Genomic DNA, 113982 nt, shown 5'->3' with positions numbered 1-113982 from the left:
CGATCCGGCGGACATCGCCGAGCGGATACGGCACCTCGGGGAGCTGCATCAGGCCGGTCTGGTGACGGACCACGAGTACAGCGCGAAGAAGGCGCAACTACTGGCGGAGCTGTAGGGGTACGGGGGCTACGGGGGGCGAGGTCCCACCGGCACCCCGCCCCCGCCCCGCACCGGCACCCCCGTCCCCGTACCGGCTCCCTCGCACCCCCACCCCGTACTCGGGTATGAGTCGCGGCGGGCAGTTCGACACCCCGGTATGACGCCGTGGGGCAGCCGTCCTGCCTAGGCTGATCAGGCCATGTCCACTTCCCCCGCCGGGCCGCCGCCGCCCGCCGATGGTCTGCTGAGCGCCGCCCGCCGCAATCTGCGCGAGCTCGCCCACGGGCTGTCCCACGTGTCCCATCCGCCCACGCCACTCCTGGCCGGTGCCCCGAAACGGTGGCAGCGGCTGCTTCCGTACGCGGTGGTGATCGCGCTCGTCTCCACCTTCGTCCCGGTCACCATCAACGTCCTGACCACGCAGTACGGTCTGGCGGGAGGCGTGGCCGGGGCCCTGGCCGTCGCCCAGGCCGCCCCGCTGCTGATGCTGGCGCACCGGCCCCTGCAGGCCTGGTGGATCATCTTTCCCGCCGACATCCTCGGCGCGCTCGTCCTCCTGTCGGAGCCGGTCGAGAAGTACGACATCTGGCCGTGGACCCCGCCGGTGATCGTCGCCTACCTGTTCCTGCTGCTGGCGATCGGTCTGCGCGAGACCCGGCGGACCGTGATCTGCGTCTGGCTGCTGACGGGCACCGCCGGTCTGGTGCTGCATCTGGTCGCGCCCGAGCGCAGCAACGGCAGCGCGCTGTTGCTGTTCATCCTCGGCGCGGTGGTGCTGGTGATCGGGGCCGCGGTACGGGAACGGGGCGTGGCGCAGCGCCGGCTCGCCGAGCAGGAGACCATCAGCGAGGCCGAGCGGGCGCAGCGCACGCTGCTGGAGGAACGGACCCGGATCGCGCGCGAGCTGCACGACGTGGTCGCGCACCACATGTCGGTGATCACGGTGCAGGCCGACTCCGCCCCGTACCGGATCAGCGGTCTGTCGGACGAGGCGCGCGAGGAGTTCACCGCAATCGCGGCCAGTGCGCGGGAGTCGCTGGGCGAGATGCGGCGGCTGCTGTCGGTGCTGCGCAGCGACGGCACGGAGGGCGACCGGGCGCCGCAGCCCGGCATCGACCGTGTGCAGCAGCTGGTGGAGGCGACGGTACGGGCGGGGGTACCGGCCGAACTGTCGCTGGCGGCGGATCTCGGCGATGTGCCGTCGGCGGTGGATCTGTCGGCGTACCGCATCGTGCAGGAGGCGCTGGCCAATGTGATCCGGCACGCGCCGGGGGCGCGGACCCAGGTGTCCATCACAGCGGGCGCGGGCCATCTGACGGTGCTGGTCGTCAACAGCCCGGCGAATCTGTCCCGTTCACCGCTGGAGACGACGGGGACCGGGCACGGGCTGGTCGGGATGCGCGAGCGCGTACGGTTGACCGGCGGATCCCTGGACACGGGCCCGCTGCCCGACGGAGGTTTCCGGGTGGCCGCCCGGATGCCGCTGCCACCGGCCAAAGCTCCCTCGGCCCCCTCGGCCCCATCGGCCCGACCGGCTCCGGCCGCCCGACCGGCTTCGTCCGCCCACCCGACTTCGGAGGACTCTTGACCATCCGCGTGATCATCGTCGACGACCAGGCCATGGTGCGGGCAGGGTTCGCGGCGCTGCTGTCGGCGCAGAGCGACATCGACGTGGTGGGCGAGGCGCCGGACGGGCGCCGGGGCGTCGAGGTCAGCCGGAACCAGCATCCCGATGTGGTGCTGATGGATGTCCGGATGCCCGAGATGGACGGACTGGCGGCGGCCCGTGAGCTGTTGAACCCGCCGGTGGGCGTGGTGCACCGGCCGAAGGTGCTGATGCTCACCACCTTCGACGTGGACGACTACGTGTACGAGGCGCTGCGCGCCGGGGCGTCCGGGTTCCTGCTGAAGGACGCCCCGCCGGCGGACCTGATCTCGGCGGTACGGGTGGTGGCGGCGGGGGACGCGTTGCTGGCGCCGTCCGTGACCCGGCGCCTGATCGCCGACTTCGCGGCTCAGCGGCCGTCCGGGGCAGCCAGGAGCGGGCCCGCGCTGCGGCTGAACGGGCTCACGCCGCGCGAGAGCGAGGTGCTGGAGCTGATCGCGCGGGGGCTGTCCAACCAGGAGATCGCGGGGCGGCTGGTGCTGGCCGAGCAGACGGTGAAGACGCACATCGGCCGGGTGCTGGCCAAGCTGGATCTGCGGGACCGGGCGCAGGCGGTGATCTTCGCGTACGAGTCGGGGCTGGTGGCGCCGGGGGACACGGGGGCGTAGCGGCCAGGTCGCACATCCGCTGGAATGTGCCGGGGCACGCGGGGGCGTAGCGGCCCAGGTCATGCACCTCCTGCACCCCCTAACACCCCGTACACCCCCTACCCCGGTATCACCTCGCAGTTGGCTCCCCGGTGTGACGCTCTTCCACCCGTCCTCTTCCTACCTTCCTCTCCGTCGCGCCGATCGGCGTACGACAGCCGGAGAGGGAGGGCGAGATGCGTCGATACGCGAGGACCCTGGTCGCGGTCGCACTGGCGACCACTGTGGTGGCCGGGACCGCGGGGTGGGTGTCGGGGGACGCGCAGCCCGCGCTGACCGGGCCACCGCCGGGCAGCGCCTCCTGGCGGGCGGACCATGCGCTGGGGCGGACGCTGCCCGATCCGGGGCGGGCCACTCCGGCCGAAGTGGCCGATTTCTTCCGGGGGTTGAGCGCCGAGCAGCAGCAGACGCTGGTGGTGCGCCACCCACTGGTCGTCGGCAATCTCGACGGCGCTCCGGTCGAGCTGCGCTACCGCGCCAACGCCCTTTCCCTGAAGGCCGGTCACGAACCCCGGTACCGGAGCCTCGCCGCGCCGGGGCGGCGGATCCTCGCGTTCGACCCGCGCGGCCGGGGTCAGGTCGCCGAGGTGTTCGGGGACCTGAGGTCCGCGCGCCGGGTGTCCGTCGTGGTCCCCGGTTCGGACATCGACGCCGGGACCTTCGACCGGAGAGACGATGTGTACGGCACTCCGGCCGGCATGGCGAAGTCGCTGTACGCGCAGAGCGGTCCGGGCGGCGCGGTCATCGCCTGGGCCGGTTACACCACCCCCGTGGGCGTCGGTCTCGACGCCGCGACCGGTGATCTGGCCGAGGCCGGGGCGGACCGGCTGGCCCGGTTCACGGAGGGGCTGACGGCCGACGCCCTGCCCGAGCCCGCGGTGTTCTGCCACAGCTACGGCTCCGTCGTCTGCGGCCTCGCCGCGCCCCGCCTGCGCGCCACCGACCTGGTGGTACTCGGCTCCCCCGGCATGCGCGCCGACAGCGTCGGCGATCTGCACACCCGGGCCCGGGTCTGGGCGGCGAAGGACGCCACCGACTGGATCGACGAGGTGCCGAACGTGCGGTTCGCCGGTCTGGGGCACGGCAACGACCCGGCCGATCCGCACTTCGGGGCCCGCCGCGTCCCCGCGCGGGAGGCCGAGGGACACACCGGCTACTTCGTGCCCGGGACGGACTCGCTCCGCGCCTTCGCCGCCATCGCGGAAGGGGCCGGACGATGAGCGTCAAGCAGCTCGCGGCGCGGATCGACGCCCGTACCCCCGCCCATCGCGACCGGGCCGTCGACGGGCTGCGGGCCCTGGCCCTGCTCGCCGTCCCGACCGGCCACTGGCTGCTCGGCGGCTTCACGCTCGACGGCGGCGGCGCCCTGCACAACGCGAGCCCGCTCTCCGCCTTCGGGTTCTTCGCCCCGATCAGCTGGGTGCTCCAGATGCTCGGCATCTTCTTCCTGGTCGGCGGGTACGCCTCGGTGCTCTCCTACCGCCGCCGGAAGTCCACGACCGGTGCCTGGCTGCGCGGCAGGCTGGCCCGGCTGGGCAGGCCGGTGCTGGGGGTGACCGCCGTCTGGGCAGTGCTGATCCCGGTGCTGTACGCGCTGGGCGTGCCCGGCGACACGCTGCGTACGGGGTCGACGCTGGTGATCCAGCCGCTCTGGTTCGTCGGGGTGTACACCGTGGTCACGGCCCTCACCCCGCTGTGCATAAGGATCGCGAGGAAGCTGGGCGGCTGGGCCGCCGTGCCGCTGCTGGTGTCGGTCGCCGTCGTGGACTTCCTGCGTTACGGGCCGTTCGCGGAGGCCGTCCCGCCCTGGCTGAGCGTGCTGAACATCCTGCCGGGCTGGCTCTTCGCGTATCAGCTCGGTGTCTCGTGGGGCGAGGGCCGGATAGGGAAGCGGGGCGCGCGCGTCCTGCTCGTCGGCGGCAGCGTGCTGTTCGCCGCGCTGCTGCTCGTCTTCCACTACCCGGCGTCGATGGTCGGCGTACCGGGTGAGGCGCGCACCAACTCGCATCCGCCGTCGCTGCTGGTCCTGGCGCTGGCCGCCGCGCAGAGCGGTGCGGCGGTCCTGCTGCGCGACCGGATCGGCCGGCTGCTGCGCAAGCCGCTGGTGTGGGCGCCGGTCGTCGTGATCAATCTGTCGGCGATGACAATCCTGTGCTGGCACCAGACGGCGATGCTCGCCGCGGCCGTCCCGGCGTCGTTCGCCGGTGCCGTACCGGGGCTGACGACCGGTCCCGACTCGCTCGGCTGGATTCTGGCCCGGCTGGCCTGGATGCCGCTGTTCGCCGGGCTGCTGGTGCTGATCGCCCGGTACGCGCGCCGCTTCGAGGAGCCGTGGAAGGCGGGCACCCGCGCCGCGAACGCCCGCCGCGCGCTGGCGGGGCTGCTCGCGGCGGGGTTCGCGGTGTTCGCGCTGGGACTGGCGTGAGGGCGGGTCGGGGTGGGAAAACGAGCCGCCGACGTGCTGGCCCGCGAGCCGCTGACGACTGCTCGCGTGCTGCCGACGTGCTACTCGCGTGCCGCCGACGTGCTGCTCATGTCCGGGTAGCGGTCCCCCGCCACCTGCCCCGCGATCGGCTCCAGCTCGGCCAGCTCCTCGGGCGTCAGGGTGAGCCGGGTCGCCTCGACGTTCTCCAGCAGGCGGCTGCGCTTACGGGTCCCCGGGATCGGGACCACGCTCAGGCCGTACACCCCGGCGCGCCGCTGCACCCAGGCCAGGGCCACCTGCGCGGCCGTCGCCCCGCGCGCCGCGGCGATCCTGCGCACGGGCTCCAGCAGCGCGGCGTTCGTCCGGGCGTTCTCGCCGGTGAAGCGCGGCTGATCCTTACGGAAGTCGCTCGCGGAGAGGTCCTTGCCCGCGTCGGTGAACGCCCCGGTCAGGAAGCCGCGGCCGAGCGGCGAGTAGGGCACGACGGTCACCCCGAGCTCGACCGCCGCTCCGACCGCGCTGTTCTCCACGTCCCTGCTGAAGATCGACCACTCGGACTGGAGGGCGGCGATCGGGTGCACGGCGTGCGCCTCACGCAGCTCCGCGCCGGTCACCTCGCTCAGGCCCAGCTGCTTGACCTTGCCCTGGCGGACCAGCTCGGCCATCGCCCCGACCGATTCGGCCAGTGGCACGAGCGGGTCGCGGCGGTGCATGTAGTAGAGGTCGATGACGTCGGTGTTCAGCCTGCGGAGGCTGCCCTCGACGGCCTGCCGGATGTACGCGGGGTCGTTGCGCACCCCGCGGAAGTCCGCGTCGTCGCTCCGCTCGATGGCGAACTTGGTGGCCAGGGTGATCTCGTCGCGGTGCGCGCCGACGAACGGTGCGAGGAATTCCTCGTTGGCCCCGCGCCCGTACGCGTCGGCGGTGTCGAAGAGGGTGACGCCCGCCTCCAGCGCCGCTTCCAGGGTGTCCCGGGCGGCGGTCTCGTCGGTGTCCCCGTAGAACTCGCTGATGCCCATGCAGCCGAGTCCCTGCACACCGACCTGCGGCCCGCCCTTGCCCAGCTCCGTGGTGGCGATCTTGTTGTCAGTCATCAGGCCCATGCCTTTCCGGCGCCCGACGGGCGCCCGCATAGAAGTCGATCTTGTGATCGAGGACGGCGAGCGTGTCCTGGAGTTCCGCGATCCGCGTCTTCACATCGCGGCGGGTCGACTCCAGCAGTTCCTGCCGCTCCTCGAAGGTGTGCTCGCCCTCGCGCAGCAGCTCCGCGTACCGGACCATGTCGGCGACCGGCATCCCCGTCAGCCGCAGCTTGCCGACGAAGGCCAGCCAGTCCAGATCACGGTTGCTGAACCGGCGCTGCCCCGTGTGCGAACGGTCGACGTCCGACATCAGACCGATCCGCTCGTACCAGCGCAGGGTGTGCGCGGTGAGTCCGGTGAACGCGACGACCTCGCTGATGGTGTAGCGGTCCTGCCCCTCGGGGCGCGGATGCGCCCGTGGAGCAGCCGTGCAGGCGTCCGTCCGTACGGAAGTGCTCTCCATCACCGTCATGACCTCCACGCTAGAACCTTGGAGTGCACTCCAAGCAAGCGGAATCCGCGAAGAAGCCGCGCGCCGTCGTCCGGGGGCCGGAGTTCCGACGCCGGACATGAAGGAATCTTCATCCTGACTTCATGTCCGCGATGTGCCCGGTAGGCAGGATGGACGCATGGCTTTCTCCCCTCGTCTGGCGGCCCTGGCGGCCGTTGTCGCCGTACCGCTCGGCATCGCGGCCACCAGCTACGCCATGACGGACACCCCCGAGGCACCCAAGGTGCCCCCGATCGTGCAGTTGGACGACACCACACCCAGCGGCACGCCCGGGAGCGCGCCGGACAGCACCCCGGGCACCCTGCCCAGCACCCCCGGCCCCGGTCCGTCGGACACCCGCTCCCCGGGCGGGAAGCCGGGGGATGCCGTCGTACCGGGCCCCTCGGCCGCCGACGGTGACGATGACGACGACGACCTCGGTGATGACGGTTGACGTTCCCAGGGTCTCCGCCCGCGTACGGATCCTGCTGTGGCTGCTGGTGGTGATGGCGGTCGCGCTGGGTGGCGTGGCCGTCACGGTACGGGCGATCCTCCAGCGTGACGTGGATGAACGCATCAGCCAGCTGCTCACGCAGGAGACCGGGGAGTTCGCGAACTTCGTCTCCCAGGGCGTGGACCCGGAGACCGGCAGCCGCTTCGGGGACCCGGACCGGCTGCTCCGTGTCTATCTGCAACGGCAGTACGCGGACCCCGACGAGGAACTGCTGGGGCTGACCCGGCCCGGCACCGGCGAACCGGACGTCATCCGGCAGCGCCGCGACATCCCCGCGGACATCGCCCTGTGGACGGACGGTGCGGCACTCACCCGGATCTTCGCCTCCGATCGCGCCTTCGGCACCCTGCACCGTTCCCAGGGGGAGCTGCGCTGGGCCAAGGTCGCCATCCGGCCCGTCCGTGACGGACCGCCCGGCGCCTTCGTCGTGGCCTTCCACGCCGACCGTGAACGCGCTGTCGCCGACCAGACCTTCTGGACCCTGCTGGGCCTGTCGGGAGTGGCGCTGCTGATGACGACCGGTATCGGCTGGGCCGTCGCCGGCCGTATCCTCGCGCCCGTCCGTGTCGTACGGATGACGGCGGCGGAGTTGACGGAGCAGGACCTCACCCGGCGGATACCCGTGGCGGGCCGGGACGACATCGCGGCACTCGCCGAGACGTTCAACGCGATGCTGGACCGGCTGGAGCGGGCGTTCGCCGCGCAGCGGGTCTTCGTCGACGACGCCGGACACGAACTGCGCACCCCCATCACCATCGTGCGGGGCCATCTGGAGCTGATGGGCGACGATCCGGCCGACCGGGAGGAGACCGTGCGGCTGGTCACGGACGAACTCGACCGGATGAGCCGCATAGTCGAGGATCTGCTCCTGCTCGCCGGGGCCGAGAGACCCGACTTCGTGCGCCCGGAACCGGTCCAGCTCGCGGAGCTGACCGCCGACGTCTTCGTGAAGGCGCGGACGCTCGGCGACCGTGACTGGCAGCTCGACGGCGTCGCGGACCAGGAGGTGCGGCTGGACGAGCAGCGGATCACCCAGGCGATGGTCCAGCTCGCGCAGAACGCCGTCCAGCACACCGTGCCGGGCCAGCGCATCCGGATCGGATCGCGGGCCCTCGGCGAGCGGATCGAGCTGTACGTCGCCGACAGCGGACCCGGGATTCCGCCGCAGGACGCCGCGGTGATCTTCGAGAGGTTCCGGCGCGGCACCTCCCGGCGCGGTGCCCGTACCAGCGGTGCCGGGCTCGGACTCGCGATAGTGAAGGCCATCGCGGAGGGCCATCACGGCCGGGTCGAACTACGCCCCACCGACGGTGGCGGTGCCACCTTCGTACTCACGCTGGAGACGGACTCATGAACCGCATTCTGATCGCCGAGGACGAGGAGCGCATCGCTTCCTTCGTGCAGAAGGGACTCCGCGCCAACGGCTTCACCACCGTCGTCGCCGAGGACGGCGACTCCGCGCTGCACCAGGCGATGGTCGGCGGCTTCGACCTGATGCTGCTCGACATCGGCCTGCCGGGGCGGGACGGCTTCACCGTCCTGCGGGAGCTGCGCGAGGCGCGCGTCACGCTGCCCGTCATCGTGCTCACGGCGCGGGACTCCGTACGGGACACGGTGGCCGGACTCGAAGGCGGCGCCGACGACTGGATGACGAAGCCGTTCCGCTTCGAGGAGCTGCTGGCGAGGATACGGCTCCGGCAGCGCACCGCGGCCCGCACCCCCGAGGTCACCATGCTGCGCAGCGGCAGCCTCAGCCTGGACCTGCGGACACGCCGCGCCCGCGCGGACAACCGCACCGTCGATCTGACAGCCCGTGAGTTCGTCCTGCTCGAATTCTTCCTGCGCCACCCCGGCCGGGTCCTCTCGCGCGAGCAGATCCTCTCCCATGTGTGGGGCTACGACTTCGACCCCGGCTCCAACATCGTGGACGTCTATGTCCGTGCCCTGCGCCGGAAGCTGGGTGCGGAGCGGCTGGAGACGATCCGGGGCATGGGCTACCGCATGCCCTGAGGACCGGGCGGTAAGGCCGGACCCGGACCCCGGCCCGGCCCCCGAAAACCAGGCCCGGACCCGTACCCGAAGCCCCGGCCCCGACCCGGACTCCGCGCCGGATGAAGAGGCTTTCACCGAGCGCTCATGGAGCGCTCACCGCCCGTCCCAAGGATGGGTGGCGTGCCTCTCTCACTCCGGCAGACCGCCTGCCTCTGCGCCGTCCTCGGGCTCTGCGCACTCCTCGCCCTCCCCGGCGCCCTCCCCGGCCTCGGCACCGACGGGAAGCTCACGCTCGCCGTCTTCGTGCTCGCCACCTGTGCCTGGATCGCGACGCCGGTGGACGACACCTACATCGCGCTCGGCGCCGGACTGGCCCTGACCGTGACCGGGGTGATCAGCAGCGAGACGCTGTTCGCCACGCTCGGCCACGAGACGGTGTGGCTGCTGATCTGCGCCTTCGTGCTGGCCGCCGCCGTGGCCAGGACCGGGCTCGCCGGGCGGGCCGCCGTCTTCCTGGTCGGCGGGGCCGTCACCGTACGGCAGTTGGTGCATCTGACCACGGCCGGGCTCGTCGTGACCGCCTTCGCCGTCCCGGCGACCTCGGGGCGCGCCGCCCTCGCCCTTCCGGTCTTCCTGGCACTGGCCGCGGCGCTCGCCGACCGCGCCCGGCTGGTGGTGATGCTGGCCCTCCTGTTCCCGACGGTCATCCTGCTCTCCGCCGTCGCCACCCTGATCGGCGCGGGCGCGCACCTGATCACCGTCGGGGTGCTCCGGGAACAGACCGGGGAGCAGCTGAGTTTCGTGACCTGGCTGCTCCTCGGACTGCCGCTCGCCGTGGTCTCCTCCCATCTCGCGGCGGAGCTGGTGCTCATGTCGACGACGCGGCGGGCCGACCGCACGGGTCCGGTCAGGATCACCGCGGCACACATCCAGGAACACTCCGGCACCCCTGTCCAGGGGCCGCTCTCCCCGTCGGAGTCCCGGTGCCTCCTGCTGCTCGCGACGGTGGTGCTGCTGTGGTGCAGCGAGCCGTTGCACGGGGTGTCGCCGGCCGTGGTCGCCCTCATCGGCGCCGTCGTCGCCACCTCACCGGCGCTGGGAACCGTCCGGTTCAAGGACGGTCTGAGCGCGGTGCCGTGGCCGATGCTCCTGTTCATGGCCACCACCATGGCCATGGGGGTGGCCCTCTCCGACTCGGGAGCGGCGGGCTGGCTGGTCGGCTGGATACCGGGGGCGGCCTCGACGCCGCCCTGGTTGTTCCTCACCGGCGTGGTCGTGATCAGTACGGCGGCCCATCTGGTGCTCCAGTCCCGCTCCGCCCGGTCCTCCGTGCTGGTGCCGCTGGTCGTCGCCGCGGCCATCGGCGCCGGGGTCAACCCGGTCGCCGCCGCGCTCGCCTCGACCGCCGCCGCCGGTTTCTGTCACACCCTGCCCGCGTCGGCGAAGCCGGTCGCCCTCTTCGCCGACCTGCCCGGCACACCGACGTACACCCCGCGCGATCTCCTGCGGCTCTCCGCCGTGCTCGCGCCGCTCACCGCAGCCCTCGTGCTCTTCTTCGCCCTCGCCGTCTGGCCCCTGCTCGGCGTGCCCGTCCACTTGGAGACCCAGCCATGAGCCACCGCATCGCCATCGCCCCCAGCGGGTTCAAGGAGTCCCTCTCCGCCGCACGGGTGGCCGAGTCCATCGCCGTGGGCGTGCGACGGGTGTTCCCCGGCGCCGGCCTCGATCTCATCCCGCTGGTGGACGGCGGCGAGGGCACCGCCGAGGCGCTGGCCCTCGCCACGGGCGGCCGGCTGATCCCGTACGCCGCGACCGGCCCGGTCGGTGAGCCGGTCGACTCGCACTTCGCCCTGCTGGGGCGGGACGCGCCCGGCCCCCTGACCGCCGTCGTGGAGATGGCGGCCGTGGCCGGTCTCGCGCTGGTACCGCCCGACCGGCGCGACCCGGGCACCACCACGACCCACGGCGTGGGCGAACTGATCCTGGCCGCACTGGACCGGGGCGCCCGGCGGATACTCGTCGGCTGCGGCGACTCCGGTACGTCGGACGGGGGCGCCGGGGCCCTCCAGGCGCTCGGCGCCCGGCTGACCGACCGCCGGGGCCGCGAACTTCCGCGCGGCGGCGGGGCGCTCCGTTCGCTGCACCGCGTCGACCCGTCCGGGCTCGACCCCCGGCTCGCCACCACCGAACTCCTCGTGGCCTGCAACCCGTTCAATGTGCTGTGCGGCCCCCAGGGGGTGGCCCGCGTGTTCGGGCCGCAGAAGGGCGCGAGCCCCGCGGAGGTGGATGTGCTGTCCGCCGCCCTGGAGCGCTGGGCGGCGGTCCTCACCCGGGACCTCGCCCCCGCCGGGGACCTGCGTACGGCCCCCGGTACCGGCGCCTCGGGAGGTCTGGGGGCCGGGCTGGCCGCCCTGGGGGGACGTCTTCTCCCCCGCTTCGACGTCCTGCTCGACCGGCTCGACCTCGACGCCAGGCTGGCGCGGGCCGATCTCGTGATCACCGCGGAGGGCTCGCTCGACCACCAGACCGTACGGGGAAAGATCCCGGCGGAGGTCGCCCGCCGGGCCCACGCCGCAGGTGTGCCGGTGCTGGTGCTGGCCGGAACCATCGGACCGGGCGCGCATGAGGTACGGGCGGTCGGGGTGGACGCGTACAACGCGATCCTGCCCGCCCCCATGACGCTGCCCGAAGCGATCCACGGGAGCAGCGAATTCCTCGCCGACGCCGCGGAACGCTCGCTGCGCATCATGGCCCTGGGCACCCGGCTCGCACTGGGCACCCGTTTCGCACCCCTGGCGGCCTGACGGTTCCGGGCGCGGTACCGGCCGGTACCGGGTGGCGGTCGGGCTCAAAGCCAAGGCGGTTAGGCTCGGGAGCTATGGAGAGCCTGCGGAGCATCGACACCTGGCCGGTCCCCACGGCGGCGGCGGCCGTCGTACGGGCGGACGGCACCGTCCTCGGTACGCACGGCCCCACCGCGCACCGTTTCCCCCTCGCCTCGGTCACCAAGCCGCTCGCGGCCTACGCGGCGCTCGTGGCGTACGAGGAGGGGGCGGTCGAACTGGACGAACCGGCCGGGCCCGAGGGGTCCACGGTGCGCCACCTCCTCGCGCACACCAGTGGCCTCGCCTTCGACGAGCACCGGGTGACGGCGCCTCCCGGCACCCGTCGGCTGTACTCCAACGCGGGGTTCGAGGTGCTCGGGGACCACATCGCCAAGGCGTCCGGCATCCCGTTCCCGGAGTATCTGCGCCAGGCGGTCCTGGAGCCGCTGGGCATGACGTCGACCACGCTGGACGGCTCGCCCGCCCGTGACGGTGTCTCGACCGTGGACGACCTGGTCCGGTTCGCCGCCGAGGTCCAGGCCCCCCGCCTCCTCGACCCCCGTACGGTCCTCGAAGCCCAGACCGTGGTGCACCCGGGCCTCAAGGGCGTACTGCCCGGCTACGGTCACCAGAACCCGAACGACTGGGGCCTCGGTTTCGAGATCCGGGACGCCAAGTCCCCGCACTGGACGGGCACTTCCTCGTCCCCGGCCACCTTCGGACACTTCGGCCAGTCCGGTACGTTCCTGTGGATCGACCCGGTCGCGGGCGCGGCCTGTGTCGCGCTGACCGACCGGCCCTTCGGACCGTGGGCGGCCGAGGCGTGGACGCCGTTCACGGACGCGGTGCTGAGGGAGCTCGCGGCGTAACCGGGGGGCGGGCGGCCCCCGGCGCGGCGGACACGCACTCGAACCACACCGTCTTGCCGCGGCCGTCCCGCCGTGTCTCCACACCCCACTTGTCGGTGACGGCGTCGACCAGGACCAGCCCGCGCCCGCCCTCGGCGAGCACGTCGCCTTCAACGGCGAGGGGCACGTGCGGGTCGGCGTCCGCCACCTCCACGCGCACACCGTCACCGTCCGGCAGCCGGAAGACGAAGGTCTGACAACGACGCCCCGGTACGTGCCGGACGACATTGGCGATCAGCTCGGTGAGCGCGAGTTCCGCCGCGTCGGCGACGTCGAGCAGCGCCCAGCCGGTGAGGTACGTGCGCAGGATGCGGCGCAGATGCCGGGCCGAGTGCTCACCCATCGCGAATTCGGCGCGGTACGCGGGCTCTCCGGGGTCGGGCCGGGGAGCAGTTACGTGATTCATGTCACCATCGTGCGACCGACTGGCTACGCTCGGCTACGTACGGAAACGAACGCCACCAGGCGTTGAACGCCGGAGGTCCCCCGCAGTGGCCAACATCCAGTCCCTCGATCCCAGCGCCTCCCCCCTGGACTACTACGGCTGGGAGTTGCGCCGCCAACGCGAGGCTGCCGGCCTGAGACAGGGCCAGTTGGGCGCGCTCATCTTCTGCACGGGTTCACTGATCGGCCAGATCGAGACGACGAAGAAGGTCCCCACCCGTGACTTCTCCGAGCGCCTGGACGCCGCACTCGGTACGGACGGGGTGTTCTCGCGGCTGATCGGCCTGGTCCTGCGCAGCCAACTGCCGACCTGGTTCCAGCCGTACGCGGACATGGAGGCGAAGGCCGCGTACATCTCGACGTACCAGGCACAGTTGGTGTACGGGCTGTTGCAGACGGAGGAGTACGCGAGAGCGGTGCTCGCCACCGGAATGCCGGACGATCTGGAAGGTCTGCTGGCGGGCCGCATGGAGCGCCAGCGCATCCTGGATCGGGAGAAGCCGCCGATGGCGTGGGCGATCCTCGACGAGGCCGTGCTGCACCGGCCGATCGGCGGCCACGAGGTCATGCGAGGGCAACTCCGCAGGCTGTTGGAGTTCTCCGCGCACCGCTGGATGCGGATTCAGGTGCTGCCCTTCGCGGCTGGTGAACATGCAAGTCTGGATGGGGCGTTCACCACCATGCGCTTCGATGACGACCCGGACATCATCTATACCGAGGACCTCATCTCCGGCCATATGACCGCCAGTCCCGACACGGTCAGGGAGGCCTCGCTCCGATACGCTCATCTCCAGGCCACCGCACTCTCCGTGGAGGATTCGGTGGCGCTGATCGCCCGCGTGATGGAGGAGCGTTATGGAGACCGGCCCCGATCTGAAGTGCGCGCAGTGGCGTAAGTCCAGCTACAGCGGGAACACCGGCGGCGACTGCGTCGAGTGCACCGTCACCGGCGGCGCGGCCTGGCAGAAGTCGTCCTACAGCGGAAGCACCGGCGGAGAGTGCGTCGAGATGGCCGACGCCTCCTGCGGCTCCGTCCCCGTCCGCGACAGCAAGAATCCGGACGGCTCCGTCATCGTCCTCGGCGCCGACGCCTGGCGGGCGTTCATGGACGGGCTGCGCTGAACGACGGCGCGCGCTCGCCGTCCGCGGGCCCCGAGGTTAGCTTGGCTCTACTGCACAGTCGAGGACTCCCGACGGGAGGAGTGGTCCGTGCGCAGAGCAGACGCACCCCCCGATGGTGTCGAGGAGCCGCTGGGTCCGCGCTACAAATGGATCGCCCTCTCGAACACCACGCTGGGCGTGCTGATCGCGACGATCAACCTGTCGATCATCCTGATCGCGCTGCCGGACATCTTCCGCGGTATCGGAGTGGACCCGTTGCAGCCGGGCAACACGAGCCTGCTGCTCTGGCTGATCATGAGCTACATGGTCGTCACCGCGGTGCTGGTGGTGAGCTTCGGCCGACTGGGTGACATGTACGGCCGGGTGCGGATGTACAACCTGGGCTTCGCGATCTTCACCGTGTTCTCCGTCCTGCTCTCGGTGACCTGGCTGCACGGCACCGCGGGGGCGCTGTGGCTGATCGGGATGCGGGTGCTCCAGGGCGTGGGCGGGGCGATGCTGATGGCGAACTCGAACGCCATCCTCACCGACGCCTTTCCGGCCCGGCAACGCGGTCTCGCCCTGGGCCTCAACCAGGTCGCGGCCATCGCCGGGTCGTTCATCGGCCTCGTGCTGGGCGGGCTGCTCGGTCCCGTCGACTGGCACCTGGTGTTCCTGGTCTCCGTGCCGTTCGGGCTGTTCGGCACCGTCTGGGCGTATCTGAAGCTGCGAGACACCGGGGTCCGCACCCCGGCGCGGCTCGACTGGTGGGGCAATCTCACCTTCGCGATCGGACTCATCTCCGTACTGTCCGGCATCACGTACGGCATTCAGCCCTACGGCGGCGACACGATGGGATGGGCCAATCCCTGGGTGATCGCCGCGATCGCGGGCGGGCTGGCGCTGCTGGCCCTCTTCTGCCTGATCGAGACCCGTGTGGCACAGCCGATGTTCCATCTGGCGCTGTTCCGTATCCGCGCCTTCACGGCGGGGAACGTGGCGAGTCTCCTGGCGTCCCTGGGTCGTGGCGGGCTGATGTTCATCCTGATCATCTGGCTCCAGGGCATCTGGCTGCCGCGGCACGGTTACGGCTTCGAGCAGACCCCGCTGTGGGCGGGCATCTACATGCTGCCGCTGACCATCGGATTCCTGATCGCCGGGCCCCTCTCCGGGTGGGCCTCCGACCGCTTGGGCGCCCGGCTCTTCACCACCGGCGGGATGCTGCTGGCCGCCGCCACCTTCGTGGCCCTGAAAGAGCTGCCGGTCGACTTCGACTACTGGGTCTTCGCCCTGATCCTGCTCGTCAACGGGCTGGCCATGGGGCTGTTCGCCTCACCCAACCGGGCGGCGATCATGAACAGCCTTCCGCCGGACCAGCGCGGTGTGGGTGCGGGGATCAGCACCACGTTCCAGAACTCGGCCACGGTCCTGTCGATCGGCATCTTCTTTTCCCTGATGATCGCCGGTCTGGCCAGTTCCCTGCCGGACACGCTCACCCACGGCCTCGTCCAGGAGGGCGTGCCGGCCGCCGACGCGGCTCGGGTGGCGGCGCTGCCGCCGGTCGGTGTGCTCTTCGCCGCGCTCCTGGGGTACAACCCGATCCGCAGCCTGCTCGACCCGCAGACGCTGGCGCATCTGCCCGCCGGTCACGCCGACTACCTCACCGGGCGGAAGTTCTTCCCGACACTGATCTCCGAGCCGTTCGAGCAGGGGCTCTCCATCGCCTTCGACTTCGCCATCGCGGCGTGCCTGGTGGCCGCGTTCGCCTCACTGCTGCGCGGTGGCCGCTACATCCATGGCGAGAGCGAGAAGACGACGAAGGCATGAGCCCGATGAGCACGCATCGGGGGCCGAGCGATCCCCCGTAGCGCGCTCTCAGTCGGACAGCTCCCAGATCAGCAGCTCCGCCGGGCCCGTCGCGACCGCCTCCAGCCCTTCGGCCGCCGTGATCCGCGCCGCGTCACCGGGCCCCAACTCCTGCCCGCCCAGGGCGACCCGGCCCCGTACCACGTGCACGTACAGACGTACCGCGTCCGGCACCGCGGCCCGTTCGCCGTCGCCGAGCCTGTGCACCCGGAGCGTCGCCCCGGCGCCGGACACCTCGTACGGGGTGGAGTCGGCGAGGCCCGGGACGACGGTGTACGCGGGTTCGCCGCCCGGCTCCAGCGGGGCCAGCCACACCTGAAGGAACGTCAACGGGGCGTCCGCGTCGTTGCGTTCGACATGGCGCACACCCGCGGCGGCGCTCAGGTGCTGGAGGTCCCCGGCTCGGACGACCGTGGAGCGGCCCGTCGAATCGCGGTGGGTCAGTTCGCCCTCGATCACCCAGGTGACGATCTCGGTGTGGCTGTGCGGATGCTCGTCGAAGCCCGCGCCGGGGGCGAGGCGCTCCTCGTTGCACGCCAGGAGCGCGCCGAAGCGGAGGTTGTCGGGGTCGTAGAAACGTCCGAACGAGAAGGCGTGCAGGGACTCGATCCCGGCCGCCGCGTCCCCGCCCGCGTAGCGGCTGTCCGACCTGTGTACGGAAATCACCGGACCACGGTAGCCCGGCCCCCCGACCACCTGCCCCGATAAGGCAGTCTTGGGTACGTGCCCCGACCCGATCCTGAGCAGCCCGCTGCGAACGACGCCCACCTGCATGCCGCGACCCTGAAGCGCCTGGAGCAGTCCTCCGGCCGGCTGGCCGCGAACGCCATCGCCCGCATGGACGAGACGCTGCCGTGGTACCGGGCGATGCCCCCGGAGAACCGGTCCTGGATCGGCCTGGTCGCCCAGGCCGGTATCGCCGCGTTCACCGAGTGGTTCCGGCATCCGGAGGCCCCGCAGGCCATCTCCACCGATGTGTTCGGTACGGCTCCGCGCGAGCTGACCCGGGCGATCACCCTGCGGCAGACCGTGGAGATGGTGCGGACGACGATCGAGGTCATGGAGGCCGCGATCGAGGAGGTCGCCGCGCCCGGCGACGAATCGGTGCTGCGTGAGGCGCTGCTCGTCTACGCCCGGGAGATCGCCTTCGCGACCGCCCAGGTGTACGCCCAGGCCGCCGAGGCCCGGGGCGCGTGGGACGCCCGGCTCGAATCGCTCGTGGTGAACGCGGTGCTCTCCGGGGAGGCGGACGAGGGTGCCGTGTCCCGGGCCGCCGCGCTCGGCTGGAACTCCCCCGAGCACGTCTGCGTGATCCTGGGCACCGCGCCCGACGGGGACAGCGAGCTGACCGTGGAGGCGATCCGGCGGGCCGCCCGGCACGCCAAGCTCCAGGTCCTGACCGGCGTACTGGGCACCCGCCTCGTCGTCATCGCGGGCGGCAGCGACAACCCGCTCCAGGTCGCGAAGGGCCTGATCGGCCCGTACGCGGCGGGGCCGGTGGTCGCCGGGCCGGTGGTGCCCGACCTGCTCGCCGCCACCCGGTCCGCACAGGCCGCGGCGGCCGGGCTGAAGGCCTGCTCCGCGTGGCAGGACGCACCGCGCCCGGTGCTGGCGGACGATCTCCTTCCGGAGCGCGCGATGGCGGGCGACCCCGCCGCGCGGGACCAGTTGGTGGAGGAGATCTACAGACCGCTGGAGGAGGCGGGCTCGGCGCTCCTGGAGACTCTGAGTGTCTATCTGGAGCAGGCGAGCAGCCTCGAAGGTGCCGCCAGGATGCTCTTCGTCCACCCCAACACCGTGCGCTACCGGCTACGACGTGTGACCGACGTCACCGGCTGGTCACCGTCCGACGTGCGCTCGGCGTTCACCCTGCGAATCGCCCTCATCCTGGGGCGCTTGGCCGCGGCGGATCCTCAGTCCTAGACTTTTGTCGGACTTCAACAATTCCCCCGACGGTTCTTCGTCCCTGTCCCCACGGGCGTACCGGGCCGTCCACAAGAGAGAGTGTGAGGGTGCTCGTACTCGTCGCTCCCGGCCAAGGCGCTCAGACGCCCGGCTTCCTGACTCCCTGGCTCGACCTCCCCGGTGCCACCGACCGCATCGCGGCCTGGTCCGACGCCATCGGGCTCGACCTTGCCCACTACGGCACGAAGGCCGACGCGGACGAGATCCGCGACACTGCGGTGGCCCAGCCGCTGCTCGTCGCCGCGGGTCTGCTGTCGGCCGCCGCACTCGACGCCTCCCCCGGTGTCGTCGCGGGCCACAGCGTCGGTGAGATCACCGCCGCCGCACTCGCCGGTGTCATCGACGACGAGGCCGCGCTCCGTCTCGTACGCACCCGGGGGCTCGGCATGGCCGAGGCCGCCGCGGTCACCGAGACCGGCATGGCGGCGCTGCTCGGCGGCGACCTCGACGTCTCGGTCGCCCACCTGGAGAAGCTGGGCCTGACCCCGGCCAACATCAACGGTGGCGGCCAGATCGTCGCGGCGGGCACGGCCGCGCAGATCGCCGCACTGGTCGAGGACAAGCCCGAGGGCGTACGCCGCGTGGTGCCGCTCAAGGTGGCCGGCGCGTTCCACACGCACCACATGGCCCCGGCCGTGGAGAAGCTGCGCGTGGCGGCCGCGGACCTCAAGGTCTCCGAGCCGACCGTGACGTACGTCTCCAACAGCGACGGCGCCACGGTCTCCACCGGCGCCGAGATCATCTCCCGGCTCGTCGGACAGGTCGCCAATCCGGTCCGCTGGGACCTGTGCATGGAGACCTTCCAGGCACTCGGGGTCACCGCACTCATCGAAGCCTGCCCCGGCGGCACCCTCACCGGGCTGGCCAAGCGGGCGCTGCCCGGAGTGCAGACCCTCGCGCTCAAGACACCCGACGACCTCGAAGCGGCCCGCGCGCTCATCTCCGAGCACGCGGGTGCCTAAGGAGCCCGAGAGCATGTCGAAGATCAGGCCCAGCCAGGGCGCCGCGTACGCGCGCATCATGGGTGTCGGCGGCTACCGCCCCACCCGTGTCGTGCCGAACGAGGTGATCCTCGAAACGATCGACTCGTCCGACGAGTGGATCCGCTCGCGTTCCGGCATCGTCACCCGCCACTGGGCCTCCGACGAGGAGACCGTGTCCGCGATGTCCGTCGAGGCATCGGGCAAGGCGATCGCCGATGCCGGGATCACGCCCGAGCAGATCGGCGCGGTCATCGTCTCCACCGTCTCGCACTTCAAGCAGACCCCGGCCATCGCGACCGAGATCGCCCACAAGATCGGCGCGGGCAGGCCCGCCGCCTTCGACATCTCCGCCGGCTGCGCGGGTTTCGGCTACGGCCTGACCCTCGCCAAGGGCATGGTCGTCGAAGGTTCGGCGGAGTACGTCCTGGTGATCGGCGTGGAGCGGCTCAGTGACCTCACCGACCTGGAGGACCGTGCGACGGCCTTCCTGTTCGGCGACGGCGCGGGCGCGGTCGTCGTCGGTCCCTCGAAGGAGCCGGCCATCGGCCCCACCGTCTGGGGTTCCGAGGGCGACAAGTCCGAGACCATCAAGCAGACCGTGGCCTGGGACGAGTTCCACGCGACGCGTCCGGAGAAGTTCCCGGCCATCACGCAGGAGGGCCAGGCGGTCTTCCGCTGGGCCGTCTTCGAGATGGCGAAGGTCGCCCAGCAGGCGCTGGACGCGGCCGGGATCGCCCCGGAAGACCTGGACGTCTTCATTCCGCACCAGGCCAACATGCGGATCATCGACTCGATGGTGAAGACCCTGAAGCTGCCGGAGCACGTCACGGTCGCCCGTGACGTGGAAACCACCGGCAACACGTCCGCCGCCTCGATTCCGCTCGCAATGGAGCGGCTCCTGGCGACCGGTCAAGCGAAGAGCGGCGACACCGCGCTCGTCATCGGCTTCGGGGCGGGTCTCGTCTACGCCGCGACGGTCGTTACCCTCCCCTAGGCACACCGGACCTTTTGGTCCGGCACACCCGAACCCTGAAGAAAACCACCGAAGGAGCGCCAACATGGCCGCCACCCAGGAAGAGATCGTCACCGGTCTCGCCGAGATCGTCAACGAGATCGCCGGAATCCCGGTCGAGGACGTCAAGCTGGACAAGTCCTTCACCGACGACCTGGACGTCGACTCGCTGTCCATGGTCGAGGTCGTCGTCGCCGCCGAAGAGCGCTTCGACGTCAAGATCCCCGACGAGGACGTCAAGAACCTCAAGACGGTCGGCGACGCCGCCGACTACATCCTGAAGCACCAGGGCTGATCCAGCCCCGGCTCGTGTGTCGCCACCCGGCGGTGGCGCCGCTGATTCACGACCCTCTACACGTGGAGAAGATTTTCCAGTGATCCCGACCAATCGCACCGTGGTCGTCACCGGTATCGGCGCAACCACTCCGCTGGGTGGCGACTCCGCATCGACCTGGGAAGGGCTGATGGCCGGTCGCTCCGGCGTCAGGCCCCTCGAAGGTGAGCGCTTCGCCGAACTGCCCGTCCGGATCGCCGCCCTCGCGGCCGTCGACCCGGGCGAGGTTCTGCCGCGCCCGCTCGCCCGCAAGCTGGACCGCTCGGCGCAGTTCGCGCTGATCGCGGCCCGTGAGGCGTGGACGGACGCGGGCTTCACCGGCAAGGCCGGTGAGGACGAGAAGATCCGCCCCGAGCGTCTGGGCACGGTCATCGCCTCCGGCATCGGCGGCGTGATCACCCTGCTCGACCAGTACGACGTGCTGAAGGAGAAGGGCGTACGCCGCGTCTCCCCGCACACCGTTCCGATGCTCATGCCCAACGGTCCGGCCGCCAACGTCGGCCTGGAGGTCAACGCCCAGGCCGGTGTCCACACCCCGGTCTCCGCCTGCGCCTCCGGCGCCGAGGCCATCGGGTACGCCGTCGAGATGATCCGCACCGGCCGTGCCGACGTCGTCGTCGCCGGTGGCACGGAGGCGGCGATCCACCCGCTGCCGATCGCCGCGTTCGCCAACATGATGGCGATGTCCAAGAGCAACGACGAGCCCGAGAAGGCGTCTCGTCCCTATGACACGGCCCGGGACGGTTTCGTCCTCGGCGAGGGCGCCGGTGTCGTCGTCCTGGAGTCCGCCGAGCACGCCGCCGCACGTGGCGCCAGGGTCTACTGCGAGGTGCTGGGCCAGGGTCTTTCCGCTGACGCCCACCACATCGCGCAGCCCGAGCCCACCGGGCGCGGAATCGCCGCCGCGATGCGGAACCTGCTCGACTCGACGGACCTCAAGCCGTCCGAGGTGGTTCACCTCAACGCGCACGCCACGTCGACCCCGCAGGGTGACATCGCCGAGATCAAGGCCCTGCGCAAGGTCCTGGGCGACGATCTCGACCACGTCGCGATCTCCGCGACCAAGTCGATGACCGGTCACCTGCTCGGCGGCGCGGGCGGTATCGAGACCGTCGCGACGGTCCTGGCTCTGTACAACCGGATGGCGCCGCCGACCATCAACATCGAGCACCTCGACGACGCGGTGGAGGCGGACGTCGTCCGTGACAAGCCGCGCCCGCTGCCCGAGGGGCCGATCTCCGCGATCAACAACTCGTTCGGTTTCGGCGGCCACAACGTGGTGCTGGCGTTCCGTTCGGTCTGACGTAGGCCCTGATACGGCTGTGGCCCGCCTCCCCCGGTTCGGGGGAGGCGGGCCACAGCCGTATCAGGAGCCGTTTTTCACCCCATCAGGGGCTTTTCCCACCCCATCAGGGGCCTTTCTCACACCACCTGGTGCAGCCAGCGGACCGGTGCGCCCTCGCCCGCGTGCCGGAAGGACTCCAGTTCGTCGTCCCACGGCTTGCCGAGAAGCTTGGCGATCTCCGCCTCCAGGTCGCTCTCACCGCGCACGGAGCGGGCCAGCGCGGCCCGCAGCCGGTCCTCGGGGATCAGGATGTCGCCGTGCATACCGGTGACGGCGTGAAAGATCCCCAGCTCGGGGGTGGAGCTGTAGCGCTCGCCCTCGGCGGTGGGGCAGGGCTCGGCGGTCACCTCGAAGCGCAGCAGATCCCAGCCCCGGAGCGCCGAGGCGAGCTGTGAGGCGGTGCCGGGCCTGCCCTTCCAGGAAAACTCGGACCGCCAGGTGCCGGGAGCGGCCGGCTGTCTGATCCAGTCCAGCTGAACCCGCACACCGAGGACACCCGCTACCGCCCATTCGACATGTGGGCACAGCGCGCGCGGTGCGGAGTGAACGTACAGGACTCCACGTGTCGTCACCGGGACCTCCAGTGTGGGACGAGGTACGCCTTCCCCAGCGGCCTCGCGCTCGTACCGTCTCTTTTCGGCCAGTTCCCGAGGTTGTCATCAGTAAACAGCATCGGGAGTTAATCTCCTGAAAAGGGACAGTATGTGACGTGAAGTAATGTGCCGGAGCCCCCCACGCATACGCGGGTGGATGAGGCGCCACTGGTTCCACGGGGAGAAACTACCGTGCCCCGGGGGTGGGTGTGTGACGTACCGTCGGTCGCGGGCCCATGATTCGTCCAGCTTTCACCCTGCGGGGCGCGCACGCCCGTGACCTGGGGCGGCGGGGCTTGCCGGGGGCATTACCAGAGGCATAAACCAGTGAATGACCGGAGGGATCAGGGATGCCGGAGCGCGCGGGACGCCCTCGTTCACGTACCGCTGTCGCCATGCTGACAGCGGTTTCGTTTCTCGGTGCCACCGTCGCGCTGGCGGGCTGCACCAGTGGGCCGAATGAGACCGCCCGCAGCGCGTCGGGGTCGTCGCGCGGCGCCTCGCCGTCCCCCTCCCCCACCCCCGACTGGGACCGCCGTCCGTCCTCGGTCGCGGCCGTCGGGGATTCCATCACCCGGGGGTTCGACGCCTGCTCGGTGCTGACCGACTGCCCCGAGGTGTCCTGGGCGACGGGTACGGACGGCGAGGTGCGCAGCCTCGCGGTGCGGCTGCTCGGCACGACGAACGCGGCAGCGCGCAGCTGGAACCACGCCGTGTCGGGGGCCCGGATAGCCCAGCTGCCGGAGCAGATGGCGCTGGCGGCGAAGGAGAAGCCGGAGCTGGTGACGGTGATGATCGGCGCCAATGACGCCTGCCGGGACTCGGTCGCCATCATGACTCCGGTGGCGGACTTCCGGGCCTCGTTCGAGGCGTCGATGCGTCAGCTGCGCGGTACGGCGCCCAAGGCACAGGTCTATGTGTCGAGCGTGCCGGATCTGAAGCGGCTCTGGTCCACGGGGCGCGAGAACGAGCTGGGCAAGCAGATCTGGAAGCTCGGGATCTGCAAGTCGATGCTGGGCGACGCGGACGACATGGGCCCGGCGGCCGTGGCCCGGCGGGACGCGGTGCGGGACCGGGTGGTCGCGTACAACGAGGTGCTGCGCGAGGTGTGCGCGAAGGACCGGCGCTGCCGGTACGACGGCGGGGCGGTCTTCGACTACCGGTTCACCGGTACGCAGCTCAGCCAGTGGGACTGGTTCCATCCCGGACGCGACGGACAGGCCCGGCTGGCAGAGATCGCGTACCGCAACGTTACGGCGGAGCGGCCCCCGGCGTAGGGTCCGGGATCATGACGACGGGCGGGCCCACGGCCATACGTACGGAAGACTTCGGCACTCTCGCGGACGGTACCGGTGTCCAGCGCTGGACCCTGGAGCGGGACGGGACGCTGGTGCGGGTGCTGACCTACGGCGCGATCGTGCAGTCGGTCGAGGTACCGGCGCGGGACGGCACACGGACCGGGGTGGCGCTGGGGCTGCCGGACGTCGCGGGCTACGAGAAGTACCCGGGTCCGTATTTCGGGGCGGTGGTCGGGCGGTACGCGAACCGGATCGCGGGCGCCTCGTTCGTCCTGGACGGCACCGGGCACCGGGTGACGCGCAACGAGGGCCGCAACCATGTGCACGGCGGGACGCGCGGCTTCGACAAGCGGGTGTGGCAGGCGCGGGAGGTCCCGGACGGAGTCCGCCTCTCGCTGGTCGCGCAGGACGGCGAGGAGGGCTTTCCCGGGCGGCTCGCGTTCTCGGTGACGTACAGCCTGGACGCGGGCGGGGCGCTGCGGATCGGGTACCGGGCGACGACGGACGCGCCGACGGTGCTGAATCCGACGAACCACACGTACTGGAACCTGGCGGGCGCCGACAGCGGCAGCGCGCTCGGGCAGCAGCTGCGGATCGCGGCCGGGCGGATCACCCCGGTGGACGGCGAGGCGGTGCCGACGGGTGAGCCGGCGCCGGTGGCGGGGACCCGGTTCGACTTCCGGGGGACGAGGGCGGTCGGTGCGGGGTACGACCACAACTTCGTGCTGGACGCCCCCGACGGGGACGCCGTCGCCGCGGAGCTGTACGACGCCTGGTCGGGGCGGGTGCTGACGGTGCGCACGACGGAGCCGGGGCTTCAGCTGTACACCGCCGACCACTTCGACGGGCCGCCGTACGGGCCGTGCGCCGGGATCGCGCTGGAGACCCAGCACTTCCCGGACTCCCCGAACCGGCCGGAGTTCCCGAGCACGGTGCTCCGGCCGGGCGAGGAGTTCGTGTCGAGCACCGTGTACGGGTTCTCGGTGCGTTGACGGGGCTGCACGGGGTGCCGGTGCGCCGACGGGTATACGGGTTCCCGGTGCGCTGACGGGTATGACGGATTCCCGGTGCGCTGACGGCTTCCCGGCGCGGGTGGCTATTCCTTGATCTCCACCGTGGCGCTCGCCCGGACATCGCCCAGCGAGTGGGCGGCCTGGACCTCGTAGGTGCCGGGGATCAGCCTCCAGCCGCCCGCGGTCTCGTCCCAGATCTCGTACGAGCGCCGCTCCAGCGGGACGGTGACCTCGACGCTCTCGCCGGGTGCCGCCTCCACCCGGGCGAAGCCTGCCAGCCAGCGGGCCGGACGCGGGGCGTCGGTGCCCGGCGTCCGCGGGGCCAGGTAGATCTGGACGGTCTCGCCGCCGGGGCGCGGGCCCGTGTTGCGGACGCGGACCGTGACCGATTCGGCGGTGGCTTCGGCGCTGTCGTACGCCCAGGTCGTGTAGCCGAGCCCGTGGCCGAAGGGGTACGCGGGCGTCGTGCCGGTCCGCTCCCAGGCGCGGTAGCCGATGAAGACTCCCTCGTCGTAGTGGAGTTTCCCGTCGGTGGGGGTGGTGCCGGAGACCGGGACGTCGGCCAGGGTCACCGGCCACGTGGTGGGGAGCCGGCCGCCCGGTTCGGCGGCACCGAGCAGGACGTCGGCCAGCGCGTGGCCCGCCTCCTGTCCCGGGAACCAGCTGAGCAGGACGGCGGCCACCTCGTCGCGCCACGGAAGCTCCACCGGAGAACCGGAGTTGACGACGACGACGGTACGCGGGTTGGCGGCGGCGACCGCCCGGACCAGGTCGTCCTGGCGGCCGGGGAGCCGCAGGTCCGTGCGGTCGAAGCCCTCGGACTCGACGCGTTCGGTGGTGCCGACGACCACGATCGCGGTGTCCGCCGCGCGGGCCGCCTCGACGGCCTCTGCGATCATGTCGTCCGCGTCGCGCTGCGGGCCGAGGTGGGCGAGCGAGAAGGACACCGCCTGGATCGGGGCGGCCGTGACCGGCTCGACGACGTGGTGCAGCGAGACCTCGACGGGTTCGCCCGCGGTGAGGGGGACCCGGCCGCGCTCGACCGGTGCGCCGAAGAACGCCTCGATCGGGTCGGCGCCCGGGGCCGGGTGGTGGGTGCCGTCGTACAGGACGCGGCCCGCGACCGTGAGGGTGAAGGCGCCGGTGCCCCGGGTGCCGAAGGTGTGCTCGCCGCTCTCGCGCGGGGTGAACGTCCCGGTGATCTCGATGCTGTGGAGCGTGTCGTGGGTGACGCCGTCGGGAAGGTCGGCGCCGATCCACTGGATCTGTCCGTTGTGCAGCGCGGCGGTGCCCAGCGTCGCGCCGGACGCGTCGCGGCACTCGGCCGAGAGGTCGAATCCCCCTTCGGCGGTGGCGAGTTCATCGCTCGGGTCGGCGCCGACGACGTAGCGGAGGGTCCCTTCGGGGAGCGCGGCGGTGAGGCCGTCGAGCGGCGGGACGATGTGGTCGGGGAAGACCTGCGCCGAGCCGCCGCCCAGCACCCGGGCGTCCCGGGCCAGGGCGCCGATGAGGGCGACGGTGCGGTCCGGGGCCGGGGAGAGCGGCAGGGTGTCCCGCTCGTTGCGGACGAGGACGAAGGAGCGCCGGGCCACCTCGCGGGCCAGCGCCGCGCCGTCGATCCCGGCGGGGACGTCGGCGGGGGCGACGGCGGGCGGGGCGCCTTCGAGGGCGCCGGTCCGGGCGGCGAGCAGCAGGATGTTGCGTACGGCGGTGTCGACGGCCGCCTCCTGGACCTCACCGGCCCGGACGGCGGCGGCGAGCGCTTCGCCGTACACGGTCCGGGGGCCGGGCATCGCGGCGTCGAGTCCCCCGGTGAGCGCGCCGGTGGTGGAGCGGGCGGCCAGCCAGTCGGAGACGATGAAGCCGTCGAAGCCCCATTCGCCGCGCAGCACCTCGTTCTGGAGGTAGCGGTGCTCGGTCATCGTGGAGCCGTTGACCTGGTTGTACGCGGACATGATGCCCCACGGGTGGGCGTTCTTGACGATCCGTTCGAACGGGGCGAGGTAGAGCTCGCGCAGTGGCCGCGGGGCGACGATGTTGTCGACGGTGAAGCGGTCGGTCTCGGCGTCGTTGGCGACGAAGTGCTTGACGGTGGTGCCGACTCCGCCGTCCTGTACCCCGCGCACATAGCCGGTGCCGATCTCGCCGGTGAGGTACGGGTCCTCGCTGTACGCCTCGAAGTGGCGGCCGCCCAGCGGGGAGCGGTGCAGATTGACGGTCGGGGCCAGCAGGACGTGCACGCCCTTGCGGCGGGCCTCCTGGGCGAGCAGCCGGCCGGCCCGGCGGGCGAGGGCGGGGTCCCAGGTCGCGGCGAGCGCGGTGGGCGAGGGCAGGGCGACGGAGGGGTCGGCGGCGGTCCAGCGGACGCCCCGGACGCCGACGGGGCCGTCCGACATGACGAGCGGGCGGAGGCCCACGGCGGGCATGGCGGGCAGGGACCACATGTCCTGGCCGGCCAGCAGGCGCGCCTTGTCGTCGAGGCCGAGCGCGGCGAGCGCCGCTTCGACCGCGGCCCCACGGACCGCCTCGGGGTTGCTGGGTGTGGACGCGGCTGCCACGGCCGTACCTCCTCGTCGAGTTCCTGCGAAGGTCTCCATGGTGACTCGGAACCAGTAGATCAGTAGGGTTTGTTATCTATTTGTTATCATCGGGCCGGATGGATTCCTTCATGACGTACGGTCCTGCTGACAGCGCCGGGCAGTACGGAGAGGGGCCGACGATGGCACGGGCCAGGAGCGAGGAGCGGCGGGCCGAGATCCTGAGCGCCGCCCTCGAAGTGATCGCCGAGCGCGGCTACCGGGGCGCCTCGCTGAACGCGGTGGCCGAGCGGGTGGGTCTGACCCAGCAAGGACTTCTGCACTACTTCCCGACGAAAGAGGCACTGCTCGTCGCGGTGCTGGAGGACCGGGACCGCTGGGACACCGGTGGCGCACCGGGCGACGGGTCCTGGCGGCCGGAGCTGCTGAGCTCGCTGGTGGAGTACAACGCGATGCGTCCCGGCATCGTCCAGACCTTCTCGGCACTGCTCGGCGAGAGCGTCACGGAGGACCACCCGGCGCGGGAGTTCTTCACCCGGCGCTACACGCAGGTCCGTGCCCGGATGGCGGCGATGCTCCGGGCCGAGTACGGCGACCGGCTGCCGGGCGGGCAGAGCCCGGAGCAGGCTGCGGTGCTGTTGGTGGCGGTGCTGGACGGCCTGCAGTACCAGTGGCTGCTGGACCCGGAGTCGGTGGACATGCCGGGTGCGTTCCAGGATTTCCTGCGGCTGCTGCGACAGAACCCTCCACCGGCCCCTGACACGCGGAGTGACCAGGGATGACGCCATAGCAAGAAAGATCGACAACGGTCTCCTGCGGGTGATCTTCGGCGGCTGAGGCGCTTTTTGCCCGGGGACGCCGCGCGCCGGCCTCAGGGTGATCCTTATGCCTAACTCCTTGACGGATTACTCCACTTCTGACTCTTCTTCCGCCAACTCCTCATCGGAGAAGCCTTCTCGGCGTCAGGTGGTCGCCGGGGCGGCCGCCGGTGCCGCCGCCCTGACCGCGACCGCCGCGGGCGCCCCGCCCGCCGGTGCGGCGCCGGCCGGTGCCGTCACCGCCGCGGTGTCCGGGTCCGACTGGAACACCTGCCTCACCGTGGCCCGCGCCATCCTGGTGCGGGACGAGAACGACGAGCCGCTGGTGCCCCGCTACCGGGAGGTGCTGCTGGGCGCGGGCCTGCCCCGGTCCGGCGGCGCCCCCAAGAAGGTCCTGGTCATCGGTGCCGGACCGGCCGGGCTGACCGCGGCCCATCTGCTGCGCTCCGCCGGGCACACCGTCACCGTCATCGAGGCCAACGGCAACCGGGTCGGCGGCCGGATCAAGACCTTCCGGTCCGGCGGCCACGAGAAGTCCGAGGCGCCCTTCGCGGACCCGAAGCAGTACGCCGAGGCCGGGGCGATGCGCATCCCGGACAGCCACCCGTTGGTCACCGGGCTGATCGACAGTTTCGACCTGAAGCGCCGCCGCTTCCACCTCGTCGATGTGGACGGCGGCGGCCGGGCGGCCAACCGCACCTGGATCCAGGTCAACGGCGTCCGGGTCCGGCGCGCCGATTACGCGAAGAAGCCCCGGGCGGTCAACCGCTCCTTCGGCGTGCCCGCGACGTACGAGAACACACCCGCGTCCCAGATCGTGCGGGACGCCTTCGCCCCCGTACGGAAGAAGATCGACGGCAAGGAGGGGGCGGACCTCGTCAAGGGCTGGGCGGAGGTGATCCAGGAGTACGGGCACTGGTCGATGTACCGCTTCCTGACCGAGGCCGCCAAGCTCGACGTGCGCACCGTCGACCTCATCGGCACGGTCGAGAACATGACCTCGCGGCTCCATCTCGCCTTCGTACACAGCTTCATCGGGGCCTCGCTGATCAGCCCGGACACCGCGTTCTTCGAACTGCCCGCCGGTACCGCCACGTTGGTCGACGCCATGTACGGACGGGTCAAGGACCTGGTGCGGCTGGACCGCCGGGTCACCCGGATCAGCCACGGGGCGGACGGGGTCAGTGTCGAGACGGTCTCCGAGGGACGCGGCGGGTCGGTCGAGCGGGAGACGTTCACCGGTGACCGGGCGATCGTCACCGTGCCGTTCTCCGGGCTGCGGCACATCCCGGTCCGGCCCGCGATGTCGTACGGCAAGCGCCGCGCGGTCACCGAGATCCACTACGACGCGGCGACCAAGGTCCTCCTCGAATTCAACCTGCGCTGGTGGGAGTTCGAGGAGAAGGACTGGAAGGAGCAGCTGGACCGGGTCCGCCCGGGGCTCTACGACGCCTACCGGCTCGGCCGGGCGCCCGCCGACGGTTCACTGCTCGGCGCCCACCCTGCCGTACCGCCCGGCCATGTCCCGGACGGCCAGCGGGCGCACTACGCGGCCTGCCGGGCCATCGCCCGCAACCAGCCCGAGGCGGCCCATGTCTTCGGCGGCGGCTCGGTGACGGACAACCCCAACCGCTTCATGTTCCAGCCCTCCTACCCGGTCGGCGGCAGCCCCGGCGGCGTCGTCCTCGCCTCCTACAGCTGGGCCGACGACGCCCTGAAGTGGGATTCTCTGGAGGACGACGAGCGTTACCCGCGCGCCCTGGCCGGGATGCAGGAGGTCTACGGGCAGCGCATCGAGGTCTTCTACACGGGCATCGGCCGCACCCAGTCGTGGATGCGTGACCCGTACGCGTACGGCGAGGCGTCCGTACTCCTGCCCGGCCAGCACACCGAGCTGTTCCCCGATGTCCGCACGCCCGAGGGGCCGTTGCACTTCGCGGGCTGCCACACCTCGGTCAAGCCCGCCTGGATCGAGGGGGCGCTGGAGTCGGCGGTCCGCACGGCGCTGGAGGTCCACAGCGCCTGACCGGCTCCCGGACCGTGGGGCCCGATCGTCGCTCAGGCGCCGTCGACCGGGTACGGGTGGGGCGCCGGGGCCGTCGCCGGGGCGGCGTTCGTCGCATAGCCACCGTCGGCACTGTCGGCCCCGTCGGCCCTGCCTGCCGCGCCTGCCCCACCGGCGCCTTCGGGCGCGACCAGGTCACGGACCATCAGGGTGGCTCCGGCGACGGCGCCCGGCATCAGGAACACGGCGACGAACGGGACCAGGAACGCGAGTGTCAGCGGAACGCCGAAGCCGAGCACCAGCATCCGGCGTCCGCGCAGCAGAACCAGCCGGTCCTTCAGAACCATGCCGCGGCGCTGGAGTGCCACAGCGGTGAGCTCTTCGGACAGGAAATAGCCGGAGACGCAGAAGCCGATGGCGGGGACGACGGTCTGTCCGAGGACCGGGATGAATCCGAGGCCGAAGAGGATGATTCCGTACAGGGCGACGCGCAGCAGGATGCGGAGGGAGTCGCGGGCGGAGATCCACAGTTCGCGCCAGAGCGGCAGCCCGGACTCGGGGACCTCGCCGCCCTCGCTGCGGTCGACCTCCTCGGAGAGCGACTCGTAGAACGGCTGGCCGACCAGCAGGGTCACGGCGGTGAAGGTGATGACCGCCAGGAACAGGCCGAAGACGAAGACGAGGACGACGAGGGTGTTGCGCAGCAGGCCCAGCCAGGGCGAGGACCAGTCGTCGGCGAACGGGGTGGCCCAGGCGACGAAGTCGTCGGCTCCGTAACCGAGTCCGATCAGCGCGCCCGCGTACACGATCAGGGTGACGAGTCCGGGCAGCAGCCCGAATCCGAACCATCGTCCGTGCCGGACAGCCCAGCGCTGCCCCTTCATCAAATAGCCGAAGCCCGCCCCGAGATCACTCATGGGCGTCAGGGTACTTGCGCTCCGGCACGGACGAGGGCCGCACCCCCGGTGACGGGGATGCGGCCCTCGGGCGAGCGGCCGGGTGGGGTCGCGTCGGGTGTGGTGGCGTCGGGTCAGGTCAGGCGACCGACAGCTCGACCTTGATGTTGCCGCGGGTCGCGTTCGAGTACGGGCAGACCTGGTGGGCCTTCTCGATGAGCGACTGGGCGGTGGCCTTGTCGACGTTCGGGATGGAGGCGGAGATCGCGACCTCCAGGCCGAAGCCACCGGCCTCGTTCTTGCCGATGCCGACCGACGCGGTCACGGTCGAGCCGGAGATGTCGGCCTTCTCCTGGCGGGCGACGACACCGAGCGCGCCCTGGAAGCAGGCACTGTATCCGGCCGCGAAGAGCTGCTCCGGGTTTGTGCCGCTGCCGCTGCCGCCCATGGACTTCGGCGGGTTGACGATGACGTCGAGCTTGCCGTCGTCGGAGGAGACGCGGCCGTCACGGCCGTTCTCCGCGGTGGCGACGGCGGTGTAGACGACGGCGATGTTCTGGATGCTCATGCTGAGGATTCCTCCTGCTGATGCGCCGCGACTCGCGCCCACGATCGCGACGGCCTGGGATGAGACTAACGGGTGTGCCGGGCGGACCGGATGCCGGTCACGCGACGGACACGATCATCTTGCCGGTGTTCTCGCCGCGCAGCAGGCCGAGGAAGGCGTCGAAGCCGTGCTCGATGCCCTCGACGACCGTCTCGTTGTACTTCAGCTCGCCCGAGGCCAGCCAGCCGGCGACCTCCTTGACGAACTGGGGCTGAAGCGCGGCGTGATCGTTGACGAGCATGCCCTGGAGACGCAGCCGCTTGCCGATGATCAGCGCCATGTTGCGCGGGCCGGGGACCGGCTCGGTGGCGTTGTACTGGGCGATCATTCCGCAGATGGTGGCGCGGCCGTGCACGTTGAACGAGGCGAGCGCGGCTTCCAGGTGCTCGCCGCCGACGTTGTCGAAGTAGACGTCGATGCCGTCGGGAGCGGCGGCCTCGAGCTGGTCCCGGACCGGGCCGCTCTTGTAGTTGAACGCGGCGTCGAAGCCGTACTCCTCGACCAGGAGCCTTACCTTCTCGTCGGAGCCCGCCGAGCCGATGACCCGCGAGGCGCCCTTGAGTTTCGCCAGCTGGCCGACCTGGCTGCCCACCGCACCCGCGGCGCCGGAGACGAAGACGGCGTCGCCCTCCTTGAAGGAGGCGACCTCGAACAGGCCCGCGTAGGCGGTCATGCCGGTCATGCCGAGCACGCCGAGGTAGGCGGAGAGCGGGGCCAGGTCCGGGTCGACCTTCAGGGCGTGCTCGGCGGGCACGTCGGAGTACTCGCGCCAGCCGAGGCCGTGCAGGACGTGGTCGCCGACGGCGATGCCCTCGGCGTTCGAGGCGATGACCTCGCCCACCGCGCCGCCCTCCATGGGGTGGTCGAGCTTGAAGGGCGGGGCGTACGACTTCACGTCGTTCATCCGGCCGCGCATGTACGGGTCGACCGAGAAGTACTTGTTGCGGACGAGGACTCGGCCCTCGGCCGGGGCGACGACCGAGACCTCACGCAGCGCGAAGTCCTCGGCCTTGGGCCAGCCGTGCGGGCGGGCGACAAGGTGCCATTCACGGCTGGACGTGGGAAGAGCTGCAGACATGGGCTCGGGGTCTCCTCTGTGTCGTGTCTCTGTGTCGTGTCTATGTCGTACGGAAGTGCCTCACGGACGGGAAGCTCCCGCCGGGCAAAAAAGCTTCATGACGTGAAACAACCATGCTCCTGAATATTTCATGTTGTCAAGTAAATGGGTACGCTGGGTGTCATGGCCACCCGCACAGACCCCCTGACCCTTGAGGTCGTCGAGCTCATCGGCACCGTAGTGGCGCGCTACTACGAGGAGTACGACCGCGCCGCGGCGGCGCACTCGCTCACCGGGGCGCAGGCACGGGTCCTCGGGCTGCTCTCCCTGGAGCCGATGCCGATGCGGAAGATCGCCCAGAAGCTGAAGTGCGAGCCGTCGAACGTGACGGGGATCATCGACCGGCTGGAGTCCCGGGAGCTGGTGGAGCGCAGGCCCGACCCGGCCGACCGGCGGGTGAAGCTGGCGGCTCCGACGGAGAAGGGCGCCCGCACGGCTCGGGAGCTGCGTGATTCGCTGCACTTCGCCCGGGAGCCGCTGGCCGGGCTCTCGGACGCGGAGCGCACGGTGCTGCGGGACCTCCTGCGCCGGATGCTGGGCGAGGACCTGTAGGGCGATCCCGCGACCCCGTAGCGGTACGGCTTCTTCCGGGGCTACGGGGCAGCCCTCAGGTGCACCACCACAGGAAGCGGACGCAGGTCTCGGTCGGTTCCGGGTCGGGCTCCGGGGGCTCCGTCGGGGCGGGCCCCGTCGGCTCGTCGCCGGGCTCCTCGGGGCCCGGCGGGTCGGCCGGTGAGCCGGACTCCCCGGGGCCCGGCGGTGCGGAGGACGGAGTGGAGTCCTGCGGCGGTCCCGAGGCGTCGGAGTCCTCCGGGCCGGGCCCGCCGCCCGTTCCGGAGCCGGCCGGGTGGCTGTCCGCCACCGGGACCACGGTGGGGCCTGTAGGGCCTGTGCGGTCGGAGGGTGTGGTGTCCGGCGGACCGGGCCGCTCGGGCCGGACGCTCGACGAGGGCTCCGGGGCGGGTTCGGTGCGGGTGGCGGTGGATTCCCGTACGTAGTCCGCCGCACCGTCGTCGTGCCTCGGCTCGACGGCCAGCTCGGCCAGGCTCAGCGCCCCGGCGGCGAGGACGAGCCCGAGGACCGTGAGCAGGGCCGTCCGGCCGCGCCTGCGGTGCCCGCGAGAATCGCCGCCGCGCTGCTTCCCACGGCCGCCGCCGCTCTTTCCGTCGCCGCCCCTCTTCCCGCCATCGGCCGGCTCCGGCTCACGCCCGCTTCGTCGCGGGGCCCGTCCGGCCGCGACGCGGGCACGGCGACGCTGCCCCCCGGAGGCGGGCGGCACGGGAGGCACGGGGGGCTCGTCCGGCGGTTCCGGTTCGTGGCCGGTGTACGCGGGGGCGGCATAGGGGCCCAGCGCCTCGACGGGGGTTCCGCACCCGGCACAGGCCAGGGCGCCGTTGAGATGCCGTTGGCACGGGTGGCAGTAATCCATTGCGCCCGCAGAGTAGACGCGTACAGAACAACGGCGGAAGCCGCGGACGTGAGGATCGTGTGAGGAAGCTCAGTTTCCCCTGCGCGCCGGTCCGATACGTCCGGCACACGGGAGGATGGGCGGCATGACCGCTCCCGCCCCGTTCGGGCCCCTCCAGTTCCAGCTCGTCCTGCTGCGCCGGATGGCCGACCACCAGCCCGGTCTGGTCGAGGAGGCCCGACTGGAACTGAGCGCCTCGCTCGCCGACATGCGGGAGGCGAACCGCCACTGGCAGGCCATGGTGCGCGCCCCTCGGGGCGGCAGGTCCAAGGGGGCCCTGCGCCGCTACCGCTCCGTGCTCGGCGAGCCCGAGCTGACCCTGCCCCGGAAGGTCGGCGACCTGGAGTGCGAGGCGCTGCTGTGGCCGGTGCCGCTCTGGCCCGACCTGCGGTTCGAGGTGATGGCCGCGCCGGGCGGAGCCGTATGGAACGAGTGGCTCGTGCGCGCCCCGGGGACGGCAGGCCCCGAACTGCGCACCGCCGCGGACCTGCGCCCGTGGTCGTGCACCGTGGACGAGGTCGCGCGGGCCTTCGCCCCGGCCCGGCCGATGGAGGGCAGCGCGCCGACCCGATGGGCGCTCGCGATCACCGAGCCGGACAGCGGGCGGCCCTTCGTCGCCGAGTTCACCTGGGGGCTGTTCCAGCGGCTGCTCCCCGGCCGACCCGGCTGACCCGGCACGGCGCCGCACCGGCCCGCACTCACACGGCGCTCACCTGGCGCTCCGTCAGCTCCGTTCCCTCTTACGGCTCATCCCAGCGCGCGCCGGGACTCCGGGCGCGTCACGATGCGAAGAGAACCGGCTGCCGCCGGTGCCCCACATCAGCGCTCTCGGGAGAACCTGCCGTGACCGTCAGCCTTGAGCAGTTGCGCCGTTGCCATATCGCCGTCGATCTCGGGGCCGCGAGGACCCGTGTGTACGTCAAAGGGCTCGGCCTCGTCGTCGACGAGCCGAGCGTCGCCGCCGTGAACACCCGTACCGGATCACTCATCGCCGTCGGCGCGCTCGCCGAGCAGATGACCGGCCGCACACCCGAATACATCCGGGTGGTCCGCCCCGTCTCCGGCGGCACCGTCGTCGACATCGAGATGGCCCAGCGCATGCTGCGCCATCTGCTCGGCGAGAAGCTCCGCCGCCAGCTGCGCCGCAAGCCCCGGCTGCGCGCCGCCGCCTGCACCCCGCACGACAGCGATCCGCTGGCCCAGCGCGCCGCCGTGGAGACCCTGGTCGGGCTCGGCGCCCGGCGGGTGGAACTGGTCGACACCCTGATCGCGGCGGCCGTCGGCTGCGGACTGCCGGTCGAGCAGCCGACCGCCACCATGATCATGGTGTGCGGGGCCGCCACCACCCAGATCGCGGTGCTCTCGCTCGGCTCGATCGTGACCGCCGTCCGGATCCCGATCGGTGGCGACGCCATCGACCACGCGGTGATCCAGCATCTGCGCCAGCACCACGAGTTGATGCTGCCGAGCCAGTCCGTGCGCCCCTTGCAGCTGGCGCTCAGCGGCAACGGCCTCACCCCCGGGGGCCCCGCCCTGACCGAGATCCACGGCCGTGACGTGGCCACCGGCCTGGCCCGCTCCGTGCAGGTGGACACCGCCGCCGTCCGGCAGGCCATCCACACCCCGCTCACCGCGGTGCTCGACGGCCTGGGCAAGGTGCTCCGCGACTGCCCGCCCGACCTGGTGGCCGACCTCGCGGACCGGGGGATCATGATGGTGGGCGGCAGCGCACTGCTGCCCGGCCTGGACCAGATGCTGCGTGACGCGACCGGAATGCCGGTGCAGATCGCCGAACGGCCGGACGTCTGCTCCGTGCTCGGTCTGGGAGCCATGCTGGACGGCAAGATCCAGCCGCTGGTCCTCAACCCGCTGGCGGGCTGAGCGGCCCAGGGGGCGATGCGCATGACCGAGGAGCACGGACCGGCCGGAGCGGGCGGAGCGGCGGACTCCGCCGGGGAGCCCGGAGCGGGCGGAGAAGCCGGGGCGGGCGGAGCGGGCGTCGGGGGGACAGCCACGCGGCGGTCGGCGAAGCCCCGGCTCCCGATGCTGCTGGAGGCGGTCCTCAGCGTCGGCAGCGATCTCGAACTGCGCACCACGCTCCAGCAGATCGCGGAGACCGCCACCGCGCTGACCGAGGCGCGCTACGGCGCACTCGGCGTCCTGGACCCCGAAGAGGGCCGGATCACCGAGCTGTACACCGCCGGGATGAGCGACGAGGAACGGCAGCACATCGCGGGCTTCCCGGACGGCCGCTCGGGCATCCTCGGCGTACTGATCGAGGACCCGCAGCCCCTGCGTTCCGACGACCTGACCGCCGACCCGCGCGCGGCGGGCCTGCCGCCGGGGCACCCTCCGATGCGCTCCTTCCTCGGCGCGCCGATCCGGGTACACACCCAGGTGTTCGGCAACCTCTATCTCGCCGAGAAGCGCTCCGGGCACTTCACCGACACGGACATGGCGCTGCTGCGGGTCCTCGCCGCCCAGGCCGGGATCGCGATCGGCAACGCCCGGCTCTACGAGACCGCCCGGCAGCGGGAACGCTGGATCGAGGGGGCCGCCGCCGTCACCACGGCCCTGCTGACCGGCACGAACGCCTCCGACGCCCTGATGACCGTCGCCGAACGGGCCAGGGTGCTCGCCGGCGCGTCGGCCGGAGTGGTCCTCCAGCCGACCGACGAGGGCGGGATGGAGATCGTGGCCGCCTCCACGCTGGACGATCCGGCGGGCATCGTGGGGACGACCATCGCGCCCGGCTCCCCCGTCCTGGTGCAGCTGCTGGGCGGCGAACCGGTCTTCATCACCGACTCGGCGACCGATCCCCGGATGACCACCGAGGTACGGTCCCGGTTCGGGCCCAGCATGATGCTGCCGTTGCAGAGCGGCGGCCGGCTCATCGGCACGCTGGCGCTGCCCCGGCGGCGCGGCGAGCGCCCGTACTCGGCCGTGGACCGGCTGCTGGCCTCGCAGTTCGCCTCACAGGCGGCGCTGGCCCTGGTGATGGCGGACGCGCAGCACAACCGGGAGCAGCTCGCGGTGTACGAGGACCGCGACCGGATCGCCCGGGATCTGCACGATCTGGTCGTCCAGCGGCTCTTCGCGACCGAGATGATGCTGGAGTCGACCCGCCGCCGGGCCGCCTCCGGGGAGACCGACGAGCTGCTCGGCAAGGCCGTGGACGAGCTGGACTCCACCATTCAGGAGGTCCGGACGACGATCTTCGCCCTCCAGCAGCCGCCCGCCGAGGTCCCCGCCACCTTCCGCGGCCGGGTGCTGCGGGAGACCGGTGGAGCGGCGGCCGTGCTCGGCTTCCAGCCCTCGGTGCACTTCACGGGCGCGGTGGACGCGCTCGTGGGCGAACCCGCGGACCAGGAGCTGCTGACCGCCCTGCGCGGTGCGCTGGCCGCCGCGCACCGCAGGGCCGGGGTGTCGGCCATCGAGGTGGAGGTGGACGCGACGGCCCGGCTGCCCGACGGGCGGAGCGCGGTGCGGCTGGTGGTCGCGGACGACGGGCGCGACGAGGACGGCAGCCGGTCGACGACGGTGACCTGGCAGGCACCGCTCTGAGACCCGGCGGCGAGGGGCCGGGTGCCGGGACACGGTGGGGGGCCGGAGGCCGGGTACCGGGTACCGGAACGGCTGCGGGGACAGCGGGGCCGGGTGGCGGGACGGCTGCGGGGACAGCGGGGCCGGGACGGCCAGGGACGGCTAGTGGGACGGTGCCGCTCTCAGCGCGATCCTGGTGTTGGAGTGCGCCACTCCCGCGTCCCGTTTGAGCCGCCGCAGCAGCGCGTCCAGGGCGCCGGCGTCGGCCGCCGTGGCGCGTACGAGGTAGTCGTGCCCGCCCGTCACATGCACCACCTCGGTGATGCCGGGAAGCATCAGCACGGAGCGCTCGAACTCCTCGTTCGTCGTGTCGAGGCGCAGGCTCACGTCGATGAAGACGACCAGGCCGGAGCGGGTGTCGGCGGCCGGGTCGACGATGACGGTGAAGCCGCGGATGACTCCGTCGCGGCGCATGCGGCGTACCCGGTCGCCCGCGGCGTTGGCGCTGAGCCCGACGCGTACGCCCAGATCGCGGTACGAGATCCGCGCGTCTTCCTGGAGAATGCCGAGGATTTCCCTGTCCAGCCGGTCCATGCCGCGATTCTCGCAGCCCGCGCCGATCGGCGACGGGGCTCGTGGAGCCCGCAGGGCCCTCGGTGCCGGTGGGGGCGGTGGCGCGCACGGGTCCGGAACGGCGGCGGTCGTGGGGCCATTGGGGTGTCCGGTGCGGCGTGCGCCCCGCATGGAGCAACCCAGCGGGCCCGGGGTTCCCCCGCGTCCTTGACTTGACCCGTGGATACAGCCGTCAAGCAGTCCCCCGTACCGGCCGGCCGGCAGTCCTCGGCCGCGTACCGCAATCTGGCCGTGGCCACGATCGGTTTCGCGCTGACCTTCTGGGCGTGGAACCTGATCGCGCCGATGTCCGGTGACTACAAGGAACGGCTCGGGCTCAGCTCGTTCCAGCAGTCGTTCCTGGTGGCCGTGCCGGTGATCGTCGGTTCGCTCGGGCGTATCCCGGTGGGTGCGCTCACCGACAAGTACGGCGCCAGGCTGATGTTCCCCGTCGTCTCGGCGCTCACGATCGTGCCCGTGCTGCTGCTGATCCCGGCGAAGAACTCGTACGGGGCGATGCTCGCCGTCGGCTTTCTGCTGGGGCTCGGCGGCACCACGTTCGCGATCGGCATTCCGCTGGTCAACTCGTGGTTCCCGCCCGCCGACCGGGGCCTGGCGCTCGGTGTGTTCGGAATGGGCATGGGCGGCGTGGCGCTGTCGGGCTACTTCACACCGCGCATCGCCGAGCACGGGGACAACCTGCCGTTCCTCGTCGTCGCGGCGGCACTGGCGGTGTACGCGATTCTCGCCGCCGTCCTGGTCAGCGACCGGCCCGACCGGCAGATCCCGACCGACACACTGGCCCACCGGCTCGGCGAGGCCGGGCGGCTGCGGGTCACCTGGGAGCTGTCGGCGCTGTACGCGATCGGCTTCGGCGGCATCGTGGCCTTCGGGGTGTATCTGCCGACGTATCTGAAGACCTGGTACGACATGTCGCCGACCGAGGCGGGCACCAAGGCGGCCGGGTTCGCGCTCGTCACCGTCATCTTCCGGCCGATCGGCGGCTGGCTCTCGGACCGGATCCACCCGGCGCTGGTCACCTCGGTGGCGCTGCTGGTCGCCGCCCTGATGGCGATCGTCCAGGCGTTCGACCCGGAGCTGATGCCGGTCGGCACGATCGCGCTGCTCGTCATGGCGGCCGGGCTCGGCACGTCGAGCGGCAGTATCTTCGCCCTGGTCTCGCAGGTGACGCCCCAGCCGAAGGTGGGCAGCGTGACCGGCATCGTCGGCGCGATGGGCGGTCTGGGCGGCTTCGTACCGCCGCTGGTCATGGGCGCGATCTTCACCGCCAAGGATTCGTACTCGATCGGATTCATGCTGCTGTCCGATCTGGCGCTGGCGGGCAGTGTGTACGCGTACGGCCGGATGCGGAACATCAAACGGGACGGCTGAGTCCGCACCCGTGTGGGCTAAGACGTGCGAGTAAAGACGTGCGAGTAAAAGAACGGCAGCGTCCCCGCCGGGACGCTGCCGTTCGTCGTGGGGCGGTCAGCGTGCGGCGGGAGTCGCCGCGCGCCGCTGCGTGAACTGCTTCACCCAGTAGGCCGTCCGGTCCAGGTAGGCCGTCTCGGCGGCTGCCCCGGTCTTTCCGTACGCGCCGTCGAAGGTCTGGTAGCCGTGTCCGGCGGGCGGGGTGCTCGACGCCGGTTCGATCGAGCTGCCCTCGTGCCACTCGTTGAAGGAGGTGACGGAGACCCAGGTGGGCGATCCGCCGATGGCCGGGTCGAGCGCGTTGCTCCATTCCAGGTCGTAGGAGGCACCCTTCTCCCGGCCCAGGGTGGGTGTGGTGTTGCCGGGCACGGCCCGGTCGTCGACGTACCCGGGGGCCACCGAGGGCGCCCAGACCAGCCCATTGGCCTTGGCGTAGTCCCCCGCCTGCTTCCAGCCGGGGGCCGTGGCACCGGCGATGCCGTCGTAGGTGTAGATCCCGCCGAAGTGGGCGACCTTGGTGGTGTCGGTGGTCTGGGCGAGGACGACGGCGCTGTCGCGGACGGCGTCCAGGGCCGACCAGTCCTGGATCTTCAGGCTCTCGAAGATGTAGAACGCCGGGCGGTTCCCGTGCGCGGCGTCCCGGTAGTAGGCGGGATGGCTGCCGTACTTCCCGTTCAGATAGGCGATGTCGTCGACCACGGAGGCCGCCGTCCTGCCGCTGTACGGCTCGATGTGCCAGGCGACCTCGATCCCGTGGCGGGCCGCGGCGTCCAGTACCCGCCCGGCGAGCGAGTCCTCGTAACCCCCCTGTCCCCACCAGCTGTAGACGAGGACACCGGCGCCCGACCGCTCGATCCACTTCATGTGCTGCTCGACGGCCCCGGCGACATCACCGGAGTCGTACGGGCCGAGCTTCGGGTAGAGGTCGGCGCCGATGCTTTCCGGCGGGGTCCGACCGCCCTGCTGCCAGTGGCGCCAGCTGCCGTACGTGCCGGGGTTGCCGTACCAGGGGTAGTAGAAGAGGTGCACATCGGACGAGCCCTTCACCTTCGGCGCCTCGGTGCCCAGGGTGAAGTAGTCGACGTCGAAGAGGGCGCCCGCTCCTCCGGTGAACCTCAGGAACAGGGGGCCCGAGCCGGTGGCGGTGAGGGAGGCGGTCACCTCCGTGAAGGTCTCCCAGCCGCCGGTCGGGGCGACGGCCACCGATCCGAGCAGCGGCCCGGTGGCCGACCCGGAGCGCACCTCGACGGTGCCGCCCGCCCCGGCCGAGGAGACCCTCGCGGTGAAGGAGGTGGCCCCGGCCGTGCCGACCGAGGCGTAGCCCGCCCAGTCACCGTGGTCGATGTACCCGAGCGTGGCACCGCCGCCCGCCCCGGCGTGCCCGGCGCTCTGCACACCGGACGCGGAGGTGTACGACTCCGCTTCCACGGTCCGGCCCCCGGGGTCCGGGGTGCCGGAGCCGCAGTCGGCCGGCACCGCTCCGGCGGCGTACTGGATGCCGCCGAGCAGCAGTTGGCGGAAGGACGGGTCGCTGTAGGACTCGGCGGTGTGGCCGAGACCGGTGTAGAAGGACCGGCCCTGCTGCTGCGGGTGGCACCAGGTGATGGGGTGGTCGCCGCCCATCTCGCCGCCGGTGTAGCTGCTTTCGTCCAGGCTCTGCAGCACATGGACGTCCTGGCGGGGATTGGTGCGGTAGTTGTACCACTCGTCGGTCCGGGTCCAGACGTCCTGGAGGTGCGCGGTCGCCGGGTGGGCGCGGTCCTCGGTGACGACTTTCGCCTGCTGGATCGCCGGGTGGCTCTTGAACCGGGCGCCGACGAGCTTCTCGTACGCCGGCCAGTCGTACTCCGTGTCGGCGGCGGCGTGGACGCCGACGAATCCGCCGCCGCCCTCGACGTAGGCCGACAGCGCGTCCTGCTGCGCGGTGTTCAGGACGTCGCCGGTGGTACTGAGGAAGACCACCGCCTCGTACCCGGCGAGATTCTGCGGGGTGAAGGCACCGGCGTCCTCGGTGGCCCGGACGGTGAAGCCGTCCGCCGCGCCGAGCTGCTGGATCGCGGTGATGCCTGCCGGGATCGAGTCGTGCCGGAATCCGGCGGTCTTGGAGAAGACCAGCACGTCGTACGGGTCGGCGGCCGGGGCGGGTGCGGCCTCGGCGGCTCCCGCCGGGGCGGGGGCCAGGAGCGCGGCGCCGACGACCAGGGTGGCGGCGCAGGCGATCCGGCGTGCGTGGCGGGCCAGTTGGCGTCTCATGAGTCGGTCACCCTTCCGTCGCGAAGGTGAAGGCATCGACGTCGAACAGGTTCCCCTGGCCCGTGACGCCCTTGAAGACGAGGAAGAGTTTCGTGGATCCGGCGGGCGCGTTCTTCACGTCCGCCGAGACGTCCTTGAACGTCTCCCAGCCGCCGGTGGGTGTGACGGCGAGGGTGGAGAGCAGCGTGCCGGTGGCCGAGCCCGCGCGCAGTTCGATCGTGCCGCCGGGTCCCGCCGACGAGACCCTGGCCGAGACACGCTTCGCGTTGCCCAGGGCGTACGGCTCGAAGGAGACCCAGTCACCGTTGTCGGTGAAGCCGACGGTGGCGCCGCCCTCGGCGGGTCCGTGCTGGGCGACCTCGGTGCCGGACTGGGCCGCGAAGTGCTCGGCCTGCCGGTGGCGGGGCTGGAGGATGCTGTCGCTGTGGGTGGTCAGTCCGCCCGCGTCGGTGTATTCGGCGTCGAAGACCCCGTAGATGTTGGCGGCGCTGTCGTGCTCACCGTCGACGGGCACGTCGATGGTGCCGGAGCAGCCGTTCTTCGAGGTGATCTGGTGGCGGTGGCTGTCGTGGCCGAGGAGATAGGTGACCTTGACCTTCGCGCAGTCGACGGTGCCGTCCTCCGGGTCGGTGGCCGTGACGGTGAAGGGCACGGAGTCGCCGAAGGAGAAGAGCGCGCCGTCCACGGGGGTCTTCAGGGTGACGGTGGGGGCGGTGTTGCCCGCCGACACGACGAGGCTGGCCGTCGCGGTGAGCCCTTCCGGGTCGGTGACGGTCAGGGTCGGGCGGTAGGTTCCGGCGGTGGTGTAGGTGTGGTGCGGTGCGGCCTCGGTCGAGGTGGCTCCGTCACCGAAGTCCCAGGCGTGGCGCAGTGCTCCGCCCTCGGGGTCCGTGCTCCCGGCCGCCGTGAAGGCGACGGCCAGCGGGAGGGGCCCGGAGGTGCGGTCCGCGGCGGCCTTGGCGACCGGTGAACGGTTGCTGCCGGCCAGGTACTCGACGCGGTACAGCGCCTGATTGCCCGATCCGGTGCCGTAGTCCAGGACGTACAGCGCACCGTCCGGGCCGAACGCGGAGTCCATGACCTGGGTCCCGGTCCAGGGGAAGGTCTCGATCACCCCGGGCGATCCGTCGGACTTCACCTCGATCGGCTTGATCCATTTGCGGCCGTACTCGGCGGCGAAGAAGCGGCCGTCGAGCGAGGCGGGGAACTTCACGGACGAGTCGAGGTTCGCGTCGTAGCGGTAGACGGGACCCGCCATCGGCGATTCGGAGCCGCCGCCGAACTCCGGCGGGGAGCCCGCGTCACCGCCGTACTTGATCCAGGCGGGCTTCACGGCGGGGAGCTTGGGCAGTCCGGTGTTGCGGAAGGAGTTGTTGGCCGGGCCGCCCGCGCAGTCGTACTTCGCACCGGCCGGGCCGCTGGGGAAGGTGTACTCGCCGTACGTCTCCGAGGCCGTGTTCGTACCCGTGCAGTAGGGCCAGCCGAAGTTGCCGGGGCCGGTGACGCGGTCGAACTCCACCTGGCCGCTGGGGCCGCGGGCGGCGTCGGTGGTGCCCGCGTCAGGTCCGTAGTCCCCGATGTACACGGTGCCGGTGGGCTTGTCGACGGACATCCGGAACGGGTTGCGGAAGCCCATGGCGTAGATCTCCGGCCGGGTCCGCGCGGTGCCGGGGGCGAAGAGGTTGCCCGCCGGGACGGTGTAGCCGCCCGCGGCGGTGGGCTTGATCCGCAGGAGCTTCCCGCGCAGGTCGTTGGTGTTCCCGGAGGAGCGCTGGGCGTCGAACTGCGGGTTGCGTGCGGCGCGTTCGTCGATCGGCGCGTATCCGGCGGACTCGAACGGGTTGGTGTCGTCGCCGGTGGTCAGATAGAGGTTCCCGGTGGCGTCGAAGTCGATGTCGCCGCCGACGTGGCAGCACTGGCCCCGGTCGTTGGGGACTTCGAGGACGACCTTCTCGCCGGCCTTGTCCAGCGTGCCGTCGGTCTTCAGCGTGAACCGGGAGAGGTTGAGGTGGCCCTTCCACGGTTCGAAGTCGGCGGCGGTTCCGGTGACGGGGGCGTCGCCCGCCGGCGTGCTCAGCTTGGGTGAGTAGTACAGGTACAGGTAGCGGTTGTTCGCGAAGTCCGGGTCGGCCGCGACTCCTTGCAGCCCTTCCTCGTCGTGCGTGTAGACATCGAGCTTGGCGGCGGTCTTCGTGGCTCCGGAGGCGTCGGTCAGCCGGACCGTGCCGTCCCGGGCGGTGTGCACGACGGACTTGTCCGGGAGGACGGCGAGGGACATGGCCTCACCCAGTTCGTCGGGTCCCAGGGCCAGTTGGACCTGCTGGTAGTCGGCGGCGGGGATGTCGGCCGGGGCCTGGATCGCGGTGGGGGCGGCGGGCTCGGCCATCGCGGTACCGGCGGCGAGGCCGCCGGTGGCCACCAGGGTGAGGGCGATGACCGCTCTGGACCACAGCGAGGGGGACAAAGACATGAACGCTTTCCTTCCTGACGGTGCGTGGGGTTGTCAGGCAAGGCGCTGTCGCGCTTTGCGACGTGCGGGTGCGGCCGGGCGGCGGGGAGCAACGGACAGGATTTTTCTGTCTGTCCGCAACGAGATGCTCGACCGAAGTGAACTTTTTGCATGCTGGCAACGTGGAATTAATTTGTCAATGCTGTATCCAAATCTCCGCCGGATGCCCCGTGCAGCCATCCGCGCGCCGGTTCGGAGCCCTTGGAGGGTGGTACGAGGGTGTTTTCGGGAGACGGAAGCGCTTCACGCCTGACCAGGGCCGCCCCGTCACCCCTGGTCCGCCCGCTGGACGCGCTCGGACGGCAGCGGTCCGCCTGCCGGACGCGCCCCTACGTTCGGCGGTCCGCCCGCCGGACGCGCCCATACGTTTGGACCGTGCGGCGAGGCGCCGTAGTTGTCGTCGCGCGCCCGCCGGGGACGACCGGACAGCCCTTAGGGTTCGCAGGGTGATGTCACTTCTTCCCGCACTCCAGGACGCGTCCGGCCCGCACGCCGCGCGCGAAGCCGTCCGGTTCGACGAAGACTCCCTGTCCTACGCGCAGTTGACCGCGGCCGCCGACGCGCTCGCGGCCCGGATCACCGGCGCGGGCCGGATCGCGGTATGGGCCACACCCACCGCGCGGACCGCGGTCGCGGTGGTGGCCGCCCTGCGGGCGGGGGTGCCCGCGGTACCGCTGAACCCGAGGACGGGCGAACGGGAGCTGGCGCACATCATCGCCGACAGCGCGCCCTCGATGGTGCTGGCCTCGGCCGCCGACGTACTGCCGCCCGCGCTGGCCGCACTGGAGCGGGTGGATGTGAGCACGGACGCGGGTCCGGCCGGCTCCGCGTTCCCCGAGCCCTCCCCCGAGTCCCCCGCGCTGATCGTCTACACCTCCGGCACCACGGGCCCGCCCAAGGGCGCGATCCTCCCCCGGCGGGCGATCGCCGCCTCGCTGGACGCGCTGGAGGACGCCTGGCAGTGGACCGCCGACGACGTTCTCGTACACGCCCTGCCCCTGTTCCATGTGCACGGTCTGATCCTGGGCGTCCTCGGCCCGCTGCGCCGGGGCGGTTCGGTACGCCACCTCGGCCGGTTCTCCACCGAGGGCGTGACCCGGGAGCTGTCCGCCGGGGGCACGATGCTGTTCGGCGTACCGACGATGTACCACCGGCTGGCGGAAGCGCTTGCCGATCCGTCCTCGTCCGGCGGCCTCGCGCGGGCGCTCGCGAACGCCCGGCTGCTGGTGTCCGGTTCGGCCGCGCTGCCGGTCCATGACCACGAGCGGATCGCGGCCGCGACCGGCCGCCGGGTGATCGAGCGGTACGGCATGACGGAGACCCTGATGAACACGGGTGTCCGGGCGGACGGCGAACCGCGCCCCGGCACGGTCGGCCCGCCACTGCCCGGCGTCGAACTCCGGCTGGTCGAGGAGGACGGCACCGTGCTCGACGACCCCGCGGCCATCGGCGAGATCCAGGTCCGCGGCCCGAACCTCTTCAGCGGCTATCTCAACCGCCCCGACGCCACGGCCTCCGCGCACACCGAGGACGGCTGGTTCCGTACGGGCGACGTGGCCACCCTGGACCCGGACGGCTATGTCCGGATCGTCGGCCGCAAGGGCAGCGACCTGATCAAGAGCGGCGGCTACAAGATCGGCGCGGGCGAGATCGAGAACGCCCTGCTGGAACACCCGGGCGTCCGCGAGGCCGCCGTCACCGGCGAACCGGACGCGGACCTCGGTGAGCGGATCGTCGCCTGGGTGGTGCCGTCCGACCCCGGATCACCCCCGTCGGAACAGGAGTTGGCGGACCATGTGGCCGCCCAGCTGGCCCCGCACAAGCGCCCGCGCACCGTGCGCTACCTGGACGCCCTGCCCCGCAACGACCTGGGCAAGATCATGAAGAGGTCGCTCCATGTCTAGCCGCATGACGGCCCGCGAGGCCATCGCCGCCGTCACCGCCGGCTTCGACGAGCACCCGCCTCCCGGGCGCCCCGCCCCGGCCGACGGGCCGCTCGCCTGGACCGGGTACGGGCAGGCACGGGCCCGCGCCGCCGCGCGTACCGGCGAGGAGGAGTCCGTCGTATACGGCACCGGCGCGGTCGGCGGACGGCCGTGCGCGCTGATCTCCTTCGAATTCGGCTTCCTGGGCGGCTCGTTGGGGCAGTCCACCGGGGACCGGCTGGAGGCCGCGTACGCGCTGGCGCTGGAGCGGCGCGTCCCGCTGGTCGCCCTCGTCGCGACGGGCGGCAGCCGGATGCAGGAGGGCATGGTCGCGCTGACCCAGCTCCAGCGGGTGGCCCGCGCCTCGGCCCGGCTGCGCGCCGCCGGACTGCCGCAGATCGCGGTGCTGCGCGATCCCACGACCGGCGGCGGCTGGGCCACGGTGGGCGCGGGCGCCGATGTGGTGCTGGCGCTGCCGGGCGCGCAGGTCGGGTTCGCCGGGTCCCGGGTGCGGCCCGCCGACGCGGACCCGTACGCGTACACCGCCGAGGGTCAGCTGGCCGCGGGCCAGATCGACGCGGTCGTCGCGCCGGGCGAGCTGGCCGGGACGGTGGCCCGCTGGCTGCTCGCGCTCGGGCCGCACGACGCCCTGCCCGCCGCGCCGGTGCCGCGCGCGCTCTCGGCAACCGGCCTCCCGGAGACCGGCCGGGACGCCGTGGAGCAGGCCCGCGCGACGGGGCGGCCGCACGCCGCGGCGTATCTGGACGACTACTTCGACCATCTGCTGCCGCTCGTCGGTGACCGGTGCGGCGGCACGGACGCGGGGCTGCTGTGCGGCTTCGGGCTGCGCGGGGACCGGCCGGTCGCGTACGTCGCCCAGTGCGGCACCGCGACCCGTCCGGCCGGGTACCGCACGGCGGCCCGGGTGATCCGGCTCGCGGACCGGCTCGGCGTACCCGTCCTCACCCTGATCGACACCCCCGGAGCGGCGAACGACGCCGAGGCGGAACGGGCGGGCGCGGGTGCGGCCATCGCCGACACCTTCGCGGCGATCGCGGAGGCCCGGGTGCCGGTGACCACCCTGCTGATCGGCGAGGGCGGCTCGGGCGGCGCGCTGGCCCTCGCGGCGCCGGACAACACCCATGTCACACCGGACAGTTACTTCTCCGTCATCGCCCCCGAGCTGGCGGCGGCGATCCTGAAGCGCCCGGCGGCCGAGACCGGCGCCACGGCCGACCAGCTGCGGCTGCGTCCGCAGGACCTGGTCGAACTGGGCATCGCGCGCTCGATCGTGGGCGAGGAGGAGACGGCGTGACCATGGCATAACGGCCGCACGCCATGCCTCCGCCTTCTGCTCGTCGACTGGCTCGTCGACCGCATGGCCGAGGACCCGCGCCCCATAGACGAGCGCTCCCGCCGCGTGTACGCGCACGCCTACGCCGACGCGTACCAGGCGATCCACGCCGGGAACGCCTGGTACCGGACGTTCAACCGCGACATCGCCGACCAGAAGAGCTACGGCCCGGTGACCACCCCGCTCCTCGTCCTCGCGGGCGGCGCCGAGACCTACGCGCGCCTGAGCGAACTCATGCCGGCCAAGGGGCTGGACACCCGGGTCGTGCGGATCGACGACTGCGGGCACTACATCCCTGAGGAGCAACCGCAGGCCGTCGTCAACGAATTGACCGCATTTCTCGGCTGACCGCCGCCATCCCTGCCCCGTCCCCTCCGCTAGGGCTGCGGGTCCCGCGCGTCGTAGCGGAGGAACCCGCGCCACCGCAGCGCCAGCAGGGAGACCGCGACCACACAGGCGACACCGCCGCCGGTGACGGCCACGGCCGGGGAGGTCAGATCGGCGACCGACCCGGCCAGGAAGTCCCCGAGCCGCGGCCCGCCCGCCACGACGACGATGAAGACGCCCTGGAGGCGCCCGCGCATCTCGTCCGGCACCGCCGCCTGGAGCATGGTGCTGCGGAAGACCATGGAGATCGTGTCGGCGCACCCGGCGAGCGCGAGGAGGACCAGCCCGAGCCAGAGCTGCCGGGTCAGCCCGAAGACGGCGATGGCAGAGCCCCAGCAGGCGACGGCGACCACGACCGCGAGCCCGTGCCGCCTGATCCGCCCGAGCCAGCCGGAGAACACGCCGCCCAGCAGCGCCCCGAACGCCGGAGCGGCGACCAGCAGCCCGGTGGTCTTCGCGTCGCCGCCGTACCAGACCACGGCGACCACCGGGAAGAGCGCCCGCGGGTGGGCGAGCACCATGGCGCACAGGTCGGTGAAGAACGTCATCCGCAGATTGGGCCGGGTCCCGAGGAAGCGCAGCCCGTCCAGCACGGAGGCCCGCTTCTTCACCGCCCCTTCGTCCTCCTCGCCCCGGTCCGGGAGCATCGAGGGCAGCCGCCACATCGCGTACAGGGAGGCGGTGAAGGTGACGGCGTCGACGGTGTACGCGGCCCGGTAGCCCCACCAGCCGACGATCAGCCCGCCCAGCATCGGGCCGACGAGCGCCCCGGTCGTGCTGGTCATGGAGCTGAGCGCGTTGGCGGCAGGCAGCTGCTCGGCCGGGAGCAGCCGGGCGATCATCGAGGTGCGGGCCGGTGAGTTGAGCGCGAAGCAGACGGCCTGGAGGGCGACGACCGCGTACAGCAGCTCCACCCGCTCCACCCCGGCGACCGTCACGGCCATCAGCCCCACGGACAGCAGGAACGACCCGGAGGCGCTGAAGAGCCCGAGTCTGCGCCGGTCGACGGTGTCGGCGACGGCCCCGCCGTACAGCCCGAACACGACGAGCGGCACGAGCGAACAGAACCCGATGAGCCCGACCGAGAAGGCGGACCCGGTGATGTCGTAGACCTGGAGCGACACGGCGAGTGCCGTCATGCCCTGCCCGATCCAGGACACCGTGTTCCCGAACCACAGCCGCCGGTAGTCGGGCGAGGTACGCAGCGGGGTCAGGTCGGCGAATATGCGCGTGCGGTATACAGGTTGTTCGGTCGATTCGGTCACGGGCGATGATAGCGAGCACCCCACCGCCGGCCGCCCCGCTTCAGGCCATCCCGCCGCGGCCCCCACGGCGAAGGCCCCCACAGCGAAGACCGAGGCAGCGAAGGCCGGAGGCAGCCCTCCGCCGAGCGGCGATCGGCGTTCCGACGACCCCCTCTCGGCAAGGGCTTGCCACCACTGTCGTGTTTACGCAAACATACGGTGGCAGCCTTTTCCGCCGAAGCGCGCCGCACCACCCGCGCGTCCTCTTCAGCACAGGAGCACCAGCAGATGTCCGTTCTTCAGATCGACGACGGCGGATTCCGACTCGACGGCGAACCCTTCCGGCTCCTGTCCGGCGGAGTGCACTACTTCCGGGTCCACCCCGCGCAGTGGGCCGACCGGCTGCACAAGGCCCGCCTGATGGGGCTCAACACCGTCGAGACATACGTCCCCTGGAACCTCCACCAGCCGCGACCGGACCGCTTCCGCATGGACGGCGAACTCGATCTGCCCGCCTTCCTCGACCTCGCGGCGGCCGAGGGCCTCCACGTCCTGCTCCGCCCCGGTCCCTACATCTGCGCCGAGTGGGAGGGCGGCGGCATTCCCTCCTGGCTGCTGGCCGACCCCGACATCCGGCTGCGCAGCCGCGACCCCCGCTTCCTCGCCGCGGCCGACGACTACTTCACCCGGCTGCTCACCCCGCTCCGGCCCTATCTCTCCACGCGGGGCGGACCGGTACTCGCGGTGCAGGTGGAGAACGAGTACGGGGCGTACGGCGACGACACCGCCTACCTGGAGCACCTCGCCGGCTCGCTCCGCCGGTGCGGCGTCGACGTACCGCTGTTCACCTGCGACCAGCCCTCCGACCTGGAGCGCGGCGCGCTGCCCGGGGTCCTCGCGACGGCCAACTTCGGCAGCCGCTCCGCCCAGAACCTCGCTTCCCTGCGCGCGCACCAGGAGACCGGCCCGCTGCTGTCCACGGAGTTCTGGATCGGCTGGTTCGACCGCTGGGGCGGTCACCACGTGGTCCGTGACCCGGACCGGGCGGCGCAGGAGCTGGACCAGGTACTGGCCTCGGGCGCCTCGGTCAACTTCTACATGTTCCACGGCGGTACGAACTTCGGTTTCACCAACGGCGCGAACGACAAGGGCACCTACCGGCCGACCGTCACCTCCTACGACTACGACGCGCCGCTCGACGAAGCGGGCGACCCCACCGAGAAGTTCGCCGCCTTCCGCGAGGTCATCGCCAAGTACGCGACGGTCCCGGCGGAGCCCGTTCCCGCGCGCGCGGACAAACTCTCGCCGGCCACCGTGGCGTTGCAGGAGAGTGTCGGCCTGTTCGCGTGCGCTCCGGTCCTCGGCGACGCCGTCGAGTCCCGGACTCCGCTGACCATGGAGCAGCTCGGTCAGGACTTCGGGTTCGTCCTCTACGAAACGGTGCTGCCGGCCGCCGGACCGGTTCTTCTCGAACTGGAGCGGGTCCGCGACCGTGCCCAGGTCTGCCTCGACGGCCGGCCGGTCGGCGTCCTGGAGCGGGAGAACCACGAGCACGCCCTCGCCTTCACGGTGCCCCGCGCGGGCTCCGTCCTCAGCCTGCTCGTCGAGAATCAGGGGCGCGTCAACTACGGCACCGGCATCCACGACCGCAAGGGCCTGCCCGGCAGGGTCACCCTGGACGGCGAGGAACTCGTCGGCTGGACCAACCGGCCGCTGCCGCTCGCCTCGCTCGACGCCCTGGACTTCGCTCCCACCACGACCGCGCCGACAGGTCCGGCCTTCCACCGCGGCACCTTCGAACTCACCGGGACGGCGGACACCTTCCTCCACCTCGACGGCTGGACCAAGGGCAACGTGTGGATCAACGGATTCGCGCTCGGCCGGTACTGGTCCCGAGGTCCCCAGCGGTCCTTGTACGTCCCCGCCCCCGCGCTGCGCCAGGGCACCAACGACATCGTCGTACTCGAACTCCACGCCGCGCACCGAGCCCGTACCGTCGACTTCCGGGAGACGCACGACCTCGGCCCCACCGAGGAGTAGGAGTAGCACCGGCGTCCGGCACGAGTACCGGAAGATGGCCGGGCACCAGCAAACGGCCGGGCACCGACCCGGAGTCGATGCCCGGCCGTTCGGTGTCATCCCCGCTTGAGCCGCCGGTTCGTACCGCCGTCGCAGCTGTACTGGAGCACGGCCGCGCCGTCGGCGGTCGAGCCGCCGCCCGCGTCCTGGCACTTCCCGCCGTGCCGGAGTGCCGACGGCTTCCCGGTGTCGGCGGCGGCACCGGGGAAGGTCCAGGACTGGTTGCCGCCCGTCGTGGGCCGGTACACCCCGACGGGAGCTCCGTCATGCGTGGCGGCTCCGGTGACGTCGAGGAGTTCGCCGGTGGCCCTGTTGATCAGGGTGGTGTGGCCGTCGCCCGTGGTGGAGCGGATCCACTGCTGCCGGGTGGCGGACCCGGGGGCCGCGAAGGCGAGGGCGCCCCCCGCTGCCGAGAGCGCCTTGCCGGTCTTGACGTTGGTGACACGGTACGCGGCGGTGTTGCCCCAGTCGGCCGAGGCGGACTTGGTGAAGGTCCACCGCTGAGCGGCGTCGGCGGGGTCGGACGTCTTCTGCACCGGCGTGCTCGTCCCGTCGACCGTGGCGGCCGTGAGCGCCATACCGCTGTTGTCGTTGACCAGTTGGCGCGGTGCGCCGGTGGGGGCCGTGGTGGCGGCGGTGTTCACGCCGGTGGCTCCCGGCAGGACGAACGTCGTGACGGAACCGGCCCCGACGGTCGCCTTCAAGGTCTTGCCCGTCGCCGTCAGGTCGCTCCCGCGCCGGAGGTTCCTGGTGGCGTCGGTGGTGTAGCGCTCGACGGGGGCCCCGCCGACGGTCCGGAATCCGCTCAGGTCGAGGGTGAGGTCCTGGTCCGCGCCGGTGGTGTTGGTGTGGACGACGACGGTGCCTTGTCCCGACGGGCGCAGTGCGGCCAGTGTGTGGGTGTCGTCGGTGTTGATGACGCGGGCGCCCGGGCGGACGAAGCGGCTGTAGTTGGCCATCGCCCAGTACTTCTTGTTCTTGCGCAGCGGCTCGGTCGCCGCGTCGGCCGGAGTGAAGTCCGTCTGGATCAGGCCCCAGTTGGAGTTCTCGTGGGCCGGAGTCATGTTCTCGTAGTCCTCGACGGCCTGCCACAGCACCCAGGCCCGGGGTTCCAGCTCCCTGATGTCGTCGCTGATGCGGCCGGCCAGGTCCAGGGCGGGGCTCATGTCGGTGAAGCTCTGCGGGACGCTGCCGCCGAGGTCCACTTCGGACATCCACAGCGGAGTGGCCTCGCCCTTGGCGATGTCCCGCACCCCGGTGCGGCCGTTCGTCCCGTACGTGTGAGTGTTGAGCCGGCCGACGGAGTCCCGGACGTCGGGGGCGTACGCCTCCCAGTTCGTACGGAACAGCCCCGGGTTCGTCTCGTCCATCGCCGCGATCCGGGTGGTCGCCCCCTTCGCGTCGAGGGCCGTACGGAGTGCGGAGATCATGCGGGCCTGCGAGTCCGGGCCCCAGTGCGAGCCCTCCTGACCACCACCGGCGCGCCAGTAGCCGGTGTTCGGCTCGTTGACCGGCGAGACGGAGTCGAACTTCACGCCGGTGGCGTCCTGGGCGCGCTGGAGGGCGCCCGACAGATAGGCGGCGAACCTGTCGTACTGGTCCGAGCGGAGATTGTCCTGCGAGCCGTCCGCGGCGCCGGAGACGAGCCCGCTGTTGGTCATGAAGTACGGCGCGGAGTTGGAGAACGCCTCGAAGGTCCGGGCGCCGCGTGCCTTGGCCGCGGTGAGCCACCAGCGCTGGTTGGCGTCGGCCTTCGGGTTCCAGTGGCCGGCGTCGGCCGGGTCCCACCAGTCGGGGGTCTCCGGTCCCGGCCGGTTCCAGTACCCGGGTATCGCCGCTCCGGCGCGCATATAGGGAGTGGTCTCGGGACTGTCGCCGCCGCCGATGTTGTAGCGGGCGATGGTGAAGCCGAGCCCGTTCGCGCCGTAGAGGTCGTCCGCCAGCCGGTTCCGCTGGGCTTCGGGCCATCCGCCGGTGACGTTGGCGAACCAGGCGAGGGCGGTGCCCCATCCCTCGAAGGCGGGCTGCTGGTAACTGGGGTCGAGGCGGATCGTCAGCGATCCGGCCGAGGTGTCGGCCGCCGTTGCCTGAGGTGCGGTGAGACCGGCCACGACGAGGACGGCCACGGCGCCGGTGGAGGCGAGGAGCACAGCGGGGCGGCGGGCGCCGGAGCGGTGGCGAGGGCGGGGTGCGGAGGGCGTACGAGTGGAACTCACGTAGTGCTCCCTGGTGATGGGGGGCGTGAAGTGCGGTGGTCCGACCGATCGCGGGGTACGGGACGCCGTGCTGCCGGGATGGACGACGGCGGCCCCCGCGCGCGGCCGGCTGCGTGGCACGCCGATGACGTGCCACGCGGGGGTCCGGCTCCGGTCAGACGGCCGAGCGGCTCCACTTCTGGTTGTCGCCGTTGTTGCAGGTCCACTGCTCCAGGGCGGTGCCGTCGGCGGTCGACTGGTTCACCACGTCCAGGCACTTGCCGCTGTGGCGGGCGACGATCCGGACGTGGCCCGCGGTGTCCGTCGACTGGATCGTCCACTGCTGGGACGTCCGGCCGTCACAGGTGTTCTGCACGGCGAACGCGCCGTCCGCGGCCGAAGCACCCTTGATGTCGAGGCACTTGCCGCTGTGCCTGGCCATGATCTGGACATGGCCGGTGCCGAGCTTCTTGAACCAGAAGTTCTGGTTGACGCCCCAGCCGCAGCCCCACTGGACCAGCTGCGCCGCGTCACCCATGTCGAAGTTGGCCACATCGGCGCACTTGCCGCTGTTGCGGGCCGTCAGCGTCTCCCAGGCCACCTTCATGCCGTCGACGGTCCCGGTCGCGGTGTCCACGGTGATGGTCGGGGAGTAGTCCATGGTCATGGTGGTGCTGGTGGGGAACTTCAGCGGCAGCCAGACGTACTGGGAATCGTTGACCGTACCGCCCATGGAGTTGCCCCAGCGGTCACCCATGTAGAGGTAGCTCGTGCCCTTGGTTCCCTGGACCGGGAGCACGAAGGCGGTCTGGGTGCGGTAGGTGGAGGAATCCCCGATGTCCGTCAGACCGCTCCACGTACCCGTGACGCTGGTGGCGGTCCCGTACTTCTGCTGGTTCGGCGACCACCCCGTAGCACCGGAAGTCAGCAGGAAGTAGACGCCGTTGCGCTTGAACATGGCCGGTGCCTCGCGCCACTGGCCCGCCCAGAGCTTCTGGACCTGGGACTCCACGGCCGTGTAGTCCGGAGTCAGCTTGTACACGTGCAGGTCCGCGTTCTCGTTCGCCGCCGAGATCATGTATCCCGAGCCGTCGGTGTCCACGAAGGTGGTGATGTCACGGGACATGTGGCCGAGCGGGCGGAAACTGCCGCGCCACGTGTAGTCGCCGTCCACCGTGGAGGAGACGGCGACCGCGGCACGGGCCTCGGAGTAGTCGGTGGCGCTTTCCTTGTGCATCCACATCACGAACTGGCCGGTGGCGCTGTTGTACATGACCTTGGGGCGCTCGATGTTGGCGGACCGGAGCTCCGGGTCGGTGGCCTGGGTCAGGACGTGGTTGCGGAACTCCCACGTCCTGAGGTCGGTGGAACGGTAGGCGGAGACGTACCGGAAGGTGTTGTCGGCGTTCCGGTCCTCACCGAACCAGTAGTAGTACTGGCCCACCTTGACGACCCCGCCACCGTGGGCGTGCACGGGGTTGCCGTTCGGATCGCTGAACTGGGTGGCGTTGGTGATGGCGACCGGGGCCGCTTGAGCGGTGCCGATCCCGCTGAGGAGGGCCAGCAGGAGGGCGGACAGGACGGTGAGGATTCTCGCCGTACCAGGGAATTGGCGTCGCATGATGACGTACCTCTTGACTGTCTGCGGACAGGGGGGAGTTCGCGCATGGGGCGCGGACATGGCCAATCGGTGGTGAGGCGCGCAGTCGTGCCGTGCCCCGCGCCGGGAGCGGCCCGGGTGGAGCGGGTCCGGGTGGAGCGGGTCCGGTACGCGTCGGAGGATGCACGGCGTGTTAAGGCAGCGAATCACTCCCGTTATGTTTGCGTTAACACCTGCGCTTCGGTGAGAGTGTGGAAGCACCCCGGGGGCCTGTCAAGGATTCGGACAGGAACTCCCACCGGTTTGACCGTCAGTCGTGTTTGCGCCAACATGCACATGCGGTCATACGCCGCTATATGTGCGCCCTTCCAGGGCTTCCGGGGTTCGAGGACGGCTGCATGACGACGGAGAAGAAGACCCGGTCGCCACGCTCCCGGCCGCCCAGGCAATGGCCTTCCATGGCGGACGTCGCGGCGTTGGCCGGAGTGTCCTCGCAGACCGTCTCACGCGTGGCCAACCACCGGGCGAACGTCGACGCGACCACCCGCGAGAAGGTGCTGGCCGCGATGCGGACCCTCGGATACCGCCCCAACACCGCGGCCCGCGCGCTGGTGACGGGCAGATTCGGCGCCCTGGGTGTCGTCAGCTTCGACATGGGCGCGCACGGCAACGCACGGACGCTCGGCGCCATCGCCGACGCCGCGCGCGAGGCCGACTTCTCCGTGAACTTCATGGGCGTACGGGCTCAGACCGAGGCCGCGGTGCAGCAGGCGTTCCAGCATCTGATGCTTCAGTCCGTCGACGGCATCGTGCTGGTCGAGTCGCAGATGCTCGACACCCCCTCGCTGCATCTGCCGCCCACGATGCCGGTCGTCGTCGCCGACGGCGACGCCGGGCACCGCTATCCGAACGTCGACTTCGACCAGGCGCTCGGCGCCCGCAGCGCGGTCACCCACCTGCTGGAACTCGGCCACCGTACTGTCTGGCACCTGGCCGGCCCCGGCGACTCCTTCGCCGCCCGCCGCCGGGCCGAGTCCTGGCGGTCCACGCTCCAGGCCGTCGGCGCACCGGTACCGCCGGTGCGGCACGGGGACTGGACGGCGGAGTCCGGGTACCGGGCCGGTCGCGAGCTGGCCGGACGCCCGGACGTGACCGCGGTCTTCGCGGCCAACGACCAGATGGCGCTCGGGCTCATGCGCGCGCTGCACGAAGCCGGTCGTGACGTGCCCGGGGAGGTCAGCGTGGTCGGCTTCGACGACATCGCCGAGTCGGCGTTCTTCGAGCCGCCCCTGACCACGGTGCACCAGGACTTCGACCTGGTGGGCCGGCACTGCGTCACCCTCCTGCTGGACCAGATCGACGGCAGGGCCGAGGGGCCGCGCCGACTGGCCGTGGAACCCGCTCTCACCGTTCGCTCCAGTACCGCGCCACCCGGAGCCGGTCGCATGGTCTGACCGGGGGGCACCTGCCCGACTCCTGGTGACCGGGCTCAGTGGGCCGGGACGGCCCGGGTCCGGTGTGCCGGACCCGTATCCGTGTCCGTGTCCGTGTCCGTGTCCGTGTCCGTGTCCGTGTCCGCAACGTTCCGCCCGGCCCGCCGCGCCCTTCGGGCGTACGGCGGAGCTTCGCGGACACGGCCTCGGCCACCTCCGGCCCGCGACTCCCCCGTCCCTCGACGCGTGCGGTTCCTCGACGCGTTCGATCGCTCAACACGTCCGGTTCCTCAACGCGTGCGGTTCCTCAACGCGTGCGATCGCTCGACACGTCCGGTCCCTCAACGCGTCCGGGCCGCTTCCGACGGGCACGGCCCGGTGCTCGCGCGGACGACGAGCCGGGTCGGCACGAGCTGCGCGCCGCCCTCGACGCTCTCGCCGCGCAGCTCCCTCAGGATGGCGTCGACGCACAGCTCCCCCACCCTGGCGAAGTCCTGATGCACCGTGGTCAGCGGCGGGATGAACGCGGCGCTCTCGGCGATGTCGTCGAAGCCGACGACGCTCACCTCCTCGGGCACCCGGCGTCCGCGCTCGTGGAGGGCCCGCAGCACGCCGAGAGCCATCTGATCGTTCGCCACGAAGACCGCGGTGCAACCGGGCTCGTCCGCCAGCCGAAGACCCGCCCGATAACCGGATTCGGGGGCCCAGTCGCCCCGCAACAAGGCCGGCACCTCGCGCCCCTCCTCGCGCAGCGCCGCCTCCCACGCGTCCGCGCGGCGGCCCGCGGCGAACGACTCCTCGGGGCCCGCCACGTGCCATACCGTGCGGTGGCCGAGTTCCAGGAGGTGCCGCACGGCCGTACGGGCACCCTGGTGCTGATCCGTATCCACCACATGGAACCGGTCACCGGCGTCCGAGTCCACGACGACGACCTTCACGTGGGGCGGCAGTGTCAGCGATGCCGCGTCCAGCAGGTGAACTTCCATGATCAGGACGACCGCGTCGACCGCGAGCTCGTCGAGCCGCGTGAAGGCCCCCTTGACGTTGTCCTGCGTCGGGGCGTCGAGCGGGATCAGCGTGACCGCGTACCCCGCGCCCGACGCGTACTTCGCGATGGCCTCCAGGGTCCGCACATTGCCCGTACTGGAGAGGCTCATGGTGATGACGCCGATGGTCCGGAAGTCGCCGCGCTTGAGCGCGCGGGCAGCGCTGTTGGGCCGGTAGCCCAGTTCCCGCATGGCATCCAGCACCTTCTGCCGGGTCTTCTCGATGACGGCCGGGTCCCCGTTGGACACCCGGGAGACCGTCTGCGACGAGACGCCCGCGGCGCTCGCGACGTCGGCCATCGATACGCGGGCCCGCCTGCCTGCGGCGGCTTGCCGACCCTTGCCGCCGAGTGTCCGCGCGCGACCTGCGGTGTCCTTCTCCGTCACCGAATTCCCTTCCATTGACTGCCACTCCGTGCTTGACGACCCCCAGCGAGAGTGTCACCATCACGCTACCGATGATTACGTAAACATTTCTTGTCGGCCCCGCCCCGACACAGCCGCCTCCGGCCTTCGGGCGCCCTCTCCTCGTCACACAGACCGGCCGGTCACCGACCCAAGGAACCCCCATCATGACGCTCCTGCAGACGCCGGCGAAGGCAGTTGCACCACCCCGCCCACGAGCCTCCCTCCGCCTCCGCAGGGAAGCGCTCATGGGGTGGGGATTCGCCGGTCCGTTCGTCGCGGTCTTCGGGCTCGTCTTCCTCGCTCCGATCGGGTACGCGCTCTACCTCAGCCTCTTCCACGACCGGCTCATCGGCGGGAACTCCTTCGTCGGACTGGCCAACTACCGCCAGGCGCTGACCGATCCGCAATTCTGGGAGGGCCTGGCCAGGGTCGGGCTCTTCCTGGCCGTCCAGGTGCCGGTCATGCTGGGCATCGCCCTCCTCGTGGCACTCGCCATCGACAGCGGCCGGCTCTACGGCAGGGCCTTCTTCCGCGTCGCGATCTTCCTGCCGTACGCCGTCCCCGCCGTGGTCGCCAGCCTGATGTGGGGCTTCATCTACGGAACCCGGTTCGGTCTGGTCGGCAATATCAACGACGCCTTGGGCGTCACCCTTCCCGACCCGCTCTCCCCGTCCCTCGTGCTCGCCTCCATCGGCAACATCGTCACCTGGGAGTTCGTCGGGTACAACATGCTGATCTTCTACTCGGCGCTGAAGGTCGTACCCCGCTCGCTCTACGAAGCGGCCTCGATCGACGGCGCCGGGGAGTGGCGGATCATCACCGCGGTCAAACTGCCCGCCATCCGGGGCGCCCTGGTCATCGCGACGATCTTCTCGGTCATCGGCAGCTTCCAGCTCTTCAACGAGCCGAGCATCCTGCAGAAGCTCGCCCCGAACGCGATCACGAGCGACTTCACCCCCAACCTGTACACCTACTCGCTGTCCTTCGCGGGCCAGCAGCACAACTACGCGGCGACCGTGGCGATCGTGATGGGCGTCATCACCGCGATCATCGCCTACACCGTCCAACTGCGCGGCATGCGGAAGGCCTGAGCCATGACCACGAACCTCGCCGATGTCCCCTCGAACGCCGCTGACCCCGCGCACCGAACACCCTCCGCGCACGCGTCCCGCACCACCCGCACCACCCGCGCGCCCCGCACCACCCGCGCGCCCGGCCTGCGAACGCCCCGCCGCCCCCACACTCCGCTCAGCCCCCGTCGCAGCATCCCGCTGACGCTTCTGACCGGGCTGGCCCTCGTCTACGCGCTGCTTCCTCTCATCTGGCTCGTCATCAACGCGACCAAGGACGAGAAGGGCCTGCTCGACTCCTTCGGCCTGTGGTTCGGCGAGGACTTCAACCTCTGGGACAACATCTCCCGCACCCTGACCTACGACGACGGCGTCTTCGTCCGCTGGCTGCTCAACACCCTGTTGTACGTCGCCGCGGGCGCGGGCGGCGCCACACTCCTCGCCGTCCTGGGCGGATACGCGCTCGCCAAGTTCAGCTTCCCCGGCCGCCGCGCCGTGTTCGCGGTCGTCATCGGAGCCGCGGCCGTGCCCGGTACGGCCCTCGCGGTGCCGACGTTCCTGATGTTCAGCAACCTGGGGCTGACCAACACCCCGTGGGCCGTCATCATCCCGTCCCTCATCTCGCCGTTCGGGCTCTATCTGATGTGGGTGTTCGCCTCCGAGGCGGTACCCGCCGAACTCCTCGAAGCGGCCCGCATCGACGGCTCCGGCGAACTGCGCACCTTCTTCCGTATCGCGCTGCCGCTCCTCATGCCGGGAATCGTCACCGTACTGATCTTCTCCATGGTCGCGACCTGGAACAACTACTTCCTGCCCCTGATCATGATCAAGGACCCGGACTGGTATCCGCTCACCCTCGGGCTGAACGCGTGGAACTCCCAGGCCCAGACCGCCGGCGGCGACGCGGTCTTCGACCTCATCATCACCGGCTCCCTGCTCACGATCGTGCCGATCGTGGTGATCTTCCTCCTGCTCCAGCGGTACTGGCAGTCCGGCCTGGCCGCGGGCAGCGTCAAGGAATGACCGCCCCACGCCTCCCCACGCCTCCCGTCTCCCCCCACCCCCACTCCTGCCCTCCTCTTCCTCGAACACCGAACCAGGAGCACCACGCATGAGGACGAACAGCACCCTGCGGCTTCTCGCCGCCGCCGCCATGGCCTGTGCCATCACGGTCGGCGCGACCGCCTGTGGCTCTTCCGACCCGGCCGCCGACGGCGGCGGAGGGAAGAAGGACGTCAAGTCCGCGCTGGAGAAGGGCGGCAAAGTGACGGTGTGGGCCTGGGAACCCACTCTGAAGAAGGTGGCCGCCGACTTCGAGAAGAAGTACCCCCAGGTCGACATCGAGATCGTCAACGCGGGCACCGGTGACAAGCAGTACACCGCTCTGCAGAACGCCATCGCCGCAGGCTCCGGGGCCCCCGACGTGGCCCAGATCGAGTACTACGCCGTCGGCCAGTTCGCCATCGGCAAGTCCATCGAGGACCTGGCCCCCTACGGCGCCGCCGACCACGACAAGAGCTTCACCACCGGCCCCTGGAGCGCGGTGAAGTACGACAAGGCCGTCTACGCCCTCCCCATGGACTCCGGCCCCATGGCGCTGTTCTACAACAAGAAGGTCTTCGACAAGCACGGCATCGCTGTCCCCACCACGTGGGACGAGTACGTCGAGGCGGCGCGCACCCTGCACAAGGCCGACCCCAAGATCTTCATCGCCAACGACACCGGCGACGCGGGAGCGACCACCAGCCTCATCTGGCAGGCCGGAGGCCGCCCCTACAGGACCGAGAACACCGACGTCACGATCGACTTCTCGGACGCCGGCACCAAGACCTACACCGACACCTGGCAGAAGCTGCTCGACGAGGACCTCCTCTCGCCGGTCAGCTCCTGGAGCGACGAGTGGTACAAGGGCCTCGCCGACGGCTCCATCGCCACCCTGGCCATCGGCGCGTGGATGCCCGCCAACTTCACCTCGGGTGTGGCCTCCGCGTCCGGTGACTGGCGGGCGGCCCCGCTGCCGCAGTGGGCCAAGGGCGAGACGGCGAGCGCCGAGAACGGCGGCAGCTCCCTCGCCGTACCGAAGGCGGCCAAGAACAAGGAACTGGCCTATGCCTTCACGGAGTACGCGACCACAGGCGACGGCGCCACGTCCCGGATCGCCGAGGGCGCATTCCCCGCGACCCGCGCCGACCTGGAGTCGAAGGCGTTCCTGGAGGCCCAGTTCCCGTACTTCGGCGGTCAGCGGGCCAACAAGATCTTCGCCGACTCGGCCCGCGACGTCGGCACGGACTGGTCGTACCTGCCCTACCAGGTGTACGCGAACTCCGTCTTCAACGACACCGTCGGCAAGGCGTACGTCTCCTCGACCACCCTGTCCCAGGGCCTGGACGCCTGGCAGAAGTCGAGCGTCAAGTACGGCACCGACCAGGGCTTCAGCGTCAACAAGTAGCCACCGGCCCTCGGACCCGCACGCAGTGCACGCTTCCGCCGCCGCGGGTGGCGGAAGCGGCCACGTGAACGGTGACGGCACCACCATGCCGTCCGAGCGACGAAATATGCGGACTTCCCTTCGCTATGCGCAATATTCCCGACCTCACTAGATTTCGCCTGCTCTGATACGTAACGCGCTTGATGTCCCCACACGCTGACCGGGCGCTCCCCCATCGGCGGTCGCCCTCCGTACAAAGGAGATCCAGATGTCCCGCACGTCCCGCCGTCGCATAGCCGCCGCCACCGGTCTGCTGCTCACGCTCGGCCTGAGCACCGCGTGTTCCTCGGGCCAGGAGGCCGCCGGAGACGACCCGGTCACCGAGGTGGACGGCAGGATCTCCCTCACCTACCTGCAGAAGCAGGGGGATCAGGAGTACTTCGTGGGCGAGGCCGCCGGTGCCAAGGCCAAGGCCGACGAGCTCGGCATCGATCTCAAGGTGGTCAACCTCGGCAACGACGCCAACAAGACGGTCGGCGAAGTACAGTCCGCCATCGCCCAGAAGACCAACGGCATCATCATCGTCGTCCCCGACCCCGCCGTGGGCCCCCAGGTCGTCCGGACCGCCAAGGACGGCAAGGTCGCACTGCTCACGTCCGACGACCAGATCTGCACCACCGGCCCCGACGTGGACGACTGTGCCAAGGGCGACCTCGTGCCCCGGATCGGCTTCAGCGGGGAGCAGATGGGCACGGAGGTCGGCAAGCGCGCGGCCGAGGAGTTCCTGACGGCGGGCTGGAAGGCGGCGGACACCCGGATCATCTCCGCCTGGAAGCAGGACGTCACCGTCTGCGGCGACCGGGTCGAGGCCGCCAAGAAGTCCTTCGACGCCGAAGCCCCCGGCGTCGAGCTGATCGACGTGCCCACCGACAACACACCGACGGGCGCCCAGGACAAGGTGGCCGCGACGATCACCGCCCACCCGAAGGTGAAGAACTGGGTGGTGTGGGGCTGCAACGACGAGAACGTCATGGGCGGCGTGACCGCGCTGGAGAACGCCGGAGTGAAGCCGCGGAACGTCATCGGGGTCGGACTCGGCGCCTACCTGGCGTGCAAGGAGTGGAGCACGGACGAGCCCACCGGCATGCGGGCCGCCCTGTTCATCAACGGCAAGGACGTCGGCGCGCTGGCCGTGCAGACCATGTACGACAAGCTCAAGAAGGGCAAGGACTTCCCCGCCGAGGGCTTCGCCCCGACCACCATGGTCGACCGCGCCACCTGGAAGTCGTCCGGCGTCACCTGCGGCTGACGCGCTCCGGCCGGTGGGTGCCGCACAGCCGGCACCCACCGGCCTCGCGAGCCGTCGGCCACCCCTACCCCACGCCTTCGAGGTGAAGCGACCCATGACCCACGTGCCCAGCCCCACCGCCGAGCCAGGCCCCTCGGGCGAGCACCATGAACCCGCGGCCACGACCGGCTCCGTCGGCGTACACGGAATCACCAAGCGATTCGGCGCGGTACGGGCTCTCGGTGGAGTCACCCTCGACTTCCCCGCGGGCCGGGTAACCGCCCTGATGGGTGAGAACGGTGCCGGAAAGTCCACCCTGCTGAAGATCCTCACCGGTGACCATCCGCCGAGCGAGGGACACATCTCCATCGACGGCGAACGCGCCGAGTTCGGTTCACCCGGGGCCGCGCGCTCGGCGGGCATCCGGATCATCCCGCAGGAACCGGAGGTCATTCCGCATGTCTCCGTCGCCGAGAACGTCTACGCGGGAGCACTCCCGCGCAAGCGCGGCCGGGTACTGGACCGGGCGGAACTGGACCGCCGGATCGAGGCGGACCTGGAGCGGCTCGGCTTCGCCGACGTCCTCGACCCCCGCCTCCTCGGCTCCCAGCTCACACCCGCGCAGCGCCAACTGGTGGAGATCATGCGGGCCCTGACCGGTGAGGTACGGGCAAAGGTGATCGCGTTCGACGAGCCGACCTCGTCCCTCGCCGAGCACGAGGCGGAAGCTCTCTTCGCCCTCATCCGGCGCCTTCGCGACGCGGGCATCGCCATCGTCTACGTCTCCCACCGCATGCGGGAGATCTTTCAACTGGCGGACCGGATCGCGGTGTTGCGTGACGGCGCCCTGGTCGGGGTCCAGGCGGCGCACGCGACGAGCGAGGGCGAACTCGTCCGTCTCATGGTCGGCCGGGACCTGTCCAGCATGTTCGTCCGCGACCGCGTGGCCACCGACCGGCTGGTGCTGGACATCAGGAACGTCACCACCGACGACGTGCGGGACATCTCGCTGCAGGTCCACGCCGGCGAAATCGTCGGTCTCGCCGGGCTCATCGGGGCCGGGCGCTCCGAACTCGCCCTCGCCCTCGCCGGTGACCGTCCGGTTCGCAGCGGCAGCGTCACGCTCGACGGGGCGCTTCTGCGCAGTGGACGTCCCGGCGACGTGATCCGGGCCGGGCTCGGACTCGCGCCCGAGGAACGCAAGGCCCAGGCGCTTTTTCTGCGACGGTCCGTCAGGGACAACATCTCCCTCGTGGTGCTGAACCGTTTGCGTCGCTTCCGTTTCATTCGGCGGTCCGCCGAGCGTGAGCTGGCCCAGCGGTACACCGACCGGCTCCGGGTGCGCACGCCGTCGATCAGCCACGAAGTGGGCACGCTGTCGGGCGGCAACCAGCAAAAGGTCGTACTGGCACGGTGGCTGGCCCGTAAACCGAAGCTGCTGATCCTGGACGAACCGACGCGCGGTATCGATGTCGGTGCCAAGTCGGAGATCTACCGGATCATCGCCGAACTGGCCGAGGACGGCGTCGCCCTGCTGGTGATCTCCTCCGAACTCCCCGAACTGCTCGGCCTCGCGGACCGTGTCGTCGTCATGCAGGGCGGCCGGATCACCGGCGAACTCAGCCACGACGACGCCGACGAAGAGTCCATTCTCACCCTCGCCATGGCCGACGACATCGTCGGCGCCGCCCCGGGAGCCACGTCATGACCTTCACCAGCACTCCTTCCCCCGCCGTACAGGAACCGGCGGGTGACGGCCGCAGGTCCGCCGGGCCGAGGCTCGTCGCCGGCCTCGGCGGCCAGAACATCAGCCTCATCGGCGCCCTCGTAGCCGTACTGGCCCTGTTCGGCGCCCTGAACGAGAACTACCTGAGCCTGTCCAACATGCAGGTCATCGCCGAGGCGGCGACCATCACCGGGCTGCTCGCGATCGTCCAGACCGTGGTCATCATCTGCGGCGGACTGGACATATCCGTGGGTTCGCAGGTCGGTGTCGCCTCTGTGGTGAGCGCGATGGCCTTCACCGGTTCCGGGTCCAACGCGTACATCGGCATGGCCGCCGCGGTGGGCGTCGGCGTCCTGGTCGGACTGCTCAACGGTCTGGTCATCGTCTACGGCCGGGTCAACCCCACCATCGCCACCCTGGCGGGTCTCGCCGCCTACAAGGGCCTCGCCCAACTGCTGTCCGACGGCCGGGCCCAGGGCTACGTCCTCAACAACGAGGTGTTCGTCTTCCTGGGCCGCGGCAAGATCACCGGCCTGCCGGTCATGGTCTGGATCCTGATCGTCGTCGCCCTCGCCGTGCACGTGCTCCTCACGTACACGGACATCGGACGCAACATCTACGCCATCGGCGGCAACGACACCGCGGCCCGCCTCGCGGGCATCAACATCAACAAGTACCTCGTCGCCGTCTACGCCCTCATCGGCGTGGTCGCCGCCGTCGCCGGCATCCTGCTCACCGCCCGCACCGGCTCCGGTCAGCCCACCTCCGGCAGCGAGGGCCTGGAACTCAAGGCCATCACCGCCGCCGCACTCGGCGGCTGCGCCCTGAAGGGCGGCAAGGGCGGCATCGGCGGCACCCTGCTGGCAGTCGCCCTGCTCGGCGCCCTGGAGAACGGCCTCACCGTCGAGGGCATCAACACGTTCTGGCAGAACGTCGCCCAGGGCGCCCTGCTCGTAGTGGCGGTCGTCATCCAGCAGCGCCGCAACGGCGCACGGGCCGTCGGGCTGCCCCACTGACCGGTTCCGCGTACGCGGAACCGACCGCAAGATTCTCTCGATGGCGGCACCACCGGTGCGCCCCGGGGACCCGATGCCGGATTCGTACCGGCCGTCCCAGGTCCAGGCGTGGCCCTGTTCGCCGCCGCCATCACAGGTTCCGGTGTCTCACTGATTGTCCATCAGGTGGACGCCGCGCGGCGCGTGCTTGGGACGCTTTGCACCGCTGTCCCGCCCCTGCACATCGGTCAGCGCGGCGGCCGCCGCCCGAAGCCGGTGCCCGCGCTACGCCTCCACGTAGCCCTCGGTCCACTCGTCCTCGTCGAGGACGGACTCCTGGATGTAGAAGCAGTTGGGTTCGTCGGCGAACCCGGGGAGCCGGCGGGCTCGTTCGATACGCCCGCGCGCGGCTTCGCGGCTCGAATAGGTGCCGAGGTGTTTGACGTCGTCACCGGCCTCCTCATCGGACCAGAAGTCGTCAGGTTCGGTGAAGTGGCTTGTCGCGCCGTTCTCTTCGGCGAGGTGGTGCACATGCCACAGCAGGTAGACCGTGGTGATTCCAGTCATCCTTTTGACGCCTTTCGTTCTGTTGTCACGTGTGAGGGGGACCCGGTCCCCCTCACACGTGACGAACGATACGGAGAGGGCCCGGGCCCCTGGTCGGCCGGTTGGGTCTGCGGAACTCAGAGCCGGCGGCGGTCGAGCGTCGTCAGTTCCGGGACAGGTACTTCCGCACCTTGTGGTAGATCGATCCCGGCCCCTTCTTGTACGGCGGGCGGTATCCGCCGTGCTTCATCACCCGGTCCGTCGCGCGGTCCAGCGACTCACCGGAGTGCCTGCGCTGGCCCTTCGCGAAGTCAGGGACGTCGTTGCCCTTGGCCTTGCCGGATTTCCTGGCCTCCCGCCACGGGGTTTTGACCTTGCGAATGGCCCAGGCCTTCCCGTACCACCAGATGAGTCCGATGATGGCGAGCGCCGTTCCGGCGCTCACTCCGAGTCCGGCGGCGCCCACGAGGGCCAGTGCGGCCATCCGCCCATCGAGGTCGACCATGTTGACAAGGTCGCCGCACACGTAGTCGTAGGCGTTGCAGCTGCCGCCCGTCACCGGGTCCGTCTGAAGGAAACGGCCGGTGGCCGGGTCGTACAGGCGGGCGTCCATGAGAGTGAGGCCGGTGAGGGTCTCGCTGGAACGCTGCTCCTCGCCGAGCCATCCGTAACGCGATGGCGCCTGTCCGGCACGCGGGTTTCCGTACTCGTCCGCGTCCAGCACGGTCGGAGCCTGGGAGGTGTCGGCCGGCAGGGCGAGGGTGATATCGCCGTGCGGGTTGGCCAACAGCAGGACCGTGCCGCCGGACTTGGCGGTGGTGGCGGCGGGATTGCCGTCGAGGCCGCTCACGTTGCGGGTGAGGGCTCCACCGGCGTTGTTCTCGACGATCCACCGCGGGCTGTCGGAGTCGGAGTCGTAGTGGTTGGTCTTCGCCTCGGTCTGGCTCCACGTGCCCGCGTTGTTGGTCTCCTTCGTCCAGGACCGGAACCGCATGTTGGAGTCCAGTGACCAGGTCTGGCGCTGGTTTCCGGCGGTCTGCTGCTGGGCGAGGTCGTTCGCGAAGTACGCGAGTGAGGACCCGGGCAGGGCGGTGGTGCGGCCGAAGGCGTCGTAGGTGTGACCGGAGTTCACCTGGCGGTCGGCGCTGCCGTAGCTGTAGGAGGTGGTGGTACCGCCGGTGGTGGTGCAGTCGGCGTTGACCGCCGCGGTGGCGGAGGCCAGCGTCTTGCGGTTGGAGTTCTTGTCGAAGGTGTAGGAGCGGGTCGCGCAGACGGCGTCGGTGCTCGTGTCCTGCACCCGGGTCAGCCGACCGGCCTTGTCGTAGGCGTAGGACTGGGAAGCCGTGACACCGGGGGTACCGGCGTGACCGGCGACCTGTCCCTGGACCGTGGATGTGACGCTGTCGGACACCAGTACGGTGCCGTCGCTGTCACGCGTGTAGGTGCGGGTGACGGGAATTCCCGCCGGATCCTGCTCCTGCCTCATGGTGAAGCCGCCCGGCAGACCCTGGCTGACCATGGTGCCGTCGGCGTCGTAGCGCGCGGTGAGCGTGCCCGCGACCGAGTCCGCGACCGACGTGGCAAGGCCCCGGGGGTCGACGGCTGTGTCGTAGGTGTAGGTGGTGGTCGACGGCACGCTGTCGGTGACCTTGGCGGGCCGGTCCAGCGCATCGTACTGGGTCGAGGGCATCCCTCCCGACCGGCCGAGCAGGTGGTGGCGGTCCGCAGGGATGCCTGATGCGGCTCTCAGTCGTCCCAGGGGTACGCCCCCTCCTCAGCGAGGCGCTCTTCCTCCCTGTCGTGCAGGAAGCGCGCGTGCGGGACACCCACGAGAGACGTGTCGCTGATCGGGCATCGGACGAAGTCCCCCCGCAGCAACCTGACGAGGAATCCGACCATTCCGCAGTTGTACGCGGTCCAGGCCGCGTCACCTCGCGCCCACACGGCGAGGGGCCAGGCGTCGGGATCGGGCCCGGAGGTGATCCAGCCGAGCACGTCGGAGCTGTCCGTCTCCCCCCACACCAGGATCCGATCGAGCCCGTGAGCCTCTGCGCGGGGCTCGGTCCACCGCTGGTGGTCCGGGTCGGACTTCAGCGGGTCGGACAGCGGAGCGACCCGTCTGACCATCGGGTCGGAGGTCACGACCGGGATCAAGGTGGCGATGCGCCCTTCGATGGTTCCGCAGCCGAAGAGACGCACGAACTCCTTGTAGTCCGAGGGGAATTCCGTCCCGTAGGCGGATTCAACCGTCGCCCAGTCCACCACATCTCCGGCCCCTCCCTCGAAGGGGGCCATCAGGCTCGACAGTTCCGCAATTCCCTCTGTCATTTCACATACCCTTCCGGAACCGCTCGGCCGAGGTTCTGAAAACGACCACTCGTCACGCCGTACATGGCCCGGCCGCCGCGTCCGGGGCGAACGTCAGCGGCGCCTCCGTGGACCTGGTCTGCCAGCCCGGGCCCTCGCCTCTCCCGCTCATGGTGCGTGGACCGGCGTCCTCGGCGGGCACGAGGGAGGAGTCGGTCTTCTGCCATGTTCCTTTCCTGGTACGGAAGTTGACCGGCTCGTTGTAGAAGCGGTGGTGTAGGTCCCGTCGTCGTCGAGGAAGGTGGCCTCGCGCTCCTTGCGCGCGCTCTCCACCTCGACACTGCGTTCGGCATCGAATCCGGCGGGGGCCACCGGGTCGGGCGGGTCCACCTCCACCACCGGCCCCGGGTCGGGCAGCACCACTTCGCGTTCTTCCGGCCGCCGCTCGACCGGACCTCCGTCGAGAGGAAGTTCACCCGGTGCGGCCACGGGCTCGCCGCGCCCGCCGGCGTCCGTGGCGTCGGTGGGGGCCCGGTGGCTGCGCCCGTCGGCTGAGCCCCATTCCTGGTCAGGGGCCTCCCCCGTGGGGACGCGCACAGCATCCGTGTGGTCGAACGCGACCGCGGAGTGCTCCGTGCCCACCAGCCCCGTCAGCACCAGAGCAACAGCGAAAACGACCGGACGCAACGCACGCACAGAGAACTCCCCCGCAGACCACCAGAACATGAGAGTTCTACGAGAAGGGGTTCCGCTTGAACAAGATCTTCGAGTTTTTTGTGATGATCGTGTGATCATTGGACATTTTCTAGGAGTTGCGTTCTGCGACCCCGTCCGTGATCCGGTCGAGCCCGTAGAGGTCGGCGACACACCCGCCGGGCCAGTACCGGCGCCCGCCTTCGCTGAACGGCTCCAGCATCTGGCTGATCACCAGGCGCTCGTACGGCAGGACCCGCCTCCCGGCCTCCGCCCCCTCGTGCAGTGGGGTCGGGACGTCGCGGCCGATCTGAACGCCACCCCCGAGGGGGAGATCCCGCGACGGGCAGACACCTATTTCGCCCGGGAGATGAAGTGAGGATCGCCGCTCGGGACTTCGTCTCCGCCCACGCCGAGATGTTCGACATCAAGCGGATATGTCGGGTGCTGGAAGCCTCCCGATCGGGCTACTACCGGTGGATCGCCGACGCCCACGCGCCGGCCGTCCGACGCCGAGGACGCCCTGGTCGAGGAGATCCGCGAAATCCATGCCGAACACCTCGGGAGCTACGGCGCGCTGCGAGTCCGCGCCGAACTGCGCGGCTTCGGCCACACGGTCAACCGCAAGCGGGTGGCCAGGCTGATGCGCAAGCACGGCATCATCGGCCGCCACCTACGGAAGGAGAAGCGCACCACGATCCTGGACGTATGGCGCCGCCGGTGGCGGACCTGATCCAGCGGGACTTCACCGCCGGCGCTCTGGACGAGAAGTGGTGCGGCATCCGCAGGAGCATGGGCCGGGTCGGCTCGAGCTTCGACAACGCCCTGGCCGAGAGCTTCCGGCAGGGCCGGAACCGAGAAACGATGTACGGGAAACTGTTCGTGACGATGCGACATGCGAGGCTGGGGATCTTCCGGTGGCTCACCTACTACAACGCCCGCCGACGCCACAGCGCACTCGTCCGCCTCTCCCCCGATGGAGTTCGAACAGAAGCACCGCAAGACAGCTGAGTTCACACTCGCAGCATGAACCCCTGTGTCCACACTCCGGGGGACACCTCACTCGCCGCCGCCACCTGCGCCGCGCTCACCGCCCACCTGCCGGAACTTGCCCCGCGCGCTGCCGACATCATCGACTACCTCGCCCAGTACTACGGCGTAGAAATCTGACAGCCCCCACACCCTTGGTCCCTCCGGCGAAGTCGACGTCACCGTGCTGACGGCCCCGCCGTACGCCGCCGAAATACAGGAGGATCGGCTCGCCGAACTGATAGGCCCCGCCCGTGCCCCTCGATCTGTACGACCTTACGAGTTGGTCGCCGTTGGTTGCCGCCGGCTTAAGTAGGTTGATCCACGGGACGACCGACGGGACAGCAGAGCATGCGGACAGTCATGTACGGGAATCGCCCCTGTGTGAGCGGAGGGCAGAGGAACGCCGTCGGCAGGCCGGGGTCGGACGCAAGCACGCGCTGGTGCTCACCGATCGTGTGCCCATCCCGCCTAATCCATCTGCGCACGGCGTACTCGCCGAACCGTACGGTTTAGACCCTTCCACCGTTACCGAGGCCATCGGCGAGGTCCGTGGGCGGCATCGATGCTACTCAGACAGGGCCGCCCGCCTGAGCAGCCGCGGGAGCACTCATAACCCTCCCACAGACACGGCTCCACCAAACAGCCCAGGTCAGGGCTCGTCTTCGATGTGCGGGGACCAGCGTTCGCCGCACCCCCGTGCAGCGTCCGCTGCACGGAAAGCGCCCCCAGAGAACGCGTTTCCCCAGGTCAGAACGATTCTGCCTGGGGACGCTCGGTGGGGCGGGTGGGACTCGAACCCACGGCCGACGGATTATGAGTCCGCTGCTCTAACCGGCTGAGCTACCGCCCCGTTTCGGCGTGGCGCGTACATGTGTGCGCACCGTCTGCCGCAGCATAGCCGGTCATACGATCTCTCGCTTCGGATGGTCGACTTCGCCTGATCATGAGGACCGCGCTGCGTGCTGCCCGGTTCCAGGTGAGGCGAAGCAGACCCGAAAGTGTCACTTCCGGGTCCCGCGAGCGCCGGGTGCGGGCACACGAAAAAGGACCCCGAGGGGTCCTCTTCCGTTCCGCTCCCCCGACTGGACTCGAACCAGTAACCCTCCGGTTAACAGCCGAATGCTCTGCCAATTGAGCTACAGGGGATCGCGCTCCCCCGACTGGACTCGAACCAGTAACCTGCCGGTTAACAGCCGGCTGCTCTGCCAATTGAGCTACAGGGGATTGCTGCGTTGCCTCGAATCGTACCTACCTGGCGGCTGCCGGGCGGCGCGCGTTCGCTGCGACACATACATTAGCGCAAGCAGGGGGGTGCTCCGCCAATCGGTATCGCCCCGGGTGATCTCGGGTGCGCGCGGGTAGGCGGCCTGCACACGTCGCACGGAGCGAAGGAAGGGTGGCAGCCATGCGGTACCGGCTCACGTTCATCGCCGGACTGGCCCTCGGTTACGTGCTCGGCACGCGAGCCGGGCGCGAGCGTTATGAGCAGTTGAAGAAGTCCGCACGTCAGTTCGCCGAGAACCCCGCGGTGCGGAACGCCGCCGAGTCCGCGGCGAGCAGCGGCCGGGACTTCGCGGGCAAGGCGTACCACTCGGTGAGCGAGAAGGTCGGGGACAGGGTGCCCGCGTCGGTGGCCGAGCGGGTCAGGTCACTGCGGGAGCGCAGCGGCCTGAACGGCGCGGAGGACGACTGGGGCACCACCAACACCTGAAGATCCGGGGCCTGGACCGGTGCCGGTCGGCGCCGGTTGCGGGAAAGGTCCCGGGGTGCGGCAGAATCTGCGTATGGGCATAGTCGCCGGCTTGGACAGTTCTTCCGCCTTCACTCACATCGTCGTCTGTGACACGGACACGGGCGCCGTGCTGCGGCAGGGGTACGCCGCGCATCCGGTCGAGGCGAAAGCCTCCGAGGTCGATCCGCAGGCATGGCTGCTCTCACTCGGTGAGGCGGCCTCCGGCGGTCTGCTCGAAGGGGTGCAGGCCATCGGCGTGTCCGCGCAGCAGCACGGGCTCGTCCCCCTGGACCACCAGGGCAATCTCGTCCGTCCGGCGCTGCTCGGCAACGACCGGCGGGCGCAGGTCGCCGCGGCCGATCTGATCGACGGGCTCGGCGGGCGGCAGGCCTGGGCCGAGGCGGTCGGGGCCGTACCGCAGGCCGCTCAACCGGTGGCGAAGCTGCGCTGGCTGGCGCGGGCCGAGCCGGAGAACGCCCAGCGCGTCGCCGCCGTCGCGCAGCCGCACGACTGGCTGGTGTGGCAGCTGCTGGGCCGGCCGGCCCGGCGAACCACCGACCGGGGCGCCGCGTCCGGGACCGGCTACTGGTCGGCGGGGACCGGTTCGTACCGGCCCGATCTGGTCGAGCTGGCGCTGGGACATCAGGCGGCGCTCCCCGAGGTGCTCGGCCCCGCCGACTCCGCCGGGACCACACCGGAGGGGCTGCTGATCTCGGCGGGGACCGGCGAGACGATGGCCGCGGCGTTCGGGCTCGGGGTCGCGGTGGGCGATGCGGTGGTGTCGCTGGGGGCCTCCGGGTCCGTGATGGCGGTGCACCACGAGGCGCTGGCCGACCCGACCGGGATGATCACGTCGTTCGCCGATGCCACCGGGATGCATCTGCCGGTGGTGCACACCTCGAACGCGGTACGCGCGCTGCGCGGGACCGCGGAGATGCTGGGTGTGGACGGGCTGGAGGAGCTGTCGGCGCTGGCGCTGAAGTCGACTCCGGGAGCCTCGGGGCTGGTGCTGCTGCCGTATCTGGAGGGTGAGCGCACCCCGCAGCTGCCGCACACCGCGGGGACGCTGTCCGGGCTGCGGCGCGAGGCGATGAAGCCGGAGCATCTGGCGCGGGCGGCGTTCGAGGGGATGCTGTGCTCGCTGGCCGACGCGCTGGACGTGCTGCGCGGGCGCGGTGTGGAGGTACGGCGGGTGTTCCTGCTGGGGGCGGCCGCCGAGCTGCCCGCCGTGCGGGCGCTGGCGCCCGCGGTGTTCGGTACCCAGGTGGTCGTCCCGCAGCCCGCCGAGTACGCGGCACTGGGTGCGGCGCGGCAGGCGGCGTGGGCGCTCGGGGTCTCCCAGGGGACCCTCGATCCGCGCACTCCCCCGGCCTGGCAGGGTGCGGCGGCGCAGGTGCTGGAGCCGGGCGAGGAACTGGCGGAGGGCCGGGCGGTACGTCAGCAGTACGCGGCGACGCGCGATCAGATTCATCCCGGGGCGTTCGGGACCGGGGCCTCCGGAACCGGAGCGTCCGGGGCTGGAGCGTCCGGGGCCGGAGCGTCCGGGGCCGGAGCGTCCGGGGCCGACGCCGGTACGGGGGCCTGAGCGGGCCCCCGTCGGGCGCGGCAGGATTTTGACCCGGCCTTGAGAAAAAGTGTTCGCGGTCTGCGTACGGCGTACCGGAAAATGGGGCGACCCCTGCCGTTCGCCGACTCCGAGAGATACGCGTGCTCATAAAACTCCTGCGGGCCTATCTCGGCCCGTACAGAAAACCCATCGCGCTGCTGGTGTTCCTCCAGCTGTTGCAGACCTGCGCCACCCTCTATCTGCCCAGCCTCAACGCCGACATCATCGACAACGGTGTCGTGAAGGGGGACACGGGCTACATCCTGGAGTTCGGCGGCGTCATGATCGCCGTCAGCGTCCTGCAGGTGCTCTGCAACATCGGCGCCGTCTACTACGGCGCGCGCACCGCGTCCGCTCTCGGGCGCGACGTCCGGGCCTCGGTCTTCGACCGGGTGCAGGCGTTCTCGGCACGTGAGTTGGGGCGCTTCGGCGCACCCTCGCTGATCACCCGGACGACCAATGACGTCCAGCAGATCCAGATGCTGGTGCTGATGGCGTTCACGCTGATGGTGTCGGCGCCGATCATGTGTATCGGCGGCATCATCATGGCGCTCGGCCAGGACGTGCCGCTGTCCGCGGTCCTGCTGGCGGTGGTGCCGATCCTCGGTATCTCGGTGAGCCTCATCGTGAAGAAGATGCGGCCGCTGTTCCGCACGATGCAGGAGCGGCTCGACACGGTGAACCGGGTCCTGCGCGAGCAGATCACCGGCAACCGCGTCATCCGCGCCTTCGTGCGCGACGGGTACGAGGAGGAGCGGTTCCGGGGAGCGAACAACGACCTGACCGCTGTGTCGGTGTCGACCGGCCGGCTCATGGCGTTCATGTTCCCGACCGTGATGACGGTGGTGAACCTGTCGTCCATCGCGGTGGTCTGGTTCGGTGCGCACCGCATCGACAGCGGCGGGATGCAGATCGGCGCGCTGACCGCGTTCCTCGCCTATCTGATGCAGATCGTGATGTCGGTGATGATGGCCACCTTCATGTTCATGATGGTGCCGCGCGCCGAGGTCTGTGCCGAACGCGTCCAGGAGGTCCTGGAGACCGATTCGAGCGTCGTTCCTCCGCTCGCCCCGGTCACGGAGCTGACCAGGCACGGTCATCTGGAGGTGCGGGGCGCGGAGTTCCGGTACCCGGGTGCCGAGGAGCCGGTGCTGCGGACCGTGGATCTGGTGGCGCGCCCCGGTGAGACGACCGCGATCATCGGGTCGACGGGCAGCGGGAAGTCGACGCTGCTCGGCCTCGTACCGCGACTGTTCGACGTGACGGACGGCGAGGTGCTGGTCGACGGTACGGACGTACGGACGCTGGACCCGGTCCTGCTGGCGAAGACCGTGAGCCTGGTGCCGCAGAAGCCGTACCTCTTCTCGGGGACGGTCGCGACGAATCTGCGGTACGGGAATCCGGACGCGAGCGACGAGGAACTGTGGCACGCGCTGGAGGTCGCCCAGGCCAAGGAGTTCGTGGAGCGGCTGGAGCACGGGCTGAACGCGCCGATCGCGCAGGGCGGCACCAATGTCTCCGGTGGTCAGCGGCAGCGTCTGGCGATCGCCAGGACACTGGTGCAGCAGCCGGAGATCTATCTCTTCGACGACTCGTTCTCGGCGCTGGACTACGCGACGGACGCGGCGCTGCGCGCGGCGCTGACCCGCGAGACGGCCGAGGCGACCGTGGTGATCGTGGCGCAGCGGGTGTCCACCATCCGTGACGCCGACCGGATTCTGGTGCTGGACGAGGGGCGGGTCGTCGGGAGCGGCACCCATCGCGAACTGATGGACGGCAATGAAACATACCGGGAGATCGTGCTCTCCCAGCTGACGGAAGCGGAGGCCGCGTAATGGCCGGGCCGGGCGGACGGATGATGGCCGGAGGGCCCACCGAGCGGTCCATGGACTTCAAGGGGTCCGGGAAGCGGCTGCTGAAGAGGTTCAGCCGGGAGAAGTCCTCGCTGTATCTGATGCTGGGCGCCGGGGTGCTGAGCGTGGCCTTCTCGGTGGTCGGCCCGAAGATCCTCGGCCGGGCGACCGACCTGATCTTCGCGGGCGTGATCGGCCGGGAGATGCCGGAGGGCGCCACCAAGGCGCAGGCCATCGAGGGGCTGCGCGCGAAGGGCAGCGGCGGACTGGCCGACATGCTGTCCGGGGTGGACTTCACTCCGGGCGTCGGCATCGACTTCGGCGCCGTGGGGAACGTCCTGCTGATGGCGCTGGTGGTCTATGTCGGCGCCGGGCTGCTGATGTTCGTGTCGACCCGGATCTCGATCCGGGTGATCAACCGGATCGTGTTCCAGCTGCGCGAGGACATCCAGACGAAGATGGCGCGGCTGCCGCTGTCGTACTTCGACCGGGCCAAGCGCGGTGAAGTGCTCAGCCGGGCGACGAACGACATCGACAACATCTCGCAGACGATGCAGCAGACGATGGGCCAGCTGGTCAACTCCCTGCTGACCATCGTCGGCGTAATGATCATGATGTTCTGGATCTCGCCGCTGCTGGCGCTGGTCGCGCTGGTGACGATCCCGCTGTCGGTGCTCGTGGCGGCCCGGGTGGGCAAGCGCTCGCAGCCGCAGTTCGTGCAGCAGTGGAAGGTGACGGGCAAGCTCAACGCCCACATCGAGGAGATGTACACCGGGCACACCCTGGTGAAGGTCTTCGGGCGGCAGGAGGAGTCCGCGAGGGACTTCGCCGAGCAGAACGACGCGTTGTACGAGGCGGGCTTCAAGGCCCAGTTCAACAGCGGGATCATGCAGCCGCTGATGATGTTCGTGTCGAACCTGAACTATGTGCTCGTCGCCGTCGTCGGCGGGCTGCGGGTCGCCTCCGGTGCGCTGTCGATCGGTGATGTGCAGGCGTTCATCCAGTACTCGCGGCAGTTCTCGATGCCGCTGACCCAGGTCGCCTCGATGGCGAACCTGGTGCAGTCGGGCGTCGCGTCGGCCGAGCGGATCTTCGAGCTGCTGGACGCGGAGGAGCAGGGCGCGGACCCGGAGGACGGGGAGCGTCCCAAGGAGCTGCTCGGCAGGGTCTCGCTGGAGAAGGTGTCGTTCCGCTACGACCCGGAGAAGCCGCTCATCGAGGATCTGTCGCTGAGCGTCGAGCCGGGCCAGACGGTCGCGATCGTCGGCCCGACGGGTGCGGGCAAGACGACGCTGGTCAATCTGCTGATGCGGTTCTACGAGGTGACGGGCGGCAGGATCGCCCTGGACGGCGTCGATGTGGCGAAGATGTCGCGCGACGACCTGCGGTCCGGGATCGGCATGGTCCTCCAGGACACCTGGCTGTTCGGCGGATCGATCGCGGACAACATCGCGTACGGCGCTTCGCGCGAGGTCGGCCGGGAGGAGATCGAGGAGGCGGCGCGGGCGGCCCACGCCGACCGCTTCATCCGTACCCTGCCGGACGGCTACGACACGGTGATCGACGACGAGGGCTCCGGGGTCAGCGCGGGCGAGAAGCAGCTGATCACCATCGCGCGGGCGTTCCTGTCCGACCCGGTGATCCTGGTGCTCGACGAGGCGACCAGCTCGGTGGACACCCGTACCGAGGTGCTGATCCAGAAGGCGATGGCACGCCTCGCGCACGGCCGGACCAGCTTCGTGATCGCGCACCGGCTCTCCACGATCCGGGACGCCGATGTCATCCTCGTGATGGAGAACGGGTCGATCGTCGAGCAGGGCTCGCACGACGGTCTGCTGGCGGCCAAGGGCGCGTACGCCCGGCTGTACGCGGCACAGTTCGCGGAGGCGCTCGCCGAGGTGGACTGAGACCGGACCGGCACACGGGGGCGCGACGCCGCCCCCATGTGCCGGTCGGTCCGAGACCGACCGGTGCCATGACCGGATGCGTTGCCGGACGGGCCGGGTTTCGGGCCCGTCCGCCAACGGACGGGCCGGGGATCGCGGCCCGTCCGGGTGGGCTCCTCAGTCGAGGTAGCCGCGGAGCTGGTCGGCGAAGGCGTGGTCCCGCAGCTTGCTGAGGGTCTTGGACTCGATCTGGCGGATGCGTTCGCGGGTCACGCCGAAGATGCGGCCGATCTCCTCAAGGGTGCGGGGCCGCCCGTCGGCCAGCCCGTAGCGCAGCTGAACCACCTTGCGTTCCCGCTCGCCCAGCGTGGAGAGCACCGCCTCCAGGTGTTCGCGCAGCAGCAGGAACGCGGCGGACTCGACCGGTGAGGCCGCGTCGCCGTCCTCGATGAGGTCGCCGAAGGACACATCGTCCTCCTCGCCGACGGGGGCGTGCAGCGAGACGGGTTCCTGGGCGAGGCGCCGGACCTCGACGACCCGTTCCGGGGTCAGGTCGAGCTGGGCGGCCACCTCTTCGGCGGTCGGCTCGTAGCCGCGTTCCTGGAGCATCCGGCGCTGGACCCGTACGACGCGGTTGATCAGCTCGACGACATGGACCGGGACCCGGATGGTCCTCGCCTGGTCCGCGAGCGCGCGGGACATGGCCTGGCGTATCCACCAGGTCGCGTACGTGGAGAACTTGTAGCCCCGGGCGTAGTCGAACTTCTCGACCGCCCTGATCAGTCCGAGGTTCCCCTCCTGGACGAGGTCGAGCATCGTCAGGCCGCGGCCCACGTACCGCTTGGCGACGGAGACGACGAGGCGCAGATTGGCCTCGATGAGCCGGCGCTTCGCCATCCGCCCCATGACGACGAGACGGTCCAGGTCGACGGCGAGCCGGGAGTCGGGGTCGGGGGTGCTCGCGAGCCGTTCCTCGGCGAAGAGTCCGGCTTCGACGCGGCGGGCGAGGTCCACCTCGTCGGCCGCGGTGAGCAGCGGTATCCGGCCGATCTCCCGCAGATACTGCCGGAAGAGGTCGGAGGACGGACCACCGGCGTCCGGTCTGCTCCGCGGCTCCGGGGGCTCGGGCACCTCCGACGACTCCTCCATGACCGCGTCGGGTTCCGGCGGCGGGTCCACCGCGGTCTCCGGGTGGTGCATGGCCCGGTTCTGCGCCGGAATGGCCGGCACATGCTCGGTCGTCGTCGTCACGGTCCGGGTCTGCACGGGGGCGACCTCCAGGTGATCGCTGCGCGGATCGCGGGGGATGGGGGTCCGCCTTCGTGGACCGTTCGCGCTCCGATGACTCAGGCACCGCTACCCAGTGTGGGGCACGACACATGGCTCCCACGAGGGGCGTGCGGTGACTTTTTGCGTCCGGTGCGTGACCGGGCGATTACGGGATGCTGGGGGCGGTCCGTTTCGGGACGCCGTTACGGTCCCGGGCCGGGGCGGGCGCGTGGGGGCGCTTGTCACCGGGCGGGTGGGCGCGCGGGTCACCGGGCAGGCGGGGCGCGGGTCGCCGGGTGCGTGGGGGCGCGGGTCAGAGCGCGTCGGCGCCGTTGGCGCGGAGGGACTGGGCGTACTGCTGGAGCACCCAGACCTCGTTCTGCGCGGCCGCCAGGTCCTCCGGCGCCACATTGCTCCCGAGGCGGGCGAGGCTGCCCTGGACGTCGTTGATCCGGCGGTCCACGGCGCGCAGCCGGACCTGGACGAGCTGCATGCCCGCGTAGGTCTCGTCGATGGACTTGCCGTGGAAGACCTCGACGGCGAGCTCGGTGACGAGGTTGCGCACGGTGTCGTTGGGCGCGGTGTCCAGGACGGCGACCAGATACTCGCGGGTCTCGGCCAGGCCCTGTTCGGCGCCGCCCGCGTCCGCGATGCACTGACGTACGGCGGCGTACGGCGGGGCCGTGAACTCGTCGATCCCGTAGGCGTCGAACGCCGGGGCCACCAGGGCGGGCTTCTGCAGGGCGAGTTTGAGCAGCTCGCGCTCGGTGCGGTGGGCGGGGCTGCGGAGGTTGAGTGCGGGGCCCGCGGGCGCGGTGGGTGCCTGGACGGACTGCTGCGCGGCGGAGCCTCGGGAGGGACCGCTCGCCGCGGAGCCCCGCTCGCCGCGGTTGTTCCGGTCCTTGCGGGCCCAGTGGGCGAGCTGCGCGACCCGGTGCACGACGAATTCCTGGTCGAGGATGCCCACGAAACCGGCGAGCTGGACAGCCACCTCGCGCTGCACACTGCTGGTCTTGATCTTGGCGACGACGGCGGCGGCCTCGTCGAGCGCCGCGGCGCGGCCCGCGGGTGTCTCCAGGTCGTAGCGCCGGACGATCTGGCGCAGCGCGAACTCGAAGAGCGGGGTGCGGGGTTCGACCAGATCGCGGACGGACTCGTCGCCCTTGGCCAGGCGCAGGTCGCAGGGATCCATGTTGTCCGGGGCGATCGCGATGTACGTCTCCGCGGCGAACTTCTGGTCGTCCTCGAAGGCCCGCAGGGCGGCCTTCTGACCGGCCGCGTCGCCGTCGAAGGTGAAGATCACCCGGGCGCTGCCATTGTCCATCAGGAGGCGGCGCAGGATCTTGATGTGGTCGTTGCCGAAGGCGGTGCCGCAGGTGGCGATGGCGGTGGTGACCCCGGCCAGATGGCAGGCCATGACGTCGGTGTAGCCCTCGACGACGACGGCGCGGCTGGCCTTGGCGATGTCCTTCTTGGCCAGATCGATGCCGTACAGCACCTGGGACTTCTTGTAGATCGAGGTCTCGGGGGTGTTGAGGTACTTCGGCCCGTTGTCGTCGTCGCGCAGCTTGCGGGCGCCGAAGCCGACGATCTCGCCCGAGGTGTCGCTGATCGGCCACATCAGGCGGCCCCGGAAGCGGTCGATGGGGCCGCGGCGGCCGTCCTGGGACAGGCCGGAGGTGATCAGCTCCTTGTCGCTGAAGCCCTTGCCGCGCAGATAGCGGGTGAGGTGGTCCCAGCCCGCGGGGCTGTAGCCGACGCCGAAGTGAGCTGCTGCGGCCTGGTCGAAGCCGCGTCCGGCGAGGAACTTGCGGCCGATCTCGGCCTCGGGGCCGTCCAGCTGCTCCACGTAGAACTGGGCGGCGGCCTTGTGCGCCTCGATCAGCCTGATGCGTTCGCCGCGCTGGTGGGAGGGGTTGTAGCCGCCCTCCTCGTACCGCAGGGTGATGCCCGCCTTGGCGGCGAGGCGCTCGACCGTCTCCGAGAACGTGAGGTGGTCGATCTTCATCACGAAGGCGAGGGTGTCGCCGCCCTCCTGGCAGCCGAAGCAGTGGAAGAGCCCCTTGCTGGGGCTGACCTGGAAGGAGGGTGACTTCTCGTCGTGGAAGGGGCAGAGCCCCTTGAGGTTTCCGCCGCCCGCGTTACGGAGCTGGAGGTATTCGGACACGACGGAGTCGATCGGGACAGCGTCCCGTACCGCCTTCACGTCGTCGTCATTGATCCTGCCAGCCACGGGTGAAGTCTACGGGTGAGGTCGGACAACCGGACGCGGGCCGGACCCGGAAGGGACCCGGAAGGGACCCGACGGGCAGGTCCGGGGGCAGGGCCCGGGGTGCCGGACGTGCGGTGTGGGTACGGCACCCCTGGTCGCGTCCGCCCACGGCCGGGCCCGGGCGGACGCGGCAGCGTTCAGAGGAGGGATCCCAGCGGGACCGAGGGGTCGCCCAGCGCCTCCGGGTCGAGCTGCTGTCCGGCCCGGATCAGCTCCTGGACGGTGTCGGTGACATCCCACACGTTGACGTTCATCCCGGCCAGCACCCGGCGGTCCTTCAGCCAGAAGGCGATGAACTCCCGCTTGCCCGCGTCCCCCCGGATGACGACCTGGTCGTAGCTGCCGGGCGATGCCCAACCCGAGTATTCGAGTCCGAGGTCGTACTGGTCGGAGAAGAAGTACGGCACCCGGTCGTAGCTGACTTCCTGGCCGAGCATGGCTCGCGCCGCGGCCGGTCCGCTGTTGAGCGCGTTCGCCCAGTGCTCGACCCGGAGCCGGGTGCCGAGCAGCGGATGGTCCACCGCGGCGACGTCCCCGGCGGCGTAGATGTGCGGGTCGGAGGTGCGCAGGGAGGCGTCGACGGCGATCCCGCCGCCGCGCGACCGGGCGGCGAGTTCGAGTCCGGCGGCCTCGGCGAGCGCGGTGCGCGGGGCAGCGCCGATCGCGGCCAGCACGTCGTGGGCCGGGTGCTCCTCCCCGTCGTCGGTGCGGGCGGCGAAGACCAGGCCGTCCTGGCCGGTGATCTCGGTGAGGCGGGCGCCGAAGTGGAAGCGGACGCCGCGCTCGCTGTGCAGCTCGGTGAAGATCTGACCCAGTTCGGGGCCGATGACCTGGTACAGCGGGGTCGCTTCCGATTCGACGACGGTGACCTCGGCGCCGTAACTCCGGGCCGCCGCCGCGACCTCCAGGCCGATCCAGCCGGCTCCCGCGATCACCAAGTGGCCGTTGTCGCGGCCGAGCGCGGACAGGACGTTGCGCAGCCGGTCGGCGTGGGCGAGGCGGCGCAGATGGTGGACGCCGACCAGGTCCGTACCCGGGATGTCGAGGCGGCGCGGTTCGGCACCGGTGGCGAGCAGCAGCTTGTCGTAGTGGATGACGGTGTTGTCGCCGAGCTGTACGGAGCGGGCATAGCGGTCGATGGCGGTGACGGGCTGGCCGAGGTGCAGCTCGATGTCGGCGCCCGCGTACCAGGCCGTCTCGTGGACGAAGACGCTGTCGCGCTCCTCCTTGCCGGACAGGTACCCCTTGGACAGGGGAGGCCGTTCGTACGGATGGTCGCGCTCATCGCCGATGAGGATCACCCGGCCGCTGAAACCCTCCGCCCGGAGTGTTTCGGCCGCCTTCGCTCCCGCGAGTCCTCCGCCGATGATGACGAACGTCCGATGTGCGTCGACCACTTGATGCCTCCTCAGTGCAGTGCTGCGCGGCGCCACCACCTGCGAGCGTCCCGCACGCAGCGTGATGACGAAAGAGGGTGTACCCCGATCAGGTCACACCCAGTGGTCATGGGCCGGTCTGCCGACCCGTGTCGGCACCATGCGGAGCAGGGTCCCCCCGCCCCCGTACGGAGCCGGAGTCCCCGCGCGCGGCGCGGTACGTGCGCCCAGCACACCACCTGCCCCACCGCTGACGGCCGTCGCCGCGCCCCAGCGCCGCGGGACACGCCCGAGCGGGGCGGAGCGGACAGGGCTGCCGGGACCCGTGCCCGTGCCGGGACCACGGCCGATCCCCCGTATCCGGCCCCCGCCGCCGTTCAGCGGTGGCGGGCCGTGAGGGCGGCGTGCAGGGAGCGGGCCGAGGCGTCGGTGAGGGCGGCGATCTGGTCGACCAGGACCCGTTTGCGGGCGTGGTCGTCGGGCGCCTCGTCGTACAGGGACCGGAACTGCGGCTCCAGGCCCTCCGGGGCGCGGGCGGTGAGAGCGGCGGCCAGCTCCGCGATGACGATCCGCTGGTCGGCGCGGATGGCCTCCTGCTCGGCGCGCTGCATCACATAGCGGTCGGCGACCGCCTTGAGCACCGCGCACTCGTTGCGGACCTCGCGCGGGAGCACCAGTTCCGCCCCGTACCGGCCGAGCCTGCCCGGCCCGTACACCTCGCGCGTCGCGGTCTCGGCCTCCTGGCAGAAGCGGCCGATGAGCTGGCTCGTGGCGTCCTTCAGCCGGGCCTGGGCCACGGCGGAGCCGTCGTAGCCGTGCGGCCACCAGTCCTGTTCGAGCAGCCGGTCCAGGGCGTCCGAGAGCTCCTGCGGGTCGGTGTCCGCCGGTACGTAGCGCCCGACGGCGACGACCCAGATCTCGCGCCGCTCCGGCTCGGCGTGCAGGCAGTTGGGGTCGATGTGCCCGGCGTGCAGCCCGTCCTCGAAGTCGTGCACCGAATACGCGACGTCGTCGGACCAGTCCATGACCTGGGCCTCGAAGCACTTGCGGTCCTGCGAGGCGCCCTCGCGGGCCCATTCGAAGACCGGCAGGTCGTCCTCGTAGACCCCGAACTTCGGTGAGCCGGGGTCGGTGGGGTGGGCGCCGCGCGGCCAGGGGTACTTGGTGGCGGCGTCCAGGGCGGCGCGGGTCAGATTGAGCCCGACGCTGGCCAGCTCCCCGGTCCGGGTGTCGCGGACGAAACGCTTCGGTTCGAGGCGGGTCAGCAGGCGCAGCGACTGGGCGTTGCCCTCGAAACCGCCGCAGTCGGACGCGAAGTCGTTGAGCGCCTGTTCGCCGTTGTGGCCGAACGGGGGGTGACCCATGTCGTGGGCGAGGCAGGCCGTTTCCACGAGATCGGGATCGCAGCCGAGTGCGGCGCCGAGCTCACGGCCGACCTGGGCGCACTCCAGGGAGTGCGTGAGCCGGGTCCTGGGGCTGGCGTCCCAGGCGCTGGAGCGGGTGCCGGGCGTCACCACCTGGGTCTTCCCGGCGAGCCTGCGCAGCGCGGCGGAGTGCAGCACCCGGGCCCGGTCGCGCTGGAAGGCGGTACGGCCGGGCCGTTTGTCCGGCTCGGTGTCCCAGCGCTCGGTGTCACCCGGCCCGTAAGGGCTGGTTCTGATGTCCTGTGCGGTGTGTGTGCCGTATGCCCCGCGTGCGCCCTGTGTCCCGTCCATGGTCCCGACAGTAGCGACCGGGGCGGACAACGCGCCGGGCGCGGGCCCCCGGGGTCAGGCCGAGGCCCGCATCCGTTCGCACGCCGGGGCGCCGCCGGGGCAGGTCGTGCCTGACGTGGTGGCCGCGGCCGGGCAGCAGCGACGACGGGGGCGGTTCCGGGACGGTGGAGCACCGGTTTCCCAGGTCGGCGAACCTTTTGGCCGTTTTGCTCGTCCGATCAGATGGGACCGCACAACAGATCGACAGGGGGGCTCCGATGCGACTCACTCGACCGAAGTGGCCGACGTGGCGGACGTGGCGGACGTGGCCGAAGCCGCTGGAACGGCTGCGGCGACCGCGGCCACCGGAAGCGCTCGGGCGGTCCGGGACGGCGCCGCGGCTGCCGCTGCCCCGTACCCGGCGCGCGCAGCGGCGGGTGGCGCAGGGGCTGATGCTCGCCTGCGTGATGGGGATCGCGCCCGCGACCTGGATGCACACCACCGCCGACGCCCGGGTCCGGACCACGGCCGACGCGCCGGCCGGGGACGTCGCCGTGGTGTTCGGGGCCGGGCTGTGGAAGGGGAGACCCTCGCCCTACCTCGCGCACCGGCTGGACGCCGCGGCCGAGCTCTACCGGACCGGCAAGGTGAAGGTCGTGCTGGTCACCGGGGACAACGGCCGGGTGGAGTACGACGAGCCGGACGCGATGCGCACGTATCTCGCCGCGCACGGGGTGCCCGACGCGCGGATCGTGAGCGACTTCGCCGGGTTCGACACCTGGGACTCGTGTGTACGGGCCAAGAAGATCTTCGGGGTCGACCGGGCCGTCCTGGTGAGCCAGGGCTTCCACATCCGGCGGGCGATCGCCCTGTGCCGGTCCGCCGGGATCGACGCGTACGGGGTCGGGGTCGACGCGAAGCGCGATGCGACCTGGTACTACGGCGGGGCACGGGAGATGTTCGCGGCGGGGAAGGCGGCCGTGGACGCCGTGTTCAAACCCGATCCGCACTTCCTGGGGCCCGAGGAGCCGGGCGTGACGGAGGCGCTCGCCGCCGGAAAACGGTGAGCGGGGTCAGGGGTAAGCAGGGCAGGGGTAAGCGCGGGCAGGGGTAAGCGGGGCAGGGGTAAGCGGGGCAGGGGTGAGCGCGGGCAGGGGTGAGCGGTGCCACGGATGCCGGAGTTCAGGGTGTGCGCGCTCCGGGCGGCGGCCGCCCGGTGGTCCACCGCCCGCCGGGGATGAGAGTGCCGCCGGTGTGCAGCGAGCGGGTGACGGCCGCCGCCGCCAGATAGACCCAGGCGTGCACCGGCCCATCGGGCGCCGGGCCCACTGACTCCAGTGCTTCGGGCGCCGGACCGTGCACCGGCACTTCGGGCGCCGGGACCTCGATCTTCCGGATCACCCGCTCGTACAGGTTGCGCGGGTGCCCCGGCCCCAGGTACTCCTCCAGATGGTCGAGCAGCCCCAGCAGTTCCCCGTACACCCCCGGCACCGCCCTGATCAGGGTGCCGTGGACCGTGCCGTGGCCCTCGATGGCGTACGGGTATCCGGGGCCGTCGTACAGCAGGGCGCCCGGCAGCGCGGCCCGCCACTCCCCGGTCGTACGCCCCCGCAGGAAGAGGTCGTGATTGGGTTCGCCGGGGAGCAGCGTGCCGTACACGAAGAACGGCAGCTCGGCGGCGGATCCGGACTCCGGCGGGGCGGCGCTCACGCTCGCCGTCACAGGGCGGTTTCGGGCGCCGTCTCCGCCGTCACCCAGCCGAGGTAACGGGCGCTGCCGCGGACCACCGGGATCGCGATGATCTCCGGGATGTCGTAGTCGTGCGCCGCCCGGATGTGGTCCTCCAGTTCGTCGTAGCGCTCGGCCGTCGTCTTCAGGAGGACCTGCCACTCCTCGTTGGTCTCGATGGCGTTCTGCCACCGGTAGACCGAGGAGACGGGCGCGGAGATCTGGGCGCAGGCGGCGAGCCGTGCCTCCACCGCGCCCCGCGCCAGGGCGTGGGCCTTGTCCTCGCTGTCCGTCGTGGTCAGTACGGTCAGCCATGCCGGCGCTGTCATCGTCGGTCTCCTCGGGGTACGGGGGGCTCCTGCCCCCTCTCGGCCTCCCCCAATTGTCGGCCCGAACGGGCTCAGGCGCCGTACGGACGCCTCGCCTTGGCCTCGCGCAGGGCGTGTCCCCACCAGACCAGCTGGTCGAGCAGCGTCTTCGCCGCCGCGTCGGGGGCCGTGGGGTCCTTGTGCCGGCCCTCGTCGTCGAAGAGCGCGCCCGCGTTGTGGAAGGAGACGGTGTCGCGTACGGAGACGGTGTGCAGTTCGGCGAAGACCTGGCGGAGGTGTTCGACGGCCCGCAGCCCTCCGGAGATTCCGCCGTACGAGACGAAGGCGACGGGTTTGGCCTGCCATTCGGCGTGGTGCCAGTCGATGAGGTTCTTCAGTGGGGCGGGGAAGGAGTGGTTGTACTCGGGGGTGAGGACGACGAAGGCATCGGCCTGCGCCAACCGGGGTGTGACCTTGGCGAGTTGGGACAGCGTCGCGGCGTCCGGGCGGAAGGAGAGGGAGTACGGCAGGTCGAGTTCGGCGATGTCGACCAGGTCGGTCTCGATGTCCGGACGATCCGCCGCGTGGGCGAGGAACCAGTCGGCGACGACCGGTCCGAAGCGCCCGTCGCGGGTGCTGGCGAGGATGACGGCCACCTTCAGCGGGGCGGCGGTCGTGAGGGGTGACGCAGGCGTGTCGAGGTCCATGCCGGAGAGGCTCGCGCCTCAACCGTGGTTGAGGTCAAGCCTCGCCGCCGGGAAGTGCCTCGGCATACGGTGGACCGCATGACAACTCCCGCACCGGCGCTGTACATCGAGGTCAATGGACACCCGGCCACCGAGGAGGATCTACGGATCCCCGCCTTCTTCGACTACGGCCATTTCACGGCCATGCAGATCAGGGACGGAAGGGTGCGCGGCCTCGCCCTCCACCTCGACCGGCTGGACCGCGCGAACCGCGAACTGTTCACGCTCGCGCTGGACGGGGACCATGTACGGGAGCTGATCCGGCACGCCCTGGACGGCGCCGGAGTCCGGGACGCCTCCACCCGGGTGCACGGCTTCCTCCCGCCGGGCGACACGGAGACGACGCTCATGGTCACGGTGCGGGACCCCGCGCGGATGGCCACCGCCGCGAAGAGCCTGATGTCGGTGCCGTACGCACGGGCGGTGCCGCACATCAAGCGCCCCGGCGAGTTCGGGCAGACCTATTACGGCCGGCTGGCCGAGCGTGCGGGCTTCGACGAGGCACTGCTGACCGCGCCCGGCGGCGTGGTGACCGAGGGCTCGATCACCAACGTCGGCTTCTGGGACGGTACGTCGGTGGTGTGGCCGCAGGCACCCTCGCTGACCGGCATCACCATGGCCCTGCTGGAGAGCGGACTGGCCGAAGCGGGCCGGCCGTCGGTACGGCGCCCGGTGACATTGGACGGCCTCGGCGCGTACCGGGCGGCCTTCGTCACCAACTCGCAGGGCTTCGCTCCGGTCCGGCGGATCGACGACATGGAGTTCGCGGTCGACGAGGAGCTGATGGGTCAGTTGACGAAGGTGTACGAGGACGCCCCCTGGGACACCGTCTGAGCCGAGGCGTACGGCGCCGGGGCGGCGCGGCACCGGGGCGGCGCGGCACCGGGGCGACAGGACCCATGGACGCCGGGGTGCACGCCGGAGCGACAGGACATGTGGGGGCGGGGACGCCGGGGCCGCCCGGCCGCCGGGCCGGTGCAGGAGCATGGGGGTATGCAGATCCATATCGAAGCCTCCGATCTCCCGGGCCGCACCTGCGGCCCCGACACCGACTTCCCCGGTTTCGACAACATCCACGTCGGCGTGCAGCGCAAGGACAGGCCCGGCGAGCTGCTCGGCCCCTACCCGGGCGACGCCCCGTCCGCCATCTGGACGCTGGACTGCACGACGACGGCCACGGCGGACGGCATCGAGGTCACCGGGCCGTACGTCCAGAACCGGCTGGGCGGGCGCTTCGTCTATCTGTCCTGGGGGACGGTGGACGGCACCGGCCTGTTCAGCATGTTCCGGCGCGCCAAACTGATGTTCAGCGACATCGATCCGGCCGTCCTCGAAGCCGCCGCCCGGACCGGGCACCTCACCGCGCGACTGCGGCTCACCGACGCCAAGGGGCAGCCCTTGTGCGCCCGGGTACGCCCGCCGCACATCACCTGGACCGCCACGAACGGCACCTGACACCCGGACGGCAAGAAACCGCCCTCACCGGGCCCAGGGGGGGTGGGGCCGGTGAAGGCGGTTGCCGTGGGGGCGGCGGTTGGAATCCGTCCCGTGGGGGGTGTCAGACGTTTGCCCGGCACCACTGGAGCCATTCCTGTGACGTACGTCATATTTCAGGTGCACGTCTCACTCGATCGGCACCACACATCGGCAGGCGGACCGTACGGCCCAGCCGCACCGCCACGACCTGCGTGGACTCCCTCCGGCAAGGGTGCCGCGCCGGGCCGTACGGGTGAAAGCTGATCGGACGTCAGAAGGCAGGGGTGGCGGGCCGCCCGTTATCTCGGAAGCAGGACACACCCGCTCGCGCCGTCTGCACGGAGGATCCCCATGCGCAGTCCTGCCCGCCTCGTGACCGGCACCGCTTCCGCCGCGCTCACCGTCATGGCGCTCGGCCTGACCACCGCCGCCCCGTCCGCGTACGCGGGAGAGCTCGGCCGGCTGGAGATCACCCCGGCGTCCGCCGCGCCGGGCGCCACGGTCACCGTGAGCACCACCGCCTGCGGCCCCGAGGGATCGGGCATCGGCGACGCGAACTCCCTGGACGCCGGGGACTTCGAGGTGCGCCGCGGCACCCACAAGGAGTCCGCGGTCGGCCAGTTCACGGTCCCGCACGACAGCGTGCCCGGCACGTACGAGATCGGCGTCTCCTGCGACAACGGCAAGGAGGCCGCGGGTGACCTCGAAGTGACCGCCGGGGGCAAGCACAACCCTGCGGAATCCAAGCCCGGCCACGACCGGCCGTCCGAGAACGACCAGCCCTCCGAACACGACCGCCCCGCCGAGAACGACCGGCCCTCCGAACACGACCAGTCCTCCGAGCACGACCGCCCCTCCGGGCACGTGAAGACCGGCGTCGGCGGCAGCGTCCGGCCCGACACCACGCAGATCGCGGCGGGCGTCGGCGTTCTCGGCGCGGCGACCGCCGGCGGGGTGTGGCTGATGCGCCGCCGCTCCGACGGCACCCAGGGCGGCTGATCCGGGGAGCGGGGCTCCGTCGCCCGGGGGCCGACACGATCCCGGGCCGGCCCGCGCCCGCTCCCCCTCAACCGCACGGCACGGCACGGCACGACACGACCAAGGACGACGACGTGTCCCAGAAGGCGCAGAAGGCCAAGGGCTGGCTGGTGGGCATCGCCGCACTGAGCGGTATCTGGCTCGTCCAGAACGGCTCCGACACCCAGCTGATCCCGCCCCAGCCGTCCACCGCCCAGGCTTTCGCCGCCGGGCCCCAGCTCCAGCCGGGCTCCCCGGTCGCCGAACCGCTGCGACCCTCCGCGCCGGTCCGCATCCGCATCCCGAGCATCGACGTGGACGCGCCGATGATGCGGCTGGGCCTGGGCGCCGACGGGAGCCTCGACGTGCCGCCGGCCGGGAACCGCAACATCGCCGGCTGGTACAAGGACGGCGTCCCGCCCGGCGCCAAGGGCACCGCGATCGTCGCCGGGCATGTGGACAACGCGCGGGGGCCCTCCGTCTTCTACGCGCTGGGGGCGCTGAAGAAGGGCACCGCGGTCGAGGTCGTCCGCGAGGACGGCCGCACGGCCGTCTTCTCGATCGACGCGATCGAGGTGTACGAGAGCGAGGACTTCCCGGACCAGCGGGTCTACGGCGACTCGCCGCACGCCTCGCTGCGGCTGATCACCTGCGGCGGCGGCTTCAACAAGGAGACCGGCTACCAGGGCAACGTGGTGGCGTACGCGCACCTCACCGAGGTGCGCTGAAAGGGGTACTCCTGAACCGGCACGCACCGGGCACGCGACGGGCACCCGGCCGGCACGCACCAGCACGCGGCGGCTCGGGGCTACGCCGTCCACTGGTCGAAGCCGAGCTTGGCGACCAGCCCGAACACCACCACCAGCAGCACCCCGCGGACGAAGTCGCTGCCCTTGCGCAGGGCCATGCGCGCGCCGATCATGCCGCCCGCCAGGTTGAACACGGCCATCACGGCGGCCAGTTGCCACAGCACGGTGCCCTGGTAGGCGAACATCGCCAGCGCCCCGCCGTTCGTGCACACATTGACGATCTTGGCGGTGGCGGAGGCGGTCACCAGATCCAGATGGAGCACCGCGGTCAGCGCCAGCACCAGGAAGGTGCCCGTACCCGGCCCGAACAGCCCGTCGTAAAAGCCGATGCCACCGCCGACCAGGACGATCGCGGTGACCGTACGAGCCCGGGTGACCTTCTCGCCCGTACCGTCGCCCGCCACCGCCGTACCGAACGACGGCCGCAGCATCACGAAGGCCGCGACCCCGAGCAGCACCACCATGATCACCGGGCGCAGCACCTCGCTGCTGATCCCGGCGGCGAAGAACGCCCCGGCCATCGACCCGGCCAGGGCCATCAGCCCGATCCGGACGGCCGTCCCCACCTGGACCGGCGCCTTGCGCACGTACGTCACGGCGGCGCCCGAGGTGCCGACGATCGCGACCGCCTTGTTGGTGCCGAGGATCTGGGCGGCCGGGACGTGCGGCAGGCCGAGCAGCAACGCGGGCAGGAGCAGCAGCCCGCCACCGCCGACCACCGCGTCGATCCAGCCCGCCACGGCGGCGGCGAGGCAGAGCAGTACCAGGGTGGTCAGTGTGATCTCGGGCATGTACTCGACACTAAGCGACGCCTCCGCGACGCCCTCACACGGCCCGGCGGGCACCGTCACACGGCCCGTTTCGCGTGCGCGCGAACGTGCCCGGCCAGGACCTGCCCGACGACGAGATCCTCGTACCGGTTCTCCGCGTACCCGTGGAGCCCGAACGGACTGTCCCCATCCGCGAGCCGTTCACCGGTTATTGACGCACCGTCAACCCGCTCGCTCTACTGTCCTGACGCGCGACTCGCCGGGCCGACCGGACCGGCGGGCCCTCCCGTCATTCGTGGAGTGATCGTGGAACGTCGGACCTTCTTGCGCACAGCCGTGATCGGCAGCTCGGCGGCGGCCTTCGGCGGCACCCTGTGGCGGGGTGCCGCCTTCGCCGACCCGGCCCAGCCCGGCACCGGCCCGTACGGAGCGCCGCAGGCGGCCAACGGCAACGGCATCCAGCTGCCGAGCGGCTTCAGCAGCCGGATCGTCGCCCGTTCGGGGCAGACCGTGACCGGGACCTCGTACAGCTGGCACAGCGCTCCCGACGGCGGGGCGACGTACGCCGACGGCACCGGCTGGATCTATGTGTCCAACGCCGAGGTGTCCTCGGGCAGCGGCGGCGGGGCGAGCGCCGTGCGCTTCGACTCCTCGGGCACCGTCACCGCCGCGTACCGGATCCTGTCCGGCACCAACAACAACTGCGCGGGCGGGAAGACCCCGTGGAACACCTGGCTGTCCTGCGAGGAGGTCACCCGGGGGTACGTCTACGAGACCGACCCGTGGGGCGTGAAGGCGGCGGTGCAGCGGCCCGCGCTGGGCCGTTTCAAGCACGAGGCCGCGGCGTCCGATCCGGACCACGGGTACGTCTACCTCACCGAGGACGAGTCCGACGGGCGCTTCTACCGCTTCCGGCCCACGACGTGGGGCAACCTCGCGAGCGGCACGCTCCAGGTGCTGGTGGCCGGCACCGGCACCTCGGGCCCGGTGACGTGGGAAACCGTCCCCGACCCGGACGGCTCCCCCACCCAGACCCGCTACCAGGTCTCCGGCGCCAAGGTCTTCAACGGCGGCGAGGGCTGCTTCTACGCGGCGGGCACCTGCTGGTTCACCACCAAGGGCGACAACCGGGTGTGGGCGTACGACGCCGGCGCCTCGTCCCTGTCGCTCGCCTACGACGACTCCCTGGTCAGCGGCAGCGCTCCGCTGACCGGTGTGGACAACGTGACCCGGTCCGCCTCGGGCGACCTCTATGTCGCGGAGGACGGCGGCAACATGGAGATCTGCCTGATCACCCCGGACGACACCGTCGCCCCGTTCCTGCGGATCACCGGCCAGTCCGGCTCGGAGATCACCGGACCCTCGTTCTCGCCGGACGGCACACGGCTCTACTTCTCCTCGCAGCGCGGCACCAGCGGGAGTTCGTCGGGCGGCATCACGTACGAGGTGAAGGGCCCGTTCCGCACCTGATACGGCCGAGGCGCCCGATACGACTGAGGCGCCCGATACGACTGACGCGGTGTTCCGGGGTGAGACATCCGGAGCACCGCGGCGGGAGCCCCGATGGATCAGCCCTCGCCCACGACGGCCTCCGGGTCCATCCACATGATTTCCCAGAGGTGGTGGTCGGGGTCCTGGAAGGAGCGTCCGTACATATAGCCCTCATCCATGGGTTCGTTGGCCGGGAACCCTCCGGCGGCGAGCGCGGCGTCGGCGACTTCGTCGACCTTGGCGCGGCTTTCGGCGCTCAGACAGAGGATGACCTCCGTCGACTTCGCGGAGTCGGCTATGTCCTTCTTGGTGAACTCCTTGAAGCGCGACTCGGTGATGAGCATGAAGAAGATCGTGTCGCTGATGACCAGGCAGGCCGCTGTTTCGTCGGTGAACTGCGGGTTGAAGTCGTACCCGAGCTTTCCGAAGAAGTTCTTCGACGTCTCCAGGTCCTTCACCGGCAGGTTCACGAAGATCATCTGAGGCATGACTGTCTCGCTTCTCGTTTCGGTGGCGCCATGACCCCCCGCGCCATGCGCTATGTGGCACTTCGTCCCGTTCCACGTTACCCAGTAGCGCTTCATCGGGCTTCGCCAGTGCTTCATGGGGGGCTTCGGTCTGCGGAGCCACGCACCCGAGGACCGGCTGTCCCGCAGGTCAGGAAAGGGCGAGCGGAGCGCCGCCCCTGAGCAGCGAACCGCCCAGCGGGGTGAGCGTGTGCAGGACCGAGCTGCCGTGGCGCAGGGTGAGGACCAGACCCGCCTCGCGCAGTACGGAGGCGTGCTGACTGGCCGACGCCAGGGAGACCCCCGCCCTGCGGGCCAGCTCGCTCGTCGTACAGCCGTTGCCGATGGCCTGGAGGACGGCGGAGCGGGTGTGCCCGACGAGCCGGCCGAGCCACGGACCGGGTTCGGCGAAGAACGGGGCACCGTGATGGGTCACCGGATAGACGAGGACGGGCGGGAGACTGGGGTCGCGGTAGACGACCGGGGTGCCCCGGCAGAAGAACGACGGCTGGAGCAGTAACCCCCGCCCGTTCAGGTGCAGTTCACGGTCGACGGGATAGTCCGCCTCCAGTACGGGTGAGCGCCACCGGATCATGGGCGGCAGGGTGGCCAGCAGTCCGTCCGCGCCCCCGTCCAGCAGGGCGCGGCCCCGGACGGCCCGGTCGGCCTCGATGCTCGCCCGGATGTGCGGCCAGTACGGCTCGACGGCGGCGCGGTGGTAGCTGCGCAGGGCACCTATGAGACGGCCGAGCGGTTCGGTGCGGCCCGCGGAGAGCGCCTCCAGCAGGGCTTCGGGGGAGCGGCCGGGGGCACCGTGGGCCCGCTCGCCCGGCGGCCGTCCACCTCGTTGCCGCCCGGCGGCCAGCAGGGCCAGTTCCTGGTGGAGCCGGTCGGCGGGGGTGTCACGGAGGGCTTCTATTCCGACATCGAGGCCGAATGGCTCGTTGCCTTCCCGGGAAGGCGTCAGGAAATCCGGGAAATAGCCGCGCGGTGGAACTACCGCGGCCAGCAGATGTACTTCACCATTCAACCGGGCTCGGGATTCCGTACGCCATTTCCCGAACACCGTGGAAGCGCGCCGATCTCTCAGCCTATGAAAACTGAGAATTGTTTCCCACAATGCGTCCGGCCTGGTGGCCATCCGCACCTTGGAAAGGTCCGACCCGGACACATGGATACGCAGCACCGTTCCCCCACCTGTTGCACCGCAATCGCCCCCCACCAAAGGGTATGCGGGCCGTCACAGGAGGTCACCACGGGGTTTCGGCCACAGTTGAAACGTCTCGCCCCGTTCCGCTTCACCCGAAAGGCTGTACGGCGTCGGGTACGAATCCGGCGCCACCGGAAGAACGCGTGAAGGCCGTGGGGGGCTTTGTGTGTTCGGCGGCGGTAGGCGACGGTGCGGCTCCGTGCCCGGCGGGGGTAAGCCGGGTGCGGTCCATGGGTGGGGATCCATGGGCCGCACCCCGGTCCCTAACCTCTTCTTTCTTTGCGCGCTAAACGAAGCAAGGGGAGCGGAACGGGGCGGAGACGGCCGGGGCGGATTCAGCGGCGGGCCCCGAAGCGCCGGAGCGAATATACGTAGGAGGTCTGCGGCGCGAGACGGCGCGAGTCCCCTTCGTCCGGACACACCCGCACCCCGGCGGACGGGGACTCCAGAACCCACGCCTCACCGCGCCGCAGACACCACACAGCACCTCTACGCAGACACCACACCAACACCGCAGGCACCGCGCCGCAGACACCGCGCCGCACCGCGCCGCACGAGCGAAACGGCGGCACCCCCGCACAGGGTGCCGCCGCTTCTCGGTGATGGTCCTCGGCGCCGCGTCAGCGGCCCTCGCCGCTCGGGCGGCCCCGCGTCAGCGGCTGTCGCTGCCCCTCGAATCCGCGGCGGCCCTGCCCGCCTCCAGACGTGCCACCGGGATACGGAACGGCGAGCAGGAGACGTAGTCCAGGCCCACCTCGTGGAAGAAGTGCACCGACTCCGGGTCCCCGCCGTGCTCGCCGCAGACGCCGAGCTTGAGGTCGGGGCGGGTCGCCCGGCCCGCCTCGACGGCGCTGCGCACCAGCGCGCCGACCCCGTCCTTGTCGATCGTCTCGAACGGCGACACCCCGAAAATGCCCTTCTCCAGGTACGCGGTGAAGAACGATGCCTCCACGTCGTCGCGGGAGAAGCCCCACACCGTCTGGGTCAGGTCGTTCGTGCCGAACGAGAAGAACTGGGCCGCCTCGGCGATCTGGCCCGCGGTCAGCGCGGCGCGCGGCAGCTCGATCATGGTGCCGATGGTCAGCTTCAGGTTGGTGCCGGTGGCCGCCTGGACCTCGGTGATGACCCGGTCGGCCTCCTCGCGGACGATCTCCAGCTCCTGGACCGTGCCGACGAGCGGAATCATGATCTCGGGGCGCGGATCGCCCTTGGCGTTCTTGCGCTGGGCGGCGGCCTCGGCGATGGCGCGCACCTGCATCGCGAACAGACCTGGGATGACCAGACCCAGACGTACTCCGCGCAGGCCCAGCATCGGGTTCTGCTCGTGCAGCTTGTGGACCGCCTGGAGCAGGCGCAGATCGTTCTCGTTGGCGTCGTTGCGGGACTCGGCGAGCGCGACCCGTACCGAGAGCTCGGTGATGTCGGGCAGGAACTCGTGCAGCGGCGGGTCGAGCAGCCGTACGGTGACGGGCAGCCCGTCCATCGACTCGAACAGCTCGATGAAGTCGGCCTTCTGCAACGGCAGCAGCGTGGCCAGGGCGGCCTCGCGCTCGGCGTCGGTGTCCGCCAGGATCAGCTTCTCGACCATCTCGCGGCGCTCGCCGAGGAACATGTGCTCGGTGCGGCACAGGCCGATGCCCTGGGCCCCGAAGCGCCGGGCCCGCAGGGCGTCCTCGGCGTTGTCCGCGTTGGCCCGTACGCGCAGCCGGCGCACCCGGTCCGCGTACGCCATGATCCGGTGCACGGCGACGACCAGTTCGTCGGCGTCATCGGCGCCCGCGTGCATCCGGCCCTCGAAGTACTCGACGACCGGGGACGGTACGACGGGTACCTCACCGAGGTACACCTTGCCGTTGGAGCCGTCGACGGAGACGACGTCGCCCTCCTCGATCACCCGGCCGCCCACGGTCATCCGGCGCCGCTTGGTGTCGACCTCCAGGTCCTCGGCGCCGCAGACACAGGTCTTGCCCATGCCCCGGGCGACGACCGCGGCGTGCGAGGTCTTGCCGCCGCGCGAGGTCAGGATGCCCTCGGCGGCGATCATGCCGTCGAGGTCGTCCGGGTTGGTCTCGCGGCGGATGAGGATGACCTTCTCGCCGGACCGGGACCACTTGATGGCCGTGTACGAGTCGAAGACCGCCTTGCCGACCGCGGCGCCCGGGGACGCGGCGATCCCGCGGCCGAGCAGCTCGGTCGTGGCCTCGTCGTCGAAGCGGGGGAACATCAGCTGCGCGAGCTGGGCCCCGTTGACGCGCTGGAGTGCCTCCGCCTCGTCGATCAGGCCCTGGTCGACGAGCTGGGTGGCGATCCGGAAGGCGGCACCCGCGGTGCGCTTGCCGACCCGGGTCTGGAGCATCCACAACTGGCCGCGCTCGATGGTGAATTCGATGTCGCAGAGATCCTTGTAGTGGGTCTCCAGCTTCTCCATGATCTGCATCAGCCGGTCGTACGACGTCTTGTCGATCGACTCCAGCTCGGCGAGCGCCACGGTGTTGCGGATACCGGCGACGACGTCCTCACCCTGCGCGTTCTGCAGGTAGTCGCCGTAGACGCCCTGCTGGCCGCTGGCCGGGTCACGGGTGAAGGCGACGCCCGTACCGGAGTCGGAGCCGAGGTTGCCGAAGACCATCGAGCACACGTTGACGGCCGTGCCGAGGTCGCCGGGGATGCGCTCCTGGCGGCGGTAGAGCTTGGCGCGGTCGGTGTTCCACGAGTGGAAGACCGCGTTTATGGCGAGGTCCATCTGCTCCCGCGGGTCCTGCGGGAAGTCACGTCCGGCCTCCGCCCCGACGATCTTCTTGAACTTCTCGACCAGCTTCTTCAGGTCGGCCGCGGCGAGGTCCGTGTCGACGCTGACCTTCTTGGCCGTCTTCGCCGCCTCCAGAGCCTCCTCGAAGAGGTCGCCGTCGACCCCGAGGACGGTCTTGCCGAACATCTGGATGAGGCGGCGGTAGGAGTCCCACGCGAAGCGCTCGTCGCCGGCCTGGGCGGCGAGACCGATGACGGAGGCGTCGGAGAGGCCGATGTTGAGGACGGTGTCCATCATGCCGGGCATCGAGAACTTGGCGCCGGAGCGGACGGAGACCAGCAGCGGGTCGTCGGCCTGGCCGAGCTTCTTGCCCATCCGCGCTTCGAGCGCCGCGAGGTGCGCGCTCACCTCTTCGCGCAGCGCCGTGGGCGCCTCGCCGCTGTCGAGGTAGACCTTGCACGCCTCGGTGGTGATGGTGAAGCCCGGAGGGACGGGCAGCCCGAGGTTGGTCATCTCGGCGAGGTTGGCGCCCTTGCCGCCCAGGAGGTCCTTCAGATCCTTGTTGCCCTCGGTGAAGTCGTAGACGAACTTCTGGGGATCTTTGTTTTCCGACACGGGTCTCGACTCCTCGAGGACGCGGTGGCTGCCCTGACGGCGAGGAACATACCCAGATCGAAGGTGTCTGGGTACGTCCACTTGCGCGTCATGCGGTCTCAACCACCCGTCCGCCAGCAGATCGAAAGTGACGGCGATGTTCCGCTGACCGAACCACTGCCTTCACTTCTCGAATGAATAGGCACACACAGCAAGCGATTTCACTCGATCCATCCACGGTGCGCAGTGAAGGCGTCGACCGATCAAGTCAAAGCCCCCTGGCACCGAGTGCCATCATTTGAGAAGTACACCTCCTCATTCGCCGCTCATCTGAGCCATCACCCCCTCAGGAGTGGCGCGAATCACGCTACCGGTGATGCGCAGATGTCACCATCCGGACGCCCCTGTGACGCCACTGGGTCACGCCGGAAGCACCAAGAGCGACCTGCGGAGGGATATCGGGGCCGCACGGCGCCCCAGGGCGGTCGGACACCGGCGATTTCGCGCCGAACCTTGCCGAACTTCGCCGAACCTCGCCGCATTTACCGCTCAAACGAGCAAGGGCAGGCGGCAGGCACCGGGTGCCTGCCGCCTGCCCTCCGGGCACAGCGTGTGACGGGCTCAGCCGCCCGAGGTGTCCAGCTCCGCGTCGGCGCTCACGCCCGCGCAGTCATAGGGGTCCTTCAGCCAGCCGTCCGGCAGGACGACCCGGTTGTTGCCCGAGGTGCGCCCGCGCGGCCCGTCCGCACCGTCCGGCCAGGGCTGGTCCAGGTCCAGTTCGCGCAGCTGGCCGCCCAGCTCCTCCAGCGAGGAGGTGATCGCCAGCTTCTTGCGCATCTCGGAGCCGACGGAGAAGCCCTTGAGGTACCAGGCCACGTGCTTGCGGAAGTCGATCACGCCACGGGTCTCGTCGCCGATCCACTCCCCCAACAGCGTCGCGTGACGCAGCATGACGTCCGCGACCTCGCGCAGCCCCGGCGCCTGCCGCGTCGGGGTCCCCTCGAAGGCGCTCACCAGGTCGCCGAAGAGCCAGGGGCGCCCCAGGCAGCCCCGGCCGACGACCACGCCGTCGCAGCCCGTCTCGCGCATCATCCGGCGCGCGTCGTCCGCGCACCAGATGTCGCCGTTGCCGAGGACCGGGATCTCCGGGACATGCTCCTTGAGGCGCGCGATGGCGTCCCAGTCGGCGGTGCCGCCGTAGTGCTGGGCCGCGGTCCTGCCGTGCAGGGCGACGGCCGTGACGCCCTCCTCGACGGCGATGCGGCCCGCGTCGAGGTAGGTGATGTGGTCGTCGTCGATGCCCTTGCGCATCTTGATGGTGACCGGAAGCGCGCCCGCGTTGGAGACGGCCTGGTGCAGGATGGCCCGCAGCAGGGGCCGCTTGTACGGGAGCGCGGAGCCGCCGCCCTTGCGGGTGACCTTGGGGACCGGGCAGCCGAAGTTCAGGTCGATGTGATCGGCGAGGTTCTCGTCGACGATCATCCGGACCGCCTTGCCGACGGTGACCGGGTCCACTCCGTACAGCTGGATGGAGCGCGGGGTCTCGCTCGCGTCGAAGTGGATGAGCTGCATGGTCTTCTCGTTGCGCTCGACCAGCGCCCGCGTCGTGATCATCTCGCTGACGAACAGCCCCTTGCCGCCGGAGAACTCCCGGCACAGGGTGCGGAACGGGGCGTTGGTGATACCGGCCATGGGGGCGAGCACCACCGGCGGCTGCACGGTGTGCGGGCCGATGCGGAGCTGCGGGAGCGCGGGGGCGAGCGTGGTCATTCCCCCATTGTCCCGTACCGCCGGAAACCACTGTGCCCGGCGTCGGCCGCGCCTGGGTCCCGGGCCGGTCCCGGGCCGGTCCCGGGGCGGTCCCGGGGCGGTCACCGGTGGCGGCACACGGTCGTCATGCGCCGAGCGGGGCCCGGCCGTGCCACGGCCGCCAGGTTCGGCCCCTCGGCCACCTCGGCCACCAGGTCCGGCCACCTCGGCTGCTTCAGCCGCTTCAGCCCCGACAGCCGCGACGCCGGGACGGGCTTCCGTATCGCCGATGCCGCACGGGCACCGGCCGACCCCACCTCGACGCCGGCGATGACGGCGCTCAGCCACGTCCGGGTCAGCTGCGGTGCCGACGGGATTCGAACCTGCGGACAGACAGGAGCGGACCCCTTCTCAAGCCCCCCGTTTTACGCTCAACGCATGAGAGATTCTTGTCCGATTGAACCGCCGAATACGTTCGTCACGGAGCGCGATAGCCGCTGGTACGGGCGGTTCCGGTTGCGCATTCCCCAGGTGTCGCCGTGGCCTGACCCGTATCGGACGTTCACTCGCGTGCGCCCCGGGTGGCGGTCCATGGTCGAGGAGACACTCTCGGTGGTGACCGCCGAGCTGCCTCGGCAGGTCTGGCCCGTCCAACTGCGCAACCAGGGGGTCCACGGGCGGGGATGGGAGTTCGATCTGGGCCCGCCGGAGGCTGACTACCTTTGCTGGGACCAGCTGCCGGACGTCTGCTACATCGATATTCGCAACCTCCACCGGCTCATCGACCTGCTGGCCCCAGCTGTGGAGGACGCGCGTTTCTTCGTCTACTCGATGGGCGATGGGCTCGACCAGTGGGTCGACGAAGTGCGCATCTGCGACGGACGTTGCAGCTTTGCCAGATGGACCGTCGAGGGCGAGGCCTGGGTTGATTTTCCTCAGCTGTGCGCGGAGTTCGCCGACAATCGCGCTGAGGACGAGGCCTTCGGTCGCTTCGTCACCGTCCTGAGCGATCGGTGAGCCCAGCCACGAACCCGATCGCTGATGGCGGGACGCGGGGTTCGACCTGGGCAAAGCGGCCCGCGATCCGGCCCGTCAAGGCTTCGGCCACGTCCCGCCAACGGGCGGGATCCATGCGATGACCCTCCGGCCACCGTCTCTTCGTCAGTCCACACAACTCACGATGATCACCGATGGTCGCACCCATGACCGCACCGGTGGTGCTGATTGCTCCAGTTGGCCACTGAGCAGTTCAGGTGGCCGTTCCGGGGTGCGCAGCAGTCATCTGCGTCGTCGCGATCAGAGAACGAGGACGCCTTGCCCGCGACCGAGGCTACTCAGGCCACGCCCCCTCGCACATGAGGACTCTGCCGCGCAGTTCCGGCTCGCCGCGCCAGGCGAGCACCCGCTCGATCATGGCCATGGGCGCCGGTCAGGCCCAGCGCCTCCGACAGTGTTGACAGTAGGCCGCCAACACGGGGCGAAGTGAAGTACCTCCCAGCCCAGTTGGTACGACTGGACGGACTCGGCGTACGACATGAGCCGGCCGCCGGGGCAGCACGAAGCCCCACCATCCACGGCACGATGGGGCGACGCCGAACCGGTTGGTCAGACGGTGCCGAACTCTCCGGCCTTGACACCCGCCACGAACGAGGCGAACGCACCGGCCGGGAAGTCCAGAGCGGGGCCGCACAGATCCTTGGAGTCACGGACGGGAACCACGCCGCGCGAGGCGATCAGATCGGCGGCGACCTCGACGCACTGGCCACCGTTGGAGCTGTAGGAGGACTTGAACCAGCGGAGCGAATCGGTTGTCACAGGATGCCCTTCTCACCTGACTGATCGTAGCTCCCCTGAGACCTCCGCTCCCTCCGCCGCCCAGGCCCCCACATACGTGGGCCCGGAACACCTGAGGTGTTCCGGGCCCACGGTCGTACGGGAACTCATACGGGAAATCGTCCGGGAATCCTTACCGGAACCCCCAGCGGAGCTGAGTGCGCGTCAGCTCGCGTCGGACGATGATGCCGACTCGTCCCGGCCCGACTGGTCGGTCTGGCCGGCTCCGGCGCGCTCGCGCATCTTGCGCAGCAGCTCCTGCTTCTTCTCCTCGGCCGTCTCGCGGTCGGCGTTGCGCGCGGGACCCGCGCCCTGCTGTTCGGCGCGGGACAGCTTCTTGCGCTGTCCGCCCACACCGAGGAGGTTGTTGCGGCTCTTTGCCACGGCGTTCTCCCATTCGTGGTGAGAAGTGAGGAATGAACTGATCTGGATCGATCCGGTGGGCGGCGGGTGGTCGAGCCCGCCGCGCTCTCACTCGTAGATCTGGAAGAACGAAGACATGGGGGAACCGTACCGCGACCGGGGTGGAGCCACGTACTCGATTTTCTGCCCCGTGGGCGGGACCGGCCGCGCGCTCAGACCGTCGGGTCGACCGTCGCCCGATGCTCCTCGGCCAGGTGCTCCTCGGCCTTCAGCCAGGGCAGGAACTGCGCCTCGATGTGCCACCCGCAGGTGTCGCAGGTCAGCCGGCGCCGCGTCCCCGACTTCCTTACCTGGACGGTGTGTTCACTGCCGTGCTGGTCCCATCTGGTGACCTTGCTCGTGGTCATGGACGGCATGCGTGCCTCCTGAAGGGGAGCGTGGGCCCCAGTGTGCAACGAAGCCCCCGGCTCCGTACACGGAACCGGGGGCTTCGCCGCTGTGCGGGTGCGGGGCGTCAGCAGCCGAGCAGACGGGCGCCCAGGTAGGCCTGGATCTGGTCCAGGGAGACGCGCTCCTGCTGCATGGTGTCGCGCTCACGCACGGTCACCGCGTTGTCGTCGAGGGTGTCGAAGTCGACGGTGACGCAGAACGGCGTACCGATCTCGTCCTGGCGACGGTAACGGCGGCCGATGGCGCCCGCGTCGTCGAACTCGATGTTCCAGTTCTTGCGCAGGTCGGTGGCCAGGCCCTTGGCCTTCGGCGAGAGCTGCGGGTTGCGGGACAGCGGCAGGACCGCGACCTTGACCGGTGCCAGGCGCGGGTCGAGGCGCATCACGGTGCGCTTCTCCATGACGCCCTTGGCGTTGGGCGCCTCGTCCTCGATGTACGCGTCCAGCAGGAAGGCCAGCAGCGAGCGGCCGACACCGGCGGCGGGCTCGATGACGTACGGGGTCCAGCGCTCGCCGGCCTCCTGGTCGAAGTACGACAGGTCCGTGCCCGAGGCCTTGGAGTGCGCCTTGAGGTCGTAGTCCGTACGGTTGGCGACGCCTTCCAGCTCGCCCCACTCGCTGCCGCCGAAGCGGAAGCGGTACTCGATGTCAGCGGTGCGCTTGGAGTAGTGCGAGAGCTTCTCCGCCGGGTGCTCGAACCAGCGCATGTTCTCCTCGCGCATGCCCAGGCCGGTGTACCAGTTCCAGCGCTGTTCCATCCAGTATTCCTGCCACTGCTCGTCCTCGCCCGGCTTGACGAAGAACTCCATCTCCATCTGCTCGAACTCGCGGGTGCGGAAGATGAAGTTGCCCGGCGTGATCTCGTTCCGGAAGGACTTGCCCATCTGGGCGATGCCGAACGGCGGCTTCTTGCGCGAAGTCTGCTGGACCTGGCCGAAGTTGGTGAAGATGCCCTGGGCGGTCTCGGGGCGCAGGTAGGCGACCGAGCCGGAGTCCTGGGTCGGGCCGAGGTGCGTGGAGAGGAGGCCCGAGAACTGCTTGGGCTCGGTGAACGTGCCCTTGTTGCCGCAGTTGGGGCAGTTGAGGTCGGCGAGCCCGTTGACCGGGGGCTTGCCGTGCTTCTCCTCGTACGCCTCTTCCAGGTGGTCGGCGCGGTAACGCTTGTGACACGAGGTGCACTCGGTGAGCGGGTCCGAGAAGGTGGCGACATGGCCGGAGGCGACCCAGACCTCGGGGGCCAGGATGACCGACGAGTCGAGACCGACCACGTCCTCGCGCGAGGTGACCATGTAACGCCACCACTGACGCTTGAGGTTCTCCTTCATCTCCACGCCCAGCGGCCCGTAGTCCCAGGCGGCCTTCTGGCCGCCGTAGATCTCACTGCAGGGGTAGACGAAGCCACGGCGCTTGCTCAGGCTGACGATGGTGTCGATCTTGTCGGCGGCCACGGTGCTCTCTTCATTACGACGGTGAAATTGGACAGGGGCGGCGCGGAGCGCCTCGGTGGGGGGTGGTGATCGGGTGACGAGCGGGCGAATGCTTCAGATTACCGGCGGGCGCACCCCCCGGATCAAATCGGTGGGGAGTCAAGCGATCTTCGGGTGTCCTTCCGGGCATCTCATCAGTCTTGTTGACAATCGTTTCCACTTTTGTTGAAAATGACTGTCATGAACGTACGCCGCCTCATACCCACCGCAGCCGTCGCCGGATCAGTCGCGCTCGGCCTCACCGCGCTGTCCGCCTGTTCCGGCCCCGACGCCGCCGAACACGAGAGCGGCGGGAAGCTGATCGTGGTGGCGTCCTTCTATCCCATGCAGTTCCTCGCCGAGGAGATCGGCGGGAAGCACGTCGATGTGACCACCCTGACCAAGCCGGGTGTCGAGCCGCACGACCTGGAGCTCACCCCGAGGCAGATAGGCGGCCTGAGCGACGCCGACTACGTCCTCTACCTCAAGGGCATCCAGCCCGCCGTCGACGACGCGATCGCCCAGTCCGGGGTCAGGGACAGCGTCGACGCGGCGAAGCTCACCACGCTGGAGGACCACGGCGCCGAGGTCGGAGGCCACGAGGGCGAGGAGCACGGCCACGAGCACGAGGGCGGGGAAGCCGGCGCCGACCCGCACATCTGGCTGGACCCGGTGAAGTACGCCGAGGTCGCCAAGGGCGTCGGGAAGTCCCTTCAGAAGGCGGACCCCGACCACGCCGCGGACTACGCGAAGAACACGACCGCCCTGGTCGACAGGCTGGACGCGCTGAACACGTCGTTCGAGACCGGTCTGAAGGACACCGCCACCAAGACCTTCATCACCACCCACTCCGCCTTCGGATACCTGGCCGAGCGCTACGGGCTCACCCAGGAGGGCATCGCCGGGATCGACCCCGAGGCCGAGCCCAGCCCGGCGCGGATCCAGGAGATCCACACCGTCGCGGAGAAGAGCAGGGCCACCACCGTCTTCTTCGAGACGCTGGCCAGCGACAAGACCGCCAAGACCCTCGCGAAGGACACCGGCCTCAGGACCGACGTCCTGGACCCGCTGGAGGGAATCACCGGCGCGTCCAAGGGCGCTGACTACATCGAGGTCATGGAGTCCAACCTGGCCGCGCTGCAGAAGGCACTCGGCGCGAAGTGACCTACGTAACACCCGCCCCACCCGCAGCAGCATCGGAGGCGCTCATGCCCGAGCCCGGGAGTACCGCACCAGAAGCCGTGATCAGCCTGCGCGGCGCCACGGCCACCCTCGGCGCACGCCCCGTGCTGCGCGGTGTCGACCTCACCGTCCACCGCGGTGAGGTCGTGGCCCTGCTCGGCGCCAACGGTTCCGGCAAGTCCACCGCCGTCCGCTCCGTCATCGGCCAGGTCCCGCTCACCGGCGGCACCGTCGAACTGTTCGGCACCGAGCTGCGCCGCTTCCGCCAGTGGGGGCGCGTCGGCTACGTACCGCAGCGCACCACGGCGGCGGGCGGCGTCCCGGCCACGATCCGCGAGGTCGTGGCCTCCGGGCGGCTGTCCCGCACGAAGCTGCGGCTGCCCGGCCGGGCGGACCGGGCGGCCGTCGACCGGGCCATAGAGCTCGTCGGCCTCACCGACCGCGCCAAGGACTCCGTGAGCGCCCTGTCCGGCGGCCAGCACCAGCGGGTCCTGATCGCCCGCGCCCTCGCCGCCGAACCGGAACTGCTGATCATGGACGAGCCGATGGCCGGGGTCGACCTCGCCAGCCAGGAGATCCTCGCCACGACCCTGCGCGAGCAGGTGGCCGCCGGCATCTCCGTCCTGCTCGTCCTGCACGAGCTCGGACCGCTGGAGCCCCTGATCGACCGGGCGATCGTGCTGCGCGAGGGCTGCGTGACACACGACGGACCGCCCCCCGAGGCCCTGGGCCAGCACGCCCTCCCCGGCCACGACCACGTACACCCCCACGCGGCTTCCGAGCCCGTCCGGACGGGACTGCTGACCTGATCATGCTGGAATTCCTGAATCCCCCCTTCATGCAGCGGGCCCTGATCGCGGCCGTCCTGGTCGGCATCACCGCCCCCGCCATCGGTATCTACCTGGTCCAGCGCCGCCAGGCCCTGATGGGCGACGGCATCGGCCACATCGCGATGACCGGGGTCGGCCTCGGCTTCCTGCTCTCCACCAGCCCCGTCTGGATGGCCACGGCCGTCGCCGTGGCCGGTGCGGTCGTCATGGAACTGATCCGCTGGTACGGACACACCCGCGGCGACATCGCCCTGGCCATGCTCTTCTACGGCGGCATGGCGGGCGGCGTCATGCTGATCAACATGTCCGACACCGGCTCCAACGCGAACCTGATGTCGTACCTCTTCGGCTCGCTGTCCACCGTCTCCGAGGCCGACGTCACCGCGATCTGCGTCCTGGCGGCCTTCGTCATGCTGGTGACCGTGGGGCTGCGCAGGCAGCTGTTCGCGGTCAGCCAGGACGAGGAGTTCGCCCGCGTCACCGGGCTGCCGGTGCGCGCGCTGAACCTGCTGGTCGCGGTGACGGCCGCGGTGACGGTCACCGTCGCGATGCGCGTCGTCGGGCTGCTGCTGGTCAGCGCGCTGATGGTGGTGCCCGTCGCGGCGGCGCAGCAGATCTCGAAGTCGTTCAAGGTGACGTTCGTCCTGGCCGTCGTCATCGGCACCGTCGTCACCCTCGCGGGTACGGTGACGACGTACTACCAGGACGTGCCCCCCGGCGCCACGATCGTGCTGATGGCCATCGCCGCGTTCATCCTGCTGACCGCGCTCGCCACGCCCCTCGCGAAACGGCGCGCCCGTGCGGGCGCGGCGGACCGGGACGGGTGCACCCTGGAGGTACCGGCCGCCCGCCAGGTCACGGAGGACGTGCGGGCTTGACCGGGTCACCGGGGCGGGCTGGCACAATGGCCCGACAGATGAACGGGCGACACGAGGAGGCACCAGTGGCCACGGCGCCGATCAGTGGCACGAACGCAGCCCCGGTACGCGGCCGGTCCACCCGGCAGCGCGCGGCGGTCGCGGCGGCGCTCGACGGGGTGGACGAGTTCCGCAGCGCGCAGGAGCTGCACGACGTGCTCAAACACCGCGGCGACTCGGTGGGGCTGACCACGGTCTACCGCACCCTTCAGTCCCTCGCCGACGCGGGCGAGGTGGACGTGCTGCGCACGACCGAGGGCGAGTCGGTGTACCGGCGGTGCTCGACCGGCGACCACCACCACCATCTGGTGTGCCGGATCTGCGGCAAGGCCGTCGAGGTCGAAGGACCCGCGGTGGAGCAGTGGGCCGAGACGATCGCCGCCCAGCACGGCTATGTGAACGTCGCGCACACCGTGGAGATCTTCGGGACCTGCGCGGAGTGCGCGCGGACGAAGAGCTGAGGCCCGGGCCCGCGAACGCCCCCGGGCCCGCGAACGATCCGGGGGCCTGCGAACGCGAACCGGGACCTGCGAACCGGGGCCGGAGAACCGGCCCCGCCCCGCTCAGCCCTGCTGGACCGCCGCCTCCTCGGCCCCGCCGAAGCGGCGGTCCCGCTGTGCGTACTCCAGGCAGGCGCGCCACAGGTCACGGCGGTCGAAGTCCGGCCACAGGACGTCCTGGAAGACCATCTCGGCGTACGCGCTCTGCCAGATCAGGTAGTTGGAGGTGCGCTGCTCGCCGCTGGGGCGCACGAAGAGGTCCACGTCCGGCATGTCCGGGTAGTAGAGGTACTTCGCGAACGTCTTCTCGTTGACCTTCGACGGGTCGAGCTTCCCGTCCGCCACATCCTGCGCGATGCGCTGCGTGGCGTCGGCGATCTCGGCGCGGCCACCGTAGTTGACGCAGAAGTACAGCGTCATCCGGTCGTTGTCCTTGGTCTGCTCCTGGGCGACCTGGAGCTCCTGGACGACGGACTTCCACAGCTTCGGCATCCGGCCCACCCAGCGGATGCGGATGCCCAGTTCGTCCATCTCGTCGCGGCGGCGGCGGATGACGTCCCGGTTGAAGTTCATCAGGAACTTCACCTCGTCCGGCGAGCGCTTCCAGTTCTCGGTGGAAAAGGCGTACAGCGAGAGGTTCTTGACGCCCATCTCGATACAGCCCTTGAGAACGTCCATGACGACGCCCTCACCGACCTTGTGGCCCTCCGTGCGCGGGAGACCCCGCTCCTTGGCCCAGCGGCCGTTACCGTCCATCACGACGGCGACGTGCTTGGGCACGAGCTCGCCGGGGATCTTCGGAGGCGTCGCGCCGGAGGGGTGCGGCTCGGGGGTCTTGAACGTGCGCCGGTTACGGCCGCCGAGGATCCCGCGTACTGCCATGAGCTTCTCAGTCTCCCTGTGTCACTTCTCTACGTACCGCAGCGAGCGCAGTCCGCGCTCCAGATGCCAGTGCAGATAGGCGGACACCAGTCCGCTCCCCTCCCTGACATGACGCGCCTCGCACGCGTCCGCCGTCTCCCAGTCACCGGTGAGCAGCGCACTCAGCAGTACGAGGGCCTCCGCCGAGGGTACGACGCTCCCGGGCACCCGGCAGTCGCCGCATACGACACCGCCCGACGCGACGGAGAAGAACCGGTTCGGTCCGGGCATTCCGCACTTCGCGCAGTCCTCGAAACTGGGGGCGTAGCCGTTGACCGCGAGGGAACGCAGCAGGAACGCGTCGAGGATGAGATGCGGTGCGTGCTCCCCCCGGGCGAGGGTGCGCAGTCCGCCGACGAGCAACAGGTACTGCTGGACCGCGGGCTCGCCCTCGTGGTCGGTGAACCGCTCGGCGGTCTCCAGCATCGCGGTGCCCGCGGTGTAGCGGGCGTAGTCGGCGACGATGCCGCCACCGTACGGAGCGATCGTCTCGCTCTGGGTGCAGAGCGGAAGGCCGCGGCCGATCAGCTCGCTGCCGCGGGCGAAGAACTGCACGTCCACATGGGAGAACGGTTCGAGGCGGGCGCCGAATTTGGACTTGGTGCGGCGCACCCCGCGGGCGACCGCGCGCACCCGGCCGTGGCCGCGGGTCAGGATCGTGATGATCCGGTCGGCCTCGCCCAGTTTCTGCGTACGCAGCACGACGCCGTCGTCCCGGAACAAGCTCATGCACCCATTGTCGCCCACCGGGCGGCCGGGCCGTCGGCGACGGTTACGAGGGTGTGCGGGCGGCCGCCGCGAGGAGGCGGGCGGTGTCGTCGGCGCAGAGCTGGAGCGCGCTGCCGACCGTGGTCAGCACCTCACGCTCCGCCGGGCTGTACGGGCCGTCGGCCAGCGCGATCCTGGCGCCCTGGAGCAGCACCGACTCGCGTCCCGCGGTGGCCAGGTGCGGCGCGAGGGGGCCCAGGACCTCGTGCAGCTCGATGGCGAGGGTCGCCCCGCACGCCTCGGCCGCGGGGTCGGCGCCGGGGCCGTGCCCGGTGTCGGCGGCGAGCACCTCGACGATGGTGAAGAGCTGTTCCCGGGTGCAGTCGTCGAGCCCGGCGTCGCGCACGGTGGCGACCGCGGTGTCCAGGACCGTGCGGGAGGTGGTGCCGCCGGCCGCGAGGACGCCGAGCGTGACCGTGTGCACGGCCTCCCGGAGCATCGTGGAGAACCGGGTGGTGGTGGGGTGGTCGAGGGTGTCGGTGGCGAAGTGCGCCCGGCAGACGGCGCATTCGACGACGGGCCCCGCGCTGCCGCGCCGCAGCAGCGGCACGCCGAGCACCGTGAAGCGCCGACGCCCGGTGAGGCGGCGGTAGTTGCGGTCGCCGCCGCAGCCGGGGCAGAAGAACTCGCCGTCACCGACGGTGTTCCAGACGGTGCGGATGCCGTAGATGACCGGCTTCAGAGCGCGTTGTCCCTTGGCTGACCGCACGTCGTGCACCTCCGTAACGCTCCGGCAACATTGCCGCGTGTTGGACGTGATGTTAGCCACATGCGTGAGGCGGCGTCAGTATCCCGGAGGTCACAACCCCCGGATATGGCCGAACCCCGCCCACCGCGAGCGGGTGGACGGGGTTCTCGGACCGTATCGTTCCGGGGTCAACCGGACTCCCGTACGAAGGGGTCCGGCCGCGGCGTCAGCGGGTCGCGCGGTTGACCGCGGAGACGACCGCCTTGAGCGAGGCGCGCGTGGTGTTGGCGTCGATGCCGATGCCCCACAGCACCTTGCCGTCGATCGCGCACTCGATGTACGAGGCGGCCTGGGCGCTGGCACCCTCGCTCATCGTGTGCTCGGTGTAGTCCAGCAGGCGGGCGTCGATGCCGATGGCCTGCAGCGCTTCGAAGAACGCGGAGATCGGGCCGTTGCCGGTACCGGTCAGTACGGTGTCCGTGCCGTCGACGGTGGCCTCGACGGTCAGGGTGTCCTTGCCGTCGGTGTCGGTCGTGGTCTGACCGGAGCGGATCTGTACGCGCCCCCAGGCGTTCCGCGGGTTCGGCAGGTACTCGTCCTGGAAGGTGGACCAGATCTGGGCCGGGGTGACCTCGCCGCCCTCGGCGTCGGTCTTGGCCTGAATGATCCGGGAGAACTCGATCTGCATCCGGCGCGGCAGGTCCAGCTTGTGGTCGTTCTTCAGGACGTAGGCGATTCCGCCCTTGCCGGACTGCGAGTTGACCCGGATGACGGCCTCGTAGGAGCGGCCGACGTCCTTCGGGTCGATCGGCAGGTACGGCACCGCCCACTCGATGTCGTCGACGGTCGTGCCCCGGGCGGCCGCGTCGGCCTCCATGGCATCGAAGCCCTTCTTGATGGCGTCCTGGTGGGAGCCGGAGAAGGCGGTGTAGACCAGGTCGCCCGCGTAGGGGTGGCGCGGGTGGACCTCCATCTGGTTGCAGTACTCGCTGGTGCGGCGGATCTCGTCGATCTGCGAGAAGTCGATCTGCGGGTCGACGCCCTGCGAGAACAGGTTCATGCCCAGGGTGACCAGGTCGACGTTGCCGGTGCGCTCGCCCTGGCCGAACAGGCAGCCCTCGATCCGGTCCGCACCGGCCATGATGGCCAGCTCGGCGGCGGCGACGGCGGTGCCGCGGTCGTTGTGCGGGTGGACCGACAGGCAGACGAACTCGCGGCGGGACAGATTGCGCGACATCCACTCGAACCGGTCCGCGTGCGTGGACGGCGTCGAACGCTCCACGGTGGCGGGCAGGTTCAGGATGATCTCGCGGCCCTCCTCGGGCTGCCAGACGTCGCAGACGGCCTCGCAGACCTCCAGGGCGAAGTCCAGCTCGGTGTCGGTGAAGATCTCCGGGCTGTACTGGTAGCCGAAGACCGTCTCCGGGCCCAGGATCTTCTCGGCGTACTCCATGACCAGCCGGGTGCCGTCCACGGCGATCTGCTTGACCTGCTCCTTCGTGCCGCGGAAGACCACGCGGCGGAAGGTGGGGGCGGTGGCGTTGTACAGGTGGACGGTGGCGCGACGGGCACCGACCAGTGACTCGACGGTCCGCTCGATCAGCTCTTCGCGGGCCTGCGTCAGGACGGAGATCGTCACGTCCTCGGGGATCGCGCCTTCTTCGATGATGGAGCGCACGAACGCGAAGTCGGTCTCGCCGGAGGACGGGAAGCCGACCTCGATCTCCTTGTAGCCCATGCTCACGAGCAGATCGAACATCTCGCGCTTGCGGGCCGGGGACATCGGGTCGATCAGCGCCTGGTTGCCGTCGCGCAGATCGGTGGACAGCCAGCGGGGCGCCACGGTGATCCGGCTGTCGGGCCAGGTGCGGTCGGGGATGTCCACGGCGTCGTAACCGCGGTACTTGTGGACCGGCATCCCGGACGGCTTCTGCAGCTGCGTCGCGTTGGTGACCGGCGTGGGGCGGCCGACGGAATCACCGGAATCAGAAGGACCGGAAATGTTCGTGGCAGTCATGGCGTAGGGCTCCTCGGGGGTCCGGCAAGGGGAACGGCCGACTGTGTCGCTGCAGCACCAGACTCCGCGGGGAGGGGGTCGGCCTACGACTACAGGCCCTCGCCGCGGCAGCTAAGGAGAAGCAGCCCGAAACGCATGATGCGACGAGAGTAACCGAGAGACACCCGGGGCGTCGGCCCGTATCAGTATGCGGGACCGGACATCCATGAAGGGTAAACAGTGACTCATCACTCCATTTCGTCAATCATCGTCGCAACCAGTGACAGCACGATGACGGAGTGCCACAGTCGATGTATGCAGCCCCGAACCGACGACGGGTTCCGCCCCGTCTTCTGCACCATCGTGCCGCCCCATCTCCTCGACAAGCTGTCGCAGTCCGACGACCCGCTCCTCGCCGATCCGGCGCGCCGCACCCTGGCCGCCGACGGCACCCGGCGCACCCGGCGCCGGATGACCGCCCTGGCCGGCTCCCCCGCCGCCCCGCCCACCGCGGGCGCCGTGCCCACCAAGCCGCACCGCACCCTGTACGACTGCCGCCACGGCACGAACCTGCCGGGCCACCGGGTCCGCGCCGAGGGCGAGGAGCCCACCGGGGACGCCAGCGTCAACCGCGCGTACGCGGGCCTCGGCGCCACGTTCGAACTGCTGCTCACGGCGTACGGGCGCAGCTCGATCGACGGCAAGGGTCTGCCGCTGATCGGCTCCGTGCACTACGACAAGAAGTACAACAACGCGTTCTTCGACGGCGAGCAGATGGTCTTCGGGGACGGTGACGGGGTGATCTTCCTGGACTTCACCGTCGCCGTGGACGTGATCGCCCACGAGCTGGCCCACGGGCTGACCCAGTACACGGCCAATCTGACGTACGAGGGCCAGGCCGGTGCGCTCAACGAGTCGGTCTCCGACGTCTTCGGCTCACTGGTCAAGCAGTACTCCCTGGGCCAGACAGCCGAGCAGGCCGACTGGCTGATCGGCGCGGGACTCCTCGCGCCCCGGGTCAACGGGGTGGCGCTGCGCTCGATGAAGGCTCCGGGCACGGCGTACGACGACGACGCGCTCGGCAAGGACCCGCAGCCCGCGTCGATGGACGACTACATCGAGACGGACGAGGACAACGGCGGGGTGCACCTCAACTCCGGCATCCCCAACCGCGCCTTCTACCTGCTGGCCACCGCGCTCGGCGGCAGCGCGTGGGAGCGGGCGGGCCAGATCTGGTTCGACGTGCTGACCGGCGGTGAGCTGACGGCGAACGCGGACTTCGCCGAATTCGCCCGGCTGACCGTGGCCGCCGCGCGCGAACGCTTCGGGGAGGGCGACGAGCGCGAGGCGGTCCTGAAGGCATGGTCGGAGGTGGGTGTACCGACCGCTTGAGTCCCGCCCGTCGGGACTCGACGGCTGAAGTCCCGCCCCCATCAGGACTCGACCGCTTGAGTCCCTTCCCCACCCCGGCTAGACAGGACCCATGCGTATTCAGGTGAGTCGGACCGGCGGTTTCGCGGGCATCGCACGCCACCGTGAGGTGGACACCTCGGGGCGGCCGGACACGGCCGAGTGGGAGACCCTCGCGAAGGAGGCACTCACGGCCGGCCGGGACAGCCCGCCGGCCGGGGTGCCGGACGGGTTCCGGTACCGCCTCACGATCGGCGACCGGACCGTGTACTGCGCTGACCCCGATCTGACCGGGGCGCAGCGCACGCTGATCTCACGCATCCTCAAGGAGGGTGCGTGAGATCGGCCCTGTGAGGTTGTTGCGGGAACGGCCGGACGGGCCGTTCCCGCAGCGGTCAGAATCCGAGCTTCCGCAGCTGCTTGGGATCGCGCTGCCAGTCCTTGGCGACCTTCACATGCAGGTCCAGGAAGACCGGCGTACCGAGCAGCGCCTCGATGTGCTTGCGCGACTTGGTGCCGACCTCCTTCAGCCGCTTGCCCTTCGGGCCGATGATGATGCCCTTCTGGCTGGGGCGCTCGATGTAGACGTTCGCGTGGATGTCCAGCAACGGCTTGTCCGCCGGGCGGTCCTCGCGCGGCAGCATCTCCTCGACGACGACCGCGATGGAGTGCGGCAGCTCGTCGCGTACGCCTTCCAGCGCGGCCTCACGGATCAGCTCCGCGACCATGACCATCTCGGGCTCGTCGGTGAGATCGCCCTCGGGGTAGAGCGGAGGGCTCTCCGGCAGGAGCGGGGCGATCAGGTCGGCGAGCAGGCTGACCTGCTGGTCCTTGACCGCGGAGACCGGGACGATCTCGGCCCACTCGAAGCCGAGCTCCTCACCGAGGCGGGAGACGGCGAGCAGCTGCTCGGCGAGCGCCTTGGAGTCGACCAGGTCGGTCTTGGTGATGATCGCGATCTTCGGGGTCTTCTTGATCCCCGCGAGTTCCTTGATGATGAACTTGTCGCCGGGGCCGAGCTTCTGGTCGGCGGGCAGGCAGAAACCGATGACGTCGACCTCCGCCCAGGTGGTCCGCACGACATCGTTCAGCCGCTCACCGAGCAGCGTGCGCGGCTTGTGGAGGCCGGGGGTGTCGACCAGGATCAGCTGGGCGTCGTCGCGGTGCACGATGCCGCGCACCGTGTGCCGGGTGGTCTGGGGGCGGTTGGAGGTGATCGCCACCTTCTGACCGACCAGAGCGTTCGTGAGGGTGGACTTGCCCGCGTTGGGGCGGCCCACGAAGCAGGCGAAGCCGGCCCGGTGGGGGGCGTTGTTCTCCGCCTGCTGCGCAGCAGCTTCTGGGTTCGGTCGAGCGCTCATGGCGACCATTCTCCCCGATCCCGGCGGCTGCGCCGCACAGCGGCCCGCACCGGGGCTTGTCGCGGACGCCTCAGGAGGTGCGCGCACGGCTCCGGCGGGCCCGTATCCACAGCCCCGTACCCGTCGCGACGATCACCCCCAAAGCCGCCGCGACCAGCCAGGGCAGCGCGATGTACGAGGCGGTCGCGGACTCGCGGGTGTCCCGGGCCGTGGCGGTGAGACGGATCTCGCCCCATTCCAGCTGGGGCGCTCCGGCCCAGGTTTCCGTCAGCCGCACCTGCTGGCGGGGCAGCAGCTCGGAGG

At 70.6% G+C, this 113982-nt stretch carries 103 protein-coding genes and 3 tRNA genes (2 of these 106 only partly in view); 59 read left to right on the top strand and 47 right to left on the bottom strand.

Translation table 11 applies throughout. From position 1 onward, the window contains the following. The 5 genes from OG413_RS19550 to OG413_RS19530 form a co-directional block, all read left to right on the top strand. Positions 1-115 carry the 3' end of a DUF4429 domain-containing protein gene (locus OG413_RS19550; protein ID WP_266807216.1) on the top strand. Its footprint begins 854 nt before the window's first position, so the window shows 115 of its 969 coding nt (coding positions 855-969); its start codon lies beyond the left edge, outside the window; the stop codon is at positions 113-115. Between the two features lie 183 nt (positions 116-298). After that, positions 299-1687: a sensor histidine kinase gene (locus OG413_RS19545; protein ID WP_266807214.1), complete on the top strand. Its 1389-nt coding sequence runs from the start codon at positions 299-301 to the stop codon at positions 1685-1687. Further along, entirely contained in the window at positions 1684-2373 is a 690-nt protein-coding gene (locus OG413_RS19540; RefSeq protein ID WP_266807212.1) for a response regulator transcription factor, read from the top strand. Before OG413_RS19545 ends, OG413_RS19540 begins: the two co-directional genes overlap by 4 nt. A 215-nt stretch (positions 2374-2588) precedes the next feature. Next, positions 2589-3632 (top strand): alpha/beta hydrolase, encoded by a 1044-nt coding sequence (locus OG413_RS19535; RefSeq protein ID WP_266807211.1) that lies wholly within the window; start codon positions 2589-2591, stop codon positions 3630-3632. Then, on the top strand, positions 3629-4837 hold the full coding sequence (locus OG413_RS19530; RefSeq protein WP_266807209.1) for an acyltransferase: 1209 nt from the start codon (positions 3629-3631) through the stop codon (positions 4835-4837). Before OG413_RS19535 ends, OG413_RS19530 begins: the two co-directional genes overlap by 4 nt. An 80-nt stretch (positions 4838-4917) precedes the next feature. On the opposite strand, the gene OG413_RS19525 is transcribed toward OG413_RS19530, so the two are convergent. Both OG413_RS19525 and OG413_RS19520 read right to left on the bottom strand, forming a co-directional pair. After that, positions 4918-5931 (bottom strand): aldo/keto reductase, encoded by a 1014-nt coding sequence (locus OG413_RS19525; RefSeq protein WP_266807207.1) that lies wholly within the window; start codon positions 5929-5931, stop codon positions 4918-4920. After that, positions 5924-6391, bottom strand: coding sequence for a MerR family transcriptional regulator (locus OG413_RS19520; RefSeq protein WP_266807205.1), 468 nt, complete (start codon positions 6389-6391; stop codon positions 5924-5926). The genes OG413_RS19525 and OG413_RS19520 overlap by 8 nt, the downstream gene beginning before the upstream one ends. Before the next feature lie 157 nt (positions 6392-6548). Here OG413_RS19520 and OG413_RS19515 point away from each other — a divergent pair, with 157 nt between their 5' ends. From OG413_RS19515 to OG413_RS19490, 6 genes are all read left to right on the top strand, one after another. Continuing rightward, positions 6549-6863, top strand: coding sequence for a small hydrophilic protein (locus tag OG413_RS19515; RefSeq protein WP_266807203.1), 315 nt, complete (start codon positions 6549-6551; stop codon positions 6861-6863). Further along, positions 6832-8277, top strand: a complete 1446-nt coding sequence (locus OG413_RS19510; protein WP_266807202.1) for a cell wall metabolism sensor histidine kinase WalK — start codon at positions 6832-6834, stop codon at positions 8275-8277. The genes OG413_RS19515 and OG413_RS19510 overlap by 32 nt, the downstream gene beginning before the upstream one ends. After that, positions 8274-8933 carry a response regulator transcription factor gene (locus tag OG413_RS19505; protein WP_266807200.1) on the top strand — a complete coding sequence of 220 codons (660 nt, stop codon included), beginning with the start codon at positions 8274-8276 and terminating at the stop codon, positions 8931-8933. Before OG413_RS19510 ends, OG413_RS19505 begins: the two co-directional genes overlap by 4 nt. A gap of 162 nt (positions 8934-9095) precedes the next feature. Then, on the top strand, positions 9096-10529 hold the full coding sequence (locus OG413_RS19500; protein ID WP_266807198.1) for an SLC13 family permease: 1434 nt from the start codon (positions 9096-9098) through the stop codon (positions 10527-10529). After that, complete coding sequence (locus tag OG413_RS19495) at positions 10526-11719, top strand: glycerate kinase (RefSeq protein WP_266807196.1); 1194 nt, start codon at positions 10526-10528, stop codon at positions 11717-11719. The genes OG413_RS19500 and OG413_RS19495 overlap by 4 nt, the downstream gene beginning before the upstream one ends. Positions 11720-11793: 74 nt before the next feature. Continuing rightward, positions 11794-12609 (top strand): serine hydrolase, encoded by an 816-nt coding sequence (locus OG413_RS19490; RefSeq protein ID WP_266807194.1) that lies wholly within the window; start codon positions 11794-11796, stop codon positions 12607-12609. On the opposite strand, the gene OG413_RS19485 is transcribed toward OG413_RS19490, so the two are convergent. Then, positions 12575-13054, bottom strand: a complete 480-nt coding sequence (locus OG413_RS19485; protein ID WP_266807192.1) for an ATP-binding protein — start codon at positions 13052-13054, stop codon at positions 12575-12577. The genes OG413_RS19490 and OG413_RS19485 overlap by 35 nt on opposite strands. An 85-nt stretch (positions 13055-13139) precedes the next feature. Here OG413_RS19485 and OG413_RS19480 point away from each other — a divergent pair, with 85 nt between their 5' ends. From OG413_RS19480 to OG413_RS19470, 3 genes are all read left to right on the top strand, one after another. Further along, on the top strand, positions 13140-13988 hold the full coding sequence (locus OG413_RS19480; protein ID WP_266807191.1) for a helix-turn-helix transcriptional regulator: 849 nt from the start codon (positions 13140-13142) through the stop codon (positions 13986-13988). Next, on the top strand, positions 13948-14214 hold the full coding sequence (locus OG413_RS19475) for a DUF397 domain-containing protein (RefSeq protein ID WP_266807189.1): 267 nt from the start codon (positions 13948-13950) through the stop codon (positions 14212-14214). Before OG413_RS19480 ends, OG413_RS19475 begins: the two co-directional genes overlap by 41 nt. Positions 14215-14301: 87 nt before the next feature. Further along, positions 14302-16020 (top strand): MFS transporter, encoded by a 1719-nt coding sequence (locus tag OG413_RS19470; protein ID WP_266807188.1) that lies wholly within the window; start codon positions 14302-14304, stop codon positions 16018-16020. Between the two features lie 48 nt (positions 16021-16068). Here the strand turns inward: OG413_RS19470 and OG413_RS19465 are convergent, their stop codons facing one another. Further along, a complete protein-coding gene (locus OG413_RS19465) occupies positions 16069-16725 on the bottom strand; it encodes a pirin family protein (RefSeq protein WP_266807186.1) in 657 nt (218 codons plus the stop codon). A 57-nt stretch (positions 16726-16782) separates the two neighbouring features. Here OG413_RS19465 and OG413_RS19460 point away from each other — a divergent pair, with 57 nt between their 5' ends. The 5 genes from OG413_RS19460 to fabF all read left to right on the top strand — a co-directional run bounded on the left by OG413_RS19460 (position 16783) and on the right by fabF (position 21656). After that, entirely contained in the window at positions 16783-17982 is a 1200-nt protein-coding gene (locus OG413_RS19460; RefSeq protein WP_266807184.1) for a CdaR family transcriptional regulator, read from the top strand. An 89-nt stretch (positions 17983-18071) separates the two neighbouring features. After that, complete coding sequence (locus OG413_RS19455; protein ID WP_266807182.1) at positions 18072-18986, top strand: ACP S-malonyltransferase; 915 nt, start codon at positions 18072-18074, stop codon at positions 18984-18986. Positions 18987-18999: 13 nt separating this feature from the next. Continuing rightward, positions 19000-20001: a ketoacyl-ACP synthase III gene (locus OG413_RS19450; RefSeq protein WP_266807181.1), complete on the top strand. Its 1002-nt coding sequence runs from the start codon at positions 19000-19002 to the stop codon at positions 19999-20001. 64 nt (positions 20002-20065) lie between these two features. Beyond that, positions 20066-20314: an acyl carrier protein gene (locus OG413_RS19445; protein WP_266807180.1), complete on the top strand. Its 249-nt coding sequence runs from the start codon at positions 20066-20068 to the stop codon at positions 20312-20314. Positions 20315-20393: 79 nt separating this feature from the next. Beyond that, on the top strand, positions 20394-21656 hold the full coding sequence (gene fabF, locus OG413_RS19440; RefSeq protein WP_266807179.1) for a beta-ketoacyl-ACP synthase II: 1263 nt from the start codon (positions 20394-20396) through the stop codon (positions 21654-21656). A gap of 119 nt (positions 21657-21775) precedes the next feature. On the opposite strand, the gene OG413_RS19435 is transcribed toward fabF, so the two are convergent. Next, positions 21776-22270, bottom strand: a complete 495-nt coding sequence (locus OG413_RS19435) for a DUF3145 domain-containing protein (protein ID WP_073724656.1) — start codon at positions 22268-22270, stop codon at positions 21776-21778. Between the two features lie 371 nt (positions 22271-22641). Between OG413_RS19435 and OG413_RS19430 the strand changes: the two genes are divergently transcribed. Continuing rightward, entirely contained in the window at positions 22642-23568 is a 927-nt protein-coding gene (locus tag OG413_RS19430) for an SGNH/GDSL hydrolase family protein (RefSeq protein ID WP_266807178.1), read from the top strand. A gap of 11 nt (positions 23569-23579) precedes the next feature. Continuing rightward, entirely contained in the window at positions 23580-24581 is a 1002-nt protein-coding gene (locus OG413_RS19425; protein ID WP_266807177.1) for an aldose epimerase family protein, read from the top strand. A gap of 104 nt (positions 24582-24685) precedes the next feature. Here OG413_RS19425 and OG413_RS19420 read toward each other — a convergent pair whose 3' ends face one another. After that, complete coding sequence (locus OG413_RS19420) at positions 24686-27160, bottom strand: glycoside hydrolase family 3 protein (RefSeq protein WP_266807176.1); 2475 nt, start codon at positions 27158-27160, stop codon at positions 24686-24688. A 161-nt stretch (positions 27161-27321) separates the two neighbouring features. Here OG413_RS19420 and OG413_RS19415 point away from each other — a divergent pair, with 161 nt between their 5' ends. Then, positions 27322-27921, top strand: a complete 600-nt coding sequence (locus tag OG413_RS19415; protein ID WP_266810251.1) for a TetR/AcrR family transcriptional regulator — start codon at positions 27322-27324, stop codon at positions 27919-27921. Between the two features lie 184 nt (positions 27922-28105). Continuing rightward, positions 28106-29983: an FAD-dependent oxidoreductase gene (locus OG413_RS19410; RefSeq protein WP_266810249.1), complete on the top strand. Its 1878-nt coding sequence runs from the start codon at positions 28106-28108 to the stop codon at positions 29981-29983. 32 nt (positions 29984-30015) lie between these two features. Here the strand turns inward: OG413_RS19410 and OG413_RS19405 are convergent, their stop codons facing one another. From OG413_RS19405 to OG413_RS19395, 3 genes are all read right to left on the bottom strand, one after another. Further along, positions 30016-30879 carry an EI24 domain-containing protein gene (locus tag OG413_RS19405; RefSeq protein WP_266807175.1) on the bottom strand — a complete coding sequence of 288 codons (864 nt, stop codon included), beginning with the start codon at positions 30877-30879 and terminating at the stop codon, positions 30016-30018. Between the two features lie 118 nt (positions 30880-30997). Further along, on the bottom strand, positions 30998-31426 hold the full coding sequence (locus OG413_RS19400; protein ID WP_266807174.1) for an organic hydroperoxide resistance protein: 429 nt from the start codon (positions 31424-31426) through the stop codon (positions 30998-31000). Between the two features lie 97 nt (positions 31427-31523). Further along, complete coding sequence (locus OG413_RS19395; protein WP_266807173.1) at positions 31524-32543, bottom strand: NADP-dependent oxidoreductase; 1020 nt, start codon at positions 32541-32543, stop codon at positions 31524-31526. 162 nt (positions 32544-32705) lie between these two features. Here OG413_RS19395 and OG413_RS19390 point away from each other — a divergent pair, with 162 nt between their 5' ends. Continuing rightward, positions 32706-33134, top strand: a complete 429-nt coding sequence (locus OG413_RS19390) for a MarR family winged helix-turn-helix transcriptional regulator (RefSeq protein ID WP_266807172.1) — start codon at positions 32706-32708, stop codon at positions 33132-33134. A 55-nt stretch (positions 33135-33189) separates the two neighbouring features. Here OG413_RS19390 and OG413_RS19385 read toward each other — a convergent pair whose 3' ends face one another. Continuing rightward, entirely contained in the window at positions 33190-34011 is an 822-nt protein-coding gene (locus OG413_RS19385) for a hypothetical protein (RefSeq protein ID WP_266807171.1), read from the bottom strand. A gap of 124 nt (positions 34012-34135) precedes the next feature. Between OG413_RS19385 and OG413_RS19380 the strand changes: the two genes are divergently transcribed. The 3 genes from OG413_RS19380 to OG413_RS19370 all read left to right on the top strand — a co-directional run bounded on the left by OG413_RS19380 (position 34136) and on the right by OG413_RS19370 (position 37614). After that, a complete protein-coding gene (locus OG413_RS19380) occupies positions 34136-34720 on the top strand; it encodes a hypothetical protein (RefSeq protein ID WP_266807170.1) in 585 nt (194 codons plus the stop codon). A gap of 173 nt (positions 34721-34893) precedes the next feature. Beyond that, on the top strand, positions 34894-35931 hold the full coding sequence (locus tag OG413_RS19375; RefSeq protein ID WP_266807169.1) for a rod shape-determining protein: 1038 nt from the start codon (positions 34894-34896) through the stop codon (positions 35929-35931). A 162-nt stretch (positions 35932-36093) separates the two neighbouring features. Then, positions 36094-37614, top strand: coding sequence for a GAF domain-containing protein (locus tag OG413_RS19370; RefSeq protein ID WP_266810247.1), 1521 nt, complete (start codon positions 36094-36096; stop codon positions 37612-37614). A gap of 141 nt (positions 37615-37755) precedes the next feature. Here the strand turns inward: OG413_RS19370 and OG413_RS19365 are convergent, their stop codons facing one another. Then, a complete protein-coding gene (locus OG413_RS19365) occupies positions 37756-38187 on the bottom strand; it encodes an Lrp/AsnC family transcriptional regulator (protein WP_266807168.1) in 432 nt (143 codons plus the stop codon). A gap of 198 nt (positions 38188-38385) precedes the next feature. Between OG413_RS19365 and OG413_RS19360 the strand changes: the two genes are divergently transcribed. Continuing rightward, positions 38386-39597 carry a nitrate/nitrite transporter gene (locus OG413_RS19360; RefSeq protein WP_266807167.1) on the top strand — a complete coding sequence of 404 codons (1212 nt, stop codon included), beginning with the start codon at positions 38386-38388 and terminating at the stop codon, positions 39595-39597. 96 nt (positions 39598-39693) lie between these two features. On the opposite strand, the gene OG413_RS19355 is transcribed toward OG413_RS19360, so the two are convergent. Next, positions 39694-41889, bottom strand: coding sequence for a ThuA domain-containing protein (locus OG413_RS19355; protein WP_266807166.1), 2196 nt, complete (start codon positions 41887-41889; stop codon positions 39694-39696). Positions 41890-41896: 7 nt separating this feature from the next. Next, positions 41897-44359 carry a carbohydrate-binding protein gene (locus tag OG413_RS19350; protein WP_266807165.1) on the bottom strand — a complete coding sequence of 821 codons (2463 nt, stop codon included), beginning with the start codon at positions 44357-44359 and terminating at the stop codon, positions 41897-41899. A gap of 488 nt (positions 44360-44847) precedes the next feature. On the opposite strand from OG413_RS19350, the gene OG413_RS19345 reads away from it, so the two are divergent. The 3 genes from OG413_RS19345 (at position 44848) to OG413_RS19335 (ending at position 48025) form a co-directional block, all read left to right on the top strand. Further along, on the top strand, positions 44848-46302 hold the full coding sequence (locus tag OG413_RS19345; protein ID WP_266810245.1) for an acyl-CoA synthetase: 1455 nt from the start codon (positions 44848-44850) through the stop codon (positions 46300-46302). Continuing rightward, a complete protein-coding gene (locus tag OG413_RS19340; protein ID WP_266807164.1) occupies positions 46295-47638 on the top strand; it encodes a carboxyl transferase domain-containing protein in 1344 nt (447 codons plus the stop codon). The genes OG413_RS19345 and OG413_RS19340 overlap by 8 nt, the downstream gene beginning before the upstream one ends. 63 nt (positions 47639-47701) lie before the next feature. Continuing rightward, complete coding sequence (locus OG413_RS19335) at positions 47702-48025, top strand: alpha/beta fold hydrolase (RefSeq protein WP_266807163.1); 324 nt, start codon at positions 47702-47704, stop codon at positions 48023-48025. 29 nt (positions 48026-48054) lie between these two features. On the opposite strand, the gene OG413_RS19330 is transcribed toward OG413_RS19335, so the two are convergent. Then, positions 48055-49329 carry an MFS transporter gene (locus OG413_RS19330; RefSeq protein ID WP_266807162.1) on the bottom strand — a complete coding sequence of 425 codons (1275 nt, stop codon included), beginning with the start codon at positions 49327-49329 and terminating at the stop codon, positions 48055-48057. A gap of 267 nt (positions 49330-49596) precedes the next feature. On the opposite strand from OG413_RS19330, the gene OG413_RS19325 reads away from it, so the two are divergent. Then, positions 49597-51348 (top strand): beta-galactosidase family protein, encoded by a 1752-nt coding sequence (locus OG413_RS19325; protein WP_266807161.1) that lies wholly within the window; start codon positions 49597-49599, stop codon positions 51346-51348. A 95-nt stretch (positions 51349-51443) separates the two neighbouring features. Here OG413_RS19325 and OG413_RS19320 read toward each other — a convergent pair whose 3' ends face one another. Then, positions 51444-53603, bottom strand: a complete 2160-nt coding sequence (locus OG413_RS19320) for a glycoside hydrolase (protein ID WP_266807160.1) — start codon at positions 53601-53603, stop codon at positions 51444-51446. Positions 53604-53757: 154 nt separating this feature from the next. Next, positions 53758-55203 carry an RICIN domain-containing protein gene (locus OG413_RS19315; protein WP_266807159.1) on the bottom strand — a complete coding sequence of 482 codons (1446 nt, stop codon included), beginning with the start codon at positions 55201-55203 and terminating at the stop codon, positions 53758-53760. A 437-nt stretch (positions 55204-55640) separates the two neighbouring features. Between OG413_RS19315 and OG413_RS19310 the strand changes: the two genes are divergently transcribed. Then, complete coding sequence (locus tag OG413_RS19310; protein ID WP_266810244.1) at positions 55641-56636, top strand: LacI family DNA-binding transcriptional regulator; 996 nt, start codon at positions 55641-55643, stop codon at positions 56634-56636. A 320-nt stretch (positions 56637-56956) separates the two neighbouring features. Here the strand turns inward: OG413_RS19310 and OG413_RS19305 are convergent, their stop codons facing one another. Then, positions 56957-57961, bottom strand: a complete 1005-nt coding sequence (locus OG413_RS19305) for a LacI family DNA-binding transcriptional regulator (protein WP_266810242.1) — start codon at positions 57959-57961, stop codon at positions 56957-56959. A gap of 272 nt (positions 57962-58233) precedes the next feature. On the opposite strand from OG413_RS19305, the gene OG413_RS19300 reads away from it, so the two are divergent. The 6 genes from OG413_RS19300 (at position 58234) to OG413_RS19275 (ending at position 65597) form a co-directional block, all read left to right on the top strand. Continuing rightward, a complete protein-coding gene (locus OG413_RS19300) occupies positions 58234-59160 on the top strand; it encodes a carbohydrate ABC transporter permease (protein ID WP_266807158.1) in 927 nt (308 codons plus the stop codon). A 3-nt stretch (positions 59161-59163) separates the two neighbouring features. Then, positions 59164-60162 carry a carbohydrate ABC transporter permease gene (locus OG413_RS19295; protein WP_266807156.1) on the top strand — a complete coding sequence of 333 codons (999 nt, stop codon included), beginning with the start codon at positions 59164-59166 and terminating at the stop codon, positions 60160-60162. Positions 60163-60250: 88 nt separating this feature from the next. Further along, complete coding sequence (locus tag OG413_RS19290; RefSeq protein ID WP_266807154.1) at positions 60251-61588, top strand: ABC transporter substrate-binding protein; 1338 nt, start codon at positions 60251-60253, stop codon at positions 61586-61588. A 247-nt stretch (positions 61589-61835) separates the two neighbouring features. Beyond that, complete coding sequence (locus OG413_RS19285) at positions 61836-62876, top strand: substrate-binding domain-containing protein (RefSeq protein ID WP_266807152.1); 1041 nt, start codon at positions 61836-61838, stop codon at positions 62874-62876. Between the two features lie 94 nt (positions 62877-62970). Next, the gene (locus OG413_RS19280; protein ID WP_266807150.1) at positions 62971-64563 is read left to right on the top strand and encodes a sugar ABC transporter ATP-binding protein; all 1593 of its coding nucleotides are present in this window, start codon (positions 62971-62973) and stop codon (positions 64561-64563) included. After that, positions 64560-65597 carry an ABC transporter permease gene (locus OG413_RS19275; protein ID WP_266807148.1) on the top strand — a complete coding sequence of 346 codons (1038 nt, stop codon included), beginning with the start codon at positions 64560-64562 and terminating at the stop codon, positions 65595-65597. Before OG413_RS19280 ends, OG413_RS19275 begins: the two co-directional genes overlap by 4 nt. A 264-nt stretch (positions 65598-65861) precedes the next feature. Here the strand turns inward: OG413_RS19275 and OG413_RS19270 are convergent, their stop codons facing one another. The 5 genes from OG413_RS19270 to OG413_RS19250 all read right to left on the bottom strand — a co-directional run bounded on the left by OG413_RS19270 (position 65862) and on the right by OG413_RS19250 (position 69357). Then, a complete protein-coding gene (locus tag OG413_RS19270; RefSeq protein WP_266807146.1) occupies positions 65862-66143 on the bottom strand; it encodes a hypothetical protein in 282 nt (93 codons plus the stop codon). 142 nt (positions 66144-66285) lie between these two features. Continuing rightward, positions 66286-67812, bottom strand: coding sequence for an RHS repeat-associated core domain-containing protein (locus tag OG413_RS19265; protein ID WP_323137881.1), 1527 nt, complete (start codon positions 67810-67812; stop codon positions 66286-66288). A gap of 56 nt (positions 67813-67868) precedes the next feature. Next, positions 67869-68450 (bottom strand): hypothetical protein, encoded by a 582-nt coding sequence (locus tag OG413_RS19260; protein ID WP_266807145.1) that lies wholly within the window; start codon positions 68448-68450, stop codon positions 67869-67871. Between the two features lie 147 nt (positions 68451-68597). Beyond that, positions 68598-69125 carry a hypothetical protein gene (locus OG413_RS19255; RefSeq protein WP_266807144.1) on the bottom strand — a complete coding sequence of 176 codons (528 nt, stop codon included), beginning with the start codon at positions 69123-69125 and terminating at the stop codon, positions 68598-68600. 109 nt (positions 69126-69234) lie between these two features. Continuing rightward, positions 69235-69357 carry a hypothetical protein gene (locus OG413_RS19250; RefSeq protein WP_266807143.1) on the bottom strand — a complete coding sequence of 41 codons (123 nt, stop codon included), beginning with the start codon at positions 69355-69357 and terminating at the stop codon, positions 69235-69237. A gap of 288 nt (positions 69358-69645) precedes the next feature. Between OG413_RS19250 and OG413_RS19245 the strand changes: the two genes are divergently transcribed. From OG413_RS19245 to OG413_RS19235, 3 genes are read left to right on the top strand one after another with little or no spacing between them, the layout of a single operon-like run. Beyond that, positions 69646-69855: an IS3 family transposase gene (locus OG413_RS19245; RefSeq protein WP_266810241.1), complete on the top strand. Its 210-nt coding sequence runs from the start codon at positions 69646-69648 to the stop codon at positions 69853-69855. Further along, positions 69831-70133 (top strand): integrase core domain-containing protein, encoded by a 303-nt coding sequence (locus OG413_RS19240; RefSeq protein ID WP_266807142.1) that lies wholly within the window; start codon positions 69831-69833, stop codon positions 70131-70133. Before OG413_RS19245 ends, OG413_RS19240 begins: the two co-directional genes overlap by 25 nt. Before the next feature lie 15 nt (positions 70134-70148). Then, entirely contained in the window at positions 70149-70292 is a 144-nt protein-coding gene (locus tag OG413_RS19235; protein WP_266807141.1) for a hypothetical protein, read from the top strand. Positions 70293-70930: 638 nt separating this feature from the next. Here the strand turns inward: OG413_RS19235 and OG413_RS19230 are convergent. The 3 genes from OG413_RS19230 to OG413_RS19220 form a co-directional block, all read right to left on the bottom strand. After that, positions 70931-71004: transfer RNA gene (locus OG413_RS19230), tRNA-Ile, on the bottom strand. A 223-nt stretch (positions 71005-71227) separates the two neighbouring features. After that, positions 71228-71300: transfer RNA gene (locus OG413_RS19225), tRNA-Asn, on the bottom strand. 5 nt (positions 71301-71305) lie between these two features. Continuing rightward, a tRNA-Asn gene (locus OG413_RS19220) sits at positions 71306-71378 on the bottom strand. A 181-nt stretch (positions 71379-71559) separates the two neighbouring features. On the opposite strand from OG413_RS19220, the gene OG413_RS19215 reads away from it, so the two are divergent. The 4 genes from OG413_RS19215 (at position 71560) to OG413_RS19200 (ending at position 77252) form a co-directional block, all read left to right on the top strand. Next, positions 71560-71865, top strand: a complete 306-nt coding sequence (locus OG413_RS19215) for a YtxH domain-containing protein (protein ID WP_266807140.1) — start codon at positions 71560-71562, stop codon at positions 71863-71865. Positions 71866-71938: 73 nt separating this feature from the next. Then, positions 71939-73471: an FGGY family carbohydrate kinase gene (locus tag OG413_RS19210; protein WP_266807138.1), complete on the top strand. Its 1533-nt coding sequence runs from the start codon at positions 71939-71941 to the stop codon at positions 73469-73471. A gap of 122 nt (positions 73472-73593) precedes the next feature. Beyond that, positions 73594-75327, top strand: a complete 1734-nt coding sequence (locus OG413_RS19205; RefSeq protein WP_266807136.1) for an ABC transporter ATP-binding protein — start codon at positions 73594-73596, stop codon at positions 75325-75327. Continuing rightward, positions 75327-77252: an ABC transporter ATP-binding protein gene (locus OG413_RS19200; protein ID WP_266807134.1), complete on the top strand. Its 1926-nt coding sequence runs from the start codon at positions 75327-75329 to the stop codon at positions 77250-77252. Before OG413_RS19205 ends, OG413_RS19200 begins: the two co-directional genes overlap by 1 nt. A gap of 156 nt (positions 77253-77408) precedes the next feature. Here the strand turns inward: OG413_RS19200 and OG413_RS19195 are convergent, their stop codons facing one another. From OG413_RS19195 to OG413_RS19180, 4 genes are all read right to left on the bottom strand, one after another. Further along, positions 77409-78497, bottom strand: a complete 1089-nt coding sequence (locus OG413_RS19195) for an RNA polymerase sigma factor (RefSeq protein ID WP_266807132.1) — start codon at positions 78495-78497, stop codon at positions 77409-77411. 316 nt (positions 78498-78813) lie between these two features. Further along, on the bottom strand, positions 78814-80733 hold the full coding sequence (gene dnaG / locus OG413_RS19190) for a DNA primase (protein WP_266807130.1): 1920 nt from the start codon (positions 80731-80733) through the stop codon (positions 78814-78816). A 176-nt stretch (positions 80734-80909) separates the two neighbouring features. Beyond that, a complete protein-coding gene (locus OG413_RS19185; protein WP_266807128.1) occupies positions 80910-82169 on the bottom strand; it encodes an NAD(P)/FAD-dependent oxidoreductase in 1260 nt (419 codons plus the stop codon). A 356-nt stretch (positions 82170-82525) separates the two neighbouring features. Further along, on the bottom strand, positions 82526-83863 hold the full coding sequence (locus OG413_RS19180) for a deoxyguanosinetriphosphate triphosphohydrolase (RefSeq protein WP_266807126.1): 1338 nt from the start codon (positions 83861-83863) through the stop codon (positions 82526-82528). 257 nt (positions 83864-84120) lie between these two features. On the opposite strand from OG413_RS19180, the gene OG413_RS19175 reads away from it, so the two are divergent. After that, complete coding sequence (locus OG413_RS19175; protein ID WP_266807124.1) at positions 84121-84909, top strand: vancomycin high temperature exclusion protein; 789 nt, start codon at positions 84121-84123, stop codon at positions 84907-84909. A gap of 115 nt (positions 84910-85024) precedes the next feature. Here OG413_RS19175 and OG413_RS19170 read toward each other — a convergent pair whose 3' ends face one another. The 3 genes from OG413_RS19170 to OG413_RS19160 all read right to left on the bottom strand — a co-directional run bounded on the left by OG413_RS19170 (position 85025) and on the right by OG413_RS19160 (position 86585). Beyond that, entirely contained in the window at positions 85025-85552 is a 528-nt protein-coding gene (locus OG413_RS19170) for a gamma-glutamylcyclotransferase family protein (RefSeq protein WP_266807122.1), read from the bottom strand. An 8-nt stretch (positions 85553-85560) separates the two neighbouring features. Beyond that, a complete protein-coding gene (gene cutA / locus OG413_RS19165; RefSeq protein ID WP_073724584.1) occupies positions 85561-85899 on the bottom strand; it encodes a divalent-cation tolerance protein CutA in 339 nt (112 codons plus the stop codon). 71 nt (positions 85900-85970) lie between these two features. After that, positions 85971-86585 carry an NADPH-dependent FMN reductase gene (locus OG413_RS19160; protein ID WP_266807120.1) on the bottom strand — a complete coding sequence of 205 codons (615 nt, stop codon included), beginning with the start codon at positions 86583-86585 and terminating at the stop codon, positions 85971-85973. Positions 86586-86663: 78 nt separating this feature from the next. Between OG413_RS19160 and OG413_RS19155 the strand changes: the two genes are divergently transcribed. The 4 genes from OG413_RS19155 (at position 86664) to OG413_RS19140 (ending at position 89845) form a co-directional block, all read left to right on the top strand. Beyond that, positions 86664-87458, top strand: coding sequence for an aminotransferase class IV family protein (locus OG413_RS19155; RefSeq protein WP_266807118.1), 795 nt, complete (start codon positions 86664-86666; stop codon positions 87456-87458). 159 nt (positions 87459-87617) lie between these two features. After that, positions 87618-88079, top strand: a complete 462-nt coding sequence (locus tag OG413_RS19150; protein WP_266807116.1) for a DUF5990 family protein — start codon at positions 87618-87620, stop codon at positions 88077-88079. 372 nt (positions 88080-88451) lie between these two features. Next, a complete protein-coding gene (locus tag OG413_RS19145) occupies positions 88452-89099 on the top strand; it encodes a hypothetical protein (RefSeq protein ID WP_266807114.1) in 648 nt (215 codons plus the stop codon). A gap of 113 nt (positions 89100-89212) precedes the next feature. After that, positions 89213-89845, top strand: coding sequence for a class F sortase (locus OG413_RS19140; protein ID WP_266807113.1), 633 nt, complete (start codon positions 89213-89215; stop codon positions 89843-89845). Between the two features lie 80 nt (positions 89846-89925). On the opposite strand, the gene OG413_RS19135 is transcribed toward OG413_RS19140, so the two are convergent. Next, positions 89926-90717 (bottom strand): TSUP family transporter, encoded by a 792-nt coding sequence (locus OG413_RS19135; protein ID WP_266807112.1) that lies wholly within the window; start codon positions 90715-90717, stop codon positions 89926-89928. A gap of 285 nt (positions 90718-91002) precedes the next feature. Here OG413_RS19135 and OG413_RS19130 point away from each other — a divergent pair, with 285 nt between their 5' ends. Next, complete coding sequence (locus OG413_RS19130) at positions 91003-92166, top strand: alkaline phosphatase PhoX (RefSeq protein ID WP_266807111.1); 1164 nt, start codon at positions 91003-91005, stop codon at positions 92164-92166. 98 nt (positions 92167-92264) lie between these two features. On the opposite strand, the gene OG413_RS19125 is transcribed toward OG413_RS19130, so the two are convergent. The 4 genes from OG413_RS19125 to dusB all read right to left on the bottom strand — a co-directional run bounded on the left by OG413_RS19125 (position 92265) and on the right by dusB (position 99016). Then, positions 92265-92675 (bottom strand): VOC family protein, encoded by a 411-nt coding sequence (locus OG413_RS19125; protein ID WP_266807109.1) that lies wholly within the window; start codon positions 92673-92675, stop codon positions 92265-92267. A 169-nt stretch (positions 92676-92844) separates the two neighbouring features. Further along, complete coding sequence (locus OG413_RS19120; protein WP_266807107.1) at positions 92845-93879, bottom strand: helix-turn-helix transcriptional regulator; 1035 nt, start codon at positions 93877-93879, stop codon at positions 92845-92847. Between the two features lie 676 nt (positions 93880-94555). Continuing rightward, positions 94556-97267, bottom strand: a complete 2712-nt coding sequence (ppdK, locus tag OG413_RS19115) for a pyruvate, phosphate dikinase (RefSeq protein ID WP_266807105.1) — start codon at positions 97265-97267, stop codon at positions 94556-94558. Between the two features lie 600 nt (positions 97268-97867). Further along, positions 97868-99016 carry a tRNA dihydrouridine synthase DusB gene (dusB, locus tag OG413_RS19110; RefSeq protein WP_266807104.1) on the bottom strand — a complete coding sequence of 383 codons (1149 nt, stop codon included), beginning with the start codon at positions 99014-99016 and terminating at the stop codon, positions 97868-97870. A 570-nt stretch (positions 99017-99586) separates the two neighbouring features. Here dusB and OG413_RS19105 point away from each other — a divergent pair. After that, on the top strand, positions 99587-100012 hold the full coding sequence (locus tag OG413_RS19105) for a hypothetical protein (protein ID WP_266807103.1): 426 nt from the start codon (positions 99587-99589) through the stop codon (positions 100010-100012). Positions 100013-100600: 588 nt separating this feature from the next. On the opposite strand, the gene OG413_RS19100 is transcribed toward OG413_RS19105, so the two are convergent. From OG413_RS19100 to OG413_RS19085, 4 genes are all read right to left on the bottom strand, one after another. Further along, positions 100601-100810 (bottom strand): DUF397 domain-containing protein, encoded by a 210-nt coding sequence (locus OG413_RS19100; RefSeq protein WP_266807102.1) that lies wholly within the window; start codon positions 100808-100810, stop codon positions 100601-100603. A 183-nt stretch (positions 100811-100993) separates the two neighbouring features. Beyond that, on the bottom strand, positions 100994-101212 hold the full coding sequence (locus OG413_RS19095; protein ID WP_266807100.1) for a DUF6243 family protein: 219 nt from the start codon (positions 101210-101212) through the stop codon (positions 100994-100996). 191 nt (positions 101213-101403) lie between these two features. Then, positions 101404-101607, bottom strand: a complete 204-nt coding sequence (locus OG413_RS19090; RefSeq protein ID WP_266807099.1) for a hypothetical protein — start codon at positions 101605-101607, stop codon at positions 101404-101406. 98 nt (positions 101608-101705) lie between these two features. Then, complete coding sequence (locus OG413_RS19085; RefSeq protein WP_073724554.1) at positions 101706-103088, bottom strand: glycine--tRNA ligase; 1383 nt, start codon at positions 103086-103088, stop codon at positions 101706-101708. A gap of 219 nt (positions 103089-103307) precedes the next feature. Between OG413_RS19085 and OG413_RS19080 the strand changes: the two genes are divergently transcribed. The 4 genes from OG413_RS19080 to OG413_RS19065 all read left to right on the top strand — a co-directional run bounded on the left by OG413_RS19080 (position 103308) and on the right by OG413_RS19065 (position 106496). Then, entirely contained in the window at positions 103308-104270 is a 963-nt protein-coding gene (locus OG413_RS19080; protein WP_266807097.1) for a metal ABC transporter substrate-binding protein, read from the top strand. A gap of 44 nt (positions 104271-104314) precedes the next feature. Continuing rightward, a complete protein-coding gene (locus OG413_RS19075; protein ID WP_266807095.1) occupies positions 104315-105097 on the top strand; it encodes a metal ABC transporter ATP-binding protein in 783 nt (260 codons plus the stop codon). Continuing rightward, the gene (locus OG413_RS19070; protein ID WP_266810240.1) at positions 105097-105996 is read left to right on the top strand and encodes a metal ABC transporter permease; all 900 of its coding nucleotides are present in this window, start codon (positions 105097-105099) and stop codon (positions 105994-105996) included. Before OG413_RS19075 ends, OG413_RS19070 begins: the two co-directional genes overlap by 1 nt. A gap of 65 nt (positions 105997-106061) precedes the next feature. Further along, a complete protein-coding gene (locus tag OG413_RS19065; RefSeq protein ID WP_073724546.1) occupies positions 106062-106496 on the top strand; it encodes a Fur family transcriptional regulator in 435 nt (144 codons plus the stop codon). Positions 106497-106598: 102 nt separating this feature from the next. On the opposite strand, the gene OG413_RS19060 is transcribed toward OG413_RS19065, so the two are convergent. From OG413_RS19060 to leuA, 4 genes are all read right to left on the bottom strand, one after another. After that, positions 106599-107417, bottom strand: coding sequence for an isoprenyl transferase (locus OG413_RS19060; protein WP_266807094.1), 819 nt, complete (start codon positions 107415-107417; stop codon positions 106599-106601). A gap of 21 nt (positions 107418-107438) precedes the next feature. Further along, the gene (recO, locus tag OG413_RS19055) at positions 107439-108185 is read right to left on the bottom strand and encodes a DNA repair protein RecO (RefSeq protein ID WP_266807093.1); all 747 of its coding nucleotides are present in this window, start codon (positions 108183-108185) and stop codon (positions 107439-107441) included. 43 nt (positions 108186-108228) lie between these two features. Then, positions 108229-108933 carry a TerB family tellurite resistance protein gene (locus OG413_RS19050; RefSeq protein WP_266807091.1) on the bottom strand — a complete coding sequence of 235 codons (705 nt, stop codon included), beginning with the start codon at positions 108931-108933 and terminating at the stop codon, positions 108229-108231. A gap of 205 nt (positions 108934-109138) precedes the next feature. After that, complete coding sequence (gene leuA / locus OG413_RS19045) at positions 109139-110929, bottom strand: 2-isopropylmalate synthase (protein WP_266807090.1); 1791 nt, start codon at positions 110927-110929, stop codon at positions 109139-109141. Between the two features lie 294 nt (positions 110930-111223). On the opposite strand from leuA, the gene OG413_RS19040 reads away from it, so the two are divergent. Further along, on the top strand, positions 111224-112300 hold the full coding sequence (locus OG413_RS19040; RefSeq protein ID WP_266807088.1) for a M4 family metallopeptidase: 1077 nt from the start codon (positions 111224-111226) through the stop codon (positions 112298-112300). A 91-nt stretch (positions 112301-112391) separates the two neighbouring features. Further along, positions 112392-112658, top strand: coding sequence for a protealysin inhibitor emfourin (locus OG413_RS19035; RefSeq protein ID WP_266807086.1), 267 nt, complete (start codon positions 112392-112394; stop codon positions 112656-112658). Positions 112659-112713: 55 nt separating this feature from the next. On the opposite strand, the gene era is transcribed toward OG413_RS19035, so the two are convergent. Together era and OG413_RS19025 are read right to left on the bottom strand one after the other, a co-directional pair. Then, positions 112714-113688 (bottom strand): GTPase Era, encoded by a 975-nt coding sequence (era, locus tag OG413_RS19030; protein WP_198953375.1) that lies wholly within the window; start codon positions 113686-113688, stop codon positions 112714-112716. A gap of 61 nt (positions 113689-113749) precedes the next feature. Continuing rightward, positions 113750-113982, bottom strand: partial view of a DUF916 domain-containing protein gene (locus OG413_RS19025; protein WP_266807084.1) — the 3' portion only. 712 nt of this gene lie beyond the right edge of the window; 233 of the gene's 945 nt are visible here — the last part of the coding sequence; its start codon lies beyond the right edge, outside the window; it ends in the stop codon at positions 113750-113752.

This window comes from Streptomyces sp. NBC_01433 (assembly GCF_026340105.1).
Taxonomy (GTDB): Bacteria; Actinomycetota; Actinomycetes; order Streptomycetales; family Streptomycetaceae; genus Streptomyces.
Note: the sequence above shows the minus strand (reverse complement) of the source record. Positions and strands in the feature narration are given on the sequence as shown.

What these genes read in the sequence shown, in the direction of transcription:
- OG413_RS19380 (WP_266807170.1), top strand. Translation starts at nt 34,136, where the DNA reads ATGACCGCTCCCGCCCCGTTCGGGCCCCTCCAGTTCCAGCTCGTCCTG.
- OG413_RS19305 (WP_266810242.1), bottom strand. Translation starts at nt 57,961, where the DNA reads ATGGCCGACGTCGCGAGCGCCGCGGGCGTCTCGTCGCAGACGGTCTCC.
- OG413_RS19445 (WP_266807180.1), top strand. Translation starts at nt 20,066, where the DNA reads ATGGCCGCCACCCAGGAAGAGATCGTCACCGGTCTCGCCGAGATCGTC.
- OG413_RS19290 (WP_266807154.1), top strand. Translation starts at nt 60,251, where the DNA reads ATGAGGACGAACAGCACCCTGCGGCTTCTCGCCGCCGCCGCCATGGCC.
- OG413_RS19080 (WP_266807097.1), top strand. Translation starts at nt 103,308, where the DNA reads ATGAACGTACGCCGCCTCATACCCACCGCAGCCGTCGCCGGATCAGTC.
- OG413_RS19075 (WP_266807095.1), top strand. Translation starts at nt 104,315, where the DNA reads ATGCCCGAGCCCGGGAGTACCGCACCAGAAGCCGTGATCAGCCTGCGC.
- OG413_RS19295 (WP_266807156.1), top strand. Translation starts at nt 59,164, where the DNA reads ATGACCACGAACCTCGCCGATGTCCCCTCGAACGCCGCTGACCCCGCG.
- OG413_RS19430 (WP_266807178.1), top strand. Translation starts at nt 22,642, where the DNA reads ATGCCGGAGCGCGCGGGACGCCCTCGTTCACGTACCGCTGTCGCCATG.
- OG413_RS19315 (WP_266807159.1), bottom strand. Translation starts at nt 55,203, where the DNA reads ATGCGACGCCAATTCCCTGGTACGGCGAGAATCCTCACCGTCCTGTCC.
- era (WP_198953375.1), bottom strand. Translation starts at nt 113,688, where the DNA reads ATGGTCGCCATGAGCGCTCGACCGAACCCAGAAGCTGCTGCGCAGCAG.
- OG413_RS19335 (WP_266807163.1), top strand. Translation starts at nt 47,702, where the DNA reads ATGGCCGAGGACCCGCGCCCCATAGACGAGCGCTCCCGCCGCGTGTAC.
- OG413_RS19280 (WP_266807150.1), top strand. Translation starts at nt 62,971, where the DNA reads ATGACCCACGTGCCCAGCCCCACCGCCGAGCCAGGCCCCTCGGGCGAG.
- recO (WP_266807093.1), bottom strand. Translation starts at nt 108,185, where the DNA reads ATGAGCTTGTTCCGGGACGACGGCGTCGTGCTGCGTACGCAGAAACTG.
- OG413_RS19475 (WP_266807189.1), top strand. Translation starts at nt 13,948, where the DNA reads ATGGAGACCGGCCCCGATCTGAAGTGCGCGCAGTGGCGTAAGTCCAGC.
- OG413_RS19270 (WP_266807146.1), bottom strand. Translation starts at nt 66,143, where the DNA reads ATGACTGGAATCACCACGGTCTACCTGCTGTGGCATGTGCACCACCTC.
- OG413_RS19520 (WP_266807205.1), bottom strand. Translation starts at nt 6,391, where the DNA reads ATGACGGTGATGGAGAGCACTTCCGTACGGACGGACGCCTGCACGGCT.
- OG413_RS19135 (WP_266807112.1), bottom strand. Translation starts at nt 90,717, where the DNA reads ATGCCCGAGATCACACTGACCACCCTGGTACTGCTCTGCCTCGCCGCC.
- OG413_RS19350 (WP_266807165.1), bottom strand. Translation starts at nt 44,359, where the DNA reads ATGTCTTTGTCCCCCTCGCTGTGGTCCAGAGCGGTCATCGCCCTCACC.
- OG413_RS19160 (WP_266807120.1), bottom strand. Translation starts at nt 86,585, where the DNA reads ATGGACCTCGACACGCCTGCGTCACCCCTCACGACCGCCGCCCCGCTG.
- OG413_RS19105 (WP_266807103.1), top strand. Translation starts at nt 99,587, where the DNA reads ATGGTCGAGGAGACACTCTCGGTGGTGACCGCCGAGCTGCCTCGGCAG.
- OG413_RS19395 (WP_266807173.1), bottom strand. Translation starts at nt 32,543, where the DNA reads ATGTCTGCAGCTCTTCCCACGTCCAGCCGTGAATGGCACCTTGTCGCC.
- OG413_RS19490 (WP_266807194.1), top strand. Translation starts at nt 11,794, where the DNA reads ATGGAGAGCCTGCGGAGCATCGACACCTGGCCGGTCCCCACGGCGGCG.
- OG413_RS19215 (WP_266807140.1), top strand. Translation starts at nt 71,560, where the DNA reads ATGCGGTACCGGCTCACGTTCATCGCCGGACTGGCCCTCGGTTACGTG.
- OG413_RS19175 (WP_266807124.1), top strand. Translation starts at nt 84,121, where the DNA reads ATGCGACTCACTCGACCGAAGTGGCCGACGTGGCGGACGTGGCGGACG.
- OG413_RS19145 (WP_266807114.1), top strand. Translation starts at nt 88,452, where the DNA reads ATGCGCAGTCCTGCCCGCCTCGTGACCGGCACCGCTTCCGCCGCGCTC.
- OG413_RS19425 (WP_266807177.1), top strand. Translation starts at nt 23,580, where the DNA reads ATGACGACGGGCGGGCCCACGGCCATACGTACGGAAGACTTCGGCACT.
- OG413_RS19535 (WP_266807211.1), top strand. Translation starts at nt 2,589, where the DNA reads ATGCGTCGATACGCGAGGACCCTGGTCGCGGTCGCACTGGCGACCACT.
- OG413_RS19060 (WP_266807094.1), bottom strand. Translation starts at nt 107,417, where the DNA reads ATGGCAGTACGCGGGATCCTCGGCGGCCGTAACCGGCGCACGTTCAAG.
- OG413_RS19405 (WP_266807175.1), bottom strand. Translation starts at nt 30,879, where the DNA reads ATGAGTGATCTCGGGGCGGGCTTCGGCTATTTGATGAAGGGGCAGCGC.
- OG413_RS19365 (WP_266807168.1), bottom strand. Translation starts at nt 38,187, where the DNA reads ATGGACCGGCTGGACAGGGAAATCCTCGGCATTCTCCAGGAAGACGCG.
- OG413_RS19415 (WP_266810251.1), top strand. Translation starts at nt 27,322, where the DNA reads ATGGCACGGGCCAGGAGCGAGGAGCGGCGGGCCGAGATCCTGAGCGCC.
- OG413_RS19260 (WP_266807145.1), bottom strand. Translation starts at nt 68,450, where the DNA reads ATGACAGAGGGAATTGCGGAACTGTCGAGCCTGATGGCCCCCTTCGAG.
- OG413_RS19210 (WP_266807138.1), top strand. Translation starts at nt 71,939, where the DNA reads ATGGGCATAGTCGCCGGCTTGGACAGTTCTTCCGCCTTCACTCACATC.
- OG413_RS19340 (WP_266807164.1), top strand. Translation starts at nt 46,295, where the DNA reads ATGTCTAGCCGCATGACGGCCCGCGAGGCCATCGCCGCCGTCACCGCC.
- OG413_RS19345 (WP_266810245.1), top strand. Translation starts at nt 44,848, where the DNA reads ATGTCACTTCTTCCCGCACTCCAGGACGCGTCCGGCCCGCACGCCGCG.
- OG413_RS19450 (WP_266807181.1), top strand. Translation starts at nt 19,000, where the DNA reads ATGTCGAAGATCAGGCCCAGCCAGGGCGCCGCGTACGCGCGCATCATG.
- OG413_RS19240 (WP_266807142.1), top strand. Translation starts at nt 69,831, where the DNA reads ATGGCGCCGCCGGTGGCGGACCTGATCCAGCGGGACTTCACCGCCGGC.
- OG413_RS19385 (WP_266807171.1), bottom strand. Translation starts at nt 34,011, where the DNA reads ATGGATTACTGCCACCCGTGCCAACGGCATCTCAACGGCGCCCTGGCC.
- OG413_RS19310 (WP_266810244.1), top strand. Translation starts at nt 55,641, where the DNA reads ATGGCGGACGTCGCGGCGTTGGCCGGAGTGTCCTCGCAGACCGTCTCA.
- OG413_RS19265 (WP_323137881.1), bottom strand. Translation starts at nt 67,812, where the DNA reads ATGCCCTCGACCCAGTACGATGCGCTGGACCGGCCCGCCAAGGTCACC.
- OG413_RS19325 (WP_266807161.1), top strand. Translation starts at nt 49,597, where the DNA reads ATGTCCGTTCTTCAGATCGACGACGGCGGATTCCGACTCGACGGCGAA.
- leuA (WP_266807090.1), bottom strand. Translation starts at nt 110,929, where the DNA reads ATGACTGCCACGAACATTTCCGGTCCTTCTGATTCCGGTGATTCCGTC.
- OG413_RS19090 (WP_266807099.1), bottom strand. Translation starts at nt 101,607, where the DNA reads ATGCCGTCCATGACCACGAGCAAGGTCACCAGATGGGACCAGCACGGC.
- OG413_RS19495 (WP_266807196.1), top strand. Translation starts at nt 10,526, where the DNA reads ATGAGCCACCGCATCGCCATCGCCCCCAGCGGGTTCAAGGAGTCCCTC.
- OG413_RS19285 (WP_266807152.1), top strand. Translation starts at nt 61,836, where the DNA reads ATGTCCCGCACGTCCCGCCGTCGCATAGCCGCCGCCACCGGTCTGCTG.
- OG413_RS19125 (WP_266807109.1), bottom strand. Translation starts at nt 92,675, where the DNA reads ATGCCTCAGATGATCTTCGTGAACCTGCCGGTGAAGGACCTGGAGACG.
- OG413_RS19485 (WP_266807192.1), bottom strand. Translation starts at nt 13,054, where the DNA reads ATGAATCACGTAACTGCTCCCCGGCCCGACCCCGGAGAGCCCGCGTAC.
- cutA (WP_073724584.1), bottom strand. Translation starts at nt 85,899, where the DNA reads ATGACAGCGCCGGCATGGCTGACCGTACTGACCACGACGGACAGCGAG.
- OG413_RS19515 (WP_266807203.1), top strand. Translation starts at nt 6,549, where the DNA reads ATGGCTTTCTCCCCTCGTCTGGCGGCCCTGGCGGCCGTTGTCGCCGTA.
- OG413_RS19235 (WP_266807141.1), top strand. Translation starts at nt 70,149, where the DNA reads ATGAACCCCTGTGTCCACACTCCGGGGGACACCTCACTCGCCGCCGCC.
- OG413_RS19150 (WP_266807116.1), top strand. Translation starts at nt 87,618, where the DNA reads ATGCAGATCCATATCGAAGCCTCCGATCTCCCGGGCCGCACCTGCGGC.
- OG413_RS19390 (WP_266807172.1), top strand. Translation starts at nt 32,706, where the DNA reads ATGGCCACCCGCACAGACCCCCTGACCCTTGAGGTCGTCGAGCTCATC.
- OG413_RS19530 (WP_266807209.1), top strand. Translation starts at nt 3,629, where the DNA reads ATGAGCGTCAAGCAGCTCGCGGCGCGGATCGACGCCCGTACCCCCGCC.
- OG413_RS19545 (WP_266807214.1), top strand. Translation starts at nt 299, where the DNA reads ATGTCCACTTCCCCCGCCGGGCCGCCGCCGCCCGCCGATGGTCTGCTG.
- OG413_RS19510 (WP_266807202.1), top strand. Translation starts at nt 6,832, where the DNA reads ATGACGACGACGACCTCGGTGATGACGGTTGACGTTCCCAGGGTCTCC.
- OG413_RS19525 (WP_266807207.1), bottom strand. Translation starts at nt 5,931, where the DNA reads ATGACTGACAACAAGATCGCCACCACGGAGCTGGGCAAGGGCGGGCCG.
- OG413_RS19275 (WP_266807148.1), top strand. Translation starts at nt 64,560, where the DNA reads ATGACCTTCACCAGCACTCCTTCCCCCGCCGTACAGGAACCGGCGGGT.
- OG413_RS19035 (WP_266807086.1), top strand. Translation starts at nt 112,392, where the DNA reads ATGCGTATTCAGGTGAGTCGGACCGGCGGTTTCGCGGGCATCGCACGC.
- OG413_RS19040 (WP_266807088.1), top strand. Translation starts at nt 111,224, where the DNA reads ATGCAGCCCCGAACCGACGACGGGTTCCGCCCCGTCTTCTGCACCATC.
- OG413_RS19400 (WP_266807174.1), bottom strand. Translation starts at nt 31,426, where the DNA reads ATGAGCATCCAGAACATCGCCGTCGTCTACACCGCCGTCGCCACCGCG.
- dusB (WP_266807104.1), bottom strand. Translation starts at nt 99,016, where the DNA reads ATGACCACGCTCGCCCCCGCGCTCCCGCAGCTCCGCATCGGCCCGCAC.
- OG413_RS19300 (WP_266807158.1), top strand. Translation starts at nt 58,234, where the DNA reads ATGACGCTCCTGCAGACGCCGGCGAAGGCAGTTGCACCACCCCGCCCA.
- OG413_RS19355 (WP_266807166.1), bottom strand. Translation starts at nt 41,889, where the DNA reads ATGAGACGCCAACTGGCCCGCCACGCACGCCGGATCGCCTGCGCCGCC.
- OG413_RS19180 (WP_266807126.1), bottom strand. Translation starts at nt 83,863, where the DNA reads ATGGACGGGACACAGGGCGCACGCGGGGCATACGGCACACACACCGCA.
- OG413_RS19370 (WP_266810247.1), top strand. Translation starts at nt 36,094, where the DNA reads ATGCTGCTGGAGGCGGTCCTCAGCGTCGGCAGCGATCTCGAACTGCGC.
- OG413_RS19505 (WP_266807200.1), top strand. Translation starts at nt 8,274, where the DNA reads ATGAACCGCATTCTGATCGCCGAGGACGAGGAGCGCATCGCTTCCTTC.
- OG413_RS19200 (WP_266807134.1), top strand. Translation starts at nt 75,327, where the DNA reads ATGGCCGGGCCGGGCGGACGGATGATGGCCGGAGGGCCCACCGAGCGG.
- OG413_RS19155 (WP_266807118.1), top strand. Translation starts at nt 86,664, where the DNA reads ATGACAACTCCCGCACCGGCGCTGTACATCGAGGTCAATGGACACCCG.